General features: G+C 59.9%; 81 protein-coding genes and 1 pseudogene (1 of these 82 running past the window's edge). 51 read left to right on the top strand and 31 right to left on the bottom strand.

What is annotated here, in order from left to right:
• The 4 genes from O0881_RS00005 to O0881_RS00020 all read left to right on the top strand — a co-directional run.
• On the top strand, nucleotides 1-2,046 hold a 2,046-nt coding region (locus O0881_RS00005; protein WP_289909441.1), incomplete at its 5' end, for a YDG domain-containing protein.
• An 8-nt stretch (nucleotides 2,047-2,054) separates the two neighbouring features.
• The gene (locus O0881_RS00010) at nucleotides 2,055-3,749 is read left to right on the top strand and encodes a ShlB/FhaC/HecB family hemolysin secretion/activation protein (protein WP_289909442.1); all 1,695 of its coding nucleotides are present in this window, start codon (nucleotides 2,055-2,057) and stop codon (nucleotides 3,747-3,749) included.
• A 220-nt stretch (nucleotides 3,750-3,969) separates the two neighbouring features.
• On the top strand, nucleotides 3,970-5,367 hold the full coding sequence (locus O0881_RS00015) for a HAMP domain-containing sensor histidine kinase (RefSeq protein WP_289909443.1): 1,398 nt from the start codon (nucleotides 3,970-3,972) through the stop codon (nucleotides 5,365-5,367).
• Nucleotides 5,368-5,374: 7 nt separating this feature from the next.
• Nucleotides 5,375-6,067: a response regulator transcription factor gene (locus tag O0881_RS00020; protein WP_289909445.1), complete on the top strand. Its 693-nt coding sequence runs from the start codon at nucleotides 5,375-5,377 to the stop codon at nucleotides 6,065-6,067.
• Between the two features lie 630 nt (nucleotides 6,068-6,697).
• Here the strand turns inward: O0881_RS00020 and O0881_RS00025 are convergent.
• From O0881_RS00025 to O0881_RS00035, 3 genes are all read right to left on the bottom strand, one after another.
• Nucleotides 6,698-7,237, bottom strand: coding sequence for a hypothetical protein (locus O0881_RS00025; protein ID WP_289909447.1), 540 nt, complete (start codon nucleotides 7,235-7,237; stop codon nucleotides 6,698-6,700).
• Nucleotides 7,238-7,750: 513 nt separating this feature from the next.
• Complete coding sequence (locus tag O0881_RS00030; RefSeq protein ID WP_289909449.1) at nucleotides 7,751-9,049, bottom strand: glycosyltransferase; 1,299 nt, start codon at nucleotides 9,047-9,049, stop codon at nucleotides 7,751-7,753.
• Nucleotides 9,050-9,057: 8 nt separating this feature from the next.
• A complete protein-coding gene (locus O0881_RS00035; protein ID WP_289909450.1) occupies nucleotides 9,058-10,545 on the bottom strand; it encodes a hypothetical protein in 1,488 nt (495 codons plus the stop codon).
• Between the two features lie 283 nt (nucleotides 10,546-10,828).
• Between O0881_RS00035 and O0881_RS00040 the strand changes: the two are divergent.
• Nucleotides 10,829-10,969 (top strand): annotated as a pseudogene (locus O0881_RS00040) (IS6 family transposase); the annotation flags it as partial.
• A gap of 546 nt (nucleotides 10,970-11,515) precedes the next feature.
• On the opposite strand, the gene O0881_RS00045 reads toward O0881_RS00040, so the two are convergent.
• Nucleotides 11,516-12,739 (bottom strand): FAD-dependent monooxygenase, encoded by a 1,224-nt coding sequence (locus O0881_RS00045; RefSeq protein WP_289909451.1) that lies wholly within the window; start codon nucleotides 12,737-12,739, stop codon nucleotides 11,516-11,518.
• 137 nt (nucleotides 12,740-12,876) lie between these two features.
• Here O0881_RS00045 and O0881_RS00050 point away from each other — a divergent pair, with 137 nt between their 5' ends.
• On the top strand, nucleotides 12,877-13,794 hold the full coding sequence (locus O0881_RS00050; protein ID WP_289909452.1) for a LysR family transcriptional regulator: 918 nt from the start codon (nucleotides 12,877-12,879) through the stop codon (nucleotides 13,792-13,794).
• A gap of 472 nt (nucleotides 13,795-14,266) precedes the next feature.
• On the opposite strand, the gene O0881_RS00055 is transcribed toward O0881_RS00050, so the two are convergent.
• The 4 genes from O0881_RS00055 to O0881_RS00070 form a co-directional block, all read right to left on the bottom strand.
• Complete coding sequence (locus O0881_RS00055) at nucleotides 14,267-14,725, bottom strand: hypothetical protein (RefSeq protein WP_289909453.1); 459 nt, start codon at nucleotides 14,723-14,725, stop codon at nucleotides 14,267-14,269.
• A gap of 498 nt (nucleotides 14,726-15,223) precedes the next feature.
• Nucleotides 15,224-15,460, bottom strand: coding sequence for a hypothetical protein (locus O0881_RS00060; RefSeq protein WP_156894846.1), 237 nt, complete (start codon nucleotides 15,458-15,460; stop codon nucleotides 15,224-15,226).
• A gap of 152 nt (nucleotides 15,461-15,612) precedes the next feature.
• Entirely contained in the window at nucleotides 15,613-15,996 is a 384-nt protein-coding gene (locus O0881_RS00065; protein ID WP_289909454.1) for a hypothetical protein, read from the bottom strand.
• Nucleotides 15,993-17,155 (bottom strand): IS3 family transposase gene (locus O0881_RS00070; protein ID WP_289911430.1). Its coding sequence is split into 2 segments (ribosomal slippage): nucleotides 15,993-16,900 and nucleotides 16,900-17,155, totalling 1,164 coding nucleotides; the frame shifts between segments, so codons are not numbered across the junction. The genes O0881_RS00065 and O0881_RS00070 overlap by 4 nt, the downstream gene beginning before the upstream one ends.
• 326 nt (nucleotides 17,156-17,481) lie before the next feature.
• Here O0881_RS00070 and O0881_RS00075 point away from each other — a divergent pair.
• Genes O0881_RS00075 through O0881_RS00090 form a run of 4 tightly spaced genes read left to right on the top strand, consistent with a single transcriptional unit; the run spans nucleotide 17,482 to nucleotide 20,148 of the window.
• The gene (locus O0881_RS00075) at nucleotides 17,482-18,171 is read left to right on the top strand and encodes a PspA/IM30 family protein (protein ID WP_289909455.1); all 690 of its coding nucleotides are present in this window, start codon (nucleotides 17,482-17,484) and stop codon (nucleotides 18,169-18,171) included.
• Nucleotides 18,168-19,211, top strand: a complete 1,044-nt coding sequence (locus tag O0881_RS00080) for a hypothetical protein (RefSeq protein ID WP_289909456.1) — start codon at nucleotides 18,168-18,170, stop codon at nucleotides 19,209-19,211. Before O0881_RS00075 ends, O0881_RS00080 begins: the two co-directional genes overlap by 4 nt.
• A gap of 10 nt (nucleotides 19,212-19,221) precedes the next feature.
• Nucleotides 19,222-19,464: a hypothetical protein gene (locus O0881_RS00085; RefSeq protein WP_289909457.1), complete on the top strand. Its 243-nt coding sequence runs from the start codon at nucleotides 19,222-19,224 to the stop codon at nucleotides 19,462-19,464.
• A 60-nt stretch (nucleotides 19,465-19,524) separates the two neighbouring features.
• Nucleotides 19,525-20,148, top strand: coding sequence for a hypothetical protein (locus O0881_RS00090; protein ID WP_289909458.1), 624 nt, complete (start codon nucleotides 19,525-19,527; stop codon nucleotides 20,146-20,148).
• 981 nt (nucleotides 20,149-21,129) lie between these two features.
• On the opposite strand, the gene O0881_RS00095 is transcribed toward O0881_RS00090, so the two are convergent.
• The 3 genes from O0881_RS00095 to O0881_RS00105 all read right to left on the bottom strand — a co-directional run bounded on the left by O0881_RS00095 (nucleotide 21,130) and on the right by O0881_RS00105 (nucleotide 23,471).
• The gene (locus tag O0881_RS00095) at nucleotides 21,130-21,675 is read right to left on the bottom strand and encodes a PD-(D/E)XK nuclease family protein (RefSeq protein WP_289909459.1); all 546 of its coding nucleotides are present in this window, start codon (nucleotides 21,673-21,675) and stop codon (nucleotides 21,130-21,132) included.
• Nucleotides 21,672-22,124 (bottom strand): hypothetical protein, encoded by a 453-nt coding sequence (locus O0881_RS00100; RefSeq protein WP_289909460.1) that lies wholly within the window; start codon nucleotides 22,122-22,124, stop codon nucleotides 21,672-21,674. The genes O0881_RS00095 and O0881_RS00100 overlap by 4 nt, the downstream gene beginning before the upstream one ends.
• A 294-nt stretch (nucleotides 22,125-22,418) precedes the next feature.
• Entirely contained in the window at nucleotides 22,419-23,471 is a 1,053-nt protein-coding gene (locus O0881_RS00105; RefSeq protein ID WP_289909461.1) for a PRTRC system protein D, read from the bottom strand.
• 1,205 nt (nucleotides 23,472-24,676) lie between these two features.
• Between O0881_RS00105 and O0881_RS00110 the strand changes: the two genes are divergently transcribed.
• The 3 genes from O0881_RS00110 (at nucleotide 24,677) to O0881_RS00120 (ending at nucleotide 28,456) form a co-directional block, all read left to right on the top strand.
• Nucleotides 24,677-25,756, top strand: a complete 1,080-nt coding sequence (locus O0881_RS00110) for an integrase domain-containing protein (RefSeq protein ID WP_289909462.1) — start codon at nucleotides 24,677-24,679, stop codon at nucleotides 25,754-25,756.
• Nucleotides 25,753-26,460 (top strand): restriction endonuclease, encoded by a 708-nt coding sequence (locus tag O0881_RS00115; protein WP_289909463.1) that lies wholly within the window; start codon nucleotides 25,753-25,755, stop codon nucleotides 26,458-26,460. The genes O0881_RS00110 and O0881_RS00115 overlap by 4 nt, the downstream gene beginning before the upstream one ends.
• Before the next feature lie 1,456 nt (nucleotides 26,461-27,916).
• A complete protein-coding gene (locus O0881_RS00120; RefSeq protein WP_289909464.1) occupies nucleotides 27,917-28,456 on the top strand; it encodes a hypothetical protein in 540 nt (179 codons plus the stop codon).
• A 124-nt stretch (nucleotides 28,457-28,580) separates the two neighbouring features.
• On the opposite strand, the gene O0881_RS00125 is transcribed toward O0881_RS00120, so the two are convergent.
• Nucleotides 28,581-28,871, bottom strand: coding sequence for a hypothetical protein (locus O0881_RS00125; RefSeq protein WP_289909465.1), 291 nt, complete (start codon nucleotides 28,869-28,871; stop codon nucleotides 28,581-28,583).
• Between the two features lie 416 nt (nucleotides 28,872-29,287).
• On the opposite strand from O0881_RS00125, the gene O0881_RS00130 reads away from it, so the two are divergent.
• The 15 genes from O0881_RS00130 (at nucleotide 29,288) to O0881_RS00200 (ending at nucleotide 48,693) form a co-directional block, all read left to right on the top strand.
• Complete coding sequence (locus O0881_RS00130) at nucleotides 29,288-29,620, top strand: hypothetical protein (protein WP_289909467.1); 333 nt, start codon at nucleotides 29,288-29,290, stop codon at nucleotides 29,618-29,620.
• Nucleotides 29,607-29,999 carry a hypothetical protein gene (locus O0881_RS00135; protein WP_289909469.1) on the top strand — a complete coding sequence of 131 codons (393 nt, stop codon included), beginning with the start codon at nucleotides 29,607-29,609 and terminating at the stop codon, nucleotides 29,997-29,999. The genes O0881_RS00130 and O0881_RS00135 overlap by 14 nt, the downstream gene beginning before the upstream one ends.
• Nucleotides 30,000-30,597: 598 nt before the next feature.
• Nucleotides 30,598-31,164 (top strand): hypothetical protein, encoded by a 567-nt coding sequence (locus O0881_RS00140; protein WP_289909471.1) that lies wholly within the window; start codon nucleotides 30,598-30,600, stop codon nucleotides 31,162-31,164.
• Nucleotides 31,157-31,666 carry a hypothetical protein gene (locus O0881_RS00145; protein ID WP_289909473.1) on the top strand — a complete coding sequence of 170 codons (510 nt, stop codon included), beginning with the start codon at nucleotides 31,157-31,159 and terminating at the stop codon, nucleotides 31,664-31,666. Before O0881_RS00140 ends, O0881_RS00145 begins: the two co-directional genes overlap by 8 nt.
• A gap of 1 nt (nucleotide 31,667) precedes the next feature.
• Nucleotides 31,668-33,953: a general secretion pathway protein GspD gene (locus O0881_RS00150; protein ID WP_289909475.1), complete on the top strand. Its 2,286-nt coding sequence runs from the start codon at nucleotides 31,668-31,670 to the stop codon at nucleotides 33,951-33,953.
• Nucleotides 33,950-34,438 (top strand): type II secretion system protein, encoded by a 489-nt coding sequence (locus O0881_RS00155; RefSeq protein WP_289909477.1) that lies wholly within the window; start codon nucleotides 33,950-33,952, stop codon nucleotides 34,436-34,438. Before O0881_RS00150 ends, O0881_RS00155 begins: the two co-directional genes overlap by 4 nt.
• Nucleotides 34,425-34,811: a prepilin-type N-terminal cleavage/methylation domain-containing protein gene (locus O0881_RS00160; RefSeq protein ID WP_289909480.1), complete on the top strand. Its 387-nt coding sequence runs from the start codon at nucleotides 34,425-34,427 to the stop codon at nucleotides 34,809-34,811. Before O0881_RS00155 ends, O0881_RS00160 begins: the two co-directional genes overlap by 14 nt.
• Nucleotides 34,811-35,263 carry a type II secretion system protein gene (locus O0881_RS00165; RefSeq protein WP_289909483.1) on the top strand — a complete coding sequence of 151 codons (453 nt, stop codon included), beginning with the start codon at nucleotides 34,811-34,813 and terminating at the stop codon, nucleotides 35,261-35,263. Before O0881_RS00160 ends, O0881_RS00165 begins: the two co-directional genes overlap by 1 nt.
• Nucleotides 35,264-35,273: 10 nt before the next feature.
• Complete coding sequence (gene gspG / locus O0881_RS00170; RefSeq protein ID WP_289909485.1) at nucleotides 35,274-35,696, top strand: type II secretion system major pseudopilin GspG; 423 nt, start codon at nucleotides 35,274-35,276, stop codon at nucleotides 35,694-35,696.
• A 2-nt stretch (nucleotides 35,697-35,698) separates the two neighbouring features.
• On the top strand, nucleotides 35,699-36,877 hold the full coding sequence (locus O0881_RS00175) for a type II secretion system F family protein (RefSeq protein ID WP_289909487.1): 1,179 nt from the start codon (nucleotides 35,699-35,701) through the stop codon (nucleotides 36,875-36,877).
• Nucleotides 36,874-38,523 carry a GspE/PulE family protein gene (locus O0881_RS00180; protein ID WP_289909489.1) on the top strand — a complete coding sequence of 550 codons (1,650 nt, stop codon included), beginning with the start codon at nucleotides 36,874-36,876 and terminating at the stop codon, nucleotides 38,521-38,523. The genes O0881_RS00175 and O0881_RS00180 overlap by 4 nt, the downstream gene beginning before the upstream one ends.
• Nucleotides 38,504-39,256 carry a hypothetical protein gene (locus O0881_RS00185; RefSeq protein ID WP_289909491.1) on the top strand — a complete coding sequence of 251 codons (753 nt, stop codon included), beginning with the start codon at nucleotides 38,504-38,506 and terminating at the stop codon, nucleotides 39,254-39,256. Before O0881_RS00180 ends, O0881_RS00185 begins: the two co-directional genes overlap by 20 nt.
• 44 nt (nucleotides 39,257-39,300) lie before the next feature.
• A complete protein-coding gene (locus O0881_RS00190; RefSeq protein ID WP_289909493.1) occupies nucleotides 39,301-39,780 on the top strand; it encodes a hypothetical protein in 480 nt (159 codons plus the stop codon).
• 303 nt (nucleotides 39,781-40,083) lie between these two features.
• Nucleotides 40,084-48,186 carry an NBR1-Ig-like domain-containing protein gene (locus O0881_RS00195; RefSeq protein ID WP_289909494.1) on the top strand — a complete coding sequence of 2,701 codons (8,103 nt, stop codon included), beginning with the start codon at nucleotides 40,084-40,086 and terminating at the stop codon, nucleotides 48,184-48,186.
• 3 nt (nucleotides 48,187-48,189) lie between these two features.
• Nucleotides 48,190-48,693, top strand: coding sequence for a DUF4304 domain-containing protein (locus O0881_RS00200; protein ID WP_289909497.1), 504 nt, complete (start codon nucleotides 48,190-48,192; stop codon nucleotides 48,691-48,693).
• Nucleotides 48,694-49,677: 984 nt separating this feature from the next.
• On the opposite strand, the gene O0881_RS00205 is transcribed toward O0881_RS00200, so the two are convergent.
• The 4 genes from O0881_RS00205 to O0881_RS00220 all read right to left on the bottom strand — a co-directional run bounded on the left by O0881_RS00205 (nucleotide 49,678) and on the right by O0881_RS00220 (nucleotide 55,901).
• Nucleotides 49,678-52,095, bottom strand: a complete 2,418-nt coding sequence (locus O0881_RS00205; RefSeq protein ID WP_289909499.1) for an AAA family ATPase — start codon at nucleotides 52,093-52,095, stop codon at nucleotides 49,678-49,680.
• Nucleotides 52,096-52,199: 104 nt separating this feature from the next.
• Nucleotides 52,200-53,438 carry a metallophosphatase family protein gene (locus O0881_RS00210; protein ID WP_289909500.1) on the bottom strand — a complete coding sequence of 413 codons (1,239 nt, stop codon included), beginning with the start codon at nucleotides 53,436-53,438 and terminating at the stop codon, nucleotides 52,200-52,202.
• Nucleotides 53,439-53,440: 2 nt separating this feature from the next.
• A complete protein-coding gene (locus O0881_RS00215; RefSeq protein ID WP_289909502.1) occupies nucleotides 53,441-54,844 on the bottom strand; it encodes a hypothetical protein in 1,404 nt (467 codons plus the stop codon).
• A gap of 163 nt (nucleotides 54,845-55,007) precedes the next feature.
• Nucleotides 55,008-55,901, bottom strand: coding sequence for a hypothetical protein (locus O0881_RS00220; protein WP_289909504.1), 894 nt, complete (start codon nucleotides 55,899-55,901; stop codon nucleotides 55,008-55,010).
• A 221-nt stretch (nucleotides 55,902-56,122) separates the two neighbouring features.
• On the opposite strand from O0881_RS00220, the gene O0881_RS00225 reads away from it, so the two are divergent.
• The 4 genes from O0881_RS00225 to O0881_RS00240 all read left to right on the top strand — a co-directional run bounded on the left by O0881_RS00225 (nucleotide 56,123) and on the right by O0881_RS00240 (nucleotide 81,960).
• Nucleotides 56,123-56,443 carry an H-NS histone family protein gene (locus O0881_RS00225; RefSeq protein ID WP_289909506.1) on the top strand — a complete coding sequence of 107 codons (321 nt, stop codon included), beginning with the start codon at nucleotides 56,123-56,125 and terminating at the stop codon, nucleotides 56,441-56,443.
• A gap of 511 nt (nucleotides 56,444-56,954) precedes the next feature.
• Entirely contained in the window at nucleotides 56,955-58,727 is a 1,773-nt protein-coding gene (locus O0881_RS00230) for a ShlB/FhaC/HecB family hemolysin secretion/activation protein (RefSeq protein WP_289909507.1), read from the top strand.
• A gap of 83 nt (nucleotides 58,728-58,810) precedes the next feature.
• Nucleotides 58,811-81,604: a hemagglutinin repeat-containing protein gene (locus O0881_RS00235; RefSeq protein ID WP_289909509.1), complete on the top strand. Its 22,794-nt coding sequence runs from the start codon at nucleotides 58,811-58,813 to the stop codon at nucleotides 81,602-81,604.
• A gap of 8 nt (nucleotides 81,605-81,612) precedes the next feature.
• On the top strand, nucleotides 81,613-81,960 hold the full coding sequence (locus O0881_RS00240; protein ID WP_289909511.1) for a hypothetical protein: 348 nt from the start codon (nucleotides 81,613-81,615) through the stop codon (nucleotides 81,958-81,960).
• A gap of 121 nt (nucleotides 81,961-82,081) precedes the next feature.
• Here O0881_RS00240 and O0881_RS00245 read toward each other — a convergent pair whose 3' ends face one another.
• Complete coding sequence (locus O0881_RS00245) at nucleotides 82,082-82,615, bottom strand: ankyrin repeat domain-containing protein (protein ID WP_289909514.1); 534 nt, start codon at nucleotides 82,613-82,615, stop codon at nucleotides 82,082-82,084.
• Nucleotides 82,616-82,849: 234 nt separating this feature from the next.
• Between O0881_RS00245 and O0881_RS00250 the strand changes: the two genes are divergently transcribed.
• Nucleotides 82,850-83,218: a cupin domain-containing protein gene (locus O0881_RS00250; RefSeq protein WP_215409092.1), complete on the top strand. Its 369-nt coding sequence runs from the start codon at nucleotides 82,850-82,852 to the stop codon at nucleotides 83,216-83,218.
• 30 nt (nucleotides 83,219-83,248) lie between these two features.
• Here O0881_RS00250 and O0881_RS00255 read toward each other — a convergent pair whose 3' ends face one another.
• Nucleotides 83,249-84,448: a YbfB/YjiJ family MFS transporter gene (locus tag O0881_RS00255; RefSeq protein WP_289909515.1), complete on the bottom strand. Its 1,200-nt coding sequence runs from the start codon at nucleotides 84,446-84,448 to the stop codon at nucleotides 83,249-83,251.
• 311 nt (nucleotides 84,449-84,759) lie between these two features.
• Between O0881_RS00255 and O0881_RS00260 the strand changes: the two genes are divergently transcribed.
• The 4 genes from O0881_RS00260 to O0881_RS00275 all read left to right on the top strand — a co-directional run bounded on the left by O0881_RS00260 (nucleotide 84,760) and on the right by O0881_RS00275 (nucleotide 87,237).
• Nucleotides 84,760-85,434, top strand: a complete 675-nt coding sequence (locus tag O0881_RS00260) for a CsgG/HfaB family protein (protein WP_077403418.1) — start codon at nucleotides 84,760-84,762, stop codon at nucleotides 85,432-85,434.
• Nucleotides 85,435-85,442: 8 nt separating this feature from the next.
• Nucleotides 85,443-85,811, top strand: coding sequence for a DUF4810 domain-containing protein (locus tag O0881_RS00265; RefSeq protein WP_231958215.1), 369 nt, complete (start codon nucleotides 85,443-85,445; stop codon nucleotides 85,809-85,811).
• Between the two features lie 47 nt (nucleotides 85,812-85,858).
• On the top strand, nucleotides 85,859-86,470 hold the full coding sequence (locus tag O0881_RS00270; RefSeq protein WP_225242261.1) for a DUF799 domain-containing protein: 612 nt from the start codon (nucleotides 85,859-85,861) through the stop codon (nucleotides 86,468-86,470).
• Nucleotides 86,471-86,544: 74 nt separating this feature from the next.
• Entirely contained in the window at nucleotides 86,545-87,237 is a 693-nt protein-coding gene (locus tag O0881_RS00275) for a hypothetical protein (protein ID WP_289909517.1), read from the top strand.
• Between the two features lie 22 nt (nucleotides 87,238-87,259).
• Here the strand turns inward: O0881_RS00275 and O0881_RS00280 are convergent, their stop codons facing one another.
• Complete coding sequence (locus O0881_RS00280) at nucleotides 87,260-88,108, bottom strand: siderophore-interacting protein (protein ID WP_289909520.1); 849 nt, start codon at nucleotides 88,106-88,108, stop codon at nucleotides 87,260-87,262.
• Between the two features lie 92 nt (nucleotides 88,109-88,200).
• Between O0881_RS00280 and O0881_RS00285 the strand changes: the two genes are divergently transcribed.
• A complete protein-coding gene (locus tag O0881_RS00285; RefSeq protein ID WP_289909521.1) occupies nucleotides 88,201-88,779 on the top strand; it encodes a TetR/AcrR family transcriptional regulator in 579 nt (192 codons plus the stop codon).
• A 51-nt stretch (nucleotides 88,780-88,830) separates the two neighbouring features.
• On the opposite strand, the gene O0881_RS00290 is transcribed toward O0881_RS00285, so the two are convergent.
• Both O0881_RS00290 and O0881_RS00295 read right to left on the bottom strand, forming a co-directional pair.
• Entirely contained in the window at nucleotides 88,831-89,931 is a 1,101-nt protein-coding gene (locus O0881_RS00290) for a tryptophan 7-halogenase (protein ID WP_289909523.1), read from the bottom strand.
• Nucleotides 89,928-91,793 (bottom strand): LodA/GoxA family CTQ-dependent oxidase, encoded by a 1,866-nt coding sequence (locus O0881_RS00295; RefSeq protein ID WP_289909525.1) that lies wholly within the window; start codon nucleotides 91,791-91,793, stop codon nucleotides 89,928-89,930. Before O0881_RS00295 ends, O0881_RS00290 begins: the two co-directional genes overlap by 4 nt.
• Nucleotides 91,794-92,042: 249 nt before the next feature.
• Between O0881_RS00295 and O0881_RS00300 the strand changes: the two genes are divergently transcribed.
• From O0881_RS00300 to O0881_RS00310, 3 genes are all read left to right on the top strand, one after another.
• Complete coding sequence (locus O0881_RS00300) at nucleotides 92,043-92,219, top strand: hypothetical protein (protein ID WP_289909526.1); 177 nt, start codon at nucleotides 92,043-92,045, stop codon at nucleotides 92,217-92,219.
• Nucleotides 92,220-92,296: 77 nt separating this feature from the next.
• On the top strand, nucleotides 92,297-92,962 hold the full coding sequence (locus O0881_RS00305; protein WP_289909527.1) for a response regulator transcription factor: 666 nt from the start codon (nucleotides 92,297-92,299) through the stop codon (nucleotides 92,960-92,962).
• The gene (locus O0881_RS00310) at nucleotides 92,956-94,266 is read left to right on the top strand and encodes an ATP-binding protein (protein ID WP_289909528.1); all 1,311 of its coding nucleotides are present in this window, start codon (nucleotides 92,956-92,958) and stop codon (nucleotides 94,264-94,266) included. The genes O0881_RS00305 and O0881_RS00310 overlap by 7 nt, the downstream gene beginning before the upstream one ends.
• 59 nt (nucleotides 94,267-94,325) lie before the next feature.
• Here O0881_RS00310 and O0881_RS00315 read toward each other — a convergent pair whose 3' ends face one another.
• Nucleotides 94,326-94,964, bottom strand: a complete 639-nt coding sequence (locus O0881_RS00315) for an NAD(P)H-dependent oxidoreductase (RefSeq protein WP_099664303.1) — start codon at nucleotides 94,962-94,964, stop codon at nucleotides 94,326-94,328.
• 121 nt (nucleotides 94,965-95,085) lie between these two features.
• Nucleotides 95,086-96,084, bottom strand: coding sequence for an aldo/keto reductase (locus O0881_RS00320; RefSeq protein WP_289909529.1), 999 nt, complete (start codon nucleotides 96,082-96,084; stop codon nucleotides 95,086-95,088).
• A gap of 115 nt (nucleotides 96,085-96,199) precedes the next feature.
• Between O0881_RS00320 and O0881_RS00325 the strand changes: the two genes are divergently transcribed.
• Nucleotides 96,200-97,087 carry a LysR family transcriptional regulator gene (locus tag O0881_RS00325; RefSeq protein ID WP_289909532.1) on the top strand — a complete coding sequence of 296 codons (888 nt, stop codon included), beginning with the start codon at nucleotides 96,200-96,202 and terminating at the stop codon, nucleotides 97,085-97,087.
• Here the strand turns inward: O0881_RS00325 and O0881_RS00330 are convergent, their stop codons facing one another.
• Both O0881_RS00330 and O0881_RS00335 read right to left on the bottom strand, forming a co-directional pair.
• Entirely contained in the window at nucleotides 97,088-98,173 is a 1,086-nt protein-coding gene (locus O0881_RS00330) for an ATP-binding protein (protein WP_099664300.1), read from the bottom strand. It abuts the gene before it with no gap.
• Complete coding sequence (locus O0881_RS00335) at nucleotides 98,173-98,922, bottom strand: response regulator (RefSeq protein WP_289909535.1); 750 nt, start codon at nucleotides 98,920-98,922, stop codon at nucleotides 98,173-98,175. The genes O0881_RS00330 and O0881_RS00335 overlap by 1 nt, the downstream gene beginning before the upstream one ends.
• A gap of 163 nt (nucleotides 98,923-99,085) precedes the next feature.
• Here O0881_RS00335 and O0881_RS00340 point away from each other — a divergent pair, with 163 nt between their 5' ends.
• From O0881_RS00340 to O0881_RS00350, 3 genes are read left to right on the top strand one after another with little or no spacing between them, the layout of a single operon-like run.
• The gene (locus O0881_RS00340; RefSeq protein ID WP_289909537.1) at nucleotides 99,086-100,213 is read left to right on the top strand and encodes an efflux RND transporter periplasmic adaptor subunit; all 1,128 of its coding nucleotides are present in this window, start codon (nucleotides 99,086-99,088) and stop codon (nucleotides 100,211-100,213) included.
• Between the two features lie 33 nt (nucleotides 100,214-100,246).
• The gene (locus O0881_RS00345; protein ID WP_289909538.1) at nucleotides 100,247-103,393 is read left to right on the top strand and encodes an efflux RND transporter permease subunit; all 3,147 of its coding nucleotides are present in this window, start codon (nucleotides 100,247-100,249) and stop codon (nucleotides 103,391-103,393) included.
• Entirely contained in the window at nucleotides 103,393-104,781 is a 1,389-nt protein-coding gene (locus O0881_RS00350; protein WP_289909539.1) for an efflux transporter outer membrane subunit, read from the top strand. Before O0881_RS00345 ends, O0881_RS00350 begins: the two co-directional genes overlap by 1 nt.
• A 45-nt stretch (nucleotides 104,782-104,826) precedes the next feature.
• Here O0881_RS00350 and O0881_RS00355 read toward each other — a convergent pair whose 3' ends face one another.
• Genes O0881_RS00355 through O0881_RS00365 form a run of 3 tightly spaced genes read right to left on the bottom strand, consistent with a single transcriptional unit; the run spans nucleotide 104,827 to nucleotide 106,261 of the window.
• A complete protein-coding gene (locus O0881_RS00355) occupies nucleotides 104,827-105,366 on the bottom strand; it encodes a contractile injection system tape measure protein (RefSeq protein ID WP_289905306.1) in 540 nt (179 codons plus the stop codon).
• Nucleotides 105,367-105,370: 4 nt separating this feature from the next.
• Nucleotides 105,371-105,946, bottom strand: a complete 576-nt coding sequence (locus tag O0881_RS00360; RefSeq protein ID WP_289909540.1) for a type VI secretion system tube protein Hcp — start codon at nucleotides 105,944-105,946, stop codon at nucleotides 105,371-105,373.
• A 42-nt stretch (nucleotides 105,947-105,988) separates the two neighbouring features.
• Complete coding sequence (locus O0881_RS00365) at nucleotides 105,989-106,261, bottom strand: DUF6150 family protein (RefSeq protein WP_289909541.1); 273 nt, start codon at nucleotides 106,259-106,261, stop codon at nucleotides 105,989-105,991.
• 195 nt (nucleotides 106,262-106,456) lie between these two features.
• Here O0881_RS00365 and O0881_RS00370 point away from each other — a divergent pair, with 195 nt between their 5' ends.
• The 5 genes from O0881_RS00370 (at nucleotide 106,457) to O0881_RS00390 (ending at nucleotide 112,111) form a co-directional block, all read left to right on the top strand.
• Complete coding sequence (locus O0881_RS00370; protein ID WP_289909542.1) at nucleotides 106,457-108,112, top strand: DUF4394 domain-containing protein; 1,656 nt, start codon at nucleotides 106,457-106,459, stop codon at nucleotides 108,110-108,112.
• A 118-nt stretch (nucleotides 108,113-108,230) separates the two neighbouring features.
• Nucleotides 108,231-109,511: an arsenic transporter gene (locus O0881_RS00375; protein WP_289909544.1), complete on the top strand. Its 1,281-nt coding sequence runs from the start codon at nucleotides 108,231-108,233 to the stop codon at nucleotides 109,509-109,511.
• A gap of 46 nt (nucleotides 109,512-109,557) precedes the next feature.
• Nucleotides 109,558-110,187 (top strand): NAD-dependent dehydratase, encoded by a 630-nt coding sequence (locus O0881_RS00380; RefSeq protein ID WP_289909546.1) that lies wholly within the window; start codon nucleotides 109,558-109,560, stop codon nucleotides 110,185-110,187.
• 46 nt (nucleotides 110,188-110,233) lie between these two features.
• Entirely contained in the window at nucleotides 110,234-110,683 is a 450-nt protein-coding gene (locus tag O0881_RS00385; protein ID WP_289909547.1) for a GNAT family N-acetyltransferase, read from the top strand.
• A gap of 159 nt (nucleotides 110,684-110,842) precedes the next feature.
• Nucleotides 110,843-112,111 carry a nucleotide disphospho-sugar-binding domain-containing protein gene (locus O0881_RS00390; RefSeq protein WP_289909548.1) on the top strand — a complete coding sequence of 423 codons (1,269 nt, stop codon included), beginning with the start codon at nucleotides 110,843-110,845 and terminating at the stop codon, nucleotides 112,109-112,111.
• A 5-nt stretch (nucleotides 112,112-112,116) separates the two neighbouring features.
• On the opposite strand, the gene O0881_RS00395 is transcribed toward O0881_RS00390, so the two are convergent.
• The 3 genes from O0881_RS00395 to O0881_RS00405 form a co-directional block, all read right to left on the bottom strand.
• Nucleotides 112,117-113,052 carry a DUF2145 domain-containing protein gene (locus O0881_RS00395; RefSeq protein WP_251349082.1) on the bottom strand — a complete coding sequence of 312 codons (936 nt, stop codon included), beginning with the start codon at nucleotides 113,050-113,052 and terminating at the stop codon, nucleotides 112,117-112,119.
• Nucleotides 113,049-113,480, bottom strand: coding sequence for a hypothetical protein (locus O0881_RS00400; RefSeq protein ID WP_099664287.1), 432 nt, complete (start codon nucleotides 113,478-113,480; stop codon nucleotides 113,049-113,051). Before O0881_RS00400 ends, O0881_RS00395 begins: the two co-directional genes overlap by 4 nt.
• Before the next feature lie 92 nt (nucleotides 113,481-113,572).
• A complete protein-coding gene (locus O0881_RS00405) occupies nucleotides 113,573-114,439 on the bottom strand; it encodes an HDOD domain-containing protein (protein ID WP_289909549.1) in 867 nt (288 codons plus the stop codon).
• A gap of 206 nt (nucleotides 114,440-114,645) precedes the next feature.
• Here O0881_RS00405 and O0881_RS00410 point away from each other — a divergent pair, with 206 nt between their 5' ends.
• Nucleotides 114,646-115,343 carry the 5' portion of an alpha/beta hydrolase gene (locus O0881_RS00410; RefSeq protein WP_289909551.1) on the top strand. 388 nt of this gene lie beyond the right edge of the window, so 698 of the gene's 1,086 nt are visible here — the first part of the coding sequence; the start codon lies at nucleotides 114,646-114,648; its stop codon lies beyond the right edge, outside the window.

Below are 115,343 nucleotides of genomic sequence, written 5' to 3' on the forward strand. Positions count from 1 at the left end.
CTGGGCGGCCAGGGTGCCGGCCACTTTGCAACCAAGGATGCCGGCGCCAACAAGACAGTGAACGTGTCCGGCTTCAGCCTGGGCGGCGCCGACGCGGGCAACTATGTCGTCACGCAACCGACGGGCCTGACGGCGACGATCGACAAGGCCGACCTGGCGGTGTCGGGCATCGGCGCCGCGGATAAAACCTATGATGCGAGCGCTAGCGCAACCTTGCATGGCACGGCCGGAGTCAACGCCTTGCTCAGCGACGTCGTCTCCGTCGTCGGCACGGGCAGCGGCAGCTTTGCCGACGCCAACGCCGGCACCGGCAAGACCGTCACCGTCAGCGGCTACGCGCTGACGGGGGCCGATGCGGGCAATTACAACCTGGTGCAGCCGGCCGGCGTGACGGCCACCATCCACAAGGCCGACCTGATCTTGTCGGGCGGCAAGACCTACGATGGCGGGACGTCCGTGGCGGGTGGCACGCTGACGGCCAGCGGCGTGGCGGGACAGACCTTCAGCGTCACCGGTGCCGGCGACGCGTCCAACCTGGCCAGCAAGAATGTGCAAACCGGCGCGGCGCTGGACAGCACCGCCGGCCTGGTCTTGGGCAGCAGCGGCAATGGCGGCCTGGCGGGCAACTACAATGTGCTGGGCACCGCAGGCAGCAGCTATACGGTGACCGCCAAGGGCATCACCCTGACGGGCATCAATGCCCTGGATAAAACCTACGATGCGACGACGACGGCGGCCTTGAATACCACGAACGTGGCGTATTCCGGCATGGTCGCAGGGGACAACGTCACTCTGGGCGGCCAGGGTGTCGGCCACTTTGCAACCAAGGATGCCGGCGCCAACAAGACAGTGAACGTGTCCGGCTTCAGCCTGGGCGGCGCCGACGCGGGCAACTATGTCGTCACGCAACCGACGGGCCTGACGGCGACGATCGGCAAGGCTGAGCTGCTGCTGTCGGGTATCAGCGCCATGGATAAAACTTATGATGCGACGACGACGGCGAGCCTGAATGCCACAAACGTGGCGTATTCCGGCATGATCATGGGCGACCGTGTCACGTTGGGAGGGCAGGGGGTCGGCAGCTTTGCCAGTAAGGATGCCGGCATCAATAAGGCAGTTTCCGTGTCTGGTTACATCCTGACGGGAGCCGATGCCGGCAATTACGCCGTCAAGCAGCCGACAGGCGTCACCGCGACCATACTCAAGGCCGATTTGTCACTGACGGGTGTATCTGTCGCCGACAAGGTCTACGATGCCACAACCTCGGCGGCACTGAACGGCACCGCCAGTCTGGCTGGCGTCATGGGGAACGACCTCGTCTCCCTGGGTGGTGTGCAAACTGCCAACTTCGCGGACAAAAATGTCGGTGCCAACAAATCGGTGACTATTCGCGGTTACGGGCTGAGCGGCGTTGATGCCGGCAACTACACTATCGTCGAGCGAACCGTGCTCACCGGTAACATTACGCCAGCATCGATTACGGTCAGCGGCATCACCGCGGCCGATAAAGTGTATGACGCCACCACGGGAGCCACGGTCAACACCAGCAATGCCACGCTGGCGGGCAAGTTCGGTTCGGATGTGATTACGATTGCCTCGACCGGCCAGTTCTCCGACACGGCCGTCGGCGACGGCAAGGCAGTGAATCTGAGCAGTGTTTATGGCGGGGCCGATATCGGCAACTACCGCATTACCGGACAAGAGCGCGCATTCGCCAACATCAAGGCCGCGCCTGTTGTTGTGCCAGACACGCCGGTCGTGAATGTCAGCGCCACGCAGATGCAGCAGATTCAGAGCGTGGTAACGCAAGTGCAGTCGTCCGTATTGGCGCCGCAAGCCTCGGCGCAGCCGCAAGCATTGAACTTATCGTCGACACTGGTGGTGCAGCGGACTGGCGCCGGCAGTGGCGATGCCGCGCGTGCGCAGGAAGGCACCAGCGCGCCTCCGCTCATTACCGCGACAGGATTCGGCACGCCTGCGCCGACGCTGCAAATTCAAAATGGCGGCATACAGTTGCCGCTCGTCGCCACCAGCATCACGGAATAAGAAATTACATGACCACCCTATTCAAGCAGCCCTTGTTGATGAAGCCCCTGTATGCCGCATTGTTGCTAGTACCGCTCGACGCCTATGCCGCCGATCCTCAAACGACGCCGAATGCCGGTTCGATTCTGCAGCAATTGCAACCGGCAATTCCTGCTGTCGTGAAGCCGAATGCGCCGACGCTTGAAGTCAAGCCGAAAGGCGATGCCAGCTTGCCGCCCTCGCAACCGATTCCAGTGAAAGGGTTGCGTATCGACGGCAATACCGCGTTTTCGACACAGACGCTGCACGCGCTGGTTGCCGATCAGGAGGGTAAAAGCCTGACCTTGCCGCAACTCGACGAGGTGGCTGGGCGCATCACGGCGTACTACCAGGACCATGGCTTTCCCATGACGCGGGCCATCATTCCGGTCCAGTCGATCATCGACGGCGTTATCCTCATTCAAGTCGTCGAGGCACACTACGGCAAAGTCCGGCTCAGTAATCGTAGCGAAGTCAGCGACGCCTTGCTCCATGCCAGCCTGGCTCCGCTCAGCGGCGGGCAATTGATTGCCGATGCCGAACTCAATCGTGCCTTGCTGTTGCTGTCCGATGTGCCGGGCGTTGGCGTGAACGCGATTCTCAAGCCGGGCTCGGTAGTAGGCACGGCCGATATGGACGTCGAGGCGCGCTACAACCGGGTTCCGCTGGCAAATATTGCGGTGGACAATTACGGTAACCGCTATATCGGGCGCACTCGCCTGAGCGGCAACTTTAATATCGTCAATCCGTTTCATCATGGCGATATCCTGAGCGTCAACCTCATCAGCACGGGGGAGGGCATGAATTATGGCCGGGTGGGATACGATACCTTACTCAACGGCCAGGGGACCCGGATCGGAGGAGCTTATTCTGCATTGCACTACAAGCTAGGCGGCACCGCCCGTGCGCTTGATGCCAATGGTACCGCCAAGCTTGCCAGCTTGTGGGTGAAACAGCCATTGCTTCGCACCAAGCAATACAACCTCTATGCGCAATTGCAATACGACGCTAAAAATCTGCGCGATCATGTCGATGTCAGCAGCCTGCATACCGACCGGCAATTGCATAACTGGATAGCGAGCGTGAGCGGAGACCTGCGCGATGGCCTGCTGGGTGGCGGCATGAGCATTGCAAGTCTGGGCTGGACAAGTGGGCGTGGTGGTTTTGATAATCCGTCAGCTGCAGCGGCGGATGCCGCTACCGCACGCACTGGTGGCGGATATTCGAAGTGGAATGCCAATATCGCCCGCTTGCAGGGGCTGACGCTCCGTGACTCGCTATATATCAACTTGAGTGGACAATGGGCCGACGGCAATCTTGACTCTGCTGAAAAAATGACAGCTGGTGGTCCCTATACTGTCCGCGCCTATGACAGCGGCGCGATTTCCGGCGACACCGGTTATGCTGGCACGGTGGAGCTGCGACATGAACTGGAGCCGCTGCTGCTCGGAAAATGGCAAGTGCTGGCCTTCATCGATTGTGCTTATGTCAAAGTCAACCGCCATCCCTGGACCACGGCAGAGAACAGCGCCACCCTGTCTGGCGCCGGCATCGGCCTGAACTGGGCTGGCCCCGACCAGTGGCGGGCGAGCGTTTCCGTGGCAACTCGTCTGGGTGCGGCACCGTCTATGTTGACCAAGCCGTCATCGGTGCGTGCCTGGCTGGTTGCGAGCAAGGGTTTCTGATTTTTTGACCTTTTTCGATCTGGTAAAATGTAATAAATATTTGGTTCCCTGGATATGTTGTTGCCAGTATGGAGTTGCCGCGCGAAATCATCGAAGAATGGCGACACGCGCTGCCTGTTGTATTCATTCAAAGAAAAGACGAGAGGCTGTTTCAAGCATCTGAAATGGCCTCCGCTTAAGCTGGCGAGTTTCCCATTCCTTACCCGAACAAACTGTCTCCATGGATCATCAAACAGCCAGCATCGCCTTGTCCATTACACAGTTATGTATTTCGGCAACGATGATTGGCGTCTATTTTGCCGCACCCACCGAACGTTATACGCGGCTATGGGCCATGTCTGGCCTACTGACCGCTGTCGGAATGACGGTCATTATATTTAACGCTTTCCGTCCGCCAGGCTTGATGTTAATGGTGGGGAATACTCTATTGTTTTCTGGCTGTATCGTCGTGTGGGTCGGGCTGAGAGCTTTTTTGGGGAAACAAAGAAGCCGCTGGGCGTATTTTCTCGTTGCCGTGTTTGCATGTTCGTATTTTGTATTAATAGAAAGCAAGGCGGAGTTTTCCTCCCGCGCCATTATCAGCAGTGCCAGCCTGATTCTGGTTTTTGTGCTGTGCCTGCAAACCTTACTGGCACGAAACCCGGAAGCGTCTTCCGGCAAGCTTGGTTATGCTCGAGAAATGGCGATGGTCGGTTTATTGATGCTGATTACCGCACATATTTTGCGCATCGTCATATTACTGTACAAACCTGCCGACCTCAGCGCTGCATTGATGTCCCAGATCAATATAGTCGCCGTCTATCTGGTGCCTCTCGCCGGAACCTTGTTATTTTTCCCGGCTTTGCTGCTGCTGTATTTTGAGCGCATCAAACATCAACTGTTGCTGTCATTGGAATCCAAGCAGGAAGCGCTGGAAAATCAGACACGCTTTGTAGAGATGTTTTCGCACGAATACCGTACACCACTGGCTGTCATCCGGACGAATCTGGACATTCTGCAAAATAAAGAGCGGTCCAGCGGCCGCCACTTCAGTTCCAATCTCGAAAAAATGCAGCGCGCAGTCTTGCGATTGGTTGAAGTGGCGGAAACCGCGCTGCGGAGGGATCAAAATAGCGACGGGAATACGGATATCCTCCACGAACCTATCCTCATGCCAGACTTTCTGCGCAGTGTCATCGAAGAAGCCTCCCATTTCTGGAGCGAGCGCGCGCCACGACTTGAGTTTACCTCGTCGCAACCCGTCGTCTTTCATGGGGATCGCAAGTTGCTGAAGACTGCATTCTTGAACGTGCTTGATAATTCGATCAAATATGGGCCCAAACATGGGCTTGTCAGTGTTCAGTTGAGAAAAAATAATGGTACATTGCTCCTCACCGTAGAGGATAATGGCTCCGGTATTCCGGAACATGAGCTGGATCTGGTATATGGCAAGTATTTCCGTGGCAGCCGTACCGGTTTCATCGCCGGCAGCGGCATCGGCCTGTATCTGGTACGGCGTATCATTGGGCTGCATGCAGGCAGCATACTTCTGGTGAATCGTCCTGAAGGAGGCACCTCGGCCACAATCACCTTACCTTTGCCTATAAAGGAGACGCAAAGCGGTGCCATCAAAAATTAGAGTGTTGTTGGTAGAAGATGATGAGGATTTACGCGATAGCGTGGTGGAATGGCTCGAACTGAATGGCATGCATATCGTTGCAGCCAGCAACGCGGCTGAGTTTTATCAGGTTTTGCCAAAATGCGATTGTCAGATAGCCGTGATCGATGTTGGCCTGCCAGATCAGGAAGGTTACGTACTGGCCGAATATGTACGAGCCAATACCAATATGGGTGTCATCATCCTGACCGCGCGTAGTGCGATAGAGGACAAGCTCAAAGGTTATCACTGTGGCGCAGACCAATATCTGGTCAAGCCCGTGGATTGCCGTGAGTTGTCAGCGGTGATAGTCAGTATCGCGCAGCGCGTACAGAAAACGGCCGTGGAAGTGCAGGAAACCCCGGACCGGTGGACCATTTTCTCTACACAATGGGAACTCCATCTTGCCCAGGATGCCCAGGTAGCACTCAGCCTGAAGGAATTGATGTTTCTTGAATTACTGGCAAGCAAGCCTGGTTTGCCGGTACAAAAAAAGACTATTTTAACCAAGCTGTATCAGCGCGACGACTACCATAGCGGCCGCTCGCTCGATTCACTGGTGCGTCGCCTGCGTGCAAAAATCGTCAGCCAGGCCGGCATTGATATCCCGATCCGTACCGTGCATTCAGTCGGATACTGTTTCGCTGGTGAGATTGCTATTGTGGATGGCGAGTCCAGCTGATAATTTCCCCATTTCATAGCCAAATGGAGCTTGTCAGCTGTGTCGTTCAGCGGCAGCATGTGTCAGCGATTTAGAGGGTGTAGACAAAATCAACAACGGAGTTGTGGCATGCTATCCCGATGTAGAGGGGGCATGCCATGGCAACCAAGCATTCACTTGGCAGCACTGCGTCGTCAAGCAGCGCTGACGGCAGACCAGCAACGTTAAAGCCTGAGCATATCGCAGTTTTGCACGAAATTGTGCTGGGGCGCGCCCAGGCCAGCTTGCAGGAAGTTGCCGACGAGCTTCATCACCGCTGCGGTATGCGCGTGTGCGAAGCAACGATTCGTCGTGGCCTACGCGCGTTAGGCGTCGTACGACTTAAGCCACTTCGCCGTATGCTCACGGTGCGAGCCGAGGGTGCCAAGCGCCTAGCAGAATACCCAGGTCCCAACACGATCCATCGGGTTTTCATCTTTCAACAACTATGGGGCGGGAGAGGCAAAGCAACTGGCGGCGATTCAGACTGTAGATTATTTGTTGAATGAATCGCCACGGGTCTGCTAGACACTCGCTAGCCTTTCAAAATGCCTTCGCTCGCCCTCGGAATGCAGCTCATTTCTTGTCGCTTTTGGTGCTTGCCGTTTCACATCACGGACATGCGGCATTCGCTGCGCCCCCGGTGTTGCAAGCCTTGAGGTAGGTTTGCTCCATTGCGGGCGTCAATTTACCGCCCGCCTTTGCGTTCATGAATGCTGTGCGACAAGCGCTTTGACCGTTGGCCCCCGGAACAATCGCTTGAGCGTTCATGCGTTGAACATAGCTGACCGGGTTGACGCCACAGAGCAGGGCGTTGTTTTGCGCGACAAACGCTCCGGCAGCGTTCCGGACGATATTGGTCGCCTGTTCGCAGTTGTTGGCCTGAGTACGCACTGTCAGGTGGAGAGGGGTGGGCGGGTTCACGCCATTTGGCTGGAGGCCGAAGGTCAAGTGAACGTCGGGTTGTGCGGCCGTCAATTCGCACACTTGCAGGTTTTGCGTAGCAGGGCTTAGGCTTTTGCAGAGGCCGCTGGCGGCGGCATTGCCATAAAACGCCAGCGATGGGCATCGATTTGGAGTCTGCGCCAAAGCGCAGGTGGAGGCAGACAGTAGCAAAACGATCATTGTGGCAAGACGCATCTGGGATTTCATCTTGTTCCTTTCGACTTGGTTGAATGGTTGAGTCTGGTATCTCAAATTGAGGTCTGGTTGGTAGCTCCAAGATATAAGAAGTACAAATCCAACATGTTTCTACTAAAGACAAACTATTCAAATGTAATAATATTGATTTTTTGAAAATATCGTTGATGTACATAGGTGGTGTCCCATTCGAACTGAGGACATGTACATTCTCCAGCTATCGGTGATGTTATCTGCTGATGGGATAGCCCTCTTGATCCTTTCTTTGAGCGGAAAAATCATCAATCCGGCTGCCTTGCGATCGTCCCGATTCCGGCTCAGTAAGTACGGATCGTCTTCGGTCAAGTGTGGCAGGGTGTCAAACAGCGCTGTGATTTTCGCCTCAGTGAAATTCTCCGTTTCTCCATGCCTCAGTACTGCAAATGGATCTGCTCCATTGACCATCGTTCACTAAGCGGCCTACACGTTTGCTCAGTATGAATCGGCTAGCCCGGATGCGTTCCAGCACCTGCGCCACCATTCGGATTACGAGTCATTGAAAGCGTTTAGGTAACCTCCACAGGATCCAGGCGAACCGCCCAAACGCTCAGTTGGAGGCAGCTCTTCCGGGAAAACTACAGCTCCCTCAACATTGAGAATGATCCTCAGTTGACGACCAACTTCGCTCCAGTCGAACCTAAGTTCTCTTGCGCGTTCGTATGCCGCTCGCGACATACGGCTCAACAAATCTGGCGTACTATAGAGCCGTTCTAATTCGCAAGCGACGTCATGTGCACGTACCTCCACCATGTTGCTATACTCATAAAAGACAGGCACTCTATCCGCGGGCGGCAGCAACGCAGCGGCACCGCGCCAATTTTCACGAAAAGAGGTATGGTCTGGGACGATTTGCGCAGCACCAGTAGCAGCGTGCTCAAACGTCCCTAGTCCCCAGCCTTCGCCCATAGAGGTGGTCACGCCCACCTCGCACGAGTTGTAGAGAAGATTCATCGTCTTCTCCGGCAGCGGAGTACCGTTGCTGTTTAGTTGATTGATAAGGACTTTCCCAGTTGCCCCCACTTTGCTGACTATTTTCTCGATTTGGCCACGCCCTTGCGGGCTGAGTCCGCACACATTCAAATACAAGTATGCGTCAGGTCGGTTTCGGCTAAACTCAGCAAAGCCCTCAATCGTCAGGTCGAGCCGTTTGCGATGGTAATCACGGTTTGAGTTGAGTACGATGAATGCGTCGTGCAGGTGTGGACTGTCTGGGAATAGCTTCTGTCTAACCACCGCTCGACTCTGGCTCAACTGTGAGAAGACCACGGTATCAACCCCATGGCCAAGCACGGCAATTGCCGCTGTGGATCGATGGCCAGTCTGTTCTGCAATTTCCGCCATGCGGGCTCGGGTATCCTCGGTGTAGAGGATGCAAATGTCCACCAGTTTCAGCAGGTTTAGTGGAATCGGGCTCGCGAGTTCCCCTTCCACCGGCAGGTAGAGGACAACGCTAGCCGATGCGCGATAGGGTTGAAGGGCATCCAGCAGGAATGCGACGAGAAAAGCAGGCCCCATCACGACGATGGTTCCTGGGCTAAACTCTGTGATATGACGTCTCAGCAACGTGGGGTCGATTGCGAACCGGTTCCCACATTGCGGCACCTCGCAAACGGTGATGCCAGTGGGTGCCGGTGCACCGTAGCCGCCTGCGGGGACCAAACCGAGGATGCGAACGTCGGCCTCACGCGCACATTCGAGTGCGAGCCGTTCAAGTACGCGAGTAAGGCCGGCGCCAGCCGACCAGTGCCCTACAAACAGCAATTTAGCTCCCTCACTGGCGACCATCGGTGGCTTCAGACCTGGCTGACCATGTAAGCACCAAAGTTCATAAAGTCAAACTTGCTGGTCGAACTTACATTCAGGAGATAGCTAAGGATTTTTGTCTCCTGAAAGCTGACGGCAGGTGCAGGTGGCCTTTCGTTACCAGCGGCGTAAGTCTGCATTGCAGGAAGCTTGCCATTCAGGTTAGTCAGTTGATACGACCCGTCTTGCAATGCGGTAGGGTTGTTCTTGTCTTGCGCATACACATGCCGATACAGGTGCATGTATTGTCCGTTAAAAAAATTCTGATCTGGGGTGCCAGTTGGAAACAAGACCGGAAACCCAGTGTAGCCGAACTTACTTACAAGCGTAGGCGTGACGGTGGAGGATCCGCTGAAGGTGAGCGTGATTGGGTTCGCGTCGATAGGGGTCTTAAACGTGCCATATTGGTCGTCAGAGAACACCATGTGGACGACGAGCCGTCGGTCATGAGGATCAGTGACCGATAGAGTTGCCAGCATTGCTTCCGCGTTTTCAAAAATCGATGTCGGAGCATAGTAACCTTCTCCACCAGCGTCGCCCGGCATTGCTTGGAGACCAGGGTGCAATTGCATCGCTGCCTCATAATAGGTGTACCCAGGGCCGCTGATATAAGGTGGGATAACCGCAGCGTAAGCCATTACGCCGGAATAAACGAGTGGGACAAGCCAATGGATAAACTCGGCCTCTTGAGATAGCACACATGTCTTGTAGCCACTCCATGCACTCATTGCTGCCGTATGATCATCATTAATGGCGAAGTAATTGCTGACCTCCACCAAGAGGTTCGCCGCGAGCAATTGTGCACTAACGAGCTTCATGTAATAAGCGGTGTACTGATCCACAGCTTCCCGATAATCCATTAGGCCGTTCTGGACGAGCGGAGCCACCATTGCCGACCAGAGCTGAAGCACGCCCTGACTTTGACCTCCGCCATTGAGAATAAATGCATTGATCAAGTTCATCGCATCGAGCGGCCCATTCACTTGCAGCTCCTCCATGACCGATTTCACCTGACTCCCTGAAGTATTCGCGTAATTCGCGGTAAAACCCGAGAGTATGCTGTAGTCGGAATGAATTTTATTGATTGCTGTGGTCATTTCAATATCCACTGCCTGCCACGCCTGGAAGAGCTGAGCCTGGGCAATTTTGCCAAGAACCATTTTCATCGCTTGTACTTGGCTCTGGATGAGAGCCACAGCGCTGGATAGTGCAGTCAACTGAGTTCCGATGTTTTGGATTTCTGTCGTTTGCGCCGCCAACTGACCGTTTAGCAGTGCTATGTCTGATGCCTTAAGGTTGGCGCTCTGGACGTCGGTCTGCAGCTGAACAAGATTAGCCCCGCCTGTCGACTGCTCCCCCCCGAAGAGCGTACTGAGCATGTTGCCAACGACCGGCCCAGTAACTCCCTGCACATATCCCGAAGCAGACTGCGCCAAGCTTTGGCCCATAGTACTGAGCGCATCATCAAAAAATCCCATTCTGACTTCTCCTGATAAAGACAACTTGTTTTTTAACTGAGGGGAACCATCGTCAATGCGAGCATTGCATACAATGCAAGTAGCATGCGGTCGCGATACTGGTCCAACCGTTGAACTCGCTGGCATGACTAAGGGCCACCCATAGTGAGGTATAAATATTGCCAAAAACTCTTGAATTGTCACTGGGCCAAAAATGACCGGCGTCCGTTTGGTTCTGAAGCATTAGTGCTCGTCGGCAGGCCGATCAAGTGAAACAAGGTATTTGAACGCTGGAGGAATCGACATGCCTAACGTCCAGGGGATGCGTTTTGTGATCGGCTTGATCTTGGTATGCATTCGTTGGTATGTGGCTTACCTGCGGAGCTACCGGCACATCGAAGGAATCATGGCGGAACGGGGCGTATCGGTCGCCCACTCATCGATCAAACTATGTTGCAAGGCCTGGCATATAACCCGATCTATATCGGCCCGTGCCAATCAGCAGAGGAGGGCAATGTGATCGCACGCCCCAATGCAACGCGACCAGAACGATGCGTTGGAGTACCGATCGACCTTCAAACGCCTTGACCGGCCGTGGGGGTGAAACCCAAACCGCTGGCACCGCCAACGTATCAAGTCAAAGCCGGCGCCCCTCAAGACCTCAGCTACAACGCCGCAAAGTGTTTAGTGCAACCCGCCGAAGCTCAAGCAGTTTGTGTTTGAACGCGGTAGGAGTGTCTGCCGGGCAGGGGAGATAGACAGGCCTGCCCCGATCTCGTCGGTGGATCAGGCAGCTACGAGAATGCGCACCAGGTGCCTAACAGGACACGCAGGCCATAACACGATCCATCGGGTTTTCATCTTTCAAGAAGTATGGATCAGGAGAGCCTAAGCTACTGATGGCGATTCAGTCCGAAAATGCCCGGTTCGCTCAGTAGTGAGGCGTCTCGCGGCCTGAGACGCCATGCGGTGTCTACATTGGCACAGTCTTTCAGAGGCGGTACAGACTGCCGGAGCCAACGCTGTCCACCGGCGTGCCGTCCGTGCAGCCGGCCATCGGCAAACCCTGCGCCCATCCGGCTGCCAAGGCATGCACGTCACGCAAGGGATCGGACGCCTTGGCGCGCTCATTGCGAATGCGGCAGGTTTCAGGATCAGTGGCAAACAGACCGCGCGCGAAAACGCGACCCTGCTCGGCCAGCTTCGCTGTCTTCGGCCCGCGGATCTCCGCGAAGCGCAGCAGGGCTGCGTCGAGGCAGCCGTCCGTCCCAGCCAGACACCGCGCCAGATGCCAGGCGTCTTCCAGCGCCTGACAGGCGCCCTGGCCAGATGTCGGCAACGGCGCGTGCGCCGCATCCCCCACGAGCAGTACATTGGCCCGGCTCCACACGTGCAGCGGCTCCAAGTCGTGCACGGCAATCAGTCGGATGGCATGCGCCGGTGTCGCCTGGATGATGCGTGTGACAGGCTCCGGCCATCGCGCGAACAGATCCTCAATCTCCTTCCGCATATCCGCTGCGGGCGCGGCCCCCGGCAATGGCCGTGCCTGCGCCGCCGCCCAGTAGACCAAATCCGGCCGGACTGCAACGCAACCGAAGCGATCACCCGAACCCCAATAATCCTGAATCGCGATATCGCGCACCAATGCACTCTCCGCCTGCGCCACCCCCACCCAGTTCACGAAGCCCTGATAAACTGGGGTGTTGTCCCCCGCGACGAACGCGCGTGCCACCGAGTCCATGCGGCCATCGGCGCCGATCAGCAGATCCGGACGAATGCTTACCCCGTTTTCGAACCGCGCCACGGCTTTGCCGCCAGCATCGAGGTCGATCGCCACTGCCCGATGTCCGAATTCTACCGGGATCCCGGCCTGTGCCGCATGATCCAGCAGTACCGCCTGCAAGTCCCGGCGCAAAATCGTATGGGTCGGATGTCCCATAATCCGGTCTAGCAGCGCAATATCGATGCCCCCCAAAGAATTGCCCGCGGCATCCTGGCGTTGCATGGCCACTGGCCGGCCTCCCACTGCAGCGATGTCTTGCAGCAGCCCGAGTTCCTCTAGCACAAAGCCGGCGTTGGGCCAGAGCGTAACGCCAGCCCCCATCGTCGCAGGTCCCGACCGGCGTTCATATACGCGGGGACTGTACCCCTGCTTGCTCAAGGCAAGCGCCACGCTCAACCCTGCAATGCCGCCGCCAAGTATTCCGATTTCCATGCTGAAGCTCTCCTATTCAATCCGTCCCGACGCGCCGCCGACGGCGATTCATCGGACGAGACGGCATCTTAAATTCCGCCACTGTGGAGTACTAGTATGTGAAAATGGGCAGATTTCATACCTTAATCGGGATAATCATGCGCAATGCCCTCGACCTGAATACCGTCCGTGTCTACGTGGCGGTCGTCGATGAACAAAGCTTTGCCGGCGCGGCACGCCTGCTGACCCTGCCATCCTCTAACGTCAGCCGCCACGTCGCCTCGCTGGAACGCATGCTGGGCGTCCGCCTGCTGGAACGCAGCACCCGCCATCTGCGCATGACGGAAGCTGGCAGGCTACTCTACGAACGCGCAAAACCCTTGCTCGACGCCTTACTCTCCACCAAGGAAGAGCTTGGCGCAGTGCAGCGTGAACTGCGTGGCACCCTAAGGATGTGCATGCCAGGCGAAGCACCAAGGCTGCTAGCTCCTATCCTGGCCGAATTCTGTAGCCTCCATCCCGGCATCGAACTGGAATGCGACACGCGCCTGACTGGTCTGGAAGCTCTCCGAGAAGACATGGATCTGTCCATCGTCTTCCATCGTGGGCGCCAAGATGACAGTACCTTCATCACCCGCGAACTCGCTACGCTGCCCAGCATCGTGGTCGCGGCGCCCGCCCTGCTAGCCAAAACTGGAATACCGCGCCAAGTGCGCGAACTTAGGTCATTGCCTTGCATTACGACCTTGAGTGCGTTAAAGGGCCAGCCCTGGCAGTTTCTCGACGCCACTGGCGAAATCGTGAAGGTATCCGTGCGTAGCCGCTATCGCGTTAACAGCGGAGAACTGGCATTGGCGGGCGCGCGGCAAGGCATCGGCTTTGCGATAGTGGCGGCCTATCCATGCCAGGAAGATATTGCCGCAGGCCGATTGCAGGAAGTGCCGCTGGACCTGTGCCCTGCGCCGCTGCAATTGCTTGGCGTGTACAGCCATCGTCATTCCGTGACTACGCGGGTTCGGGCTTTACTGGAATTGATACAGGTGCGGTTGGAAGGAGTCGGGAGCGGCTCAAAATGAAAATCGAGTTGAAGAACGCGGCCGAATAGCCGAATGTCTGCTCCGCATCTGCAGATTCAATCGGTCAACGCAACACTTTAACTTAAATGCATCATTGCAGAGTGGAAATGATGCGAAAGAGAACTCGAATCGGTTGCGCCGCGACACCCGAAACCCGAGATTAACGTCGCAATGCATTTGCCATGGGAACGTGAGTGCAGGAACGCGCCGAAGCCCAAGCAACTCTTGCTTGAGCGGTGTTGGAGTCTCTGCAGGGCAGGGGAGATAGACAGGCCAGACCCGGCCTCGTCGGTGGATCAGGCAGCCGCGAGATCGCACAGCAAGCGTCTGGTAGGGCGCCCGGGCCCCTCAGGCGCTCCATCGGATTTTCATCAGCCAAGAACGATGGATCATGTGTGCCGTAGGTACCTGCAGTGATTTACCCCAATGGCACCGTCTGCTTCGGCTCCCAAAGCAGACGTTTCAGCACTCATCAGGAACGCGCGGTCGCCAACGGCTTTGCGTCTGGGTATCGTGTCAAGAACGAATGAATGGTTTGTTCAGGCAGGTTGATCAGAATCGTTCCACTGCTGTCCCAACACGCGATCTCGAACAACGCACCCTTTAGTTGCGGCTCCGGTTCCGTACCGTCCCAATACTGCGGATTGTCCTCGACGTATGGCGCGGGAGCAGGTATCGGACGAAGCCCCTTAGGTACCGCGCTGAATACTGCCCAGATAAACTGGACCTCATAAGCATGCAGGAAGGCTGCAAGCTCGTCACCAGTGAACCATTGATCATCCGGCGAGAAACCTGGTGGTCTCCAGTTCGTTTCGATGTCGCTGACGTACCAGTCATAGTCCTGCGGCGCAATGTTGGCGGCCTCGAACACGTCGCGCATGTTGGTATACCAGCGGACCTGATCGGTTTTTTCCAAGATGAGATTTTTCATTTTTCCCTTTAGCCCTTGACCGTTGAAGGACCGCTTTTGGCTGCGGACTCAATTGATCAACGCAACACTTTAACTTAAATGCATCGTTGCAGAGCGGAAATGATGCGAAAGAAGAACCGAATCGATTGCTCCGCGACCCGCGGAACCCGAGATTGCGGTCGCAAGGCGTTTTGCTGCTGGAACGTTAATGCAGGAACCCGCCGAAGCTCAAGGAGCTTATGCTAGCGCGCGGCAGGAGTCTCTGCAGGGCAGGGGGATAGACAGGCCAGACCCGATCTCATTGGTGGATCAGGCAGTGACGATTTCGCGCACCAGGCGGCTGGCGGGACACCTAGCGACCCAATACGATCCATCGATCTTTCACCTTTCAAGAACTATGGAGGAGGAGAGTAAGCTACTGGCAGCGCCTCAGAGCGCTATTCGGCTTCGTCCGCTTCCTCCCCCAAAGCAGACGTCTCTTGGGTTCGCGGAAAGCAGCAAAGAATGTCCAGTGTGCATTTAACACATAATTTCATACTCGATGAATGGTTCGAGGATCATTACGCCCCAGGTGATAAACCCCGGCTCTGGTTCGCAGCAAAGGTGATATGTAGTGACATCGCTATTAAAAACTTGTTCAACTCTTGCAATATCTCCTGGGATTGGGTCGCGTTCACTTATCCAATCGCGATACGTGACTCCCTCAAGATTTATCTTTATCAGCTTGATTTTTTCACCAATTTTTAGAGTAGTCATTTACCAATCATTGTCCATGAATGTGCCATACAACGATTATATATGAGGGGACTGTGTGCTTTGGCGCAGCGTCTGTTTCTGGCCGATTGCCGTCGTTGGCAAGTTCCGCCTCGTTGCGGACGTTCGGTATAAGCTAGGTTTTTGCTCAAACATTAAGCCTTCTCGGTCAGTGCAGCGCGATAAAGGTTCAACTTTTCTTGGCCGTGAAAGTTCAGGAACTCCGCCATGGTAGGCGTCACCTTAGATTTTGCAGCAATCGTCCAAAACCTGGCTTCGCCGATCATAGGCACAAACCCCTCAATCAATCCGCGACTGGCGTTGTGGCTCGATGAAAGCAGCCATTGCTCCAGCAGTCGTGTGACGTCGTCGCTTGGAAGCTTTGACGACCGGACTAGCGCGACCGCATATCTGTAGTTGTGGCTATACATATCTACAATAAAATCAATTCGCTGCGCTACAGTTAGTGAACGCAACCACCGGCGAACCTCGGCATCAACTTGGGCGGTACCGGAACGACGTATGAATGTAGTGGTCAACCCATCCCGGACACTACGTTAAGTTTTTCTTCGGCGACGGCCGGTGCCAGTCCCTGGTTGAACTGATGTGGTCGTATCCAGTTATACCGGTGCATCAGGTAGTGGCTGATGTCCCGTTGTGCTTCCTGTGCCGTCATGTAACCAGTTGACGGCAGCCATTCAGTTTTGAAGCTGCGGAACAGCCGTTCCATCGGGGAGTTATCCCAACAATTTCCCCGACGGCTCATACTCTGTCGTATCCGATAGCGCCACAAGCGCTGACGGAATTTTCGACTGGCGTACTGGCTACCTTGATCCGAATGAAACAGCAGCCTCTGCGGTCGACCTCGCTGCTCGTAAGCCATTTCCAGCGCTTGCACAACAAGGTCGGCATCGGGTCGTAGCGAGAATGCCCAGCCCACCGCTCGGCGAGCAAATAAGTCCAACACCACAGCCAGGTAATACCATCGGCCTTGCGCCCAGACATAGGTGATGTCCCCGCACCAGACCTGATTTGGCGCCTCCACTGTGAATTCACGGTTGAGGTGGTTCGGAATATCGCCCCGTTCCACCGTAGCCTGCTTATAGGCATGGCTGCCAGGCTGTTTGCAGACCAGCCCTAGCTCTTCCATCAAACGACTGACTTTGAAGCGGCCAATTGCCGTGCCTTCCTCGCGCATCATGCCCATGATGCTGCGGCTTCCCGCCGAACTGCGACTCTCGACGAACAGCTCGTGCACACGGCCACGCAATGCCATGCGCTCAACATCAATGTGCCGGGCGCGCTCCCGATGCGCATACAGGCATGATCGCGCTACGTCGAACACCGCGCAGATCAACTCGATTGATTCGTCACCACAAATCTGATCGATTACCTCGTACGTTCTATCCCTTCCGACATCAAGAGCGCGGTAGCCTTTTTTAAAATGGACTTCTCCCGCTCGAGACGCTCAATACGTGCTTCGAGTTCCTGTATTCGCTGCTGATCTGGCGTCATTGCCTTGCTCTGCGGCGTGATGCCTTGCCGCTCCAACTGCAGCTGCTGCACCCAGCGGCGCAGCACCGATTCGCCGATGCCGACCGACCGGCTTGCCTCTACGTGGCTGTATCCTTGATCCAGCACCAAGCATGCTGCCTGCTGTTTGAACTCAGGGGAAAACGTACGTCTTTGCTTGCTCATCAAACACCTCTCCATGGCGAGCATTCTCGCCTAAATCAGTGTCCGGGTACATTAAACCACTACAGTGGCAGCTAGCGGATGGACGAGACGTATATCAAGGTAGAGACCCAAGCTCCGCCCTCATTTTTATCTCCCTTCCGCTGCGGTTTCACGTCCTTAGATTTCTTACACGAAAGTGAGCTTTGATCCATCGCAAAGAGCATGGTTTTTACACAGGATTGACGATTGACTTTGCAGGTAGTGGGATGCACGATGGATTCGCTATGGATGCACATTGGATGCAACTATAGCTAAGTACAGATGCTAGTTATTAGGAGGGAATCGACATGTTTGGACTGCTGAAAAACATCTGGGTACAACTGACCGGCGCTCTGCATGATGCCGTCGATAACAACAGTGACGTCGGACGCACGGCTCGTCAGGGTGTGCGCGAACTGCAGCAACAAATTGGCAAGGCGGAGGACAGCATAGCTGCCGTTGACGCCGAGTTGCGTCTGATGAGAAAGGACCATCAAACCGCCTTGAAGGACGCAACCAAGTGGGATCAAGTCGCCCGGACAGCGGCCAACGAAGGCCGCCGCGAGGAGGCTCTGGGCGCAATCAATAACCAGGTGCTGGCGGAGGAGCGCGCGCAGGCGTATGAGAAGAATGCCAACGACCTGGCACCATCGCTCACCGTGCTGAACCAGCAACTTGCCGAGCTGCGCATGCAGAAGCAGCAGCGCGATACGGCTGCCACCCTGCTTGAAGCGCGTAGCAAGGTTGCCAAGGCCAAAACCAAGGCGGCGCGCACCATCGGCAACGTTGGCCAGAACCCCGGCGTAGATTTCGAGGCACTCGATCGCAAGGTCGATCGTCAGGAGGCGACTGCTGCTGCCTTGAGCGACATGGCGAGTGCGCGCGCGGCCCTCAATCCTGAACTGCGTCTTGCAGATATTCGCCGCCAAGGCCGCCGAGTTGGGGCTGTTGATGGTGGAGCCGACTTCCTCAGGGCAGATTGCCGGAGACAAACATGAGTAGGCGAGCAAACCTGTCGCTGCTCCTGCTGGTGACTGATCCCGTGATCGCCCAGCCGCTAGCTGCATCCGCTCGGGGTGGGGTTAGTTCGGAGATGTGGCAGATATTGGACATTCTCAGTATTGTCATATGCTTGGCCGGCCTGGGATACACGGTTGTGATGGTTTTTCGCGTTATGACCGGCCGTTCGACAGCGGAAAAATTATTTGCTGCGGTACCGATAATGTTGTCAACAGTATTCGGGTGGCGGTTTATCGATACGATGTTTGATCGTCCAGCTCAACAAGAGGAGAATAGCTCCAGCTTGTTTTCGCGGCTGGTAGAGTGGGTGGGCAACCACCGGAGCGGCCTGGCCCTTGGGACCTGTGGTATCGCAGCGGCTGCCGGTGTTGCGTACATGGCTTACCGTGCGCACGACCGACGCACGTTGTCGCGTAAGGCTCGTCGCCAGGTGCGTGAAGTGCTCAACGCCCTCGACATCGTCGAGCACTACCGCATGTACTGGGCCGGCCGGTGTCCAGTGGATGAAGTCGCGAAGCTTCTTCGCCTATCCCGCATCGAGACCCTCAATGCAACAGGGGACCAACTGTTGGAACTGCTCGAGCATACCCATAATGGTGCGCCGCTGGATGATGAGATGCTGAAAAAATTCAAGCGCCTCAAAAACGACGTGGAGAAGACGGCCACCGACGGCACCGGCACTCGCGTTGTATGGCTTCCTGGCACCGAGGGAGTTAACAGTAACGACGAGCGGTGTGATGGCGCTAAGTCGGGAGCCATTCTCAGGCGGGAGCGGCCGGACCGGACTGGGTGGCATGGTATCGGCTGGGTATCACGACCATACCCCCAGTCGGACGAGAATGTTGCCGGCGGACTTACTCTCGCCCTGGTCGCTCCTGGCATCGCCGCAGCGACTGTGCGACAGGCCGATTTGGCCCACGGCGACGCTGGATGCCGCGCGAGCGATGACCGCGGCGCGGCATCCCGAAGAGACCGCTTAGGTTTCGGCGGCAACGAATCAAATAGCTACGATCAGTAGGAGAAATTGGATGGGCCATACACCACCGAAAAATATCGTGGATGCATTAACCGAATTGAGCAGAACGAATGAAGGCAAGTCGAATACTGCGCGCCTGCGTGAAATCCTCCCTGTGGTTGAGGCCACGCTGAAATCAGGCGTCACTCTGGAAAAAGTGTTGCTGACCCTGAATGACCAGGGTTTCGACTTGTCAATTTCGGGCTTCAAATCGGCGTTGCATCGTCTCCGCAAAGAGGAACGGTCCAAAGCATGAGAAGGGGACCGTTTTCGCAACTGCCTTTGGCGATTGGACACAATACCTAATCAATTTACCATGCCATTTCTATTCGCCATGACGTTACTTGGATGGGCCCACATGATCGCGGTGTACCGATCGCTCATGAGCGGCCGCCAGCCGATCCTCCACGTGCTCGCGCTCTTTAGCTTGATGCTGCTCTTCCTGGACGCAGCCTACCTTTCTCCGCTTAACAGCCGAGGCGTGCCTGGGGACGTGCGCAACTGGGTGCCGATGGCCGTGCTGGTATCCGGCCTTCTCAGCATGGCCACCTTCGGATGGAAGTTTTACTCGATTTACCGCAGTGGCAGCGATAAAACAAAGTCAGGATGGAGCTCCGGCTTGAGCTTGGCGTTCGTGGTCTTGGGGGGATACATGACCGGCACAGCCGTCGACCACGTGACATTTTTCAGCGATCCGAACAACTCCGGAAAGGCTGCCGCTGACGCGCTCGGTGTGAAAGACATCCGATGCGAGCAGATGGTTCTGGTGCGCCTAACCAGCACTGGAGCGGATTACCGCTGCCCCGTTTCGATTTCGCTAGGCATCATGTCCTCGACACCTTTCGTGCCCTGGCCATCGTATGTGCCCGGCCATAGCCACGAACTGAAAGCCGCGATCGACATGGCTTTCCGCGAGACGCACCGCCTCGACAGAAAGTAACAGCTAGTCATGGTGGTCCTTGTCAAGTTAGTGGCGCCGGGTGGGCGACGTCCATGCCTTGATGAGAGTGTTGAGACGAAGGACTTGCATTCGGGTCAACCAGTATGGCACTTGGCAACGCTCTTGCGTAACAAGGCCTCGCCAATACGGTTGACGAGCCACAGCAGGCGCGCCGGATCCATGTCATTCTCAACCACAACATGGAATTGATCTGGCGAAAGTTCGTCAATCCAATGAGAGCCGCCAGAGCGACGGGCTCGCCGTCAAAGAAGTTCGTGAGTCTTCCGTCGCCATTGTATTGCCAGATACTTTAGCGGTAATCATTGGAAATTTTATTGCGAAGTATCAATATTTACATGGAGGACGTTTTATATGGCGTATTGAATATTTTTTTCGCCATCATGGTGCGATACCTTTTGAAATATTTCGGGGGGAGTCATTGGAGTGTTGTTCAGGAAATTAAGTCTTCGCTGAATAGATGGGGTATTGTGAGATCGCAATTGAATTCATTGATATTAATATTTTTCGAGAATTTTGGAACTCTTCTGAATTGCCTGTGTCTAAGAAAAATTCATGAAAATTAGAGAAATTTAGATTGTCAAAAGAGTGGCATTTATGCTGATGAGAGTTATTTTAAGGCTATGTATTTATTGAGTAAAATTTTTAGGAGGCCATGATGAAGACGTTTGTATCCGTCCTGATTTTTTTGTTTATTGTTTTTGTCGGGACTGTGGCTTGGGTATGGCATGTAGTCAATTTTCCATATTTTGCGAGACATTGGTTCTTTACTTTCCTCATGTGGGTATTTACGATGTGGGGGTTCGCGTATCCAGCTTGGATAGTAATGTGTGACAACATAAAAAAGCGATGAGTGTCGTATGCACAGTAATATGATTAAGTTCAGGGGATGTTGAAATGTAATTTTCAAAAAATTTGTCTACGTGTATGTTGTGGAGCAACGAAGTTTTATGTTGGCTGTTGCTATCTCAAGTTTTTGCATTCCTGTATGTATTCGCAATGATGACAATGGGATGCTGATTCCGAAAAACGAACGGATGAAGCGCCGGATAATATTGTCAAGCGCCGGAGATGGAGCGCTTTGATTTGCTCAATGCCTAACAAGAAAACCTTGATCGCTTTGCGGCCTGATTTGTCGGGGCGCTCCACAACGACAAATCCATAATTGTTCACATTGGCTCCGTTTGCCAATTCCAGGATCATCTTTTGCACCGAAAGTTCGATCACGTCCGACATGAAAACACGCTCCACACGTCGAATTTTGTATTCCATCAATGTGAGTCTTCCTTTGTGGCGATAGACCCGATCAACACGCGCGATCAGTTTAATGGGGGAGTTGAGCGTAAAGGTTTGTTCTGCGTAAGCCAGGCTGGCGTACCGCAGTTCCTCCGGGAACCAGCACGGTCGCGTTCGAGACATCACATGTCTTCTTACTCCCCGTACCAGACAGAGCAGCAGAAGTACCCCACCTATATGCAAAAGCGCCGATAGAAAAGTCGACATGCTCATCTTTTTTCGGTGGTACGAGATACAAGGTGAGGACGCCGACGACGCCTCGTCGCCACTTTTTTCCGTCGCGACCGGTACAGTCGATCGCATAATTTTACAAACTTTGCTCGGACAGATTGCGCTACCTGGCAGTTTGTTTTATGCATCGCCGATAGCCATCTTGGTAGCATCTTGTACAACCATTTTGGGCGTTTGGTCGTTCGTTGCGACGATGCGTTGGCTTGGATGGACAACTGTTCTCGCAAACTTGTGGCCCCTAACGGCACGACATTCACCTCCAACGTTTCGATGAAGAATTTCACGTGTTGCAGCTCTCCATAGGCTCGTGCCTGTTCACGCTTGGGCGAACAGCGTGGGCCAAACCTGTCGGCCAGAACGATCTTGCGTTCGCAGTACCCCATTTCGGCCAGTTGGCTAGCACTGATACGAGGTAGCTCTTCGTTTTCCATGTTCGACTCCTATTCGCTTCTTGACGGGCCAAAAAGCTCCATCGATGCCAAGGCGACGACGGCATCCTGCCCCGGCGTGTTTGGTCCAGTACTTGGCTTGGTAAGCCACTGTGCCTCTATGACTGATGTGGTTTGTCCGCATTGCTGTACTACCAGTCCAGCATAGGCCAGCGTGCGCAGGCGATTCACGCGGCGTGGCCCCTTTGGGAACTTGACGAGATCGTCATACAGGGGAGGGTTGTCCGCGCGTTCCAGTTCTACACTTAAGCGGATGGTAAGAGGTGTGCCCATGGTTTAGGTCGCCATGTTGAGCGGATCCGTACCATCTGTCCGAGTCGACGAAGCGTCGGCCTGCTTGGCTAGTTCCGTGCCGGCATACTGAAAACCTTTAACGTTGGCGAAGATCGGATCCTTGAGTTCTTGCAGCTCGTGATGCGGGAATGCGGTTTTCAATGCTTTGCGATAGAAGAAGGCGCCACCGCCGACCAGAATGATATTTTTGATGTCGGCAGCGTCGCCCACGTAGTGCAGCATCTCGGCCACAGCCTGCTCCGGGATCTTCTGCGCGAGTGGCAGGTGTTGGGCAATGTCGTATTCTTTTTGAAAGATGACCGGCTTTTTTCCCGTTCGTAGCGCCAAATCGATCGCGTCATATTCGCGGTAGTGAGAGCCGGTGGCTCGGCTGATGCCTTCGATGATCGAGTGAAGCACGTCAAACATGCCACGCGGTACCGAATGGCTGCGCTTGTCAATTTGCTGCATGCCTTGCGTCACAAGCCAGTCAAACGTCCGCCGACCTGGATCGATGATCAGATTCCGTTCTTTGCGCATCTGAGCAAGGCGCCCATGAGTCAGCCCGCAGTACATCAGGGCCCCGGATGGCTGCGCAATTGCTTTGACGCGCGCGATCGTGATTTTTCTGCCTTCCGCCAGGATGTGTTCACCGGTCACGCGGCGTTCCAGCGCCGCCACCTGCTTCTTGAGTTTATACGTGGCCACCGGCAGACCAAGTACAAGGAGATCGATCCGGTCGAGACGCATGTAATGCAGTGCACCCAGTAGCAAAGCCAGATATTCAGGCGTGGCACTGTAGCTGTCATGCTGCAGTACATTGGCATTGAAGATGTCGGATGCCAGGTGAGCATCCGGCCCGACCTCATAGTTCAGATCGTCGACTGGGACGCAGACGGTCCGACGTTTCATTCCCCAGGCTTCCTGCTCATAGACTGCTTCACATGGGTGGGCCTGCGACGGGAACATCGCGCAGCGCACATCACCAGCGCTGACCCCTGCAATGAATTTGGTATTCCCTCGGCCAATATCCACGGCTCGCACGATGGGTTCCACTTCGTCCTCCTGATTGCTGCAAGTGATCAACAGTAATAGTGGGGTGGTACGTATTCCATGGGAAAAGCCCTGCTTTTTTAGCAGAATTTGTAGTGAGTACGATTCCAGACGTGCTGGGGGCCGGCTGGAATCGCGCTGCGGCGCGGCTATATTGGTGCATGCTGGCGTGAGATCGCATCGCATCTGCGCTGGAATTGCGTCGCACCGCGGACGTCTTTTGGTTGCTCATCTGTGTACCTGGCTCAGTCCGTTCCCATGTTCAAAACCATTTACAATCAGAGGAATGGCCACGCGGCGTTCTTCATAGGGAGAAATCCTCGTCAGATGCGATTACCAAATAAATTCGACCTCAATCACAAATTTTCAGTGCCGAAAATCGGCTTGACATTCGAAAAAACTGATCATATTCTGTGACGACTGTCTGGACCCCACTTCCAGGAACATCGCGTTCCAAATGTGGCGCTGGCAAGCGTGGTATGCCGTTGCAGTCGTAACCTGTCTATCGAAGCGAAGTTGATCGGCCGCGCCCTGCGGTCGAATTGAGTGGTATGTCAGTGAAGAAGTATGTCGGGCGGCCCCTGCGGGGGTAACTGCTCGCGCGTGATTTCTCGTCAAGAGACGCTTGTCAAATCGGAGAAGGCCTTGCGGCGCTCCGTCGCTAATTTACGATCCTGGTAGTTTCGATGTATCGCCTGCGGCCGCGAACCGCAGGAGAGTGATTTATCACCTATTCAATCTTCCTGCTGTACGAAGAGCCTATCGCGGTGCCTTGTTGTGACGTTGCCGAAGAAGCTTCGATCAACCTGGTTAGTGCGCAATCACGAAGCGGCCTGGTGGTAGGGCTGAAGGGATGACCGTGAGGGAAGAGAGGGCAAGGTCCTGGTTCAATTGAGAGTGGCCGGGGCACCTAAATGTCTTTGTGGCGCAAGCGCCGCACTGCTCGCGCAAGACGCGGGGACTAACACAGAAGGAGAAATTCGCTGGTTATTCGCATGAGCATTTTTAAGACACCGCGCCTTCGGGCAAATAGAGAATCCGCCATCGACGCTGAGATAGGGGCAGCGCGTTGGAATAGATAGAACATATCTCCCTCGTCGGCGCAGCAGGCCAGGCGCCGATGCCAGTTGAAGGCCACACCGGGGGCATGCGCGCCAGACAGTGCAGCATGCCAAATCGACAATCCTGAGAATCGGGAGGGAGAAGTCATGCCTCATAACACTCAATGGAGGGAGCAGCTTGATACGTTGCTGGACGCGTTCAATGAACGGCATGCCAGCGTAGGAAAAGGGGTTTCGCATAGCACCAGGGAGGCGCGCAGCCAGGGCTTGTACCGGACCTTCGCATTACTGCGCAAATTGGGCTTCAAGCCAGTACCTGAAAACCTGGCGGAACGGCATGTGCGCGCGTTGATGGCGTATTGGACGGCGCAGCCGCTACCGGCAGATGTCTTGCTCGATATGCCGATAACGATACCGCGCCGTGCATATCCCTGCAGCGCGGCCTACATTCAGCAGCAAATGAGCTTTATCCGGGTTTTTGCCAGCTGGATTGGTAAGCCGGGCCTGGTGCGCAGTGCCGTGAGCTATGTGAGCGACCCGTCGATGGTGCGCCGCTCATATGGGGCGCTCATCGACAAGGGGTGGGAAAGCCACGGTCTTGCTGTCGATGAGGTGATTGCGGCCGTTGATGCGGTTGACGGTCACGTGGGAGGGCAGTTGGCGATGATGATCGCCTTTGGCCTGCGCCGTAAGGAAGCTGTGATGTTCTGCCCGCGCGTCGCCGAGATACCGGCGTATGCCTTGCCAGTTCAGCATCCTCGATCCGATCATTACATCAGTTTTTTGCGCATCAAGCGCGGGACGAAGGGTGGCCGGCTGCGTTATGCGGCAGTGCGCACGCCTCAGCAGCGGCAAGCACTGGCGCGGGCGCGTTGTCTCGCCCGGCAGGACTGGGGGCATATCGGACATCCTGGACTGTCCTTGAAACAGTCGCTGGACCTGTTTTCGAATGTGGTGCGTTCAGTCGGGTTGACCAAGAATGACCTGGGTGTCACGCCACACGGCTTGCGGCACCAGTTCGCCGGTGATCTGTACTTTGACATCACGCAGGTGCAGCCGCCGGTACGTGGCGGCGAGCTGTTGATTGATCGTGAGGTCATGGCGGATGCCTATCGGCAGGTGGCCGAACAGCTGGGCCACCATCGAAGGCAGATCAGCAATGCATATCTGGGTTCGCCGGTGGGCCGGCGCAATGACGAAGCGGATTTAATGGGAGCGGCATCATGAAACGGGGACATTGGCAGCGTTGGTCGTCGGGAGATTCGCATGCGCGGTGGGTCAAGCGCTCGGTAGGCGGTCATGATGGTGGTGAGAGCGTCGAGTATAGAAAGCCTGGCGCCGTCCGCGCTCCGCGTCCGCCGCGCGAGCGATATGAAACCGTTCTGGCCCGTTCGCGCGGCGTGAGCGGCATGCTGGTTCGATGTGCGTCGCAGTTGTTCAATGTGATGCGCATGCGCCGGCTGCCTGAGCATCGCAGGCGTATTGGTCAATCGCGCGCGGTGTTGCGGGCTGTGAGGCAGTTCGAAGGGGAGGGATACGCGGCGCGGTGCCTTGCCTATCTGCGCAATGTGGATCCGCTGGTGTTCGAAGAGGTGGTGCTCTCGTCCCTGGAGGACGCTGGGTTATTTGTTTTGCGCAACGCGAAGTACTCTGGGGATGGTGGGATTGACGGCAAGGTGTGGCTGCCTGGGTATGGCTGGTGTGCGGTGCAGTCTAAGCGCTACGGCGGCCATGTGAATCATCACCATGTGGCGGCCTTCGGCGAGGCCATTTGTCATCATGGTTTTAGGGCGGGACTATTTCTGCATACCGGGCGCAGCGGCGCGGCCGTGTATCCCCACCTGACCAAAAGCAAAGTGGTGCTGGTCAGCGGAGCTAGTTTGGTACAACTGGTGTTGGGAAGGCGCGCGGGGGAGGTGGTATGGAGGTGAATGCGGAGAGCCGGCAGTTGCTGCGAGCATGCCGGACGGCCGGATCAACCTATACGGTGATCGAGAAAAGCGGGTGCAAGGGTATTGAGGTGGCCGATGCCCGTCTTGCGGCGCAAGCTTATTATGATGCACCAGTGGAGGGGCGGCCGTTTGTCTTATGCAATTTTAGTCACTCATCATGTGTGATTGCTGACACGCGGCGCGTTTCACGATGTGGGCGCTTGGTAAAGCATGTGATCGTGACATGTGACGATGGGGGAGCATTCATGCGCTGTTTTGATCAATTGGTGCATGAGCGCTTTAGACTGCTGCAAACAAGCCAGATTTGAGAGTGAACGACGTATCGAGCAACCTTGAACTATCGATTTTCGGTGAACTTTCGACTTAGTACGGCTTGAATTCGTCAAGAACTACTGCAAAAATGAGAGTGCTTTCTGTGAGAATCGCTCTCACATTGCTCCTGCCGTCTCCATCGCGGATGTCTGGCAGGATCTTGCCACTCACGTGGTGAGCGTTGCGGTCGTCACCCGTCATTCACCTGTCGAGTAAGACTTCGACACGTTGCTTCGGCAACCGATCTTTGCCTGGCCACTTGTCAGGCTGATTGCGCAAGCAGAGGATCGTTTGCGTCACGGAAGTACAGTTCAATCGCTACTTCTCAGATTAGGCCCCTGTTCTCAGGAATGGCGGGCCTTCTTTCGCTTGCCTATCGGATGTTGACGATAGCCAGGCATATCTTCTCGTGTGCGGGGCATCGCGGTCCCCGTGAGGAGCCATGGTGCCTTCTTTTTTGGAGAGCTATCATGTCTCAACGACAACATCTACAAAATCAGGAAAACCCGCTGTGTGTTTTGCTTGGCGGTACGGGGCTACGTGAGGTGTGTGGGCACGCGCACGTCGAGTGTGCACTACTGTGCTCGCGCTCAGGTAACCCTCTGGTGCCGCAGACTTCTACGGACGAGTTGCAGTTATATCGGTCTCATCCTGGCAGTGGATTTCAGTACCAGAGGTCAAGCATTGGTGCGTTGTTTGCCTGTGTTGTCCATCTCACGACTGAATTCTGGTTGCTGCGACCCTGGCTGAAGCGGCTGATTGCCCGGAGTCATTCACCGTCTGGACATAGGGCTTGCTAAGGAGACCAGCATGGTAACCAGGGTATTTGGAAAGGGTGTCGAACCTGATGGGATGGGTCTCGACGATGAGCGTTTTGAGGCGGAGTGCCCGGCATGTTCACATGAACGGGCCAGGTACCACAGCTGGGAAAGCGCCGAGTCTGGCACGATCAATCAACACTGGAGCGTTTATTGCCCCGGATGTGGTTACTCGTTACCAGATGAGGGAGAGTGCTAAATAGATTGTCTCGTTTGCTTGTTAAAGGAGCGAGGCGTGTGTAGATGAGGGGGCACCAGCATCCGATGGGATGCCGGCGTTCCCTTTATTTTTTGTGGAGGACATCATGCAAAACGATGGAGAGATGAGGGCCGGAAAGCGGCGGCGCTCCTTGGTCGAAGTTGAAGAAGAACGGGTTTGGGCGAGTCTTTATCGGCGCACGGCAGATCCGATGATTGCCGCGGAGTTGGTGGCACATCTGGAGAAGAGCGGTGAATTGCGATTTCAGCATAGTGGCCTGTATCTGCGCTGCAAACAAGTACTGCGAAGGGAAAAGGCGCGTCAGGTACGCCTGCGCAAGATTGGTGCTGGTATCCGTTGGGCATTCCATATGGTGATCGGTGCCCCCCTTGGCTTTACTGGAAGGCTGATCAGGAATATGGGAGCGGTCATCCTGGCCAGTTTGCCGGAACGCGAGGACAGGGCTGCCGCTCAGCTACACAGGTTGAAATCTGGGAGCGCTAGTCAGGTTGACGCCGGCGAGGATGTATCGCCGTCAGAAATTGTTCATCCACTACGTGAACAGGCTGCAACTGAATCTAGGCACCAGGCGAATATCGGTGCATCTCAGCGGTCGACAAGGCGCGCTGGCGGCAGGGCGCGTTGAATTGTGATCGAGTGTGGCGGGGTGGCGTCGACATCGTGCTTCTAGGACAGGTGCTATTGCTGATGAACTCGGGATTCTTGCCCAGGGAACCGTTTGATGTCTGGACGGGACATCAGTAAGCTGGCTATCGGTGAAGTACGACGCCGGCCGATGTGCGGCACGATGCCACCGTCTCGTCGATGAGCTTATGCAGTAACCGAGTCTCGTCGGCACGGCCCCGTAAATGCTGTTTGCATTGTTCGATGTAGGCGTCGAGATCGGCGAGCCTTTTGATACCCACTGGCTCGAAGCCTGTGACGTAGCGCAAGCGCTCGACGTCTCTCGACGTCAGTCGGATATGTACGCCAAGTTGCAGCATGTTTTTGCCAATCGCGGCCCTCATCAGATCCGTCATCCAGCACAGATCGTTTTCCATAGATGCATCCGTTGCTCAGGATAGGCACCCATCGAGCAGATTTCAAGTTGCCAGCATGTGCAGGGCTGGCCTCGTCCAGGGTCGTGCCAGGTGCCAGCATCGATTGTCCAGGACGTTTCAATTCCCTTAAGCATGGAGGACATCATGAAACATCAATATTTACCTTGGAAGAGGAGTGGGGCGCCACACGCCAACGCAGCTGGAGAGGTCGATCCGCTCATTGAGCAGTTGGAGGCGCTGCCTCCAGGTACGCGCGTTGTGACCCGGGACGGCGCGCAGTTTATTCGAACAAACAGGACGTGCATTTGTTTTTGCGACCTGGCGACCGGACACCTGTGCTCAGCAAAGGATCTTTGCTATGTACATGGAGGTTCCACGGGCGGCGGGGTAGGGCATTTGCACTAAGGAGCATTGTCATGAACGAAGTGATCAATATAACGATTGGTTTGATTTATTACGAGTATTGCCGCGCGCTGGACATCCGTGACGACGAACGGCGGCGGCATGAGCTGATGAGCGTGATGTTATATCGCGCTGAGGAGATGGGGTATGACGACTATAAGCGCGGCATTGAGCAAGTACCGCGCTTGTTTAATAGGGAGGTCGGCTTGCGGGATGCCTGGCTGATGGGTTTTGCGCACGCAGCGATACGCGACAGTGTTGAACAGTTGATGGAATTGCGCAGGAAGCGTCAGCAGGACCCTGCCGAAGCGGTAGAACGCCATGGAGGCGACGATGGACGGTGCTGATGAGGTGCACGGCCTGGCCGTAGTTCAGCAATATATCGAAGCAACTGAAAAGTGGCGACCCTGTAGCGGTGAGCTTGTGCACCTGGAAGCATTTCGGGCAGCTCTGCACTTAGGCTACGAAGACTACTTCGACGGAAGGGAGGAAATGCCGCTGGTGTTTCTATTCAATGAGTCGCTGCAGGAACTGTGGCTGGAAGGTATTCGTCTCGCCAAGACGGCAGCCGAAATGCGCTTATGTCGTGCTCACGGTGGCTGGAGATGTTCATGTGCTCAAAGGGTTGACGGGGTGTGTTGGAGAAATGGGCTACGTCAATGCATCGTGAGCGAGAGGCAAAGCAGGGTGGCCAGCCTTGTTGCGCTTGGTGAAGGCAGTGCTTAATGCCTGTCTGGAAACAGTTAGCGCCTCTACTTGAGGCGCTTTTTTTAGACAAACCACAGCCCAATTTTGATAGTCAGATAAACAGTGAACGTCGATGTATAAATTCGGCCATTCATCCTGGATGGCAACTATCTTTGAATGTCCGTGATGGTGAGTAAACGTTCACTCAGTTTCAAGCGAAAAAATCTGAAAAGTGGGGGGTATCCAATCAGCCAGCATGGTTTTCGTGGACGCTACTGACGCGACGAAGTCTAGAGGCGTACCACTGGCTGAGGCTTTAGAACACCTAGTTGCGGCAATCCAAGAGGGGCTACTGCGCGAGCGCGTCGTTATGTCGGGGCGCCAGGCGATCCGCAAAGATTTTCGTTCCTCGATCGAGTTGGTTGCATTCATTCAAAAATCTGATTTCAGAAAATTCCACTTTTAAACGCGATCGGTTGGTGGCCGATTGCTACGACGCGGGCAATTCTGCCACCAACCAAACAGAGTTTCCATGGTCCTTGTTACTCATAGATTACTTTTTTAAATGCACTTTTATTGTATTGTTACATTTGGTTAGATTGCAATAATTCTTGCTGTATATAATCATGTTGTTTAAGTGGAAATTTTGCAATCTGATGAGGCTCAGTTGACTATACTGCCGTTTTGCGGGTTCTATGTACGGCGGTTGTTTCAGAAGCAGCCCGTAGCAATATCCGGACTACTGTTTTCCTTTGTACTGGCGGCTGGTGCATGTTATGCCAGCTGGTACTGGGAATGGGAGAGCCAGGTGCTGACCGAGCAATTGCGGGAAGCCAAAAGCCTGAGAGTCGCACCGGCGCTAGTAACCGTCACTGCCGTGAGCAACGCCGTGGCTTTGCCCACGTTTTCTTCCTCTGAATTCACCGAGCAGTTTTCGGCCATTGCCCGCGAAGCGAAAGTGCCGCTCGATGAATTGTTCTACGTTCTCGAAACCGGACAGGCCCAACCATTCTGGCGTTACCGTATCACTATCGAGATAAAGACTGGCTACCCAGAACTCCGTAACTTCATTGCAGCCCTTTCCAGCGCATTGCCGAATGTAGCGCTGGATACCATCCATTGCCGTCGCGAAGATGTCGCAGCGGCGGGGCTTGCCTGTCAATTGACGCTGTCGGCGTTCTTCCGAAAAAAAATGCATGGATAAGTCGCAGCGACTGCGTTGGGGAATATTACTGTCCACGTTAGCGGCAACGTTGGGTGCGATTGCCTATCCGAAGACGGAGCCGGATATTCCTGCGCGCCCGCGCCCCGCCTTCCCTCACGCCGCGCCGGATGCACGTCTTGACACGGTGTCTCCTGAGCGGGAAATCGATTGGGTCGCTACTGATGAGAACCCGTTTACGTCGCGCGGCTGGGTCAGCCCGCCAACTGAATCGGCGACAGCCGTCATCCCGGTAGTGATGCCGACACAGGCACCCGTCGTGCCGCCTCCGCCTGTCTTGCCTTTCAAATTCATCGGTCAGATGGTCGATGGTGCCGATCAGGTGATTTATCTCGGGATAGGTGAACAAGTAATGTTGGCGCGGCTCGGTGAAATATTGGACGGTACCTATAAGGTGGTCGCCATCACGCCAACGCAGGTCGAATTTGAGTTTATAGCGAGTGGTGTACGTCAGGCGTTACCACTGCCCGGACAGGACCGTTAAGATGTTCAGAATGATTTTCAAGCGTGCTGGAGCCGTCTTTCTCGCGGTGGTACTGTCGGGCTGCGCCGCTCAGCAACACCACCGAGATGGCATCGAGGCGATGGCGCGCGGTGACTATGCAAAGGCCCTGCAGGAATTGTCGCAGGCGGCCACGATGGCGCCCGATGATGTCGCCTACCGACGCGACTGGTTACGCGCCCGCGAAGATGCCAGTAACAAGCTGTTTGGCGCTGCCGCGAACAGCGCTGCGGCTGGAGATTACCGGAAAGCTGAAGCAAGTTATCGCCAGGTCCTACAGTATGAACCAGACAATCACCGGGCGCAGAGTGGCTTGACCAAGCTGGTGGACTTGCAGCGGGCCGACGACGAGGTGATCGCGGCACGCAGGGCGTTTAAAGAAGGTGACGTGAATCGCGCCGCGGAATTGGCCGCGGGTACCTTGCGGCGCGTGCCTGGGCACGTAGGAGCCCAGGCGCTCAGAACCGAACTTGATGCGCAACTGGCGCTGGCGACGCCCGCCGTGCCGAAGCTAAGTGCTGTCTATGCCAAGCCGATCAACCTGGAATTTCGTGACGCCAGCATCAAGATGGTCTTTGATGCGCTGTCGCGCACCACCGGGATCAACTTCATCTTTGATAGGGACGTCAAGCCGGAGCAACGCACGACGGTCTTTCTGAAACAGACATCGCTCGATGACGCGATTGACGTCATCCTATCCACCGGCCAGTTAGATAAAAAGGTGCTGAATGCGAGCAGTGTCCTGATTTATCCGAGTAACCAGACCAAACAGCGTGAGTATCAGGACCTGATGGTGCGCGCTTTCTATGTGGCAAACGTTGAAGCCAAGCAGACCGCCAGCATGCTGAAGACCGTGCTGAAACTGAAGGATATCCATGTCGAGGAAAAGAGCAACATGCTGGTGTTGCGCGAAACACCGGAAACGATTGCGTTGGCTGAAAAGCTGATCCGGTTGCAAGATATGGAAGAGCCAGAAGTGATGCTGGAGGTGGAGGTACTGGAGATCAACCGCTCCCGCCTGCTGAACGCGGGCGTGCAGTGGAACAGCCAGTTGACCGTGACGCCGCTGGGCATCACATCGTCAATGCCGACGACAGGAAGCAGCACGTCGTCGATGAAAATCAGCGATCTGCGCAACCTGAATAGTGATCGCCTCGGTATCACGGTGCCATCCGCCACGATCAATTTGCAGAAGACTGACGCGGATGCCAAACTGTTGGCAAATCCGCGTATTCGTGTGCGTGACCGGGAGAAGGCGAAAATCATGATCGGCGACAGGGTGCCGGTTGTGACGACCACCAGCACCAATACCTTTGTTACTGAAAATATCCAGTATTTGGAGGTGGGGTTGAAACTGGAGGTCGAGCCGGACGTGCATCTGCATGACGAGATCGGTTTGAAGCTGGGACTGGAAGTGAGTTCACTAGTGTCATCTGTGAAGACGAACAATGGTTCCCAGGCCTATCAAATCGGCACGCGCAACGTCAACACATCGTTACGGTTGAAAGATGGCGAGACGCAAATCCTGGCAGGTCTGATCAACGATGAAGACAGATCGGCGGGCAACCGCGTGCCGCTGCTGGGTGACTTTCCTGTGCTTGGGCGTTTGTTTGGCAGCCAAAACGACAGCCGGCAGAAGACTGAGATCGTGCTGTCGATCACGCCTCATTTGATCCGTAATATACGACGCCAAGGCCCCGCAGCCGAATCGTTCTGGTCCGGCACCGAGACCGCGCTGCGAGACCGGCCTCTGATGCTGCGCAGCGTGGATGAAAAAGGTGGAGGCAATACCCATGCAGGCGGCGCGGCAACCCCGCCTTCGGTCGCCCCTGCGTCGGCGCAAATGCCCGCGACGGCACTCAATGCACCGAAGCTGCTGTGGACCGGACCAGCGACGATGAAGAGTGGAGAAGTCGGCACGTTCAACCTGCGTCTTAACACTGCGGAGAAACTGCGCGCGGGTAGTGTGCAACTGGGCTACGATCCTGCGGATTTCGAGTTTGTCTCGCTTGATGATGAAGGCTATTTCAGCAAAGGCAGCTTCAGCAAATCGGTCGATACCGCCAGTGGCCGCATCTCGGCCAGCTTCGACAGCGGGGCGGCAGCGCCACCCTCCGGCGAGGGAGCGATGCTGAGCCTGCAACTCAAAGCACGCGCACGTGCAACAGACAGCGCGATTGGCGTCATTTCCTTCATGCCCGTCGGCGCGCAAGGTGTGGTTGGCCGTCCCGCTTTGCCGCTCATGCATAACGTGACGATTGCGCCATGAGTTTCGGCAGCGGCAAGCGGAGGCAGCGCGGCTTCACATTACTTGAACTGCTCGCGGCGGCGGCCATTCTCGGCATCCTGGCTTCCGTCGCGGTGCCAGTGGTGCAGACCACCGTGCGGCGGGAGAAAGAGCGCGAGCTGCGGCTTGCTTTGCGCGACATTCGCAGCGCTATTGACGCCTACAAGGCGGCGTCGGTTGCCGGGCGCATCGAAACCGGCATCAATGAGTCGGGATATCCGCCACGCTTGCAGGACTTGGCAGGCGGCATCCCCGTTAAGGACAAGTCTGGTGCATTGACGATCTATTTCTTGCGCAGGTTGCCGCGCGATCCTTTTGCCGACCGCAGCATAGCGGCCGCCGATACTTGGGTGAAGCGAAGTTTCGATTCTTCGCCTGACGCGCCGCGTGAAGGCGCAGATGTATTTGACGTGGCCTCCCGCTCGCCACTCATGGGACTCAACGGAGTGCCATATGCGCAATGGTGACATAAAACAGCATGGATTTACGATGATCGAACTGCTGGTGACGTTGCTGATTTTGGGGCTGCTAGTCTCTCTGGCTGCACCACGCTATTTCGGCAATATGGACAAGGCGAAGGAAGACGTGCTGCGCGAGGATTTGTATGTGCTACGTGATGCACTGGATAAATTCTATTCCGATCGCAGCCACTACCCGAACACGCTTGATGAGCTGGTGACCGAGCGCTACATTCGAAAGATCCCCGTCGACCCGTTCACACAGAGCGCAAAGAGCTGGATACCGGTGCCTGCGGCGGATCCAAGCATGGGTGTGGTTTCTGACGTGCGCAGTGGCGCGCCCAATACTGCGCGCGACGGTACCTTGCTGAAGGATTGGTGATGCGGCACGAACGTGGGTTCAGCTATGTAGTGGTGATGTTTCTGGTAGCAGTCACCGCCATTACTTCGGTACGGGCACTGGAAAACGTCCAGGTCAGCGAGCGGCGGGACAAGGAAGCCGAGCTTTTATGGCGTGGGATGGCGTACCGGAACGCTATTCGGGACTACTACCTCGACAGTCCTGGCACTGCCCACAGCTTTCCGCAGCAGTTGAGTGCATTGTTGTTAGACGAGCGCTTCACCCGACCCAGACGGCCATTGCGCAGGCTCTACCGCGATCCGATGACGGAAGATGGAAATTGGGGACTGGTACACAACAACGATGGGGCACTGATCGGGGTGTATTCGCGGTCGTCCGCCAAGCCGCTGAAACAGGCCGGGTTCGTACCGGAGTTGCAGGCGTTTACGGGCACCCAGCGCTACAGCGACTGGAAATTTGTCTTTCAACCATAGGATAAGCACGATGTCTCGTATCCGTTCTGCGCATGGTTTTATGCTGCTTGAATTACTGGTGGTGATTGTGATCATCGGGCTGTTGTCGGCCTTCGTAGCGCCAAAGTATTTCGGGCAGATCGGGCGCTCGAGAACGCAGATTGCGATGGCGCAGGTCGAATCGTTTGAAAAGGCGCTGGATCAGTACCGTATTAATGTTGGCCACTATCCTGCCACCGATGCTGGCCTGATCGTTCTATTTTCTCCGCTCGCCAATGAGTCGAATTGGCGCGGCCCCTATTTGAAAAAAGGCGTGCCACAGGATCCATGGGGGCATGCGTATCTCTACCGCTCGCCAGGCAGCGAAGGACGGGAATACGAAATCGTCAGTTTCGGCTCCGACGGAGCGCAGGGTGGTGGCGGCGAGGATGCCGATATCGAGAGTTGGAAGTGAGTATGCAGTATCGCATACAGGTACTGACGCCGGAAGGCACTATCGACGAGGTTGTGGTCGATGCGGACAACGAAACCGAAGCACGTCAACTGGTCAGCAATAGCGGCGGTCGCATCATCGCATTGCGTGTGGCTAGTGCGCCGTTGATCAAGCGACGGCATGCTTTCAGCTTGACGGTGTTCAATCAACAGATGTTCTCGCTTCTGGAGGCGGGCCAGACCGTGGTGGACGCAATCGACATCCTGGGAAAGAACGACAGGCGTCTCGGTGCGCGCGCGGTCTACGATGCCTTGCTGCGGGAGCTGCGCCAGGGGAATCAATTATCGGAAGCGATGGCACGCCTGCCGTCTGTCTTCCCCATGCTGTATGTGGCGATGGTGCGCTCCAGCGAGACCACGGGCACCGTGCGGGCATCGATCAAACGATACATGCAGTACCAGCGGCAGGTCGATGAGATTCGCGGTAAGTTGACCGCTGCGGCGACGTACCCGGCCATCTTGCTCGGTGTCGGTTCCCTGGTCATCGTTTTTCTGATGTTGTACGTACTGCCACGCTTCGCGGCCGTCTATGAAGATGCGGGCACCATGCGCAACGGTTCGGCCGGTTTTGTGCAGTGGTGGGGAGCTTTCGTACAGGAAAATACATTGCTTGCCTGGGGAGGTGTCGTGGCGACATTGGTTGCCATGATAGTGGCGGTCCTGCATCCGGCGATGCGGGCACTGGCTTATCGTAGGTTGGTGGCGACGCCATGGGTGGGGGAGCGCATTCGCGTATTGCAATTGAGCCGGCTGTATCGCACGCTGGGGATGCTATTGACAAGCGGCGTCAGCATTTTGTCGGCCATGCGCATGAGCGGCGATGCACTGCCGGCCGCCATGCGGCCCAGTCTGGATGCCGCGGTGCGCTTGGTGAACGAAGGCGTACCTTTGTCGCGCACCATGCAGCAGTGCAGCCTGAGTACCGAAGTAGCGGTGCGGCTACTGGTGGCCGGGGAGTCGTCTGGCAATCTAGCTGACATGATTGGGAGGGTCGCCGATTTTTACGATCAGGAGACGGCCCACTGGATTGACACGGCTGGGCGGTTGATCGAGCCGGTTTTGATGCTGGGAATCGGCCTCGTCGTGGGCGCGATTGTCCTATTGTTGTATAGCCCCATTTTCGATCTGGCGAACAGTGTATGAGTATGGAACTAACCTTGGGGAAGTTGGCACAAGCCAGCGCCGATTCGCCGCCGCAGGACTGGTTGTTGCGTCTGGCGCGATTGTTGGATCTGGATGCGGCTGACGCGTTGAAGCGCGCGGCGGAATTACTGGCCTATCCGGTACTGGAAGCTGATGGCGTGCAGCTGCTGGCACCGACCTTCGGGAGGGCCGAGCATGCCGAGATGATGCGTCGTATGACCTTGGTGGCCGAAGATGTGGACGGCCCGCTGGCGGTACTCGGACAGCCGTTGGCAGCGGGTCTGGGCGCTTGGCTGGCTGGGATGAACGTCTCACGGCTCTATATGGCCGACCCGGCAGTCGTGATGGCGGCATTGGAGGAGCAGGAGGCGGAGTTTAGCGCGGTGGCGGATGCCATAGGCGACGAGATTATCGTCGAAAGCGTACGCGACGTCAGCGGTGAGCTGACGCTAACGGCGATCCAGGGCGAGGCAAGTCCTGCGGTGCGGCTGATCAATTCAACGGTATTCGATGCGCTGCGCCTGGAGGCCAGCGATATCCATCTTGAAACGCTGCCGCAAGGGGTGCTTATCAAATTCCGCATCGATGGCGTACTCAATCGTATCGCCATGGTCAGCAATCCGCCGCTCGCGGAACAGGCTATCGCGCGCATCAAGATCTTGGCGGAACTGGACATTGGCGAGAAGCGCATTCCGCAGGACGGCCGCTTCCGTGTCGCTTCGCGGGGGCGTGACATCGATATCCGTGTCTCGATCATGCCCAGTATTTTTGGCGAAGACGCCGTATTGCGGGTGCTCGACAAGAAGGCATTGATGGACAGCGTCAAGCGGCTGACCTTGGACTCGCTCGGCTTTGACGACCATACCATTCAGCTACTGCGCCGCCTGGCGTCCGAGCCATACGGAATGATGCTGGTGACGGGACCAACCGGTAGCGGCAAGACTACCACGCTGTATGCGGCATTGACCGAGATAAACCACGGGGAAGACAAGATCATCACTATCGAAGATCCCGTCGAGTACCAATTACCCGGGGTGTTGCAAATTCCGGTGAATGAAAAAAAGGGCCTGACCTTCGCGGTTGGCTTGCGATCGATATTGCGGCATGACCCGGATAAGGTGCTGGTCGGCGAAATCCGTGATCCGGAAACTGCACAGATTGCGGTGCAATCCGCGCTGACCGGCCACATGGTGTTCACTTCGGTGCACGCCAACAATACTTTCGATGTAATCGGGCGGTTCATGCATATGGGCGTGGACCCGTATAACTTTGTTTCCTCGCTGACCGGTGTGGTCGCTCAGCGCCTCGTGCGCCAGAATTGCTCGCACTGTGCCCAAGATATCTTGCCCGATGCCGAGCTTCTCAGCGAGTCGGGACTCACTGAGGCAACCGGGTATCGTTTTCGGGCGGGCAGCGGCTGCGCTCACTGCCGCAACAGCGGGTATAAGGGGCGCCGCGCCATTGCCGAAGTCCTGCGTCTGACCGACGAGATGCGCGAGATGATAGTCGCGCGTGCACCTATCCGCGCGTTAAAGGAGCAGGCACGGCTTCAGGGGACGAGGTTCCTGCGGGACGTTGCGCTGGAACTGGTGAGAGATGGCCACACCACTTTGCAGGAGGTGAACCGTGTTACGTTTGTGGCCTGAGAAGCAAACACTTTTCCTCCTTCCGGAGCATTCATGGTGTGCGGTCGGGAAGTCCCTCAGAACCGTGCAAGCGGGCGAGGGAACGCGCCTGCAGCAGTTGAACTCCATGGCGCAGCAGTTGTTGTCGGAATGCGCTATCAAACGCGGGGTGCAGCCGGTGCTGGATGTTGTCATTGGTGGCAATGGTTGCCGCTTGCTGATGCTGCCATGGCAGACCCGTCTGCGCAAGGGGGACGAGCAGCGACGCTATGCTGAAGTCTGTTTCGAAAGCGAAGGGGTAAGCGCCGACGAGTGGATTGTGCAGGCCAGTTATCGCCACTTTGGCATGCCAGGACTTGCACTTGCTGTACGCCGGGACGTGATGGCCATGTTGGACGAACTTGCCACCACACGATCGTCGCGTCTGCGCAGTGTGCTACCGCTCGGTGGCCTGGCCTATTGGCGTCATCAGCCATCCCGACATGGCAACACAATACTTATACTGGATGAGGGGAAATGCCTGACGGCCATGGCATATGCCAACGGACGCTTGGATTTCGTCGAAATCCAGCCTGTCGGGGCACATCGAATTCTGGCGTTGACCCAGTTGGTTCGCCGTTGCCAGATGGCGGCGCGCGTGGTGGTGCAATTGAGTTTCTGGACTGCCGAATCCATGGAATTGGATGAAACCATATTTGCCGCAGCCTGGCCCGAGGCATCGCTGAAAAAGTTGCCGGCAGGAGAATGGCAGTGATGCCCCGTCCTCACGAACTACTACGGCCAGGTGCTCGTTATCCCATGCTTGCATGGGGTATTGCACTGTTTTGCCTGGTCGTCGCCAGCGCAGGCGGCTTGCATGCCTTGCAATATGCGCGCGTTGCGCAAGCAGCTGGGAAGGACTTGGCACGATTGGAATCGCGCCGCATTGTTAGTGCTCCGGTTCAGCCAAGCAAGGCCCAAGCTGATGTGCAGCGCCGGTGGGACGCCCTGGCTGCTGAGCGGGCCTTTAATTGGTACCCCGTCTTCCGTGCTCTGGAGCAGACGACCAGTGCGGACATCGAGTTGCTGGAGTTTGTACCGGATAAGCCTGGGCGCCGCATTGTGTTGCGCGGGGAGGCGCGCACTAGCGATGCACTGATCAGCTATCTTGGGGCGATGGCGGCGCAGGGGAGCTTTGACGAGGTGTATCTGGCGCATCAGAAGCGCATTCAACGCGCAGGCATGTCCCTTATATCGTTCGAAGTGCGTGCCGTTATTGCGGTCCGCGCCAGCAAATAGCGGTGTGTCGACGTGTCAGAGCTGTTCGCCCTGGCGCAGCAGCGTTGGCGTTAGAACTATCCTTAAGTAGTTGAAAATAATAAATATTTAATAATTGTGACTTTTTGCTAGTTTTCACAATGTTGAAATAAGGCAAACTTTGCCTAAAATTAATTAACGGCTTGTAATGATGGGCCGCCGCTTGGGGAAGCTATGTCTAGTTTGTCGTTGGCGTACAGATGCGCGTGCGCGTGCGCAATTTTGTTTCGATTCTTTCGCACTATCGCCGCCGTTGTTGGCTTGTTGTTGTTTAGTCATAGCGCCATGGCGCAAATCACCTGGAGTAATGTATTTATTTCTCCAACCAGTGGGACGGTGGACCCGTCCACTGGCACCCTACAAGTCATCGCCTCCGGCAACGTTATCGCGTCTACAGGGGACACCGTGCAGTCGGTCAACCTTTATTACGACAACGTTCTCGTCAACACGCAATTCTATCCGGTCGTCATAGACGAAAAAAAAGATATGCCCATTAACGTGGCCAGATCTCCCTGGATGACGGTGCCTGTTAGACAAGGTACCCACTCTGTATGGCTCGAGGCGACAACCTACAACGGCAATACGCTGAATACGGCGACGTACACGATCAACGCCAATCCGGTGAGCTTAGTGAATGCGGCACGATATCTGGGACAAAACGTACCTTCAACCATGGTGGCGGGGCGTGCCTATAACGTGTCGGTGACGATGCAAAATACCGGCACGACCACGTGGGTGGCTGATCCCTCGCGTCCGTATCGACTCGGAGCCCAAGGCAATGCGGCGTTGTTCGGTGTCACTCGCGTTGAAGTGCCAGGGACTGTTGCGCCGGGCAATAGTGGCGTCTTTAATTTTACGTTGACGGCGCCAAGTAGTCCGGGAAGTTATGCCGTCCAGTGGAAAATGTTTCAGGAGAGCGTGGAATGGTTCGGCGACTTGACACCCAACGTATCCATCAACGTGGTTGTGTCGCAACCAAGCGCAACGTTTACCTGGCCCGCTGAAGGAGCAAGCTATCCGGCAATTGGTAGCACCGCCAGCGTATCCTTTACCGGCAGTGCTGCGCCAAGTAGTGGTGGCACATTGAGTAGTGTGCAATTGCGCGAGAACGGTGTGGCATTTGCTTCTGGATCCGCCAACACAATCAGCGGCAGCAAAGATCTCACCATCGGCACCCATGTCATCGAACTGTGGGTGGCGGACAACTTCGGGCAAACTATTAGTACCTATCGCACCGTCAATGTCACGCTTCCGGTTCCTGGTATAACCTGGACTGGCGTGGCAATTAGTCCGAAGAACGGAACGGCGGACCCATCTACCGGTAAGTTGAAAGTTGTTGCTTCCGGGCAGGTTACAACGACGATTGGTGACAGCGTGCAGTCAGTCAATTTGTATGATGACAACGTTATCGTTGCGTCGCAGCTCTTTTTTGTCAACTATGATGACAAAAAAAATATGCCAATCAATCAGCTGAGGGAGATCGCGATGTCAGCGTTGCTTTCTCCTGGCAGCCATTCCATGCGGCTTGAGGCAGCGACCTATAATGGTCAGAGTTACTTCTCGATTCCGTACGCAGTCAATATCGCTCCACCTCCTCCCGTTAATGATGCGAAATATCTCGCTCAGAGCATACCGACAACGATGGTGGCCGGACAGACATATAGTGCGTCGGTCACTCTGCAAAATACCGGCAACACTACCTGGATCCCTGACCCGACGCGGCCATATCAGCTCGGGATCAAAAATCCAGGGAACACGACGACATTCGGTATCGGCCGCGTTAACGTGCCAGGAGCAATTGCGCCCGGCGCCAGCGCCGTCTTCAATTTTACGTTGACAGCTCCGCGTAATGCAGGAAGCTACGCCGTGCAGTGGCAAATGTTGCAGGAAAACGTGGCTTGGTTCGGTGACGCCGCGCCCAATGCGGCAGTGTCCGTAACGACGGCGAAACCGGTTGCCACGATTACCAGTCCTGCAGACGGCACGGTGTATTCGACCAGCGGAGACACAATGGTTGTCACCGTAAAGGGGAGCGCCAGCCAGATCGGGGACGTGGCCATCACAAAACTAGAGCTGCTGGACGGCAATACGGTAATCGACGCTGGAGATGGCACTGTAAATTTCAATAAGGCGATTACGCTGCCATTGGGCCATCATGCGCTGGTGCTGAGGGCGACTAATGCGGCGAGCTTATCAGGCGACAGCCTGCCGGTGTCGGTGCGGGTGGTCAGTCAGGCACCTGGTGGCACAAGTGCCGTCAACATCACACCTCCGCATTTGGGCAATGAGAACGCAGGGACGTTGCCTGGCAATCTGAGCGTGGGGAACGACGGCGCGGCGCTCTACAGCATCGAACTCGCGGTACCACCGGGCACGGCTGGCATGCAGCCTGCGCTATCCCTGAGCTATTCGAGCAACGGCAGCAATGGCATGGTCGGCCTAGGCTGGTCGTTGGGTGGCCTTTCTACCATTCATCGTTGTCCGAAGACGGTAGGCCAGGATGGTGTTGCCGGCCGTATTTCATTCGATGGGGCCGATCGCCTATGCTTGGATGGCCAACGCCTGTTGCGTGCCGACGGTGGCAACCCCGGCGCTAGCCCGAGCGCACAGGACAGCGCGTACTGGGCTTCGGGCGCCCAATATCGTACCGAGATCGAAGGCTTTTCGCGTGTCACCCGGATTGCGGCCGGCTTCAAGGTCGAAGACAAGAACGGCCGGATCCGTTACTACGGCGTCAACGCGAATAGCGCCATCGCTGCCCAGGGGCGCGGCGACGGCCAAGCCCTGCTATGGGCGTTGTCTCGGGTGGAAGATCGTTCCGGCAATTACTTTACGGTAAGTTATGAGGTTGACGCCAGCACTGGCGAATACACGCCGGCGCAGATCCGCTATGGCGGCAACACCAATGCTGGCAGTTCGCCGGACCTTACGGTCCGCTTCAGTTACACCAGTCGTAACGATGCGCAGGTTCAATACATGGGAGGCTCGCGCAATGACCTGCGCAAGCTACTCTCGCATGTGCAGACGTATATCAATACTGCTGCGGATGGCAGCGGCGGCACGCTGGTGCGTGATTACGCGCTTGGCTACACCAATAGCGCCGGCAGCGGCCGCAGCTTGGTTAGCTGGGTACAGGTCTCAGCGTTCAACGCGTTGACCGGAATTGCCGAACCAATGCCACGCACCGACTTCAGTTACGGTGACGGTGGCCGACCCAAGCTGGTGCAAAAGAATAGCTTCGAATTCAATGTAATGGCAGACGGCGAGAATATACCAATCAAAACCTATACCGGAGACTTCCATGGCCTGGGGGAAACCTCGATTTTCGTTCCATGGCAGGTGTGTATGCCGGCAATGCCGAACTGCAATCTTCGCTACTTTAACGGAAAGCTTGCCGGACGTAGCAATAGCATTTCCGGTTGGGACGCCACATTGGATATGTCCCGGCTCACTGGTAAATATGATCAGATATTGACCGGCGACTTCAACGGCGATGGCCGCGATGACATCGTATTACTGGACTCAGGAGGGCGCAGTTGGGCTTACTGCCTAGCCCTGCCAGCTGGGCCCTATAACCCGCTATTCGCGGCATGTCAGACGGGAGGCGCGCTGCCCCCAATGCGGGATTTCAATCGAGACGGCGACTTGCCCACCTTGGCGAGTGTGGATAATGACGGCCGTTCGCAATTAATGTATTTTGATGCAGCTAATCAGGCGCATATATGCAGTTACAACGGCACCGTCAGTTGCCGCACGTTGCCGACCACCACGCCAGGGGGCGTTGTGACGACGGGCTTCATGCCGATCGAACTGAGCAAGCAAGGGCAATCGGATTTTTACATGATAAATAATCCAGACCTGCAAGGTGGTGTTATATCTTATTCATCTAACGTGACGGTATGCAGACGCAGCAAAGATTCTTTTCTGTGCGACTTGTTATCGTCGAACGGCATTGGCATGTCAGGCGCTGGCGCCGGCGATCTCAATGGCGATGGCCTGACAGACTTCTTCTACAGCGATAACGGAGGCAATAAGCTATGCCTGAGCAGCGAAACCGGTGTGAATTGCCGTCCGATGACGTCACGTGGTGTCGCACTCCCGGACATGGGATCTATTGGATTTGACTATTTCTTTGCCGGTGTCGCTGACATGTTGGGCGACGGCGTCAACCGCTACTGGGGGTATATCGGAAATACGTCGGTGCCTAATGCGCTGTGCAGATTGGCCGATGGTAGCGAAAAATGCCAAGAGGTTGATGTCAGCGGCATACCGGCAGAAACGCTTGCCATTATTCGGACTGGTTCCGGAAGCCGATCGCGGCCGTTCACTATCGATGGCAGTGGCGTGCCGGCGGCACTCAATTGCAGCGAGGTTCCCAATTTTAAGGATTCCTCATACCGTCAATCGTGCTGGATCACGTCGCTCGTCATGCCCGCATCGCAGGATCGTCTCGTTTCGGTAACCAACGGCATTGGCCATAGCGCTGAGATCGACTATACGAGAGGCGATGACAGCAGCATCTATAGCCGCTTTGCCACAGTGGCCGGCACCGAACGCCGCCCTGTCTATCCGCAAAAGTCAACCGTGCCGGGCGTCATGGCGAAACAACTGCGCCAGGCGAACGGACAAGGGGGATGGATCACCAGCAACATGAACTATGCTGGTGCAATGTATGATGCTGGCGGTCGTGGTTCGCTGGGTTTCGCGTTGATGCGCACTACTGATGCCGCCACGGGTATTGCAGAGGAGACCATATTCTCGCAGACTTTTCCTTTGGTCGGCATGGTGGAAGCCAGCCGCCGTTTCAACAGCCGTTGCACACTCGAGGGTGTTACCAATCAACTGCAGTCGCAGTCGCAGTCGATGGGCAGCGGTGCTGTCAGTTACTTTCCATATATTAGCGGGATAGGTGTCAAGCGGTCGGATTTGGATTGCACTGCGCTGGGGACGGTGACGGTTACCAATCAGTACAATGATGGCTGGGGCAATCTTACCTCTCGGAATACTGTCACTGAGGGTGGTGGGCGCAATTTCGTACAAACGGATACCACCACCTATTTCACAGCGCCAGGATGGGTCCATTTATCGGGCCTGCCGTTGAGTACGGCAATCACGCGCACCGACGGCGCCAGCCTCACGCGCAGCACAAGCTACACCTACAATAGTACGACGGGCCTGCGGGAAACCGAAACGGTCGAACCGAACAACCTTGCGCTCGCTGTGTTGACGACCTACGATCGCAGCGCCAACCAGTTCGGCCAGGTCAACAAAATCACGCAGAGTTGGACCAATCCGGCCTGCGCCGCTGCCGGCTGGCCGGAAGCAGGTTGCGTATCCGCGCAATCGCGCACAGTGAGCGACACGACGTACGATGCCAAGGGACGCTTCCCGATTGCCGTCAAAAACGCAATGGGTCATGTGACGAGCCAGGCATTTGACGACGCCACCGGCGCGCCGACCAGGCGTACAGATGCAAACAACCTAACGACAAACTGGACGGTGGACCGGTTTGGTCGCGTGATGGTTGAGTTGCGACCGGATGGCAACGAAATGCGCAACTATCTGAAACGTTGCGCCGGCGATTGCGCCTTCCATGCAACGACGGTGCAGATCAAGGAGGCATTCCATGGCAATGACCGTATCGCAGTACCACAGGTGGTGTACCGCGATAGTGCTGGCCATGTCGAGCGTAGCAAGACTTGGGGCTTCGACGGCACCCCCGTTGTGGTAGACCAGCGTTACGACGACCGCGGGCGATTGGTGGAAACCGATCAGCCGCGTTTCGATGGCGCTGCCGCCTATCTGGAAACTCGCTGGGGCTATGATGATTTGAATAGAACGATCAGCACCAGCGTGCCGGACGACGCAGGTACCGTGCGGACGACAAGCACGACTTACCGCGGACTGGAGATCGAGCACAAAAATCCCGCTGGACAAGTACGTACAGAAAACCACGACGTACTGGGCCAGTTGCGCCAGGTACTAGACTCTGGCTCGCCACGTGGCACGACCAGCTTTACCTATGAGCCCTTCGGTGGCTTGCAAACCACGCTAGACCCGAATGGGAACAGGATCACGGTAGATTATGATACATGGGGCCGTAAGATAGGTTTGCGTGATCCCGATCTCGGATTTATCGAATACGCAGTCAATCCGCTCGGACAGGTATACCGGCAGATTAGCCCGGAACAACGCACCAAGGGGACGCGGACTTGGATGGCCTACGATTTGCTGGGTCGCATGACCGCGCGCTATGAAAGTGACCTGGAAAGCCACTGGGTCCACGATACGGCGGCGAAAGGCGTGGGGCAGCTGGCGCGGGCGTACACCGGCCAGACGGCCACGCCCGATTACATCCGTACGCATAGCTACGACATCCTGGGCCGTCCGGCGCTGACGACACAGAAGCTTTACGATGGACTCTACTCGGCCACGCCGACATACGACTCGTGGGGGCGGCTGGTAAAGCAGACCTACAAGCGCGGCAATGATACCGCCAAGGATTTTAGCTTTGCATTCAACGGTTACGGCTACCCGTCACGCATTGAGCGCGGTCCGCTGGTGCTGTGGCAGGCAACGCAGCAGGATGCCGCCGGACGTGTGCGCAAAGTGTTACTGGGTAATGGATTGATCCAGAACCGTGATTTCAATACCTATAGCGGCAGGCTGATACATGGCGGTGTATCGACGGCAAGCAGCGCAATGCGTCTTCAAGAAGACTATGTTTATGATGTGCTGGGCAATGTGAAGAATCGCAGCCAGTACTGGGACAGTAACGGCTTCCAGGAGAGCTTCGACTACGATACTTTGAACCGCCTGAAGAGCAGTCAGGTGCTGGGTAAAACAGCACGCCTGTTCACCTACGACGCCGCAGGTAATATCACCAGCAAGACAGGGGTGGGTACCTACGCGTACAGGGCACAGGGCGAAACGGCGGTGCAGCCTCATGCGGTGCAAACCATCTCTGGTATCCCCGGTATCTACAGCTACGATACAAATGGCAACTTGTTGAATGGCGGCGGTCGCACGATCACCTGGACCAGCTTCGACATGCCGCAAACGATCAAGAAGGATGCGATCACGACAACCTTTAACTACGGTCCTGAGCACCAGCGCGTTGGGCAGTTGCGCCGTGGTAACCAGGCGGGAGGCGCCGATGAGCGCGTGATCTATGCGGGTGCACAGGAGGTGGAATCCGGCGTCAATGGTGGTATGAAGGTGAAGACTTACTGGCCGAATGGTATCGGTGTAGAAATCGATCAGGGCGGGACGACGCAGTTGCACTGGACGCATGTAGATCGTCTGGGTAGTCCTGTTGCCATGACCGGAGAAGACGGCACGATTCGCACGGATGGCAGGCTGGAGTACGATGCATGGGGCAAGCGCCGCAGCGTGGCCGACAATGACAACACCGATGACATCATCGACGGGAAAATCGACAACCGAGGCTTCACTGGTCATGAAATGCTGGACCAGTTGGACTTGGTACACATGAACGGGAGGGTGTACGATCCGCTCACGGCTAAATTTTTGTCGGGTGACCCACTGGTCAGTGATCCCAAGAACGGGCAGAATTACAATCGTTATTCTTACGTATCAAATAACCCTACCAATTTAACCGACCCGACTGGATTTCTCGAGACACCGCTAGGAACCGCTATTCCCGGTGGCAGTCCTCCAGCTGGATACTCATGCGAGGGTAATTGCTCAGCTGTTGGTTCCGGTCGTGGCGATAAAAATGGGAACTCTGGCGACAAGGAAAGTAAAGCGGCAACTGGAGGGGGGGCAGCCGCTGGCCGAGTCGAAACGGCGAAGAAAGGATCGGCAAACAGCGGAACTTCAAATCAGCCAGAGAAGAACTACGGTGATCGTTGGGCTGAATACAAAAAGGACATACCGTTTTCAGGTGGTGATGGCCCATCGACAAATGCGATGGGCTATGACGATTGGGCTCGTGGGAAAGGGTACATGACCCAAGAGCAGTGGAGTGAACGAGCTGCAGCAAGGGGCACTGGCGTAGCAATTGGTACGGCGGCGGTGGTCGGTGGTGCGGTTGCTGTCGAGGCAGTAGGTGCGCTTTCTTCCACGACCGCTGCGGTTGCAGAAACCGCAGTTCCTAGAGTAGTGGTGAATAGGGCCGCCGGGAATGCTTTCCGCGATGAAATTGCCGATGGTTTTAGGAAGCTTGGATATGATGTGACAACTGAGGTCTACAAGAAAACCATTTTTGGAGCACGCTTTATCGATATTGAAATAGCGAAGGCAGGAGTGGTATTGGGTGGCATTGAAACAAAGTATGGTAATGCCGTATATGGTGCAGCTCAGCGGGCAAAAGATTATTGGTTGGGCATGCAAGGTTATATAGTGAACGTTGTGCGGAGCAAGTGATTAATGAAGAGCATAAATTCAAAATTCTTACTAGAGTTGTTATCAGGGCTGGATGACTATTTCGAATCTGAAGGCTTTCGACGTAAGAAGGTGACGTACAGCAAGAATACTGAGCACCAATGGCAGTTAGTGAATTGGCAAATATCGACTGACGATTTGCCAGGGAAAATCAAGTTCACCATAAATGTTGGTGTGCATAACTTGGAACTTGCGAAGATTTTGGAAGAAGATGGGAAGCCTGATGTATGGGATTGCCACCTCAGACAGAGGGTAGGTTTTTTGCTGCCAGAGCATAGCGATAAATGGTGGATTGTTGATTCAACGTCACCTATACCGCAAGCGCTAGTTGATGAACTCAGAGGTATTTTGAGGGAGTATGTTATGCCGTTCTTGTCAGGGTTGTCGGCAAAAGATGACTTGCTGGACCTTTGGAAAACTGGCGTCTCCCCTGGGAAAACGGATCGTCAACGACTTAACTTTATTAACTTACTTGAGAAGTCAATTTGACAAGAAATTTAAATTTTAAATTGCGAAAAATGCCCTTCAATTCGGAATTCCGGGCTTGAGTGGTATTTCATTTCTATGTTCGGAATGTTGATCCTCAGGTCTTGGAACTTCTAATGTATAAATTGGCCAGAGTATCGAACACAAGATAGGCTTTCGTCACTCACTGGTGGCATCGGCGAGTAATGCGATATCGGTGGTAATTGTTTGTGGAAGAGAATCCAGAATAGTGAAATTTCCGGCAATAGTTTGAAATCTTCTGCAATTAGGTGAAATTACCTGCAATCCTTTGCAACTATTTGAAATTCGGTGAAACTCCCAGCAATAAGGTGAAATTCCGCTGCGATTTGCCGAGTTAGTTTCAATCCCGATGAGCTGAATACGCTCTTTGGCCTGTTCTGCGGTGCTCGGATATTGCGTTTTTGATCGAAAATCGTGGCAAAAAGGCCGTCCTACAAGCTCCACACCATACGCACATTACAAATGTGCCCGAAACCCGCATGAATCCTGGCTTCACGTGTATGACAAGCTGCCGCGGTTGTATGACGCCGTTGCGTAAGCGCCTGATCTTGCGAGGGAATACGCTTTCACCTCCACTTGTCGTGCACAGTTCCGGCCCATCGGAAAGCATGTCGCCGGCCGGTGAACAAAATGGTTACAGCATGGCGCCGGCCGGAGAGTATGACGATGATAAAACGGCGACGTGCCGATCAAAAAAGGGCTAAATGGTGGCACTGCCTATGGGCGCAGCGCGGCCGGCATGTGTTCACATTGCACCCGTCGTGTAAGTAAATCGCCGACGAGGCGTGGGACATATAAGATGCCGGTGAACGCTTGCGCGTCGCGCTGTTTCGCTTCACATTTTCCGCATTTTTAGACCGAATTTTTGCTTTGGTAATTTCGTAGCTAATCTTTGCTCTGAATGACTTGAGTACACCCTGTATACGGATTAGAACATCCTCATTGTCTTAGGCGGCCGCAGACGCTTTACGAGAGGTTGAGAACGGTATCAGCGAGATCACATAATTCTGGCGTATGGGAAATAAAAAACTCTTGTTGATAGCCACCCAGTTGCATGACCTGACGTTTCATTGCCAGGAACATGCGTTTGTGCTCGGCATCAAAGGCTCCGTCGGCCTCGTCCGAGAAAAGTGTCTCGCTGCGTCGGTTACTTGACTGGGCCAGGTACAAGGCCATGGCCCGCGTGAGGCATTCGTTGATCCAGACGCGTTCACCCCCGCTCATTTTGGATACGCTCTTGGCGAAGCCGGTATGGGCGTCGTGGACGATGATGTCAAACCCTTCCTTGGATTGCCCTTTATTCGAGTCGAGCAGCGTGCGAATGGATACCGTAAAGCGTGGCCCATAGCATGCCATCAATAAATCGTTGGTGAGCATCGACAGGGCGGGGCCCGCGTCGTCAATGGCCAATGCGATCACGCCGTCATTGCCCAGGCATGTGGCGAACAAAGACCAGGTCGCAGTTTGTTCTTCAATGTGAGCGATGCGGGCATCCAGGGCGGTTAGCGTTTGACGTTGACCCAGTAGCTGGCGTTGAAGCTCAGTCAGGCGGTGCTGGCGCCCGATCGCTTCGTGCAGTTGTGCTTCACACGCCGCGAGCTTGTCCGTGCAGTGAGCGATTTCCTGATGAGCATGCGCGAGACGAGTCGGATCGAACGGCACAGGAAGAGCGGAGAGTTGCTGTTCAATACGCTCGCGTTCCACGCGCGCATCCTGTGTGGCCCGGGTGCGTTCACCTGCAATGGCTGCCAGTTCCCTGTCGATGCGTACTTTTTCCTGCTTTTCGGTATCCGTTTCATGGTCGGCCGCCTGTGCGAACAGGGGAATGCGGCGGGCGATATCGTCGATGCTGGCGCGTGCCTGCTCGATCTCGCCGGTGCGTGCGGCAAGCTGCTGATTGACTGAGCATTTAGCCCGAGTTCTATCCAGGCGGTGTAGCGCGCGCGCCAAGCGCTCTGCCGTGTTCGGCAGTGTTGCGATTTGCGCGTCCAGTTGCGATAGCAGCTCGGTTTGTTGGTGCCGCGTTTGTTCCAGGCGCCGCAGGGACAGTTCGTACTGCGGAATGATGGGGCGGGCTGCGCGGGCGTGTTCAAGAAGCTGGCATTGTCCTTGTAGTTCGGTTCCCGCGCACGGAACGAGTGAGGTGAGCGAGAGGCGCTGGTGCAATGCTCTGGTTTGACATACCGTTTCACCGATTTCCCTGTTGATCGCATCAATCTTTTGCATGGCGAGTGCACGCTGGGAGGCTGCTTCGGTATGCCGATCATGCAACTGACGGCAGGCTGCGGCATGATTGCTGCGGCATTCCAGGAGGCGGGTCAGGATCGACAGTCGCCGAGTTGCCTGGGCCACGCGCCAGTGATCGGCGGTTAGCAACAGCAGCCTCGCGTGCCTGCTGGTTAGCGCCTGATATTCCTGTGCATGCGCCTGCCGCCGTTGCAGGATCTGGTGTGCCAATGCCTGGCCTACCTCGATGAGGTCGTGTTCGCGCTCGTCCATCCGCTGATTGACCGTCCGCACGCTATCGCGTAGCTGCTGGAGTGTTTGTTGGAGCTGCTGGCGCTGGTTTAGGTAGGTTGCGTCAACGGCTTGTTCGGCTTTGATTTTCGCCAGGGTATTTTTTTTGGCATCCAGCGCTTCCAGGGCTGTCTGCCTGCAGCGCTGTACGGCCTCCAGCGCGTCGTCCGGCGTGGTGAATTGCCGTGAAAGCTCGTGATTGTCATCGATCTGTCGCTGTAGCAGCCGCCGTTCCTGCTGCAAGCCCGAAAGCCCGTAGCGCAGCAGCTTGGCCGTCTCCGCAGCCTGTAGACCCTTGGTACGCACGCGCTCCAGTCCGAGCAGGTCACTCAATAGTATTTTGATTTCGGCATTGCGGTAGTGAGCCAATTGGCGCCTGTTCTGCGCCGAAAAAGCCGTGGTAAAGAATGTGGCGGCCGGACCGACGATGTCCTCGACGCAGCGTTGATACGACTCCATCCGACCATCGGACACGGTACCGTCTGGCAGTTGCACGGGCTGCCATGTACCAGCGCAGAGCTGATGAAGGTAGGCCTCGCTCCTGCGCTTGCCGTTGAGGCGAATGATGATCTGGGTACGGTATCTTTGTTTCCCCATTTCCCACACGAGTTCCTTGCGGTTGAGCGGCAAATACACCTCGTCATAGTAGGAAAAGCTGCCAAGGCCGTCAGCCCCTGCCTTGGACGGCATGGTTGCATAGGGAGTCATATTGTCTAAAACGGTCGTTTTGCCTCGTCCATTAGGGCCGACAATGGCCACCAGCTGGGCACCGGCTGTCATACGCTCGAAGTCGAGCGTCAATGTTTCTTTGTTCATCCCATCGCGAATGCCGATGAAGCCCGTTAAGGTGAGGGAAAGAGGGCGCATGATGATCTCTCCTGGTCAAAGTGTTTTTCGGTCTTTAGTATGCCGCGGAGCACGCGCCCCTCAAGGCTCACAGGCCCGTTTCGCGAAGCATTGCATCCGCCTGTCTAAGCTTCGCCAGCGACCGATTCTCCTGACAGGGCGGCCATGGCAATGTCGGCGGGTGAGTGGGTGGCTAACTGGGCCAGACAGGTCAATAGGGGCGCTGCTGGCGTGTCAACCTGGCGTGCCCAGGTATCGATTTGCTCTTCGAGTTGAAGGCAGCGTGCCATTCCCTCCGCTCTTGCACGGACAATGGGAATCACACGGCCTTCGAGCTTGATGCCTGCCGCGCCACGAAACAATGCCGTGATTGCTTCGCGGTGGATGGTGGCGCGTTCCTCTTCAAGGCACTGCCAGCGGATACGCACCCAGGCACCTTCGATGGAGTGGCTAGCGACGTATTGGTGCAGTGCATCCATATTCGGCGGTCCGGCAAACGCCAGCTCCAGTGTGCGGCGCGCCGGCGTCGCGACGAGTTCACAGCGAGCGCCGTCTGCGGTAATCTCCCACATCAAAAAACCCTTATTACTTTGTTCACCGTAATGCAACCGTCCAATGGAACCTGGGTAGGCGATCATCTGCCCATGCTGCTCCCACGCCTGATGCAGGTGGATATGCCCCAACATGACGGCATTGGCTTGTGCCTGAAAAAGCGCGCCTGCGGTAAAGTCATGGTCCATTCCCGCCATCGGCACCCCATGTTCTGTCATGCAGCCGATCACGGTACCGTGGGAGAGCGCGATGGTGGGAATGCCCCGCTGGCGCGCCAGTAGATTACCTGGGGCGTAGCCAGCCAGTAGGTCCGCAAGATAGTGGCCCATCGCTTGTCCCGCTTGTTCCGCGCCGACACTGGCGGCCAAATTTGCCTTATTCATGGTCGGAACGCACGAGCAGAGGAGAGTGCACTCCGCATCGCACCATTCTTTGGTATCGAAACGGGCGTGTGTCGAAGCCGTCCATTCACGCCGGGTATTGAGAATGACCTGCTGCAGACGGTTGGCCACGTGAATGGGATACCGTCCCCCTAGCAGTGAAAACAGATCCAGCGTACCGGGGGGCTCGTGTGAGAAGGTCCCTTGTAACATCAGCACTGGGCAATGGTCGGCCAGGCGCCGAATCTGGCGCGCAAGCGCCATCAACGCCGGCGAATGGGCATCGAGGGCATGATCGGTGGTATCGCCAGTAATGATGGCGACCTCTGCCTGTCTTGCGATCGCCTGGTTCACGGCATAGGTGAAGCACGTATCGACCTCGGGCAAGGTCGATACTGCATAGTGCAGATCGGAAAAATGAGCGATACGCATGATTATCTGTCCTTGGCTGGCGCTGTTGGAGTGCGTGGCCTGGATAAAGGCGTGTCGGATGCGCGCAGGCGGGCGTCGACTTTGTCACAAAAGCCTTCCGGATCATTTTGATAGCGCTCCAGTTCCGCCAGTACGCGTTGGCGGCCATTTACATTGCGCCGCCAGCCGGCGCCCCACTGGCGGTCAGCAAAGAGGCCAAAGCGCTCCCGATCTACGCCATAGGCTGCGGCGAGGTCAAACAGGGTGTTGATCGCTTCATCTTCGGTAGATGGGGCGTGCTGCGCAGGTAACGCAGACTGCATGGATTCGGGGGCCGGCTTATGCTGTACAGATGCTCCGGTCTCCGCAGGCTGTTCCAGCGTTAGATCATCTCCATCATCGGGACGGTTGGACGTTGAGGCCGCGTCTCGTTGTTCATGGTGACCCTGCAAGATATTTGCGGCCTGATCGGCCAGGTGTAATGCGCTTTCGTCGTCATGCTGGATCAGAAGGGAAGAGACATCGATCGGTGCTTCCAGCTCGATGATCCAGTGCGCACTGCGTACGGATTGCCCAGTTTTTGGATCGATATGCGAGACGTCGCGCAGCTTTTTACTGAAATAAAAGGGCGTGCGGTGCTGATCCAGGAAGCCGGCCAGACGGCCACCGCGCATGAACGAGATGGTTTCAAAGCGTTCGATGGCGCGGCTCATGGCATAAAAACTGTTCGTGTGCAGCACGAAAGCATCGATCGAGGGAATGCCGGGAATATAAAAAATGAATTTTCCGGTCAGGTTGCATTGCCGGTTCTGAAATTCCGGGCAGTTTTCTGGATCGCAGACGCCATTGTTTTCTGGCCGCAGTTGGAGTGGCCGCCCACCGAAGGTACGAACCACGCGCTGGCTGCGCTCATCAAAGCGGACCGGGGCGTACATTTTGCAGTAGCGGGTATGGCCATCCGACGCATATTCACTCCAGTAGCGCTTGTCATTGCGTGCCCAGGCGGCCAGTTCGTGTGGCATGACCAGTTGCCAGGTATCGGCAGGAAAGATGACTGGAAAACGATACAGCCGGATGACGCCGTCACCCCGATCCTCGCCAAAGGCCGCCAAAATCTGCGCTGCCAGGGCCGGATTGGGAAAGTCATTCGGACGTACGGTGAACCAGGCCACATTTTTGGGAACAAGCGGTGCCTTGATGTCTGGAAAAGCTTCGGCAATTTTTTGTCCGATCTCTTCAAATGAACAGTTTGAGGCGAGCCCCTGATCGTAGATTGCCTTGGCTTGCGGATTGCTCGCGGCCGCCTTGGTCAGCACTTTGATGCCCGCCCGAATCGTGCCGCCGGTGGGAATGCGGGCTGGCCGTTCGCCAAGGACCGTTGGCGGAGCGCCTTGCGCAAGCGAGCGATTGACGATTTCCTTGTCCATGATGGTCTCCTTTACGTGAAAATGAGCGATAAACCATCCTCTCATCGACCATTAGTGAATCAACCCCGTTATCCCCATCCAGACTTTTTCCCGTGGGGCGAACGCACGTAGCTGGTCCGAGCAACGGCAAGACTGAATGCGTTCAGGGACGGGAAGGTAGGGACTACATACGCGGATGTGGTGGTTTCTGGGTACTCTTCGACAACAGGCGGCGCACCGTACCGGCTCGCGTCCCAAGATAAAACGCGATCTCCTCGGCTGTGCAGCCGTCGGCGTGCAGGCGATGCGCGACGGAGCGGCGCGCGCCCAGCACACCAAGGCCAGGCAGATTGGCGTAGCGGAAGATACGTTGCAGGACATCATGTAAACCCTTTTCGGAGGTGGCTTTCGCGCATGGCGAGGTGAACGACTCACCGGTCCGACTGAGAAATAGGCTACTGTCGCCCTGCAGTGCTCGATATTCGCTCCGATCGCTAACACCGTATCCAGCGGCCAGGCGCCACGCCAAATACGCGTCAAGCCAGTACAACGCTGTTGCGTCGCAAAGCAGAAGCGGGCGTGCTATGCCATTCGACGCGGCATGTGCTGGCAGCCATGGTGGCGAACGGCGCCGGCCCGACGCATCGATGTAGTCGGCAACGGTCATCCTGGCGATCTCATTCGGGCGTGCGCCGGTATGGATAAGCATGAGGAGAAGGGCGATATCGCGCTGTTTGCAGCGACTATGCCGTGCCGTGTGCAGCACCAGTTGCTCAATCTGCGTATGGGCAATGATCGGCGGTGAGGTTGTGGCCGAAGGTTTCGCCAGCGGCACGAAATGTTCCAATGCCTCCAGATAATCTTTCCCATGCGCGCGGATGACCTGGGCAGTGGGAGCACTGTCTTCGTCGATGCCGATCACACCTACGACGGATTGTAGATCTCGTGCTAAATCGGCAACCGATTTGGACACCGTCGACTTCGTGACACGAAACCGCGCTGCGATCTGGTCATAGGTCTGTCCTTGAAGCATGGCCAGAAGCCAGGTCGATGCGAAAGAAGAGGGGCGTGGTTCCATATTTCGACTTTCGTGGCAACGGTGATTTTCACTATTGTTGTCGGGCCAGTTGCATGGCTCCAGCCGAAATTGCCCTCTATCGCTAGGTATTTCGATGGCACAATGAGAAATAAGGGGGCTAAAGCACGCGCGAATTGTCTTAGAATGGCGTTGACTTGGCATGCGTGCTCAAGTCATATATAGGTGTCACCCCAAATTTGTCCTACTTTCAAGGAATTCGTATGGATATCTCATCATTATCACTGGCCGAGTTAAAAAAGCTCGAAGCGCAAGCAATTCAAGAAATCAAGGCCCGACAAAAAGACGAGCTGGAAAGAGCCCGTGCGGAAATGCAGGCGATTGCACAGCGGGTCGGCGTGCCGCTGACCCAGTTGATCGCAGGCGTACCAAAAAATGCAGCGAAGGGAGAGAAAAAAGTTGTGGCTGCTTTGTATCGCAACCCTGACAACCAAGAACAGCAGTGGAGCGGTCGCGGCCGTCAACCTTTGTGGGTCAAGTCGTGGATGGATAAGCACCAGTCGCTCGACGGAATCCGTATCTAATTCAGAAATTTTCAGAGTAAAACCACGCAATTGTTGTGGTAATGACCTCGTCTTGACTATTTCATAGTTATGGGACCGTTGACGCGTTAGATGGGGGCGAAAATATTCCCCCTATTCTCTTGATGTGATTCTTTGGTAAGTATTCATATATCGACATATACTACCTTGTCTCGAGGGCATCAGCTGTTCATTGATCCGAAGAGCATAAAGAAATCAAATGCTTAGCCGGCTCATTGACCATCGAGTGGAATAAGTTTCGATTATAAAATGTCATGTTCTTACTGATTAGGTAAGCCAAAGCCCTGTTTTTACAGGGCTTTTTTTATGCTATCGATATCGGCTGCCATTGCCTGTGCTGCCGCCACAAGGCCGCGCATCTATTTACTAGTGGTAATTGGATAGTTGAAAGACAGTTACCAAGGAGGTAAAGTTCTCAATAAATAAATTAAGTTGCCCGATAGAAATAATTAATTTATAATTTCCTTACGTAAATAATTACTTAAGGCAACATATGCACCTGCGCTTGACGCCATGGTGCGGTGTATTTTTGTTCAGCGGCACCCTGTGTGCCGCCGTGTCCGCGCAGACCCGTCCTGAAATCGCGCCGCCCCTTCCCACCCCGCCTGGCGCCAGCCAGCGCGACGATGCCAGCCAAGAATTGATACGCCAGCAAGAGCGCGAGCGCCTCCTGCGCCAGCAGCAGGAACGCACGCCCGACGTGCGCCTGCTCGAGGCGCCCGTCGCCGCCTCCGCCAATCGCCTGCCCGCGGGCGAATCACCGTGTTTTACGATCGATCATCTGGAACTGCAGGGCGAGGGCGCTGCGCAGTTCCAATGGGCGCTGGATGCCGCCGGGCGCGACGACCTGGGCGCGCCGGACTCTGCGCTGGGGCGCTGCCTGGGCACGCAGGCCATCAATGTGCTGATGGGCCGCATGCAGAACGCCATCATCGCGCGCGGCTACGTCACCACCCGCGTGCTGGCCGAACCGCAGGATTTGAGCAAGGGGACGCTGGCCTTGACGCTGATACCGGGACGCATCCGCCAGATCGGCTTTGCGCCCGGCACGAATCCCCGCGCCACGTGGTGGAATGCCGTGCCAGCGCGCCCGGGCGACCTGCTCAGCGTGCGCGACACGGAACAGGCGCTGGAAAACTTCAAGCGCGTGCCGACGGCCGAAGCCGATATCCAGATCATGCCGGCCGAGGGCGGCAACGCGAAGCCGGGCGAGAGCGATCTGCAGATTCAATGGAAGCAGGGCTTGCCGTTTCGCCTGGCGCTGGGCTTCGACGATGGCGGTTCGCGCTCGACGGGCAAGCTGCAGGGCAGCGTGACCCTGTCGTATGACCACTGGCTGACCCTGAACGACCTGTTTTACCTGAGCCTGAACCAGAACGTCGACGGCGACCGTGACGGCCCGCGCGGCACGGCCGGCATGGTGGCGCATTATTCGATTCCCTACGCCTACTGGCTGCTGGCCTTCACCGCCAGCGACAGCCATTACCACCAGTCCGTGGCCGGCATCAGCCAGGATTACAACTACAGCGGCGCCAGCCAGAATCGCGAAGTCAAGTTGTCGCGCCTGGTGTACCGCGACGCCTCGCGCAAGACGACGGTGTCGCTACGGGGCTGGCAACGTTCCGCGCAAAACTTCATCGACGACACGGAAGTGGAAGTGCAGCGCCGCCGCATGGCCGGCTGGGAAATCGGTATCGGCCACCGCGAATTCTTCGGCCAGGCCACGTTTGACGTCAACCTGCAATACCGGCGCGGCACGGGCGCGATGGAGGCGCTGGCCGCGCCTGAGGAAGCGTTTGGCGAGGGTACCTCGCGTATGCGCTTGCTGCTGGCCGACATGGCCGTGTCGGCGCCGTTCACGCTGGCTGGCCAGCCGTTGCACTACACGGGCAACTGGCGCACGCAGCACAACCGTACGCCGCTGGTGCCGCAAGACCGCTTCGCCATCGGCGGGCGCTACACGGTGCGCGGCTATGACGGCGAAAGCAGCCTGTCGGCCGAACGGGGCTGGCTGCTGCGCAACGAAGTCGGCGTGCCGTTGGGCAGCAGCGGCCAGCAAGCGTATGCGGGACTCGATCATGGCGAGGTATTGGGGCCATCCGCCGAATGGCTGATCGCGCGCCGCCTGACGGGCGGCTTCGTCGGCTTGCGGGGGCAATGGCTGGGCGTGCAGTACGACGCTTTTGTCGGCTGGCCCGTGCATAAACCTGAACTCTTCCGTACGGCCAGTCATACGGCCGGTTTCAGCCTGAACGCCAGCTATTAAAAAATAACAAGGTGAGACGCCGCCATCCGCCAGCCGCTCTCTTCTCCCTTTATCGCATTAATTGATTGTCAGTAGGACATGTCATGAACAAGAACCTGTACCGCATCATCTTTAACAAACGCCGTGGCCAATTGATGGTCGTCGCCGAAAATGCTTCTTCGCAAGGCAAGGCGGCCAAGGGGGAGGGCAGTCTGGACAGCGGCGTGTTTGAAGGCGATGGCGGTGGCGGGCTAAGTTTAAGTGTGAATGGCAAGTTACGGCCGCTGGCGCTGGCCGTGTTTGGCGCGCTGGGCATGGTGAGTTTTGTCGCCGGGCCAGCCATGGGGCAGATCGTGGCCGACCCGAACGCGCCGGGCCGCCAGCGTCCGACCGTGGTGCAAAGCGCGAATGGCGTGACGCAGGTGAATATCCAGACGCCGAGCGCGGCGGGCGTGTCGCGCAATACCTACAGCCAGTTCGACGTGACGGCGAATGGCGTCATCCTGAACAATAGCCGCGGCAATGTGCAGACGCAGACGGGCGGCTGGGTGCAAGGCAATCCATGGCTGGCCGGCGGCAGCGCGCGCGTGATATTGAACGAAGTCAACTCGGCCAACCCGAGCCAGCTGCGCGGTTATGTCGAGGTGGCCGGGCAGCGGGCCGAGGTCGTCATCGCCAACCCGGCCGGCGTGGCCATCGACGGCGGCGGTTTCATCAATGCCAGCCGGGTCGTGCTGACGACGGGCACGCCGATCCTCAACGGCGGCAGCCTGGACGGTTACATGGTGCAGCGCGGCGTGGTCAGCATCAACGGACGGGGACTGGACACGTCGCTGAGCGACTACACGGCCATCCTGGCGCGCGCCGCACAGATCAATGGCGGCATCTGGGCGCAGGAATTGAAAGTGGTAACGGGGGCGAACCAGATCGATGCGGCGCATGGCGTGGCGGGCGGTATTGCTGGCGCGGGGCCGGCTCCGGCGTATGCGTTGGACGTGGCGCAGCTGGGCGGCATGTACGCGGGCAAGATCACCCTCATCGGCACGGAAGCGGGCCTGGGTGTGCGCAATGCGGGCGTCTTGGCGGCCACGGCGGGTAATCTGGTGCTGCAATCGAATGGCTGGCTGAGCAACAGCGGCAATATCCAGTCCGCCGGCGCGGGCAGCCAGACGAGCATTGCCGTGACGGGCGACGTAGCCAATAGCGGCACCGTGTATGCGGGCGGCGACAGCCAGGTGCAGGCGCAGGGCAACATTGCCAACAGCGGCGTGATCGCGGCCCAGGGCAATGCCAAGGTGCATGCCACGGGGGCGGCGGCGCGCATCGATGCCACCGCTGGCTCGGTGCTGGCGGCTGGCTTGAATCTGGACAATACCTTGGCCGCCAGCGGCAAGCTGAGTGTTTCTGCTGGCGACACCATTGCCGTGCACGGCACGGCCGTGGCTGGCGGCGACAGCAGCCTGGCGGCGCGCCAGCTGGATATTACTGGCGCGCAAGTCGCGGGCGGGAATATCAGCCTGGGTGCCAGCGCGGGCGACCTCGATGCCAGCCGCGCGCAGGTCACTGCCCGTGACCGCCTGCAACTGGACGCGGCGCACACCGTGCGCAGCGATGCGGCGCAGTTGACTGGCCAGCAGCTGGGCGTGAATGCGTACGGCTTGTCGAACGTGGGCGGCCAGATCATGCAACTGGGCAACGGTGATCTTGCCATCCGCTTGCCGGGTGCGCTGGACAATACGCGCGGCGTCATCGCCACGAATAGCCAGGCTTTGCGTCTGCAGGCTGCCAGCCTGAGCAATCAGGATGGGCAAATCCAGCATGCGGGTACGGGCGCGCTGGAGATCGGCGCAGCGCAAGTCAATTTGCAGCGCGGCAGCATCCTCAGCAATGGCGCCATGACGCTGACGGGCGAGCACATCGACCACCGCGATGCGCGCACGGTGGCGGGGCAGCTCAGCATCAATGCCGCTACCCTGGACAACCGCGGTGGCGCGCTGGAAAGCAATGGCGCTTTGAGCGTGCAGGCGGGCAATGTACAAAATCAGAAGGGCCGTATCGTCTCGGGCACGGATGTGGCGCTGTCGACAGGCGCGCTGGACAATACCGAGGCGACCCTGGCGGCGGGTCGCACATTGCGCCTCGACAGCGGCGACGTCGACAATACGCGCGGCCAGATCCAGGCAGTGGCGGACGATGCGGCCTTGACGGTGGCAAAGCTGAACAATACGGCCGGCAGCGTCTTTGCCGGTGGCAATCTTGCCACCCGGGCCAGTGAAGTGCTCAATAGCGGCAACCTGTATGCGGCCGGCAGCCAGGCGCTGCAGGTGAGCGGCGCCGTCAGCAACAGCGGCGTCATTGCCGCGCAAGGCGATAACCGCATCGACGCCAGCCGCATCGACAGCGCTACTGGCAGCCTGCTGGGCGCCGGCATCCGCGCCGACGGCGGCCTGGCCGGCAGCGGCCAGTTGCAACTGACGGCCACGCAAGCGATCGCTGCCCATGGCCAGAACCTGGCCGCCGGCAAGACCAGCATGCACGCCACAGCCATCGATATCAGCGGCAGCCAGACGGGCGGCGCGGCGATTAGCCTGAACGCCAGCGCCTGTCATGTCGTGACCGATAACGCGCTGGTGACCACTACGGGCGTGCTGTCCGTGATGGCGGCCGGCAGCGGTCAGGCCCTGTCGAACGTGCGTGGCACCCTGAGCGCCGGGCAATTGGATATCACAACGGGATCGCTCGACAACCGCGGCGGCACCGTGATCCAGACGGGCGCTGGCGACACGGTACTAACAGGCAGCACCCTGGACAACACTGGCGGACGCATCGCCGTCAACAGCGCCAAGCTGGCGCTGACTGCGGAACAGGTGACTAACCGCGACGGCAGCATCGAACACGCGGGCACGGGCAGCCTGAGCATCGACGCGGTGCGTTTCGATGACGAACGCGGCAAGGTGACGGGCAATGGACTGGTTGATATCCAGGCGGAAACAATTGATCACCGCCATGCCGTTACGTCCGGGCAGCAGGTAACAGTGCAGGCCAACCAACTGGACAATAGCGACGGCACCCTGCAGCAGACGGGGGCAGGGCAGATGCGCGTGGATGTGGCGCAAACGTTGGACAACACGCGTGGCAACATTGCCGGCAATGGCAGCGTGCAGGTGCAAGCTAGTGTGCTGGACAACAGCAAGGGCCGTATCACGTCCGCTGCCTCGGCAGATATCACCAGCAAGGGCGCGCTGACCAACATGGATGGCGTGATTGCTGCGACCGCCGACTTGCATGTGGAAGGTGTAAATATTGACAATACGCGTGGTGTATTGCAGGCGGACAATTTACATCTTGACGCGGCGACCTTGCTGAACCAGCAAGGCACGGTCAGCGCCGGTTCGGACCTGACGGCGCGCCTCAGCGCAGACTTGAGCAACACCGGCCTGCTGTATGCAGGCCGTAACCAGCAACTGACGGTGGGTGGCTTGCTGAACAACAGCGGTTCCATCGCCTCCGTTGGCAACACCAATATTTCCGCTAATAAAGTGACCAGCAGCGGCTTGCTGGGCGCCGGCTTGAAAGCCGACGGTAGCCTGGGTACGGCAGGCGACCTGACTATCAACGCCGATGGCGTCTTGCAAGCAAGCGGCCAGAATCTGGCGGCGGGCAGCGCCGTGCTGATGGGCGACAATGTGGACTTGTCGGGCAGCCAGACGGGGGCAGGCAACATCGCCGTCACCGTGCGCAGCGGCGACGTATTGACGAACAAGGCCGTGATTTCCGCCAGCAATCTGCTGGCTATTACCGCCAATGCGAACAATGAACAATCGCTGGTGAACAGCCAGGGGCAGCTGGTGGGTGGACAGTTGCAGCTGAACGTGGCCAACCTGAACAACGCCAGCGGCGAGATCGTGCAGACGGGCACCGGCGACACCGTCATTACCACAGGCAAGTTGGACAACACGGCCGGACGCATCGCCGTGAACAGCGCCAACTTGGCCTTGAACGCCACGGTATTGACGAACATCAATGGCAAGCTGGAGCACGCAGGCGCCGGTATCCTGGCCATCAATGCGGGCCAATTCAACAACCAGCACGGCAAGATCACGGGCAACGGCAAGCTCGACATCACTGCCGCCGTCTTCGACCACCGCAATGCGACGACGGTGGCCAATCAGCTGACCGTCAACGCCGGCAGCCTGGATAACCGTGCCGGCAGCCTGGCGCAAACGGGCACAGGTTTGATGAGCCTCAATACCGCCGGCTCGCTGGACAACACGGGCGGCAAGATCGAGGGCAATGGCGATGCGCTGGTGAAGGCAAACACTTTGCTGAACAACACTGGCCGCATCGTGGCGGCGCAGGATGCCACGTTGAATGTAGATCGTCTGGACAATACGGAAGGGATCGTGGCCGCCGGGCGCAACCTGGCATTAAGCGGTGCTGATATCGACAATACCAAGGGCCAGTTGCAAGCCGTGGCCGGTAACGCTGCCTTGACCGTGGCGAACTTGAACAATGCGGCAGGCAACGTGTTTGCAGGCGGCAATCTGGCCACCACGCTCGATGCCTTGAGCAACACGGGCAGCCTGTACGCGGCCGGAAATCAATCCCTGACCGCAACAGGCGCCATCGTGAACACGGGCGTCATCGCGGCGCAGGGAGATACCAGTATCACGGCCAATCGCCTCGACAGCAGTGCAAGCAGCCTCATCGGCGCGGGTATCCAGGCCGATGGCAAGCTGGGCACGTCTGGCGGCCTGGCGATCAGCACCGCGCAAGCGCTGAATGTACACGGCCAGATTTTGGCGGCCGGCATTGCCAATCTGACAGGCGCCACGCTCGACATCAGTGGCAGCCAGGCCAGCGCGGTCAACATCGGCCTGACGGCAACACAGGGCGATGTCATCACGAACAAGGCCGTGGTGACGACGCCGGGCACGTTGAACGTGACGACCGGCGCCGCGTTGCACAACACGGACGGTACCTTGCAGGCGGGCCAGCTCGACTTGCATGTGGCAAACCTGGACAACGCCAAGGGTACGTTGCTGCAAACGGGCACGGGTAACACCATCATCCAGACGGGCAATCTGGACAACACGGCTGGCCGCATCGCCGTCAACAGCAACAAGTTGACCCTCGATGCGACCACGCTGACGAACCGCGATGGCAAGATCGAGCATGCGGGAACCGGCATCCTGTCTGTGCAGGTAAGCGTGCTGGACAACAGCAAGGGCCGTATCACGTCGGCCGCGTCGTCGGACATTGTCAGCAAGGGCGCGCTGAACAATAAGGATGGCGTAATTGCCGCGATTGCCGACTTGCATGTTGGAGGTGTTGCACTGGATAACACCCGAGGCGTATTGCAAGCGGACAATTTACGTCTGGACGCGGCGACCTTGCTGAACCAGCAAGGCACGCTCAGCGCTGGCACGGACCTGACGGCGAAAGTGAGCGGTGACCTGAACAACGCTGGCCTGCTGTACGCAGGCCGTAACCAGCAATGGATGGTGGGCGGCGTGCTGAATAACACGGGGTCGATCGCCTCCGTCAACAACACCCATATTACCGCTGGCAAAGTGACCAGCAGTGGCTTGCTGGGCGCCGGTGTGAAAGCCGATGGGAGCCTGGGTACGGCAGGTGATCTGACCATCAATGCCGATGGCGTCTTGCAGGCGACCGGCCAGAATCTGGCGGCGGGCAATGCCGTGCTGACGGGCGCCAATGTGGACCTGTCGGGTAGCCAGACTGGGGCGGCGAACCTCGCCATCACGTCCCTTGCTGGCGATGTCATCACCAGCAAGGCGGTCATTTCTACGAGCAAGCTGCTGGCGATTACCGCCAATGCGGCCAACGCACAGTCGCTGATCAATACCCAGGGCCAACTAGTGGCAGACCAGCTGCAGCTAAACGTCGCGAATCTGGACAATGCCAACGGCGACATCGTGCAGACGGGCACGGGCGACACCGTCATCACCACAGGCAAGTTGGACAACACGGCTGGCCGTATCGCCGTCAACAGCGCGAACCTGGCTTTGAACGCCACGGTATTGACGAACATCAATGGCAAGCTGGAGCACGCAGGCGCCGGCATCCTGGCCATCAACGCGGGCCAGTTCAACAACCAGTTCAGCAAGATTACGGGTAATGGCAAGCTCGACATCACGGCGACTAGCTTGGATCACCGCAATGCCACGACCATCGCGAACCAGCTGACGGTCAATGCGGGCACGCTGGACAACCGCAGCGGCAGCCTGGCGCAAACGGGTACAGGTTTGATGAACGTCAATGCGACTGGTTTGTTGGACAATACGGGCGGCAAGATCGAAGGCAATGGCGATGCGCTGGTAAAGGCCACTACCTTGCTGAACAACAAGGGCCGCATCGTGGCGGCGCAGGATGCTACGTTGAATGTAGATCGTCTGGACAATACGGAAGGGATCGTGGCCGCCGGGCGCAACCTGGCATTGAGCGGTGCTGACATCGACAATACCAAGGGCCAACTGCAAGCCGTGGCCGGCAACGCCACCTTGAACGTCGCGAACTTGAATAACACCGCCGGCAACGTGTTTGCCGGCGCCAACCTGACCGCGACACTGGCCAGCTTGAACAACACGGGCAGCCTGTATGCGGCCGGAAATCAATCCCTGACCGCAACAGGCGCCCTCGTCAACACGGGCGTCATCGCGGCGCAGGGAGATGCCAGTATCACGGCCAATCGCCTCGACAGCAATGCAAGCAGCCTCATCGGCGCGGGTATCCAGGCCGATGGCAAGCTGGGCACGTCTGGCGGCCTGGCGATCAGCACCGCGCAAGCGCTGAATGCACACGGCCAGATTTTGGCGGCCGGTAATGCCAATCTGACAGGCACCACGCTCGACATCAGTGGCAGCCAGGCCAGCGCGGTCAACATCGGCCTGACGGCAACACAGGGCGAGGTCAGCACGAACAAGGCCGTGGTGACGACGCCGGGCACGTTGAACGTGACGACCAGCGCCGCGTTGCACAACACGGACGGTACCTTGCAGGCGGGCCAGCTCGACCTGCATGTGGCAAACCTGGACAACGGCAAGGGTACGTTGCTGCAAACGGGCACGGGTAACACCATCATCCAGACGGGCAATCTGGACAACACGGCTGGCCGCATCGCCGTCAACAGCAACAAGTTGACCCTCGATGCGACTACGCTGACGAACCGCGATGGCAAGATCGAGCATGCGGGAACCGGCATCCTGTCTGTGCAGGCAGGTGTGCTGGACAACAGCAAGGGCCGTATCACGTCGGCTGCATCGTCGGACATTGTCAGCAAGGGCGTGCTGAACAATACGGATGGCGTAATTGCCGCGATTGCCGACTTGCATGTTGGCGGTGTTGCACTGGATAACACCCGAGGCGTAGTGCAAGCGGACAATTTACATCTTGACGCGGCGACCTTGCTGAACCAGCAAGGCACGCTCAGCGCCGGCACGGATTTGATGGCGAAAGTGAGCGGTGACCTGAGCAACGCTGGCCTGCTGTACGCAGGCCGCAACCAGCAATGGACGGTGGGCGGCGCGCTGAATAACACGGGGTCGATCGCCTCCGTCAACAACACCCATATTACCGCTGGCAAAGTGACCAGCAGCGGCTTGTTGGGCACCGGCGTGAAAGCGGATGGGAGCCTGGGCATGGCAGGCGACTTGACCATCAATGCCGATGGCGTGCTGCAAGCGAGCGGGCAGAACCTGGCGGCGGGCAGCGCTGTGCTGACGGGCGACAATGTGGATTTGTCTGGCAGCCAGACTGGGGCGGCAAACATCGCCGTCACGGCAAATACTGGCGACGTACTGACGAACAAGGCGGTGATTTCCGCCAGCAACGTATTGGCCATCACGGCAAACGCCAGCAATGGCCAAGCTCTGGTAAATACCCAGGGCCAGCTGGTGGCCGGCCAGTTGCAGCTGAACGTAGCCAACCTGAACAACGCCAGCGGGGAGATTGTGCAGACGGGCACGGGCGGTACCGTTATCACCTCGGCCAAGCTGGACAACACGGCCGGCCGTATCGCTGTCAACAGCGCCAACCTGGCTTTGAACGCCACGATATTGACGAACATCAATGGCAAGCTGGAGCACGCGGGCGCGGGCATCATGGCTATCAACGCGGGCCAGTTCAACAACCAGTTCGGCAAGATTACGGGCAACGGTAAAGTGGACCTCACCGCTGCGACCTTGGATCACCGCAATGCCATCACCGTGGCCAATCAGTTAACGGTGAACGCGGGCAGCCTGGACAACCGTGCCGGCACCCTGGCGCAAACGGGTACAGGCTTGATGAGCATCAACAGCACGGGTCTGCTGGACAACATGGGCGGCAAGATCGAAGGCAATGGCGATGCGCTGGTCAAAGCCCAGGTATTACTGAACAGCACGGGCCGTATCGTGGCGGCGCAGGATGCTGCACTGCAGGTGGGCAGCCTGGACAATACGGAAGGCACGGTGGCGGCGGGGCGCCATCTGCAACTGTCCGGTGGTGATATCGACAATGCCAAAGGCCAATTGCAGGCCGTGGCGGGCAACGCCACCTTGAACGTGGCGAACTTGAACAATACCGCTGGTAACTTGTTTGCCGGCGGTAACCTGAACACCGCACTCGATACTTTGAGCAACACTGGCAGCCTGTATGCGGCCGGGAATCAATCCCTGAGTGCCACAGGCGCCATCACGAATACGGGAGTCATCGCCGCACAAGGCAACAACAGCATCACGGCAAAGACCATCGACAGCAGCGCAAGCAGCCTGATCGGCGCCGGTATGCAGGCCGATGGCAAGTTAGGCACAAGTGGTGACCTGATGGTTAGCGTCACGCAGGACCTCGCCGCACATGGCCAGATTCTGGCGGCCGGTAATGCCAATCTGACAGGCACCACGCTCGACATCAGTGGCAGCCAGGCCAGCGCGGCCAACATCGGCCTGACGGCCACTCAGGGCGATGTCGGCACGAACAAGGCGGTGGTGATGACACCAGGCGCGCTCAACATCACGACGAGCGCCACCTTGCACAACACGGAAGGCACCTTGCAGGCGGGCCAGCTCGACCTGCATGTAGGCAATCTGGACAACGCCAAGGGCACTGTCTTGCAAACGGGCACGGGCGATACCATCATCCATACGGGCAATCTTGACAACACGGCTGGCCGCATCGCCGTCAACAGCACGAACTTGAATATCGATGCCGTCAAGGTCACGAACCAGGATGGCAAGATCGAGCATGCGGGCACGGGGACGCTGAATGTGCAGGCGGGTGGGCTGGACAACAACAAGGGCCGCATTACGTCGGCGGCAGCAGCTTCTGTCATCAGCAAAGGTGTGTTGAACAATACGGATGGCGTGATCGCCGCCACCACCAATCTGCAGGTTGGCGGCACTGCACTGGACAACACGCGCGGCGTATTGCAGGCGGACAATTTACGTCTGGACACGGCGACCTTGCTGAACCAGCAGGGCACGGTCAGCGCCGGTACGGACTTGACGGCGAAAGTGAGCGGTGACCTGAACAATGTTGGCCTGCTGTACGCAGGCCGTAACCAGCAGTGGATGGTGGGCGGCGTACTGAATAACACGGGGTCGATCGCCTCCGTCAACAACACCCATATTACCGCTGGTAAAGTGACCAGCAGCGGCTTGTTGGGCGCCGGTGTGAAAGCGGATGGGACCCTGGGTACGGCAGGCGATCTCACCATCCATGCTGATGGCGTGTTGCAAGCGAGCGGGCAGAACCTGGCAGCGGGCAGCGCTCAGTTGACAGGTGCATCGGTCGATTTGTCGGGTAGCCAGACTGGCGCAACGAATATCGCCATCACGGCAAATACTGGCGATGTAGTGACGAACAAGGCGGTGATTTCCGCCAGCAACGTGCTGGCCATCACGGCCAACGCGCATAACGCGCAGTCACTGGTAAATACGCAGGGCCAGCTGGTGGCCGGCCAGTTGCAACTGAACGTGGCCAACCTGAACAACGCCAGCGGGGAGATCGTGCAGACGGGCACGGGCGATACCGTTATCACCACGGCCAAGCTGGACAACACGGCCGGTCGTATCGCTGTCAACAGCGCGAACCTGGCTTTGAACTCCACGATATTGACGAACATCAATGGCAAGCTGGAGCACGCGGGCGCGGGCATCCTGGCTATCAACGCGGGCCAGTTCAACAACCAGTTCGGCAAGATTACGGGCAATGGTAAAGTGGATCTCACCGCTGCGACCTTGGATCACCGCAATGCCATCACCGTGGCCAATCAGCTGACGGTCAACGCGGACAGCCTGGATAACCGTGCCGGCAGCCTGGCGCAAACGGGTACAGGCTTGATGAGCATCAACAGCACGGGTCTGCTGGACAACACGAGCGGCAAGATCGAAGGCAATGGTGATGCGCTGGTAAAGGCCACTACCTTGCTGAATAACAAGGGCCGCATCGTGGCGGCGCAGGATGCTGAGCTTGCAGTGGGTAGCCTGGACAATACGGAAGGCACGGTGGCGGCAGGCCGCAATCTGGCATTGACCGGTGGCGATATCGACAATACCAAGGGCCAATTGCAGGCCGTGGCGGGCGATGCGATCCTGAGCGTTGGCAAGCTGAACAACAGCGCGGGCAGCGTGTTTGCCGGCGCCAACCTGAACGCTACCCTGGCGAGCCTGAACAACACCGGTAGCCTGTACGCGGCTGGCAATCAGGTTTTGGAGGCCAGCGGCGCCATCGTGAACACGGGCGTGATCGCGGCGCAAGGCAACAACAGCATCACGGCAAAGACGCTCGACAGCAGCGCGAGCAGCTTGCTCGGCGCCGGCATGCAGGCCGATGGCAAGCTGGGCACGACTGGCGATCTGACCATCAACACCGCGCAAACGGTGACCGCGCATGGCCAGAACCTAGCTGCAGGCAATGCCAATCTGACAGGTGCCAGCATTGACATCGGCGGCAGCCAGACCAGCGCGACGAACATCGGCCTGACGGCAACAACGGGCGATGTCAGCACGAACAAGGCGGTGGTGACGACGCCAGGCACGCTCAGCATCACGACGAGCGCCACCTTGCACAACGCGGAAGGTACCTTGCAGGCGGGCCAGCTCGACTTGTACGTGGGCAATCTGGACAACGCCAAGGGCACCGTCATCCAGACGGGCACGGGCGATACCGTTATTCAGACGGGCAATCTCGACAACAGCGCGGGGCGCATCGCCGTCAATAGCGCGAATCTGATCCTGGGCGGGGTCACCCTGACGAATGCGGGCGGCAAGATCGAGCATGCTGGCAGCGGTACCCTGGCCATCACGGCGGCCACCTTGCAGGGCGCAGGCGGCAGTATCATTGGCAATGGTGCCGTCGATCTGAAGGCAGGCTTGTTCGACCACGCCAACGCCACCACCACGGGGCGGTCCCTGAACGTGCAGGCAGACAGCCTGAGCAACCGTGGCGGCCATCTGCTGCAGACGGGCGCGGGCGGCATGACGGTGGCCGTCACAGGATTGCTGGACAATACGAGTGGTGAAATCGCCGGCAATGGAGTGTTGTCGGTGCAGACCGGTAGCCTGGACAATACCAAGGGCAAGATTACCTCGGCCACGTCCGCCGACATCGCCAGCACTGGCGCGCTCGTCAATACCGATGGCGTGATCGCGGCGGCGACCGATTTGCACCTGGGCGGCGCCATCGACAACACGCGCGGCTTGCTGCAGGCGGGGATCGGCGCCTTGAGCCTGGACGCGGCCAGCCTGCGCAATGCGCAAGGCACGCTCAGCGCGGGCAGCGATATCATAGCCAAGGTCAGCGGCGACGTGCTCAACGCTGGCGTGCTGTATGCGGGGCGCAACCAGACCCTGGAGATCGGCGGTTTGCTCAGCAATACGGGTTCGCTGGCTGCCCTGGGCAATACGACGATCACGGCGGGCAGTCTGAGCGGTAATGGCCTGCTGGCGGCAGGCATGCGCGCCGATGGCAGCTTTGCCTCGGCCGGTGACCTGACGGTGACGGCCCGTGGCGTCTTGCAGGCTGGCGGCCAGAACATGGCGGCCGGTCAGCTGCAGATGACGGGCGCGTCGGTCGACGTGGGCGGCAGCCAGAGCAGCGCGGCGCATATCGGCTTGACGGCCCTGACGGGCAACGTGACGACCAGCAAGGCGGTCGTGTCGACGAATGGTCTATTGAGCATCACGGCGAATGCCGCCAACGGGCAGGCACTGGTCAACCAGGGCGGCAGCTTGAGCGCTGGGCAATTGGCCCTGCGCGTTGCCAACCTGGACAACGCCAAAGGCACCTTGATCCAGACGGGCGCTGGCGACACGGTCATCGAAACCGGCAAGCTGGACAATACGGGCGGGCGCATCGCCGTCAACAGCGCCAACCTGCGCCTGCAGGCGGGCGACTTGACGAATATCGACGGCAAGATCGAGCATGCCGGCAAGGGCGTGCTGGATATCCGCGCCACCAATTTGTATGGCCAGCGGGGCCAGCTGACGGGCAATGGCGCGCTGCAGGTGGCGGCCAATTACATCGATCACCGCAACGCCAGCCTGCTGGCGCAGCAGGTGAACGTCTCCGCCGGCATCCTCGACAATCGCCAGGGACAGATTACGCAGCTGGGCACGAGTGCGGCAACAGTGCTGGCCAGCACGCGCCTGGACAATAGCGGCGGCAAGATCGAGGCGAATGGCAATGTGCGCGTGGAAACGGGCGAGTTGCTCAATGAGCATGGCCGTATTGCTTCTGCACAAGATGTCAATGTGGCAGCAACGGGCAAGCTGGACAATACTAGCGGCGTGATCATTGCCGGGCACGACCTGACGCTGGCTGGCGGCAAGGTAGACAATACCCTGGGCCAGTTGCAGGCGGCAGGCGGCAATGCGCAATTGACGATGGACGAGCTGCTCAATGCGCAAGGCAGCATCGTTGCCAGCGGCAATCTGACGACGACGGCGGGCAGCGTGCGCAACAGCGGCAGCCTGTTTGCCGGCGCAGAACAAACGCTCACCGTGACGGGGGCGCTGGACAATACCGGCGTGATCCTGGCCCAGGGCAACAACACGATCAGTGCCAACAGCATCAACAGCGGCGCGGCCAGCCTGATCGGCGCGGGCGTGAAAGCCGATGGCAGCCTGCAGACGAGCGGCAACTTGCAGGTCACGGCGCAACAGGCATTGGGAGCGCATGGGCAAGTGTTGGCGGCAGGCAATGCCGTCCTGCGCGGCGGCAGCGTCGACCTCGGCGGCAGCCGCAGTAGCGCTGGCAATATCAGCCTGACGGCGACAACCGGCGACGTCAGCACCAGCGGCGCCGTGGTCACCACGCCGGGCGCCCTGACGATCACGGCCGGCGGGAATGGTCAGACGTGGACCAACCAGCGCGGCGATGTCAGCGCTGGCCAGCTGGCCGTTGGCGTTGGTAACCTGAACAACCAGCAAGGTAGCATCGTGCAGACCGGTGCCGGCAATACTGCCATCGACCTGACATCTGCGGTAGGCGTGCTGGACAACACGGGCGGGCGCATCGCCGTCAACAGCGCCAATCTGAGCCTGAAAGCGGGTACGTTGACGAATACGGATGGCAAGATCGAGCATGCGGGCAGCGGCACCTTGAGCCTGCAAGCCACGCAGCTGAACGACCTGCGCGGACAGATCACAGGCAATGGCGCCCTGGTCGTGACGGCTGGCGCCATCGACCACCGCAACGCCAGCACCATCGCGCAGCAAATCAGCTTGACGGGCGCGACCCTGGACAATGGGGGCGGCAACCTGACGCAGCTGGGCAAAGGCGATACCACCATTCAACTGACGACCAGTCTGGACAACCACGGCGGCACAATCGCCAGCAACGGCAACACCAATATCGTTGCACCAAGCCTGAACAACCAGGGCGGCAAGCTGCAGGCGGCCGGCACGGCCAACCTGACGGTCACGGCAAGCAACGTGCTCAACAACAGTCATGGCGGCGCCATCGCCGGCGGCGGCAATGTCGTGCTGGGTGCGGGAACTCTGCTGAACCAGGGCGGCAGCGCCACGGCAGGAGGGCAACTAACGGCGAACGTGGCGCAGGCATTGAACAATGCGGGCGGCTTGCTGGCCGCCACGGGCAATATGACCGTGAACGCGGCCAGCGTCGACAACAGCGCCGGGGGGAAGCTGGCCTCGGTGCAAGGCCTGTTGACGGTCACGTCCACGGGCGCCACCGTCAACAATGGAGGCACCTTGCAAGCGGGTGGCGACATCATCCTGCGCAATGGCGGTCTGTGGAACGGGCAAGGCACCATTGCGGGCGCGAACGTCACGCTCGACACGCACGGCCAGGTCTTCAACAATACGCAGGGCACCTTGGCGGGCACGGGCACCGTCAACTTGCAGACGGGCATCCTGGACAACGATGGCGGCTTGCTGCAGTCGGGCGGCGCCATGACCATCGACACGCATGGCAACGCTTTACTCAATACCAATGCGGGCGCGTATGCCGTGCGCCATCCGGGCAGCGCGGGCGGCATCAGCAGCGGCGCAGGATTGACCCTGCAAACGGGCAACTGGAACAATGCGGGCGGTTATCTGGGCGCGGCAGGCAACATCACGGGTAGCGCGGGCCAGCTGGATAACCGTGGCGGCCAGGTCGTCGGCAAGTCGGCGCTGGACCTGGCCTTGAGCGGCTTGCAAAACCAGGGCGGGCAAATCCAGGTGCTGGGCAATATCGGCCTGAACGCAGGTGGCGGCAGTATCAACAACCAGCAAGGCTTGATCCGCTCCGGCGCGGCCGTCACCGTGACGGGCGGCGCCATCGACAATGCCAGCACACTGGGCGCCAACCAGGGCATCGAAGGCATCCATGTGACCCTGAACAGCGCCAATGTCAGCAATATGCAGGGCGCGGTGCGCGCCGATGGCAACCTGGCGATCAACAGTGCAGGCATTATCAACAACACACTGGGCATGTTCAGCGCCGGCGGCGCGCTGGCACTGCAGGACACTGGCCCCGGCCGGGGACTGGCCGTCACCAACTCGGGCGGCACCATCATCGGTGGCCAGCGCACCGACATCCGCGCGGGCAGCTTGAGCGGCGATGGCAAGGTGTTGTCGCAGAAGGATATGGCGCTGGACCTGGCCGGCAACTTTACGCTGAACGCAGGCGCCGAGATCATGGCCAACGGTAATGCGGATATCACCATCGGCGGACAGCTGGCCAATGCCGGGAAAATCCAGGCGCTCAGCATGCTGACCCTGGGCGCCGCCAATTTCGACAATGCCAGCACGGGCGACATCAATGCTGGCACGACGCGTGTCAACGTCGGCGGCGTGCTGAACAACCGGGGCGTGATCGACGGCATCAGCACGCAACTGAACGTGGGCACGCTGAACAACGTCGGCACGGGCCGCATCTATGGCGACCATCTGAGCATAGCAGGCGGCACCGTCAACAACGACGTGGAAGGCGGCGTGGCGGCCACCATCGCGGCGCGCGAGCGGCTCGATATCGGCGTCACCACACTCAACAACCGCGAACACGGCCTGATCTTCAGCGGCGGCGACATGGCCATCGGCGGCTACCTGGACGGCAACCGCATCGCCACGGGTTGGGCGGGAACGGTGACGAATGCCAGCGCGACGATCGAGGCGCTGGGGAGCTTGAACCTGGGCGCGAGTCAGGTGAATGTCCTCAATAACCATCTGGTTTTTGAGGAAGGTCGGATGACGACGGAGACGATAACTGAATATCAAGCGCAAGGGAGTGAAACTAAGTATGCAGAAGGCACGCCAGGTGTGTCCCTCAAAAAGCCGAGGGGTGATTTTGATTACCTTACCGTGCTGTTTACACCCGATGGGGGGCGACATATACAGTTCACAAAACGTGAAGTAATTCGTACAAGTTATGAAAACGTCGTTGTTAGCTCCGATCCAGGAAGAATAATTGCGAGCAATAATCTAAAAATTAGTGCCAGCACCATCGTGAATGACAATAGTCACATCCTTGCCGGAGGTGCTTTGGATATGGATCGGGCGATTCTCAATAATAAGACGACGAAGGGGCAGAAAACTGTACACGAGAAAGGGAAAACGACAGTCTTTAAACCAGTTCCGGGCCGCGACGATAAGAAAGTGACTTTGATAACTGACACCCCCTTCGAGCGGACTACGACTGAGCCCTCCAGTTCTGCGAGTACGTCGCGCAATGAAGGAAATGCCAATACCGGCGGCCAGGGCACAAAACCTGGCAGTGCCATCAAAAATGGCGTTGGCGGCGCGGCGGAACGTATAGCCGGTGCGGAAACGCATGTGCGCACTTCGGCTTTTTCTGCGGACGCGACAGAAATCCGGAAATCTAATGTCAGCGGCCAAGGAACTGGTCGTGTCGATGGCGGCAGTATTGTCCAGAAGACTGACCGCACTGGCAATCCCGTCACTGATGCGGCTGTTGGCGTCACGCCAGGCAGCAAGCTTGACGGCGCTACAGGCTTCGCCGCGGATACAGGGGCATCACTGAACCACATGTCGACAGGCGCGGCAGGTAGCGTTGCCGCACAAGGCGCAGCAGCGGTGGCGGGCGCTCACGGTGCGACGGGTAGTACGCGCACGGGTGATGCGGCTCGCACTGTTGCGGTTGACATGGTGTCCGGCGCGCGCGTTGATGCGGCCAGCGGTGCTGGCCAGCATGGTGTAGGCGTTGATGCGGCCTTGCTGCCTCGCTCGTCTGTGGGGTCGGTCACGGCCGTGTCGGGCGGCAATGGACCCGGCGGCGCGGCTCATGGTGGCGTCCTTGGCCCGGCTGGAGATGTGGGCACGGTGAACTCTGCTCAGTTGAGTGGCATTGCCGGCAGCCACACCAGCTCGCACACGGGGCTCGTTCCCGCAGCCGGGGCTGGCACTGCGGCAGATCAAGTGCAGGGCAAGGGCGGGCCAAGCAGTATTGCCGATGCCAACGCAATTGGGCACGCAGGCGAGATCGCAACGCTGGAGTCATCATTTGTCTCTGGTGTAGACGGCGCGCAAGCCCCGACTGGGGCTGAACTCGGTTCCGTAACTCGCGTTGGCATAGCTGCAGTTCCGGTTCAGGGGGGAGATGGCCCAGGCAGAGCGGCGAATGCCGCGACAATCGGGCAAGGTGGTGTAGTCGGACGGTTGGCTGCGACGGCCGTGGTAGCCGCCGAAGGCGCGCAAGCGGGAAATGCAACAGGTTTGAACCCGCTGAAAGACGTGGCTATCGCAGCCTCGACAGGCAGCGCGGCACACGCAGGCGCCGTCGGTGGAGTGGGGCAGGTGCGCATGAATGGCATTACCCAGGTGAAACTGGGCAACCCATCCACGCGTGCACAAGTGGTGCGGACCACGGGGTCATCGCTGCAGATTCCCAACGCCAGTCTGTATAAGGTGAGCTCTGCGCCATCGTCCCGCTATCTGGTGGAAACCGACCCGCGCTTTGCCAGTTATCGGGAATGGACGGGTTCCGATTATCTGCTCAAGCAGGTGAAAAACGATCCCTCCGTGACGCAAAAGCGCCTGGGCGACGGATTCTACGAGCAACGCCTGGTGCGCGAGCAAGTCGCAGAGCTGACGGGGCAGCGTTTCGTCGGCGATTACACCAGTGACGAACAGCAGTACAAGGCCTTGATGGATCAAGGTATCGCGTTTGCCAAGCAATGGGACCTTCGTCCCGGTATTGCGCTGACAGCGGAACAAATGGCGGGGCTGACCAGCGATATCGTCTGGCTGGTGGAACAGGAAGTCGTGCTGGCCGACGGCAGCACGCAAAAAGTGCTGGCGCCGCAAGTGTATGTGCGCGTGCGTGAAGGCGATATCGATGGCCAGGGCGGCTTGTTGGCAGGCAAGGAGGTCAATCTGAATCTCGAAGGCGATTTGACCAATAGCGGCACGATTGCCGGACGCACGATCGTCAAGCTGAACGCGGAGAATATCGACAACCTGGGCGGGCGCATTACGGGCGATGCCATTTCCGCCAATGCCAGGAAGGATCTGAACAACATCAGCGGCACCATTTCCGCCAACAGCGAGCTGCAAGTCAGTGCTGGTCGGGATATCAACGTGAAGACGTCGACGCTGGCGTCCAGCGCCAGCGATGGAAAAAACAGCCTCAGTAGTACCAGCCTGGATAAGCTGGCTGGTCTATATGTCACTGGCAATGGCACGGCTGGCAGCGGTAATTTGCTGGTATCTGCTGGGCGCGACGTGACAATCGCGGGTGCTTCCGTCGTGAATACGGATGCCGGTGGCGGCATTGGCATCGCAGCCGGCCGTGACATTGCGGTCACGACGGTGAGCAGCGGTAGCGAGCTCAGGTTGGCAGGTCCTGGGCAGCGGCACACGACCAATACGTCCAGCAAAGAAACCGCCAGCACCATTTCGTCTGCCGGCGATATTCGCCTGAGTGCCGGTGAACATATCCAGCTGAAGGCAGCAAATGTCCAGGCAGCGGAAACGTTACAGTTGTCTGCGGAACGCAATATCGATATTGCCACGGCGCATGATACAGAATCGCGTCAAAGCTGGTATGGCAACAGCTCGACCAAGAGTGCCAGCCAGGGCAGCGAGCTGGGCGGCAAGCAGATCGTCATGCTGGCCGGCAATGATATTAATAATGCTGGCGGCCAGGTGATCGCGACAGACAAGCTCATCGCAAGCGCCGGACGAGACATCAACATCGTCACGACCACTGTCAGCAACGCCAGCTCGAAATGGGCAGGCAACAGCGAAACCAGCACCGTCGTCGACAAGGTGGCAGGCCTGTATGTGACCGGCACGGGTGAAGGCAATACGCTGGTCGCCCAAGCGGGCCGCGATGTGACGCTGACCGGCGGCGTCATCGCCAATGCCGGCGCAAATGGCCAGACCAGCCTGATCGCGGGCCATAACCTGACCCTCAACACCGTCGCCGTCGCCTCGACGCACGACCAAGTGCGCAATGCGGACAATTACCGCAAAGAAAGCAAGACGGGCGAAGTGGGGAGCCAGATCATCGGCGCCGGCAATGTCAATTTGCAGGCAGGAAATGATTTGCTGGCGCGTGCGGCCGATGTGCAGGCGGGCGGGGCGCTGGGATTGGTGGCGGGCCATGATATCAGCCTGGTCAATGGCGTGTCCACCGACAGCCTGGATGTGGCAAGCAAGGTCAGGAAGAGCGGTACTTTCTCCAGTAAAACGACAACCACGCGCGATCTCGTGCAGACCAGCACCGCGCAGGGGACTTCATTGACGGGCAATACCGTCGATATCGTTGCCGGGCATGACCTCAAGGTGGCGGGTTCATCGGTACTTGCGCACGAGGCCGCCAATTTACTGGCGAAAAACGATATCAGCATCGAATCCGTCGGACTGGACGGCAAGGAGATTCACTCCAAGCAAGTCAAGAAGAGCGGCACCTTTGGCCTGAGCAAGTCGCTGACCAGCCAGGCCGACGATGGCCGCACCGTTACCCAGGCTGGCAGCGCGATCAGCGGCGGCAGTGTGACGATGGTGGGCGGGCGCGACGTTGCCATCAAGGGCAGCACGGTGGTGGCCGATGGCAATATTGACTTGACCGCCTTGCGCAACCTGAGCATCGTCAGTGCCGAGAATGACAAGGACACGACGTCCAGCAGCTTCAGCAAGAAGTCCGGCTTTATCGGCAGCATCAACCAGCCGGCTTTCGGCACGGTAAAAACCACCAGCGATGGCAAGAGCACGGGCGTGGCGCAAGTGGGCACTCAGATTGCCAGCCTGGGCGGCAATGTGTCGCTGCGCGCGGGCGAAACCTACACGCAGACGGCCAGCGAAGTACTGGCGACCGGCGCGGGTGCGAGTGGCGGCCAGCCTGGCGATATCAGCATCGTGGGCAAGAATGTGTTGATCAAGGAGGCGTACAACAGCAATACCAGCGAGCAGCACACGACCTTCAGCAAGGTGGCCCTTGGCGGTACGGTCAACGTGCCGATTGTCGATGCCGTGAAAAGCATCGGCAGCCTGGCACAGGCAGCCGAACAGACGAAGGACTCGCGCATGCAGGCCCTGGCGGCCGTGACTTTGGCATCGAAAGCCAAGGATCTGGCTGGATTGGCCTCGGAGGGCTTGACGGATAAGGGCATCAAGATCAGCGTCAGCCTGGGCAGCAGCAAGAGCGAAAGCGAAATGCACCAGAGCAGCAGCACGGTGGTCGGCAGCGCCGTCAATGCTGCGGGCAACGTCAGCATCATTGCGACCGGGGCAGGGGCGGACAGCGACTTGACGGTAGCTGGCAGCAAGATTGCTGCGGGTGGTAATCTTACCTTGTTCGCCGATGACAAGATCAACCTGCTCGCGGCGCAAAACACGGCGACGCAAACGAGCAAGAACAGCAGCAGCGGCTCCAGCATCGGCATCGGCTATACCATTGGTGGAGCGCAGAATGGCTTTAGCCTCGATATTGCGGCCAACCAGGCGCGCGGCAAGGCCGATGGCACGGACAATTACTACACCAACACCTATGTGACAGCGGGCAAGACGGCGACCGTCATCAGTGGTGGAGATACGACATTGCAAGGCGCGATCCTGGCAGCGGATACGGTCAAGGGCGCCATCGGCGGCAACCTGAACATTATCAGTTTGCAAGATACAAGCACCTACGCCAGCAAGAGCAGCAGCGCGGGCTTCAACATGAGCTTGTGCATTCCCCCTGCCTGCTATGGCGCCAGCACCGTCGGCGGCAGCATTTCGCAGAGCAAGGCTAAAGGTGATTTTGCCAGCGTCACGGAACAATCAGGCATCAAGGCGGGCGATGGCGGGTTCCAGATCAACGTCGCCGGCAATACCGATTTGCAGGCGGGCGTGATTGCCAGCAGCGGCAAGGCGATTGCCGATGGCAAGAACTCGCTGATCACGGGTACCTTGACGACGAGCGAGCTGCAAAACAAGGACCAGCATTCGGCGAGCGGGTTCAGTTTGAGCGGGTCGGCTGGCGCGAAAGTGGGTACGCAGAATACTGCAAGCACTGCAGCCGATACAGCCGCGGCGAACGCGAAATCGGGCAGTAGCGGTTCAACGGGCTTTGGTAGTACATCGGGTAGTCAAAGTAGTACCACGACCTCCGGCATTAGTGGCGGCACCATAGTGATTGCTGATGTGGAGAAGCAGCAGGCGCTGAATGGCAAGACGGCAGCGGAGATGTTGGCTGGACTTAATCGCGATGTCAGCAGCGAAAAGGACAGTAGCGGTGCGTTGAAAAAAGGATGGGACGCAAAAGCGATCGAGAAGGAAGTTCAGGCGCAGGTGGCCATTACCGAGGCATTCAGCGTGGCTGCTGCGTCCGAGATCGGCAAGTATGCAGATAAGAAACTGGAAGAGGCCGCCAAGTTGCGGAAAGAGGCGGCCAAGCCAATGGCGCCGGAGCAGCGCGATGCGCTGTTGCGCCAAGCCGCGGAAATTACCCGTGAGTGGAGCGAAGGCGGTACGGCGCGTGTACTCGCTTCCACCGCCGCGGGTGCCCTGGGGGGCGGGTTGCTTGGTGCGTCCGCTTCCGCTGCGGGCAGCAAGGTGTCTGGTGTTCTTTATCATGCGGATATCCCTGAATCTATGCAGGGATTGTCGCAGGAGCAGCAGGCCAGGATGCAACAAATGGGGGAGGAGGCCGGTTTCAATGGCCTGACGTCCCAGGAGTCATGGCAAAAGTTAAAGCTCGTGTCCGACTTGCGCTTCGATCCGGAGTCGCAAAATCTACCTCAGGCGGAAGTGAATCGCCGCATCGGCGATTACCTGGGACTGCTGGGGGCGTCAGCTGAGCAGATTGCCGATATACAAAAGACGTTTGCGGATGCTGGTATTTCTGCAGTCAACACGCCGCGCACTCCCCGCGTGGAGCAAACTCTTTTGGGGGCGGTGGCGTCACCAGGCGACGTGGGGGAATATGATTATTCGCCAGACAATGCTCAGCCGAATGTTTTCCTGGGAACCAAGGTCATTGATAAGGGAACGCAGGGCGTCGGCGAGGTGGTCACCAAATTTGGGAAGTTGATTGATAGTAATATCGGTGCAAAGTATACCCTTGAAGCGCTTGATTTTGCGTCTGGGGCGATCATTTATGGTGTCAATAAAATACCAGCAGTGGAGAACTTGAAAAATCAGGCCACGGATCTGGTTAGCTCTTTCTTCGGTGAAGGTTTCAAAGACGCGGGATACAGTCAGTCGGGGATCGATAACGGTGCAGTTGGCGGTACTTCGATTTCGATGGTTGGGCTGGGCGGATTCGCTGGCATGATAAAAAATGCCGGGAGGATAGCTAAAATTTTCCCCAATGCCCATGTAAATCTGAAAGATGGCGCCCCAGATGTCCCGGCGCCACATAAGGGAGGTAGCGAAAAGCCACATGAAAATAAAGTGGTCAATGAAAAGACTGAGAATCCGAATTCGAATCCGAATAATTCGGAAAATCCCAATAAGAATCTGGAGATTGATGCCAAGCCGGTCAAGGAAATAGAATCAGGAAAAAAAGGTGAGTGGAACAAGGAATTGAATAAACCTCAGCCAAATACCGTTTATGTGGTGGATTCAAATCATACCTATCGTACGGATGAATTTTCACGCGTTGTCCATGTCGAGGGTGAACTTACCCTGAACAAGCATGATAGAAATGGATATCAGCAGTGCAAGGCAGGCAAGTGTGGCGTTGCTGGTGATGAAGGCGGGCATCTGATTGGCGCACAATTCGATGGTGCAGGGGAGAAAATTAACCTTGTGCCAATGAACTCGAGTTTGAATCAAGGTCAGTGGAAAGCCATGGAACAGACATGGGCTGATGCGTTAAAAGATGGAAAGAAAGTAAGTGTTGATATTCGACCTACGTATGTGGGTACTGACGCTAGGCCCACCTCGTTTATGGTAGAATATAAGGTGGATAATGTGCAGTATAAAGTTATTTTTAATAATAAAGCTTAAGGACAAAAATGGAATCGAAAGATATTGAAATATCTAAAGAGGTTGGAAAATATTTATATAATATCGCTCCGGAGGATGCAAAAATAATTTTGATGATTGCAGTCCTTTCCCCTGAAGGTGATGTTGGGCGATTTGAGTTTTATTCAAATAACGGAGTCGCCGAAAGCAATTTTTCCATCAGTGATTTGGAGACTCAGAAACTTCTTGATTTAGTTGGTGAACATCAGCAATTCATGGTCAGAAATAATCAGCCTGCATGGACACGTTGCGAATTTACGGTAAATGTTGATGCCGGTAAATTCTCTATGGAGTTGGGTTATGAGGCGGATTTATTTAAAGAAGGTTCGTTGCGATAATCGATAGGTGACTTTTCATCGGTATGGTGAGGTTTCGTCGAAATGACGAAGCCTCATTCCGTCCGTGAAATTGTTACTGATCCTGAGTGCCGCAACACCGGGGCACCTCAAGCCGCCGTACTCAGGCTGTCTGCCCCAAGCTGGCCAGGCGGCCCAGGGTTTCCTGCGCATTCATGCTCTTGGCCAGTGAAACGGCAGTCATGCCGCGGCTGTCCACGGCATCGATGCGGGCGCCGTGTTGCAGCAGCAGGTCGAGGATGGCCAGGCGGTTGAACATGGCGGCCATCATCAAGGGGGTCTTGCCGTCCGGGCTGGCGCCTTCCACATTGGCGCCGTGCCGGAGCAGCAGTTCGGCGATGTCCAGGTAACCCTTGTAGGCCACGCCGGCCAGCGGCGTCTGGCCCTGGTCGTTGGGGACGTTGGCGTCGGCGCCCGCTTCGAGCAGCAGGCGTGACGTTTCCAGGTGGCCATGGTAGCTGGCCAGCATGATCAGGCTGTCGCCTTTTTCATTGCGAAAGTTTACTGGTACGCCCTGGACAAGCATGGCACCCAGTTGCTGCGTATCGCCTTCGCGCATCAGGGCGAACAGGCCCTGGATGAATTCCAGCGTTTCCGCATCCATCGTTGCCGGGATTTTTCGTGCATCGGTGTTCATCGTTTTCTTTCCGCGAAGGTGGGCTATGCCTGCAGTGTAAATGGATGTTGAAGCATTGGCCCGGAAGTTTCAATTGTACGATCCGGCTCCGCATTTGAGGTAAGTGCGGCAGGTGCTTTGCTTGTAAATTTCCATTATTAAACTATATTGGAAAATGATGTGGTTTTTATATTGTGTCAGTTACTCCAATTCGGAAATTTAATACTTCCAGAAATTTCAAAGGAGGGACGGGTCATGAGTGCGATGTTAGAAAAGAAATCCTTGGATAAGCCGGACGAAGTCCGCCCATTCAAGGACGGAGCCGGCCGGATGGCTGTCTTTACGCTTGGCGAACAGACCATGGGACGCGGCGAATTTGAGCCTGGCTGGCGTTGGAGTCTGCACGTAAAACCGATTGCAGGAACCGATTCGTGCCAGGCAGCTCATACCGGCATGGTCCTTGAGGGACGGATGGTGGTAAGGATGAATGATGGCGCCGAAATGGAATATGGCCCGGGTGACGTCTTCTATATGCCACCAGGGCACGACGCCTGGGTGGTTGGAAACCAGCGTTGTGTACTGTTCGATGTAACAGGCGTCGCAAAGTATGCCAAACCGCAATAAGCGGGGCCAATGCATGTGCGAGACAGTCGCTTACGCGCCCGCCGCCAGCGCCTTTTGCCGCGCGGCCAGCGCCGCGCCGATGAAGAGGGCGATGGCCGAGGCGATCAAGCCCCGCTCCAGGCCGGCCGGGCCGTCGGCGATCCAGCCGACGACGATGGGGCCGACGATCTGGCCCAGCGCGAACACCGTCGTGTAGGCGCTGATGCCGGCCGTCCAGGATTGCTGCGGCAGGTTATGCCGCACCAGGGCCGTGGTCGACGCCACGACCGACAGGAACACGGCGCCGAAGACGAGTCCGGAGAGGAACACGACGGGGACAAAGCTCGTCAGCGCGGGCAGGATGGTCACCGCGCCCAGCACGCCATTCAATATCGCCAGCGATTCGCCGCCCTTGTAGCGGTCCAGCATGCGCGCCCAGATGCGCGACGACGCCACCACCGCCAGGCCCAATACCGTGTAGAACACCGTGATCAAGGTGGGCGGCATGCCTTGCTGCTTGAGCAGGGCGATGACGAAGGTCATGTAGCCGATGTAGCCGACGCCGAACATGAAGTAGCCGGCCAGGCTGGGCAAAAAGTCGCGCCAGGCGAAGCGCCGCGGCGTGTCGACGGCGCGCGGCGCTTCGCCGATGGCTTTCGCCGGCACGGCCATGACGGCGGTGGCGAGCAGGCAGGCGATGCCCAGTGCCAGCCACGGCCATTGCCAGGCATGCGCGGCGCCGTGCTGCTGGGCGGACGCCAATGCGGCCGGCACCAGCAGGGCCGACAGCGCGATGCCGAATCCCGTGCCGCCGTAATACAGGCCGATGTAGAAGCCGGCGCGCTGGCTGTGCATGGAGCCGAGCCGCGCCGCCAGCACGCCGCCGGCGATGAAAATGAAGGCGCTGGCCACGCCCGCGCACACGCGCTGCAGGAACAGGGTGGCCGTATCGCTGACGAGGCCCGACATCAGCATGAAGATGCTGGCCAGCACGGAACCGACGATCAGCAAGCGCCACACGCCCAGGCGGCGCATCAGGGCCGGCGTGGCCAGGGCGCCGAGAAAATAACCGAGCGCATTGAAGGTGTTCATGGCCCCTGCCAGCAGGTAGGACCAGCCCAGGTCGGCGCGCATGGGCGGCAGCAGCAAGCCATAGGAAAAGCGCGACAGGCCCAGGGCGACGGCCGCGCCCAGCGAGAGCGCCAGCGCCGTGGCCAGCGGATGGGCCGGGGAATGATCGTGTATCGGCATGGCCAGGAGACCCGTCCAGGTGGAAAACGTGGAGTTGGCGCCGGATTGGGGCGGGCCGGCGGGCGAAGTCCGTGAAGGACAGTGGCACAGGGCGCTGACGGCGCGCTTTTTTACTACTAAGTTAATGAATCGGCCCGGGGAAGTCAAGCAGGGCCGCGCCTGAGTAGCGCCGGCAATCATGCAATCCTTGCCATCGTTACTTTTGGAGAGAATTGTGAGACATGCAATACCATATAATTGCCATTAGGAAATTAACTTGCCAAAAATCAATTTCGCAGGTTGCTCCTGATCCTCCATATCATAAGGGCACTATGAACAAGAATAAACCCGGCGCGTTGTTGATTGCAGCGCTGATTGGCGCGGCGTTGGCTGGTTGCGCTTCCGAATCCTCGCAAGCTTTGGCTGTCCCCACGGTTGCCAGCGCAGCCCGTCCCTACGTTGGTCCACGCACCCTGATCGCTGTCGGCAAATTCGACAACCGCTCGAACTTCATGCGCGGCATCTTTTCCGATGGCGTCGACCGCCTGGGCAGCCAGTCGAAAACGATCCTGATCGCGCACCTGCAAACGTCCAATCGTTTCAATGTGCTCGACCGCGACAACATGGCGGAACTCAAGCAGGAAGCCGAGTTCAAGAAGCAGGGCCAGAATATCAAGGGCGCGGATTTCGTCGTCACGGGCGACGTGACCGAATTCGGCCGCAAGGAAGTTGGCGACAAGCAATTGTTCGGCATCATGGGCCGCGGCAAGACGCAAGTGGCATATGCCAAGGTCACCTTGAACGTCGTCAACATCGCTACGTCGGAAGTCGTGTTTTCGGCCGCCGGCGCCGGTGAATACAGCCTGTCGAACCGCGAAGTGCTGGGTTTTGGCGGCACAGCCAGCTATGACGCGACCCTCAACGGCAAGGTGCTGGACCTGGCCATGCGCGAAGCGGTCGAGCGCCTGGTGGCTGGTGTCGAAGCGGGCGCAATGCGCAAACAATAAGGTATCCCATGAAAACAATGATGAACAAGGGCGCAGCCCTGCTGGCGCTGCTCGCCTGTGCCGCCCTGACCGGTTGCGCCACGCAATCGAAGACCCTGTACCAATGGGAAGGCTACCAGCCGCAAGTGTACGAATACCTGAAGGGTGAAAGCCCGGAACAGCAGATCGCCGCCATGGAAAAAGACTTGCAAGTGATCGGCGCGAAGGGCAACCACGCGCCGCCGGGTTTCCATGCCCACCTGGGCATGCTGTACTCGATCGCTGGCAAACCGGAGCAAGTCGAAGCGCAGTTCGAAGACGAGAAAAAACTGTTCCCGGAATCGACGCCGTACATGGACTTCCTGTTGGGTAAAATGAAAAAAGGCGAGAAATTATGATGTCGCGCATGTTGAAAATGGCCTTGTGCCTGGGTCCCGCCATCTTCATGGTCGGTTGCGCCACCAAGCAGGCGGCCTACGATTACACCGCCTTCAAGGCAGCCAAGCCCCGTTCCATCGTGGTCTTGCCGCCGTTGAACAACTCGCCGGAAGTCAATGCCGGCAACAGCGTCTACGCGCAAGTGACGTATCCGCTGGCCGAAGCGGGATACTATGTGCTGCCGGTGGCCGTGGTCGGTGAAACCTTCAAGCAGAACGGCTTGACGAACGCCGCCGATATCCACGGCGTCGATGCGAAAAAGCTCAACGAGATCTTTGGCGCCGATGCGGGCCTGTACGTGACGATTTCCAAGTACGGCACGACCTATGCCGTGATCGACAGCGTGACGGTGGTGTCGGTCGATGCCAAGCTGGTCGACCTGAAGACGGGCGCCTTGCTGTGGCAGGGCGCGGCCAGCGCGTCGAGCAACGAAGGCAATAACAGCGGTGGCGGCGGCCTGGTCGGCATGCTGGTGACGGCGGCCGTCAAGCAGATCATCAATACCAGCACCGATGCCAGCCATCCGCTCGCCGGCACGGCAAACGCGCGCATGCTGTCGGCCGGCGTGCCGAATGGCTTGCTGTACGGTCCCCGTTCGGAACGCTACCTGGCGCAGTAATCGCTCGCGAGTAGCGTGCTCACGCCCTGCATCAGCCAGGGCAGGGGCAGTGATAACCGGCGCCGGAGGAAATCGTGGACTCGTCCTCCGGCGCTGTCTTTCCTGAGTTCGTGCAGATTCCAGGCAGGGAGCAAGCGATGGGCATTCAATTCAACGTCCGTTACAACGTGGAAACAGACGATTTGCTAGGCAACTCCGTGCTGGTCTTCCTGAAGCTGCAGAACCCGCAGGGCCATTACCGCAGCCATGCCTGGCAGGTGTTGACGGGGTCGGCCGGCGCCACCGAATCGTTCCACTACGAGGACAGGATCTCGACCGACGTGAACAGTTTCGGCATCACCGGGAACAAGATCGTCTCGGGCCGCCAGGTCATCGCGCCGGGCCAGCTGCTGTCGGCCGTGAGCCCGCATGGCTTGTCGCCGCTGCTGCAGCCGGCCGCCGCCTCGCTGGCGCAATCGAAGCTGACGCCGGCACAATGCGGCGTCATGAACGAGACCAGCCCATTCATCCCATTCAGCTGCAACTGGTACGTGAACGACCGGCCGGTTGCGACCATGCCCGATGTCGATGCCAACATGACGGTCGGTTTCGAATACCTGCCCAGCCTCTATTTTGTGGTGGCCATGCGGCCGGCGGCGGGCCAGACCTACAGCCTGGAGAGTTTCCAGGACATGACGCAATATGCGATGCCGGTCTCGGCTACCGAAGTGGACGTTACCTTGCACCGCAGCCGGGACGCGTGGCGCTTCGACTTCGCCGCCCGCTAGCGCGCGCCGCGACCGGCGCTGCTCACACTTCGACGGCCAGGTCGTCGAAGTCGGCCAGGGTGCCGCCATTGGCGATCAGCTGCTCGAAGCTTTGCCGGCGGCGCAGATCGATGTCCGTGTTGCTGACTCCCCGTTTCCAGTAGCCCGCCACCAGCACCTGTTCCTTGGACAGGCCTGCGTCGACGCGAAAATGCTGGCGGATGGCGCGCATTTCATCGCGCTCGCCGGCGCCCCAGATCGCGTAATCGTGCGGATCTTGCAAGGCCCTGGCCTGGGCCGCCAGCGGCCCGTCCGGCGCCACGTGGGCCGCGCCAAGGCGTTGCAACGCCAGGCCCGGCACGGTGGGCAGCTCGGCAAAGGCGGCCGCATCATCCGTCACCACCCAGCCGATGCCGCTCGCGCCGGCGGGCCACTGCTGCAGCATGGCATACAGTGCAGGTAAGCCCGTTTCGTCGAGGAAGAGGGCGATTTTCTTTTCGGCGCCGGCAGGAACGACGAACTGCGGGCGCGGCCCCGTCAGGCGGAAGACCTCGCCCACGCGCAGGCTGTTACCCCAGTGCATCATCGGACTCGCGTGTGCATGCCGCACGATATCGAAGGTAAACGCGCCTGCCTGCGCGTCAAAGCTGCGCACGGTGTAGATGCGCGACGCGCCGCCATACGCTGGCCCGTCGAGATGGATGCGGAAGGCCACGTTGGGCAGCGCCCATTGGGGATCGTCGCCGGAACGGTCCAGGCGGGCCGTGACGCGCAGCACGCTGGGAACGGGGTGCGCGATGGCGCTGACGGCGGCCGTGACTTCATGCAGGCTGCGGTCATGCTCGGCATTGCGCAGCTGGCCGCCGGATTGCTGTTCTACGGGTGTTGCCATGGTAAGTACTCCTTGGTATTGGGTAATTAGTTTCACCATGCTAAACTAATTAACTGAAACCGACAACGCAGCTGCCGCCACGGACCATAACGATGACTATTGCAAGCACTTCGCCCCGCCCCGGGCGTCCCCCCAGCATCACGCGCGAACGCATCGCCGACGCCGGCATGGCACTGGGCCTGCCCGCCATGACGTTTACCGGTGTCGCCACCTTGCTCGGGGTCAGCCATGTGGCGCTGTACAAGCATGTGGAGAACCTGGCGGCGCTCAAGCTGCTGGTGGCCGAGGAAATTTTTGTTCGATGGACACTGCCGGCGACGGGCAACGACGACCTGGAGGGCTACCTGCTGCGTTTCAGCGCCTCGTTGCGCGCGCTGGTCAAGTCGCATCCGGGGCTGGCGCCGTACTTGCTGCGCAGAAAAGCGACGACGCCGGCCATGCTGGCCCGGATCGACGCCCACCAGGCGCAAGTGGCGGACAGCTACCGGCTGCCCAGGGAGCGCGCCCGCTGGCTGCTGTCGACCGTGGCCTTCCACTGCGTGGCCCTGGCCGACACCGTGTATGCGCCGGCCGGCGACGCCTGGGAAGCAGAGGACGATGCGCTCATCGAGGCCGAGTTCGACCTGGGCATGCGCGCGCTGGTGATCGGGGCGCTGGCCATGCAGCCATAGCGGCAGCGCGTGGCAGTACGGCGGCGCGGCGATTCTTTGCGGGCCAGCGGGTTAGCGGGCCGCGAGTGGCCGGCGCCGGCTCCAGAATGGCGCCGATGGCCAGCGCGTTTCCTGGCCGTAACAGTATGCCAGGTGGCGTCCGTATGCCGCGCCGATGGCCGCCAGTTCCGCATTGTATTGCTGGCAAGCCGTGGTGTCGCCCTGCAGCGTGCGGTCGGCCGCTTCGGCGGCGGCCAGGCCCGTGTAGAGGGCGTTGAAGATGCCTTGCGACGACAGCGGGTCGAAGCTCAGGGCCGCGTCGCCGGCGGCGAACCAGCCCGGTCCTGCGGCGGCGTCCAGGGCGGCCGTATGGGCGGGCGTGGCCAGGGCCGGTGTGTCGGCCCCGTAGCCTTGCTGCTCCAGCAATTCCCGCGTGGCCGGCAAGCGCCGCGCCGCCGCTTCCAGCCAGCCGGCATCGCGCAGGGAGGTGTTGCCGAGCAAGTCCGCATCCGTATGCAGGGCCAGCACGCGGCGCTGGCCGGGCAGGGGCGCGCTGTACCACCAGCCGTATTCGCACGCCTCGATGTGGGCAAAGCCTCGCGCGGAGGGCGTGCGCTCATGCCCGTATTGCCATATCGATACCAGCCGGTCGCTGTGCCGGCGCTGCGCGCCCGCTTTGCGGGCCAGCCGGGCGCTGCGTCCCGTGGCGTCGATGACGATGCGCGCCGCCGCGTCGCACGGGCCGTGCCGCGTTTCCAGCCGTACTCTCCAGCCGCCATCGTCCGGCGCGATGTCCGCGACCCTGGCCGAGGCCAGCAGGGCGGCGCCGCGTTGGCGCGCTTCGTCGCGTAGCCACAGGTCGAAGGTGCCGCGCTCCAGGTGCCAGCCGTGGCCATCGGGGTCGCTGAGGAAGTGGTGTTCCGCCCAGGCGCCGTTCCACCACGCGCGGTTGCCGTGGTAGGGCGCATGGCCCTGGCGCAGGAAGGCGTCGAGCAAGCCCATGTCCTGCAGCAGGCGCGCGGCGGCCGGCGGCAGCGATTCGCCGATGCGCGCCAGCGGCGCGGCCAGCCGGTCGACCAGCAAGACCCGGTGCCGGCCCGCCAGGTTCAGGGCGGCCGTGGCGCCGGCCGGACCGGCGCCGACGACGAGCACGTCGGCCTGCAGCACCGTCACAAGCGGTGCCGCTGCAGATGGCGCGCTTTTTCCGTGCCTTCCAGTTCGACGTCGACAAACTCGTCCGGTATGGGCGCCGCGGCGCGCAATGGATGCTTGCCGGCGATCGCTTGCGGCAGGTTTTCCACCTGCAGGAAAGCGGGGAAGCCGCTCACGTCCGTGGGGCCGGGGCGCACCTCGACCACGCCCACTTGCGCCAGGTCGGCAATCATGTTGTTGATTTGCTCTTCATAGCTGATGTTGCCCAGCGGACGTATCCACGCGGCGCGCCAGGCGAAGGCGGCCAGGCGGTCGTCGGTGGGGGCTTCCCGGTTCATCACCGTGTCGTAGGCGAGCTTGCTCATCACCTGGTTCGGCACGCGCGCGGGCCAGAAGGTCGGGACGTAGGGATCGTAGTCGGATTGGTAGCCGGAGCGGCAGCTGGCCGTGTCCGTTTGCCAAGGCACGGCCATCCAGCGCGTCACGCCGCCGGCGATCTGCGCCGAGCAGGGGCTGCTGATATTGTCCGGCGTCAACACGGCACCGTAATCCGGCTCCACCCAGCCGGGCGGCCGGTGCGCCAGGCGGAACGGCGCGCTGTACATGCTGGCCTGGCGCATGGGCCAGGTCATTTCGCAGCCGGGGTGGAAGGCGTCGGCCAGGCAGAATTCCATGGCCGCGCGCAGCAGGGTGTCCGGTTGCTGCGCCACTTCCACGTCGGCCAGGCTTTGCGGCGGCGTCTTGCCGGGCGCATAGTCGTCCGTGAACTTGCCGTCGGCCCATTGTTTGAGGAAGCGCAACTGCAAATTGCTCAGCGCGCAGTTCTGGCGCGGCGTGTCTGCCGGCGGGATGGCCATCGCATCGCCATACAGCCATGGCCACGGCGACGGCGCCCAGGCGTCGCGCTCGAACTGGCGGAACTGGTTATAGATGACGTTGCGCCACTCCTTGCGGTTTTCGGACGGGCTGGCCAGGCGCGCCATCCATTCGTCGCGGCTGAACGGCGTGCTGCCATCCCAGCCGAAGGCGGCCGCGAAGCCGGCGTTGACCCATTGCAGGTTGGACAGGCGCTCGAAAATGGGACGGATATCGTCCTGGAACGAGGGAACGGCAGGCGCGGTAATTTTGTCTTCGGAAACAAACAAGTCGCGCATCAAGTCCCACATGGTGCGCACCGACTTTTGCTGCGGCGCGTAGTCGGGCGGCGCGACGACCACCCAGGCCATGTCGACGGGCAAGGCATGGCCCTGGTAGTGCACCGTGGCGCAGACGGGGCCGTCGGCCGTGTCGTCATGCCAGCCTTCGTTGTTGGCGAAGGTGATGGCGCGCGCGCCATTCCACGAGGCGGACTTGCCATGGCCGCCCAGCACGATCAGCCGTCCCATGGCGTCCGTGCGCAACTCGCCCAGGTAGACGGGCGTGCCCATGAAGCGGCCGCTGTCGAAGGCGACGGCCGGCTGTTCGCTGCCGCCGATCTTGCGCTCGCCCGGCGTGATGGACAGTTGCGCGCGGTCGGTGACGGCCATGTTGCGCAGGAACGAGGGCTGGGTGACATTCGCCTCGGGAATATCGAGCGCGATCTGGAACTGGTACCACGCCGCCTTGGTGTTGGCCAGCGTGACGGACCATTCGATGTCGGCATTGCTGGCGTTCAACTCGGCCACGGCCACGCCGGCGGCGTTCAAGCCGTAGATGCGAAAGCCCGCCGCCTGGCGCTTGATGGCCCCGGACGCATCGCGGTAATAGCCGGCCGGTCGCGGCGCCGGTTCCGGCACCTCCGGTCCCATAAAGTATTCGCTGGGGCTGTTGCCCACGCGGGCAATGCCGATGGGCGGATAAATCGCCGCCTTGACGATGACGGTATCTTGGGTGGAACTGGACATGGCATGCCTTTCCAGATGCGTGGAGGGAAGGAAAATATACCGCATAAAAAACGCGCCAAATGCGCACATAGTCACGGTATCGCGAATTCAAGCCATGCCTGGCATGGGCGGACACGCGGGCAATTCAGTTGCTGCGGAGATTGACTTGTTGCCGGCATGTAGCTATCTTGGACTGGCATTGCCTGTTTATCAATATATAAAATAATGTATTGATCCGATATTTTTCTATGCAACCTTTGAAGGAATGATATGAAAATCAAGGCTGTTTTCTGTGTTGGCGCGGTATCCCTGCTGGCCGTTCTGCCCGTATCGCAAGCGGCCCAGCCCGGCGAGGCGCTCGCTGCGGTAGCACCGCTTGCGACAGGCGTGGCGCTGTATCCGCAAGAAGGCAATATCCCGCCGTTCCGCGGGTCCGGGTCCAAGTAAGGCCACCGCGGCAGCCCCTGCGGCGCGGCGCCAGTCAAGGTAAGATGGTGGCTTTTTCAAGACTTTGAGAGGCCCGCGTGCGCGTGTTGCTGGTGGAAGACGATCCGATGATCGGGGAAAGCCTGGTCGAGGGCTTGCGCGGCGAGTGCTATGCCGTGGACTGGGTGCGCGATGGCCACGATGCGGAGCTGGCGCTGGCCGGCTTCGCCTACGATTTGATGCTGCTGGACCTGGGCTTGCCCGGCAAGGAGGGCATGGACGTGCTGCGCGCCATGCGCGCGCGGGGCGCCGAGTTGCCCGTGCTGATCATCACGGCGCGCGACGGCACGCCGGCCCGCGTGGAAGGACTCGACAGCGGCGCCGACGATTACCTGGTCAAGCCGTTCGACCTCGACGAGCTGCTGGCGCGCATCCGCGCGCTGCTGCGCCGCCGCGTCAGCCGTTCGCGCTCCGTCATCGAGCATGGCGCGCTGATCCTCGACCTGGCCAGCCACGACGTCACGTTCGAGGGCGAGCTGATCAAGCTGCCGCCGCGCGAGTTTTCCGTGCTGCGCGCCTTGCTCGACCATCCGGGCAAGGTGGTGTCGAAGCGCCAGCTGAGCGAAAAGCTGTACGGCTGGGATAGCGAAGTGGAAAGCAATACCGTCGACGTGTACGTGTACCAGCTGCGCAAGAAGCTCGGTGCGGATTGCATCCAGACCGTGCGCGGCGTGGGTTACAAGATGCGGGTAGCATCTTGCTGACCATCCGCCGCCAATTGCTGCTCGGTTTGCTGGCCGCCACCCTGCTGTGCGTGCTGGGCGCCGGCATTTCCCTGTTCCGTTCGCTGCTGGAAGAAACCAATGAGCTGGCCGACTTGCAGCTGCGCCAGCTGGCCGTGGCCTTGCCCGACGAGTTCGAGCCGCAGGAGGGACTGGCCGCCGCGCAAGAGCCGGAAGAAGCGTTCGTGCTGCAGGCGTGGGACGAGGATGGCCAGCCCTTGCCCGTCCTGCAGGAGCAGCCGGCACTGCCGCGCTATGCGCTGGCCGGTTTCGCCGATGTCGAGCTGCACGGCGAGGACTGGCGCCTGTACGGCGAAACGCGGCGCGGCCGCTACGTGCAGGTGGCGCAGGCGCAGGCCGTGCGCGACCAGCTGGCCTGGCGGATGACGATGCGGGCCGGCGCGCCCCTGCTGGTGTTCGCGCTGATCCTGGCGCTGCTGATCGTCGCCGTCGTGGGACGCGCGCTGGCGCCCCTGCACCGGCTGGCCGAGTCCGTGGCGGGCCGTTCGCCGGACGCGCTGACGCCGCTGGCGGCCGACGACATGCCGCCCGAACTGCGGCCCGTGGCGCTGGCGCTCAACAGCCTGATGGGGCAGTTCGAGGCGGCGCTGACGGCGCAGCGCACCTTTGTCGCCGATGCCGCGCATGAATTGCGTTCGCCGCTGACGGCATTGAAACTGCAGCTGCAGGTGGCCGAACGGGCCGGCAGCGAGGAAGAACGGCGCGTGGCGCTGGCGCGGCTGCACGAACGGCTGGACCGCAGCACGCACCTGGTGCGCCAGTTGCTGAGCCTGGCGCGCCATGAAACGGCGCTCACGGCCAGCCAGCTGCACATGGTGGACCTGGGACAATTGCTGGAAGCGGCCGTGGGCGACCACAGCGCGCTGGCCGACAGCCGCGCGATCGACCTGGGCGTGGTGGAAGCGCCGCCCGCCAGGGTGCTGGTGCAGGCCGATCCCGACGGCTTGCAAGTGTTGCTGAACAACTTGATCGACAATGCCTTGCGCTACACGCAGCAGGGCGGCCGGGTCGACTTGCAGGCAGCCGTGGAAGAGGGCAGGCCCTTGCTGCGCGTGTCCGACAACGGCCCCGGGGTGCCGCGCCAGCACCATGCGCGCCTGTTCGACCGCTTCTTCCGTCCCGACGGCAACGACGCCTGGGGCTGCGGCCTGGGCCTGTCCATCGTGCGCCACATCGCCGAGCACCACCAGGCCGATATCGCGCTGGCCGACGGCGAGGCCGGGCGGGGATTGCAGGTGACGGTGCGTTTTCCGCAGGCGGCCTGAACGGACAAAAAAAACGGATGCCGGTCAGGGCATCCGCTTTTCAGTCACTGGCGTAGCGCTTACGCCAGCTCGGTGATGAATTGCTCGCGAGCAGGGCGCACTTTTTTCAAGTCCACCAGCCAGTCGCCTTCGTCGGCGCGGTAGCCGAGCGGCAGCATGACGACGGAACGCAAGCCTTTTTCGCGCAGGTTCAGGATCTCATCGACCTTGGCCGGATCAAAACCTTCCATCGGCGTCGAATCGACTTGTTCCTGCGCCGCGGCGATCAGGGCCGTGCCCACGCCGATGTAGGCCTGGCGTGCCGCGTGCTGGTAGTTGGTTTCCGCATCGCGCTGCGGATACGTGGCCAGGATTTGCTGGCGGTACGCTTCCCAGCCCTCATTCTTGAAGCCGCGCACCTCGTTGACCAGGTCGAAACGCGCGTTGATGCGTTCCACCGTGTAATTGTCCCAGGCCGCAAACACCAGCAGATGCGAGGAATCCGTCACTTGGCCCTGGTTCCACGCGTGCGGCTTGATCTGCTCGCGCAGGGCCGGATTCGTCACGACGAAGACTTCATAAGGATGCAGTCCGCTGGAGCTGGCCGTCAGGCGCACGGCTTCCAGGATGCGCTCGACCTTGTCTTGCGGCACCGTTTTCGTCGGGTCCATTTTCTTGGTGGCATAGCGCCATTGCAGTGTTTCGAGCAGTGCGGACATGTAAATCCCTTTCATAATGAATAGTTCAGATTGGAAATGATAGCGGATTCAGGCATTTCAAGTGCGGCGGGCAAAAAGAAGCGGTATTCGTACTCAAATTAGCGTACTCGAGTACGCTTGTCTACAGGCCAAGCATGGCAAGCTCATGTTGCGGGTAGCGCGCGCCTTGCACGCTGGCGGGCGCGATGGCGGCGCCGATGGCGGCCAGCTCGCTGTCGCTCAGGGTGATACGCGCGGCGGCCACGTTTTCTTCCAGGTGCGCCAGGCTGCGGGCACCGGGTATCGGCACGAGGTCGTCGCCTTGCGCCAGCAGCCAGGCCAGGGCCAGCTGGGCCGCCGTGACGCCGCGCGCCGCCGCCAGGCGCTGCAATTCTGCCACCAGGTGCGCGTTGGCCGCCATCGCCTGCGGCTGGAAGCGGGGCAGGCTGTGGCGATAATCGTCGGGCGCCAGCATCGCGCTGGACGTGAGCTGGCCGGTCAGGAAACCCCGGCCCAGCGGGCTGTAGGGCACGAAGCCGATGCCGAGGGCGCGGCAGGCTGGCAGCACCTCCGCTTCCACGTCGCGGCTCCACAGCGAATACTCGGACTGCACGGCCGCAATCGGGTGCACGGCGTGGGCGCGGCGCAGGGTGGCGGCCGACACTTCCGACAGCCCCAGGTGGCGCACCTTGCCCGCGCGCACCAGGCCGGCCATGGCGCCGACGACGTCCTCGATGGGCACGGCGGGGTCCACGCGGTGCTGGTACAGCAAGTCGATGCACTCGATGCCCAGCCGGGACAGCGACGCTTCCACCGCCTGGCGAATATGCTCGGGGCGGCTGTCGACGCCCGCCATGCGTGCCACGCCTTTTCCTTCAGGCAAGATCTTGAAGCCGAACTTGGTGGCGATGTGGACCTTGCCGCGCAGCTCCTTCACGGCGCGGCCTACCAAGTCCTCGTTGGCGTAGGGGCCATAGACTTCCGCCGTATCGATCAGGGTCACGCCCAGTTCCACGGCGCGGTGCAGCACGCGCAGCGAGGCGGCTTCGTCCGCGCCGCCGTAGGCAAAGCTCATGCCCATGCAGCCCAGGCCGATGGGGGCGACGCGCAAGCCGGAGTTGCCCAGTGTTCTGTGTTCCATTTTTCACTCCTCTTCAAAAAAAGATGCGAGGAGTATGGATGAAGCAACAGCATGCGATAAGATACCTAATATTGCATGCATTACTGAATATCGCTCATGAATTGTTTCCCGAATAATGGCTGATCTCAATGAATTGACGGCCTTTGCCGCTGTCGCCCGCCTGCGCAGCTTTCGCAAGGCGGCCCTCGAACGGGGCGTCTCCGCGTCCGCCCTCAGCCATGCGCTGCGGACGCTGGAAGAGCGCCTGGGCGTGCGCCTGCTGAACCGCACCACGCGCAGCGTCACGCCGACCGAGGCGGGGCAGCTGCTGCTGGCGCGCCTGGCGCCGGCCATGCGCGAAATCGACGATGCCTTGCTGGACCTGAGCGCCTTGCAGGATGTGCCCGCAGGCAAATTGCGCCTGAACGTGCCCCGTCCGGCCGCCCGGCTGCTGCTCGCGCCCATGCTGGCCAGTTTTGTCGCCCGCTATCCGCGCGTGCAGGTGGAAGTGGTGACGGATGACGGCATGATCGATATCGTGCGCGACGGTTTTGACGCGGGCATCCGCTTTGGCGAGCAGGTGGCGGCCGACATGATCGCCGTGCCCGTGGGCGCGCCGCAACCGTTCGTCGTGGTGGCGTCGCCCGCCTACCTGGCGGTGCATGGGGCGCCAGGCACGCCGCGCGACTTGCTGGACCATGCCTGCATCGGCCGGCGTTTTCCCAGCGGGCGCCAGTATGCGTGGGAGTTCGAGCTGGAAGGGGAAGCCGTCAGCATCGCCGTCGGCGGCCCGCTGGTGTTCGACGACGATGAATTGATGCTGCGCGCGGCCCGCGATGGCGCGGGACTGGCGTATGTGTACGAGGCCGATGCGCGCGCCGATCTCGCGGCGGGGCGCCTGGTGTGCGTGCTGGAGCGCTGCCTGCCGCCGCCGCCCAAGTATTTCCTGTACTACCCGGGCCGGCGCCAGATGCCGCCCGTGCTGCGCGCCTTTGTCGACATGCTGCGCGCGCCGCCCGTGTAGTCAGCCGGCGGGCGGCGGGGCGCCATGCTCGACCGGCCACTTGATGGTGAACAGGCTGCCGCCCGCCTTGCCACGCGTGCAGACGGCGCTGCCGCCATGCGCGCGCGCGATGGCTTCCACCACGGCCAGGCCCAGGCCGCTGCCCGCGTTCAGGTCGACCCTGGCGCTGTCGCCGCGGCGGAACGCTTCGAACACGTGCGGCGCCAGGTCGTCGGCAATGCCGGGACCCGCATCTTCGACGCTCAGGTAGTACTGGCCGGCCTGCACGCGGGTGCGCACGCGCAGCAAGCCCGGATGCGCGTAGCGGCGCGCGTTGTCGAGCAGGGCCAGCACGATTTGCCGGATGCGCGCCGCGTCGCAGCAGACGGGATGGTCGGACAGGTGCAGTTGCAGCGTAAAACCGGCCGCTTCCATCTCCTGCGCCAGCAGGCGGCGCACTTCCCCGATTTCCAGGGTCAGGTCCGTCCACGCCATGCGCAGCTGCATGTGGCCGCTGTCGGCCAGGCTCAGGGTGCGCAAGTCTTCGATCAGGCGGCCCAGGTCCTCGACTTGCGCCAGCAGGCTGGAAAACGGCACTTCCTCGGGCTTGAAGACGCCGTCGACGACGCCTTGCAAGGTGCCGCGCAGGATGGTCACGGGCGTGCGCAATTCGTGCGCGATGGCCGCATTCCACGTCTCGCTTTCCTTGGCCGCCCGCTGCAGGCGCTCGGCCATGCTGTTGAAGTCATCGACCAGCATGGCCGTTTCGCCCAGGCTGCGGTCGCCCGCGAAGGCGCGCGCGGACAGGTCGCCATGCGCCACGCGGCGCACGCTGTCCATCACGGAATTGATCGGCTTGAGAATGCGCGAAGCGAGCTTGATGGCGAAAAACGCGGCCAGGCCCAGGCCGAAGATGGTGATGGCGAAGATCCACAGCCATTCGGCCGTCGTCGGCGACCAGTCGTCCGGCTCGGACAGCATGCCGGGGTCGATCTTGAAGGCGATGGCGAAGAAGGTCCAGGAACCGATCCAGATGATCAGGATGCCGCTGACCATCAGCACGGACATCGACAGCACGATCTGCCGGTTCAAGCCCGTGAAGCGCATCAGAGGTCGCTTTCCAGGCGGTAGCCCACGCCGCGCAGGCTGGCCGGCATGTTCATCACCCCAGCTTCTTCCAGCTTCTTGCGCAGCTTGCTGACGTGGCTATCCACCGTGCGTTCCAGCGAATTGCTCTCGGGCATGCATGATTCCAGCAATTCCAGGCGGCTGCAGACGCGGCGCGGCGTGCGCGCCAGGTGGGCCAGCAGGCGGAATTCCGTCAACGTCAGGCTCAGGGGCACGGGCGCGCCGTCGCGCAGCACGCTGGCCACATACGTTTCCTGGTCGATGTCGATGGGACCGCAGCGCAGGCGCTGGCCGCCCACCGGGTGGTGGCGCACGCGCGAGCGGCGCAGCACGGCCGCCACGCGCGCCACCACTTCGGCCGGATTGAAGGGCTTGATGATGTAGTCGTCGGCGCCCACGCGCAGGGCGGCCAGTTTGTCCGCATCCTGGTCGCGCGCCGTCAGCATGATGACGGGCGTCTCGCCGCGCCGCCGCACTTCCGCCAGCACGCCCCAGCCATCGACCCTGGGCATTTGCACGTCGAGCAGCAGCAGGTCCGGCGCCAGCGCCAGGTGCTGCTGCAGCGCTTCCTGGCCGTCGTGCGCGAAGGCCGTGCGGTAGCCGTCGCGCTCCAGGTAACCGGCGAGGATGCGGGCGATTTGCGGTTCATCTTCGGCGATCAGGACGAGGGCGGAAGGGGGAGTGGTGGCAAGAAACGAGGGCTGGCTGGCGCTGTGATGATAGTTCATGCAAATAGTCTAGCATTCTTCGCGCTCTCCATCGAATCTCCACATTTCTTTGACGGAACATCCATGTTGGCCTTCTATGCTCTTGTTATCTGTCGACCGGACCGCCGGTTGGGATCAGTCATAGAGAAAAGTCATGCCAGTAAAGTACCTCACCAGGAAAAACATGTTGATCGCCGCGGCACTGCTCAGCCTTGCCGCCTGTTCCAAACCCGCGCCGGAAGAAGGCGCGGCGCCGCCCGCCGCCGTGACGGTACTCAAGCTGCAAGCGGCGCCCGTCGTCCTCAGCGATGAATTGCCGGGCAGGGTGGCCGCCTTCCGCACGGCCGACATCCGCCCGCAAGTGGGCGGCATCGTGCTGCGCCGCCAGTTCGAGCAGGGCGCCGAAGTGAAGGCGGGACAGAAGTTGTTCCAGCTCAATCCGGCACCGTTCCAGGCGGACGTCGATTCGGCCGCCGCCGCCCTGCAGCATGCGGTGGCCACGGCGAACCGCGCCAGCAGCCAGGCCGACAGGTTGAAACCGCTGGTGGAAGCGGACGCCATCAGCCGCCAGGCGTATGACGACGCCGTGGCCCAGCGCGAGCAAGCCGTGGCCACCGTGGCGCAGGCGCGCGCCGCCCTGGCGCGCCGCCGCCTGGACCTGGCCTTTGCCAGCATCGAGGCGCCCATTGCCGGGCGCATCGGCTCCGAACTGGTGACGGAAGGCGCGCTGGTGGGCCTGGCCGATGCCACGCCGATGGCGCGCATCCAGCAGATCGACAAGGTGTATGTGGACGTGCGCCAGCCGGCCGCCGCGCTGGCCGCGCTGCAAGCCTCGGGCACGGGCGGCGCGGACAAGCTGCCCGTGACCATCCTGGGCGCCGATGGCCAGCCGCATCCCGTCACGGGGCGCATCCTGTTCTCGGGCATCAGCGTCGATGCGGGCACGGGCGACGCCGTCATCCGCGTGCTGGTCGACAATCCGCAGCGCCAGTTGCTGCCGGGCATGTTCGTGCGCGCCCGCATCGCCCGCGCCGTGCAGGCGAATGGTGTGCTGTTGCCGCAGCAAGCCGTTCTGCACAGCAGCGGCGGCCAGGCGCAGGCCTGGGTGCTCGATGGCACGAACAAAGCCAGCCTGAAAACGATCGCCGTGGGCGACGTGATCGAGCACCAGTACGTCGTCAACGGCGGCTTGAAGGCTGGCGAAACCGTCGTCATCGAAGGCCAGGAGCGCCTGCAGCCGGGCGCCACGGCCGCGCCGCAACCGTGGAAGCCAGCCGTCGTGGCAGCGGCGGCTGCCGCCAGGGCGCGTTGATGCACCATATGAATACAATGAAAGCCTAATGACATGCCTCAATTTTTCATCAACCGCCCCGTCTTCGCGTGGGTGGTGGCGGTCTTCATCGTCCTGTTCGGACTGATCGCCATACCGCAATTGCCGATTGCGCGCTTCCCCTCGGTGGCGCCGCCCAGCGTCAGCATCAGCGCCAATTATCCCGGCGCCACGCCGCAAACCATGAACGATTCCGTGGTGGGCTTGATCGAACGCGAACTGTCGGGCGTCAAGCACCTGCTGTATTTCGAGTCGTCCACCGATACGTCGGGCTCGGCCTCGATCACCGTCACCTTCCAGCCCGGCACGAATCCGGAAATGGCGCAGGTGGACGTGCAAAACCGCCTGAAAGCCATCGAGCCGCGCCTGCCGCAAGCCGTGCGGCAAAACGGCTTGACGGTGGAATCGGCGTCGTCCGGCTTTTTGATGATCGTCAGTTTGATCTCGGACAATGGCCAGCACGACGAAGTGGCGCTGGGTGACTATCTGGCGCGCAACGTGACGGAAGAACTGCGCCGCATTCCCGGCGTGGGCAAGGTGCAGCTGTTCGGTTCCGAGCGCGCCATGCGCATCTGGGTCGATCCGGCCAAGCTGGTGTCGTACAACATCGCCATGGGCGAGCTGACGGCCGCCATCGCGCAGCAAAATGCGCAGATCGCGCCGGGCCGCCTGGGCGACTCGCCCGCCGTGCACGGCCAGCGCGTGACCATCCCGCTGACGGTGCAGGGCCAGCTGCAAACGCCGGCGGAATTTGCCGCCATCGTGCTGCGCGCGAATCCCGACGGCTCGAAAGTGACCATCGGCGACGTGGCGAAAGTGTCGCTGGGCGCGCAAAGCTTCAATTTCAGCATCCGCGAAAACGGGCAAGCCGCGTCGGGCGCCGCCATCATGCTGTCGCCCGGCGCCAACGCCGTGCAGACGGCGGCCGCCGTGCGCGCACGCATGGCCGAACTGGCGCACACCATGCCGGCCGGGATCAAGTATTCGGTGCCCTTCGATACGGCGCCGTTCGTGAAGATCTCGATCGAGAAGGTCATCGTCACCCTGCTGGAAGCGATGGTGCTGGTGTTCCTCGTCATGTACCTGTTCCTGCAAAAGATACGCTACACCTTGATTCCCGCCATCGTCGCGCCGATCGCCCTGATGGGGACGTTTACGGTGATGCTGCTGGCCGGCTATTCCGTCAACGTGCTGACTATGTTCGGCATGGTGCTGGCCATCGGCATCATCGTCGATGACGCCATCGTCGTGGTGGAAGCGGTGGAGCGCCTGATGGCGACCGAGGGCCTGTCGCCGAAGGAAGCGACCTCCAAAGCCATGCGTGAAATCACGGGTGCGGTAGTGGGCATTACCCTGGTGCTGACGGCCGTGTTCATCCCGATGGCGCTGGCCAGCGGCTCCGTGGGCGCCATCTACCGCCAGTTCACGCTGGCCATGGCCGTGTCGATCCTGTTCTCGGCGTTTTTGGCGCTCACCCTGACGCCGGCCCTGTGCGCCACGATGTTGAAACCCATCGGCCCGCATGACCATGACAAGAAGGGATTCTTCCTGTGGTTCGACCGCCAGTTTGAGCGCATGACGGCCCGCTATGAAAAGGGGGTGGTGGCGATGCTCAAACGCGCGGGGCGCTCGATGGTGCTGTACGGCGCCATCGTCGCGGCGCTGGGCGTGGCCTTCATGCAGCTGCCGTCGGCCTTCCTGCCGGAAGAAGACCAGGGCTATTTCATTACCTCGATCCAGCTGCCGTCCGACGCCACCATGGAGCGCACGCTCGATGTCGTCAAGCTGTACGAACAGCACGTGGCCACGCGGCCCGGTATTGAGGTAAATCAATCGATCCTCGGCTTCAGTTTTTCCGGCGCGGGGCCGAATGCGGGCCTGGCGTTCACCATGCTGAAGGACTGGAAACAGCGCAACGGCGCCACGGCGCAGGAAGAAGTGGCGCTGGCGCAGGCCGCCATGTCGCAGGCGAAGGAGGGCGTGATCATGAGCCTGATGCCGCCCGCTATCGATGAACTGGGCAACTCGTCCGGCTTTTCCCTGCGCCTGCAAGACCGCGCCAACCAGGGCATCGCTGCCTTGCAGGCGGCGCAAAACCAGCTGCTGGGCCTGGCCGCACAAAGCGCCAAGGTGGCGGGCGTGTATCCGGACGGCTTGCCGCCCGGCGCCAGCGTGCGCCTCGACATCGACCGCACCAAGGCGGAAGCGCTGGGCGTGTCGTTTACGGCCATCGCCGATATGCTGACGGCGGCCATGGGGTCGACCTATGTCAACGATTTCCCGAATGCGGGCCGCATGCAGCAAGTGATCATCCAGGCCGATGCGCCGTCGCGCATGCAGCTGAACGACGTGCTGGCCTTGCGCATTCGCAATAACGCGGGCGGCATGGTGGCCCTGGGCGAACTGGTGCGCCCAGTGTGGAGCGAGTCGCCGCTGCAGCTGGTGCGCTACCAGGGTTATCCGGCCGCGCGCATTTCGGGCAGCGCGGCGCCCGGCGTGTCCAGCGGCGACGCCATGCTGGAAATGGAGCGCCTCGTGAAGCAATTGCCGCCCGGTTTCGCGCTGGCGTGGACGGGGCAATCGCTGCAAGAGAAGGAATCGGCCTCGCAAGCGCCCATGCTGATGGCGCTGTCGATGCTGGTGGTCTTCCTCGTGCTGGCGGCCCTGTATGAAAGCTGGTCGATTCCCGTCTCCGTCATGCTGGTGGTGCCGCTGGGCTTGCTGGGCGCCGTGCTGGCCGTGATGTTGCGCGGCATGCCGAACGACGTGTTCTTCAAGGTCGGCATGATCACCATCATCGGCCTGTCCGCGAAGAACGCCATCCTGATCGTCGAATATGCGCGCCAGCTGCAGGCGCAGGGCAAGGGATTGGTCGAGGCGACGGTGGAAGCGGCCAGGTTGCGCTTGCGCCCAATCCTGATGACGTCGCTGGCGTTCGCGCTGGGCGTGGTGCCGCTGATGCTGGCCACGGGCGCCAGCGCCGAGACGCAGCATGCGATCGGCACGGGCGTGTTCGGCGGCATGATCACCGCCACCGTGCTTGCCGTGTTTTTCGTGCCCGTGTTCTTTGTCGTGGTGCTGGGCGCCGTCGACAAGATGGACACGTACTTCAACAAACGCAGTAATCGCATCGCCGTCAAGGCGGTGGAAGGAGAGTTGTAATGCGTTTGATTTTTATCACGCCGCTGGCCGCGCTGGCCTTGTCGGCCTGTTCATTGACGCCGCTGCTGGTCAAGCCGGCGCCGCCGATTCCCGCCGCGTATGCCGAGGCCGCCGCGCCAGGCACGGCCGACACGGCGGCCAACCTGGGCTGGCGCCAGATGCTGCTGGACGCGCGCCTGCAGCGCCTGGTCGACATCGCGCTGGAAAACAACCGCGACTTGCGCGTGGCATCCCTCAACGTGGAAGCCGTGCGGGCCCAGTACCAGATCCAGGATGCGGGCCGCTATCCGGCGATTGGTCTCAACGGCGGCGGCACGCGCCAGCGCGCTGCCGATGCCACGGGACAAAATCCCACGGTGCAAAACCAGTTCACGGCCGGCATCGCCATGAGCGCGTTCGAAATCGACCTGTTCGGCCGCTTGCGCTCGCTGTCGGAGGCCGCCTTTGCGCGCTACCTGGCCACGCAGCAGGGCCAGCGGGCCGCCCACATGGCCCTGATCGGTGCCGTGGCCGACGCCTACCTGGAACAGCGGCTGGCCGAGGAACAGCTGGCGCTGGCCCGGCAAACCCTGCTCGATTGGCGCCAGGCGCTGGTCCTGACGCAGCGCCTGCACGGCGCGCAGCAGGGCAGCGGTCTTGATGTAGCGCAAGCGGAAGGACAGGCCGCCACGGCGGAAGCGGACGTGCAGGCGCGGGAACGTGCCAGCGCCTTGGCGCGCAACAACCTGGAATTGCTGCTGGGCGCGCCGTTGCCCGCCGACTTGCCGGCGGGCCGGGCGCTCGATGGCCAGCCCGTGCTGACGCAGCTGCCGCCCGGCCTGCCGTCGGACTTGCTGGCGCGCCGTCCCGACATCCTGCAGGCGGAATACGCGCTGGTGGCGGCGAATGCGGAAATCGGCGCCGCCCGCGCCGCCTTCTTCCCGCGCCTGTCGCTGACGGCGCAGCTGGGACTGGCCAGCCCGGAACTGGGCGACCTGTTCCGCGGCGGCGCGCGCAGCTGGTCGTTCGCGCCGCAAGTGACGCAACCGCTGTTCCAGGGCGGCCAGCTGCGCGCGGAATTGCAGCTGTCGCGCCTGCGCAAGGACGTGGCCGTGCTGCAATACGAGCAAGCGATCCAGTCGGCGTTTCGCGACGTGCGCGACGGCCTGGCGGGCAGCGCCACGTATGCGCAGCAGATCGCCGCGCAGGAACGCGTGGTGACGGCGGCGCAGCAGCGCCAGCGCCTGTCGCAGCTGCGCTACGACGCGGGCCAGGACAGCCGGCTGGAATTGCTCGACGCGCAGCGCCAGTCGTATGCGGCGCAGCAAGCCTTGCTCGACGCGCGGCGCGACCAGTTCAAGTCGGCCGTGGCACTGTACAAGGCGCTGGGGGGCGGGCTGGAAGAGTAGCCCGCCTTTGCGGGGTGGCGGCCAGCCGGGCGTGGGCTTGCCGGGCTACGCGCCGGGCCAGTCGATCAACAGCGGTTGCGGCATCCACGGGTGCCGGATGGCAGCCAGGTTCCACGGCAAGCGGCTCAGCAGTACATCGAAGGGATTGCGCGCGACAGCCAGCGTGCATTTCCCGTCGCCTTTTTGCAGTCGGCCTTCGCGCTGCAGAAAGACCTGGCGCAATCCCTCGGGCGAGGTTTGTCCCACCGCTGGCCAATGGCGCATCACGGCGGCCAGCACTTGTTCGCACAGGGCCCGTTCTTCTTCGCCGAGGTCGACGGGGGGAGCAGGGAAGTCCGGTTCCAGGCCGCACAGCAGCTTGTTCAGCAGCAATTGCTGCTCCGGCGCGTCGCTCCTGCCATCGACCAGGTATTGCAGCAAGTGAACGGCGCGTGCGCCGTGTTCGCCGCGCAGCTGCGGCCTGCCATCGCCGCCAGTGGCGAGCAAGTCCAGCCGCTGGAACATTGTGGGCAGGAACGGGTGGAGCAGCGCCAGGCCGGCGTTGCCGATGTCGGCGATGTCAGTAGCGTGTACAGCGTCGTTCATGTGCTTATCCTGTAAATGCCCTGATCGGGCGGTTGCGCGCCAGGCTCCAGCCCGTCGTCTGCTGGTCGCCGGGCTGGTCGTCGGCCTGCTGCACGCTGTACGTCCAGAGGATTTCCGTAAAGTTCAGCTTGAACTGCTCGGTGGGCATGTCGTCGGGATGGGTTTGCAGCTGGATTTCGCTGATCAGGGCGTCGCGCAGGGCGATGGTGATGAGGTTGGCCGTCTTGTCGCCCGTCTGGCGGGTGATGTACAGCCTGGTCGGCTGGTCCGGGCCGCTGCCCAGCGGCTTCGCCCGCAGGCACAGATCGTACAGCTTGACCGAGGTCGCATCGACATACTTGACGCAGGTAAATTCGGTGATGACGGGCCGGCCGGACGTGCGCGCAGAGTTGCTGACGTCGGTCGTCACTTGCTGCTTCATGCCTTGATGTAATGACACCAGCTCGAAGCACCAGCCGATGCCCCGCAGCGCGGCGGCGTCGCGCCAGATGGCGTCGATACCGCCGCTCTTGCTTTCACCGTCCTGCGCCTTGCCGAACACGAGTTCCCCGTCGCCGGGTTCCAGTAAGATCAAATCCATGACGATGCTCCCTTCCAGTGAGTGAACACGGATGCCACCCTGCTACAGGTGGAGATTGCGCGGCCGGGGCGCTTGCCAGCCTGCCTCGCCGTGGCTGTCGACAAAACAGATTTTCAGCTGCGCCATGCCCTGCGAGACGAAAAATACGCTTGCCGTGGCGCTTTGCCGGTCGCGGGTGATGTACCACAGGGCGTCGCCGTGCGCCAGGCCCCAGCTGGTCACGCGGTGCACCAGCAGGTCGGCACTGCCGCGTTCCACCAGGGCCACGCGCACGTCGGCCTCTCCCATGCTCTGCGCTTGAAATATGCGTGCCACCTGTCTTGTTCCCCGTTGCCATCGTGCCCGTGACTATACACCGGTTAAGTTGCTTAAAGACAATCATAAAGGCGCGAAGAATAACTTTTTTGCGCCGCTGCATCCAAACGGGCACCTGGCGAGTAGTACAGGGGTGCGCTCGCTGCGACCGCGGCATGGGCGGCACTTCCACTCACTCTTACAGGGGCCACGACCATGCCGATCCTTCCGACCTTGCCAACCTTGCCATTCGCCAAGCTGCTGCTCGCTTCCGCCGTCGCCATGTCGCTCACCGCCTGCGGCGGCAGCAGCAGCCACCACGACCCCGTCACGCCACCGCCGCCCGTGGTGCTGGCAGGCGACGTCTTCGTGCTTACCGTCAGCAATAAACTGCTGTCGTTCGACCGCGCCACGCCCGCCACCATTCGCACCACGGCCACCGTGACGGGCCTGCAGGCCGGTGAGAACCTGCTGGGCATCGATTTCCGTCCCGCCGATGGCCAGCTGTACGGCGTCGGCAGCACGGGGCGCATCTACACCCTGAACGGCGCGACGGGCGCCGCCACGCTGAAGTCCAGCCTGGCGGCCGACGCGGCCGACACGACGGCGCCCTATGCGGCGCTGGCCGGCACGCAATTCGGCGTCGATTTCAACCCGGTCGCCGACCGTCTGCGCATCGTCAGCGACACGGGACAAAGCCTGCGCATCAATGTCGACACGGGCGCCACGACGACGGATGGCAATATCAACGGCGGCGCGGGCAACACGGCCATCACGGCGGCGGCCTACACCAACAGCTTCGCCGGCACGGCCAGCACCACGCTGTTCGTCATCGATGCGGCCAACGCCACCCTGTACACGCAAAATCCGCCCAACAACGGCACCCTGGCCGGCGCCGTGCCGCTGGGCGTGGCGGCCACCGGCGTGGCGGGCTTCGACATCGATGCGCGCACGAACACGGGCTACGCTGTCATGACGGTGGCCGGCGTGCGCAACCTGTATACCGTGAACCTGGCCGCGACCACCGCCCCGGCGACCCTGGTGGCGGCCATCGGCGTGACGGAGGACCTGCGCGGCATCGCCTTGGCAGGGCCGGGCGCGCCCATCGCCTACGGCTTGACGGACGACGCCCGCATCGTCACCTTCAAGACGGCCACGCCGAACACGCTGGACGCCAACGTGGCCGTCACGGGCCTGGCGGCGGGCGAGCGTTTGCTGGGCTTTGACATCCGTCCCAAGGATGGCTTGCTGTACGGAATCTCGTCGGCGGGGCGCATCGTCACCATTGACCCGGCCACGGGCGCGGCCACCGTCAAGGCGACGCTCGCCGCCGATGCGGCGGATGTCACCGCGCCGTACACGGCCATCGCCGGCACGGCCTTCGGTGTCGATTTCAACCCCGTCGCCGACCGCCTGCGCGTGATCGGCAACACGGGACAAAGCCTGCGCATCAACGTCGACACGGGCGCCACCACGACCGACGGCGCCGTCAACCGCGCGGGCGCGGCGCCCGTCGTCACGGCGGCGGCCTACACCAACAGCTTTGCCGGCACGACGGCCACCATGCTGTTCGATATCGACACGGCCAGCGCCGCGCTCGCCCTGCAAAATCCGCCCAACGACGGCACCCTGGTGAATGTGGGCCTGCTGGGCGTGGCGGCGGCGGGCGACGCGGGCTTCGATATCGCGGGCGGGGCGAACGGCCTGGCCCTGGCGGCCCTGCGCACGTCTGCCGCAGGACCGAGCTCCCTGTACCGCATCGACCTGGCAACAGGCGCGGCCGTGCTGAGCGGCGGCGCGGCCACTCCGGCGGCATCCGCCATCGGCAACGGGGCGGTGGGGCTGACCGATATCGCCATCGCGCTCAAGTAAGAAAATGCGCCGCAGCTTTGCTTTGATTCAATAATTCCAGTATTATGGAAATATTGTCGACATACGCAGGCTGCGGCGCATGGTGCCCGCGACGCCGCATCGAACGGGACCTCACCGCATGCTGACCGCTTTCCTGATCTTTCTTGCTACATTAACCCTCGTCATCTGGCAGCCGCGCGGCCTGGGCATCGGCTGGAGCGCCGTCATCGGCGCCTGTGTCGCCTTGCTGGCCGGCGTGATCCACTGGGGCGACATCCCCGTCGTCTGGCATATCGTGTGGAACGCGACCGGCACCTTCATCGCCGTGATCATCATCAGCCTGCTGCTGGACGCGGCCGGTTTCTTCGAATGGGCCGCCTTGCACGTGGCGCGCTGGGGCGGCGGCAGCGGCAGAAAACTGTTCGTGCTGCTGGTCTTGCTGGGCGCCCTGGTGTCCGCCGTGTTCGCCAACGACGGCGCCGCGCTGATCCTCACGCCCATCGTCATCGCCATGCTGCGGGCGCTGAAGTTTTCCGCCAAGGCCACCCTGGCCTACGTGATGGCGGCCGGCTTCATCGCCGACACTGCCAGCCTGCCGCTGGTGGTGTCGAACCTGGTGAATATCGTCTCGGCCGATTTCTTCAAGATCGGCTTTGCCGAGTACGCGGCCGTGATGGTGCCCGTCAACGTCGTCGCCGTGCTGGCCACCCTGGCGGCCTTGCTGCTCTTTTTCCGCCAGGATATTCCCCGCGACTATGCAGTGGCGCAGCTGAAACGCCCGGACGCCGCCATCCGTGACCTGGCCACCTTCCGCGCCGGCTGGCTGGTGCTGGCGCTGCTGCTGGTGGGCTTTTTCTCGCAGGAAAGCCTTGGCGTACCCATCAGCCTGATCGCCGCCGTGGGCGCCGCGCTGCTGCTGGGCGTGGCCGGCAAGGGCCACGTGATTTCCACGCGCTACGTGCTGCGCCATGCGCCATGGCACATCGTTGTCTTTTCGCTGGGCATGTACCTGGTCGTGTACGGCTTGCGCAATGCGGGTTTGACGGCTTACCTGACGGGCATGCTGAACCACTTTGCGCAATACGGCGTGTGGGGCGCGGCCATGGGAACGGGCGTGCTGACGGCGTTATTGTCGTCCGTGATGAACAACTTGCCGACGGTGCTCGTCGGCGCCCTGGCCATCGACCCGACGACGGCGCAGGGGGCCGTGCGCGAAGCGATGATTTACGCGAACGTCATCGGCAGCGACCTGGGGCCGAAGATCACGCCGATCGGCAGCCTGGCCACCTTGCTGTGGCTGCACGTGCTCGATAGCAAGAACATCCACATTTCCTGGGGATACTATTTCCGCGTCGGCATCGTGCTGACCGTGCCCGTGCTGCTGGTGACCTTGGCCGCGCTGGCGCTGCGCCTGTCCTGAGTTCCGTGTATGGTGGTGGCTGTGAGCAACTTTATACTGGGATGCAATGAAATTACTGCTCGTAGGCGCTACCGGTCTCGTCGGCAGCGAAGTGCTGCGCCTGGCGTTGATGGATGCGCGGATCACGGCCATCGTGGCGCCCGTGCGCAAGCCCTTGCCGTCGCATCCCAAGCTGTCCGCGCCTGTCATTGATTTCGATCAATTGCCGCCGGACGCATCGTGGTGGCAGGCGGACGCCGTCATCTGCACCCTGGGCACGACGATGAAGGTGGCCGGCACCCGGCAAATATTCTCTCGCGTGGACCACGACTATCCGCTGGCCGTGGCGCGGCTGGCGCTGGCGGCCGGCACGCCAGTCTATGTGCTCAATTCCGCGGCCGGCGCCAACGCCGCTTCGCGCATCTTCTATAACCGCGTCAAGGGCGAGCTGGAACGCGACCTGCAAGCGCTGGGTTTTCGTTCGCTCACGTACGTGCGGCCGGGCCTGATCGGCGGCGAGCGCGCCGTGGCGCGGGCGGGCGAGGGCGCCGCCTTGCGCGTCCTGCGCGTGCTCGGTCCCGTGCTGCCGCGCCGCTGGCGCATCAATCCCGCGCCGCGCATCGCCAGCGCCTTGCTGGAAGCGGCGCTGGCCGCCGCGCCGGGCGTGCACGTGGTGACGTCGGAGCAGTTGCTGTGAGTGCTCGCCCGTATAATCTGCGTTCCTGTTACTGAAGGTACAACACATGCAGACTGTACGCCCTTACCAGGCCGGCGACCGCGACGCCTGCTTGGCCCTGTTCGACGGTAATACACCGCGCTTTTTCGACCCGTTCGAGCGCGCGGACTTTGCCGCCTGGCTCGATACCTCGACGCATCCCTACCTGGTCATTCTGCGCGATGGCCGCATCGTCGCCTGCGGCGGCCATGCCATCGAGGCGGGCGGCGGCGTCGCCAGCCTGTGCTGGGGCATGGTGGCGCAGGATGCGCATGGCCAGGGACTGGGCCGGGCGCTGACGCAGGCGCGCCTGGACGCCATCCGCGCCGTGCCGGGCATTGCCAGCGTGCGCATGAATACTAGCCAGCACACGCAAGGCTTTTATGCGGGCTACGGTTTCGTGACGGTCAACGTGACGCCGGACGGCTTCGGGCCGGGCATCGATCGATGGGACATGGTGCTGCAACTGCCGGTGTAGCAGCGGCAGGCATGGCGCCGTGCCGCGCTCAATAATTGATTGAAATGCTAACGTTAATCGCTTACTATCGTTGGGTGTTTCAACTAGGAAAGATGCCCATGCACCCCTCGTTCTTGCTTGATTTTCCGCTGAAAATTGCTACCAGGCAAGGATGGCCGCATGGCTGACCCATCCCCGCTCGTCATCATCGCCAGCAGCGGCACCGGCGGCGACATGCAGCCGTTTATCGCGCTGGCGCAGGGCTTGCAGCAACGGGGCCGGCGCGTGCTGCTGCTGGTGCCGGGCTGGCAGGAAGCGGCCGCGCAGGCGTCAAAGTTGCCGTATCGCACCTTCGGCAGCGCGGAAGAGGGGCAGGCCATGCTGGGCAACCCCGGCCTGTGGGATGAACGCAAGGGCTGGGGCGTGGTGTGGAACGGCCTCGTGCCGCACTTGGGCGCCGTGCGCGACATCGTGCAAGGCTTGCCGGCCGATGAGGCTTGCGTGGTGCTGTGCCATCCCATCCTCGTGCCGATGGCGGCCCTGGCGCGGTCTGTGCGCCCGGACTTGCGCATCGTCGCGGCGTATCTCGCGCCATCGAACCTGTGCAGCAGCCATGATTTCCTGACGGCCGGTTCGCTGCGCATTCCCGCGTGGGTACCGCTGGCCTGGCGCCAGGCCCTGTGGCGGATGATCCACCGCGCCATGATCGACCCGGTGCTGCTGCCTGGGCTGAACGGCGCGCGCGCGCAGCACGGTTTGCCGCCGGAAGCGCATTTTTTTGGGCACATGCTGGCCGCGCCGGACGCCTCGCTGGGACTGTTTCCCGCCTGGTTCGCCGCGCCGCAGGCGGATTGGCCGCCGCACTTCGCGCAAGCCGATTTCACCGCCGCCGCCATGCCTGGCGCCGCAGCGCTGCCGCCGGAACTCGAACGCTTTCTGGGCGAGGGCGAGCCGCCCATCGTGTTTACGCCCGGTACCGGCCACCAGCATGCGCAACGCTATTTCAGTATCGCGCTGGACGTCTTGCGGCGGCTGGGGCGGCGCGGCCTGTTCCTCACGCCCCATGCGGCGCAAGTGTCGCAGCACTTGCCGGCTGGCGTGCTGTGGCAGGCGCACGCGCCGTTCGCGGCGCTGTTGCCGCGCGTGGCGGCCGTGGTGCACCACGGCGGCATCGGCACCAGCGCGGACGCCTTCCGCGCGGGCATCCCGCAGCTGATCGTGCCGTTCGCGTACGACCAGTTCGACAACGGTTGGCGCGCCAAACGGCTCGGTGTGGGAGAGGTCTTGCTGGCCAAGCGCTTGTCTGCCGGGCGCATGCAGCGGCAGTTGGCGCGCCTGCTGGACGCGCCCGAAGTCAGGCTGGCGTGCGGCGAGCTGGCCCGCCGGATGGGGCAGGGGCTCGAATCAGCGCGCCTGCTGGATCACGTCGAAGCGGCCCTGGCCGAGTAGTCTGCCTAGGGAAGCCAGGTATCGTCGAGGGCGATGACCCGGTCGTTTGCGCCGGGCACGCAGCCGTCGGCGATCGGTTCCCAACCCCGGTGCACCACCACCTGCTTGCCGTCGTGGCAGATTTCCACGCGTTCGCTGGCGGGCAGGCGCTGGCGCGCGAACGCTTCCAGGCTGGCCGGCAGGCTCACCGCCAGCCGCATCGAGCGAATTGCCTCAGGCGGGTGGTCATCCATGTGCACGAGGGGCACGAAGATGGAGCCGAGCATCAGCCAGCGCGCACCCACGTCGACGGGGGCGGGCGCATATGGTGCGGCGCGCAGCCAGTCCTGGGCGCGGGCGCGCAAGTCGCCGCCTGCCGCCAGTTCGCCCCAGGCCGAGGCCAGCATTTCCACCACCCACTGATTGCAATTCTGGTATGTCAAATTGAAAGCATACGCGTTGGCGCTGTAGCGGCCCGCCAGCAACTGCTGCACGCGCACGGGGTCGAGCAGGGCGCGGCGCAGGGGCGGCACGGTTTCGGCCGGCAATTTCACGAGCGAGATGTAGCCGAGCGCCGGGTTTTCCGTGCCCATGGCGAAACCGGCCGTGCCCTGGTCGAAGATGCGCGGGCGGCCTTCGTCGCAGGCGTAGTACAGCTGGCGCGCGGACCAGCCGCTGTCATTGTCGTGGCGCCAGGCCAGCGCGGCGTGCGAATAGCGGATGCCGAAGCGGGCCAGGTCCAGGCCGGAGCGGCTGATCAGGGCCACGCTGCCTTCGCTGGCGGCCAGTTCCTCGCGCACGACGGCGGCAAAGCGCAAGAGCCGGTCCTGTTCCGTGGCCGTGAGTTCCTGGGCGCGGTCGCAAAAGCGCGAGGAGGACATTGAGGTGCCCGCCTGGGCGGCGCCAGCCAGGACGAGCGCGGCGCAGCCGGCCAGCAGCGGCGCCAGTTTGCGCAAGATCAAAGGCTGACGGGACGCGTGGCCATTTCGCCGTACCAGTCATCGGCCAGCACGAGGAAGAAGGCGGCGCGCGTGTCGTTGCGCGAGAATTCGATGCCGTAGGCGCGGTTTTGCGCATGCACCACGTCGCCCTGCGCCAGCTGCTGCTTGTCGAGCGCCGCTTGCGGCAAGTCCAGCACCAGCGGCGTGGCCGTGGCGTCGGCCTGCATGGTCAAACGCGTCATGCCGGCGCGGCCCGGCACGGCGGCCACGTCGATGATGCGGTAGGGACCATTGGCCACCTTGTTGTCGCGCGAAGAGCTGTTGCTCGAACCGTTGAGCGAATCGGAAATGCTGCCGCTCGACTGGGAACCGGCGCTGGAGGCCGAGGAAACGAAGCTGTCGGCGTTGGCGTTGCACGCCATGGTCAGAGCTGCGGCCAGGCCGAGCATGCGTAAGGAGGTAGTCAAGGCAGTTTTCCAGTGAGCATCAATGAAAGCGGACCGGGTCCATCCCGGCTCGCGCCATCATAGCAGATCGGCCATCAGCTGAGCAGTACCTCGATCAGGCCCTTCGCTTCGGCCGACGGCTGCGTGCGCAGCGCCTGCAGCACGGGATCATGCTCCAGATAGGCTTGCAGCGCCTCGCTGACGGTGACGCTGGCCTGCGGCAGCGGCGAAGGGACGGGAGAGAGCGCCTTGGCCAGCAGCAGGGTGTCGCGCAAGCCCTCGGGCGGCAGCATGATGGTCGAGCCGGGCAAGGCGTTGACGGCGTCGGCCACCGGCAGCGGCACGCCCAGCTGGCGCATCAGCGCGCGGCCGATCACTTCCAGCGTGGATGCCATCTGCGTTTCCAGCTGGGCGTACAGGCCCGGAGTCTTGTCGGCCTGGGCCAGCAAATAAAAGCCGGCCACTTCATGCACGATGCCGGCGAACAGCGCCGTATCGGCGTCCGTCTGCGTGACGGTGGCGGCCAGCCCGTGCGCCAGCGCCGCCACGTGCACGGTGTGCGCCCACAGCTGGGTGGCGCGGGCGCGCAAGGCTTCGTCGCGGATGCCCGCGTTCAGCTGGCGGATGACGGCCGCCGTCGCCAGCGCATACAGGTTGCGGTGGCCCAGCCGCTCGACGGCGGCGCGCACGCTGGTGATGGCGGGCGCCTGGCCGGGCGAGAACAGGGCCGAATTGGCCAGCGCCACGGCGCGCGCCGACAAGGTCGGTTCGCACAGCAGCAAGCGGCTGATGTCGGCCGAGTGGCAATCCGGATTGGCCAGTTCCTTTTGCAGGAGCAGGGCCGTATTGATGCTGGTGGGAAAAGCCAGGGTTTCCGTTTCGGCGCTGGCCAAAAGTTGCGCCAGGCTGCTGAGCGTGTTGACGTGCATGGATAGGGGAGCGGGAAGTAGCAATGTCCCCATCTTATCAGGCAATCCAGGCCGCATGGCGCCCGGCTGCCTTTGCTGCCAGGCATGGCTGGCCGGCGGCGCCATTCATAAGCTGTGCTTATAGACTTTAGTGGATTTGCCTGTCTATTCACGGTGGGCGAGGGCGGGTACGCTTGATCTGCCACAAGCGTGCCTCGTACGCGGCTTGTTCCATATCAATGTTTACAAGGAAAATACAGATGCGTGATGAAGTCCCCCAGCCGCAGCGGCGCACCTTCCTGAACACCTCGCTGGCCATGGTGGCCGGCGGCGCCGGCATGGCCCTGGCAGGCGCGGCCCAGGCGCAAGCGCCGGCGTCCGCGCCCACCCTGCCCATGGTCGTGGGCCATCCCCGGCGCAACGGCGTCGCTATCGAACGCGTCACGTTCCCCAACACCAGCGCGCAGACGGTCATCGCGGCCAACCTGTTCACGCCGGCCCGCTTCGATGCGGCCAAAAAATACCCCGCCATCGTCATCGGCCACCCGTTCGGCGGCGTGAAGGAACAGACGGCCGGCTTGCACGCGCAAAAGCTGGCGGAACTGGGCTATGTGACCCTGGCGTTCGACGCTTCGCATTACGGCGACAGCAGCGGCTTGCCCCGCTACACGGAAGTGCCGGGCACGCGCGTGGGCGATTACAGCGCCTGCGTGGATTTCTTCAGCAATCATCCGGCCGTGGACCCGGCACGCATCGGCGTGCTGGGCATTTGCGGTGGCGGCGGCTATGCCGTCAGCGCGGCGCAGGTCGACCACCGCATCCAGGCCATCGCCACCGTCAGCATGTACGACATGGGCCGCGCGCGCCGCCAGGGGCTGGGCGACACGCTCACCTACGAGCAGCGCATGAAGACCTTGGACGAGGTCGGCGAGCAGCGCACGCGCGAGGCGCGCGGCGA

This window comes from Janthinobacterium sp. SUN100, assembly GCF_030397705.1.
GTDB classification, from domain to species: Bacteria; Pseudomonadota; Gammaproteobacteria; order Burkholderiales; family Burkholderiaceae_D; genus Janthinobacterium; species Janthinobacterium kumbetense.

What these genes read in the sequence shown, in the direction of transcription:
- O0881_RS00110 (WP_289909462.1), top strand. Translation starts at nt 24,677, where the DNA reads ATGCCTCATAACACTCAATGGAGGGAGCAGCTTGATACGTTGCTGGAC.
- O0881_RS00150 (WP_289909475.1), top strand. Translation starts at nt 31,668, where the DNA reads ATGTTCAGAATGATTTTCAAGCGTGCTGGAGCCGTCTTTCTCGCGGTG.
- O0881_RS00030 (WP_289909449.1), bottom strand. Translation starts at nt 9,049, where the DNA reads ATGGTCGCCAGTGAGGGAGCTAAATTGCTGTTTGTAGGGCACTGGTCG.
- O0881_RS00165 (WP_289909483.1), top strand. Translation starts at nt 34,811, where the DNA reads ATGCGGCACGAACGTGGGTTCAGCTATGTAGTGGTGATGTTTCTGGTA.
- O0881_RS00190 (WP_289909493.1), top strand. Translation starts at nt 39,301, where the DNA reads ATGCTTGCATGGGGTATTGCACTGTTTTGCCTGGTCGTCGCCAGCGCA.
- O0881_RS00230 (WP_289909507.1), top strand. Translation starts at nt 56,955, where the DNA reads ATGCACCTGCGCTTGACGCCATGGTGCGGTGTATTTTTGTTCAGCGGC.
- O0881_RS00210 (WP_289909500.1), bottom strand. Translation starts at nt 53,438, where the DNA reads ATGCGTATCGCTCATTTTTCCGATCTGCACTATGCAGTATCGACCTTG.
- O0881_RS00055 (WP_289909453.1), bottom strand. Translation starts at nt 14,725, where the DNA reads ATGAAAAATCTCATCTTGGAAAAAACCGATCAGGTCCGCTGGTATACC.
- O0881_RS00115 (WP_289909463.1), top strand. Translation starts at nt 25,753, where the DNA reads ATGAAACGGGGACATTGGCAGCGTTGGTCGTCGGGAGATTCGCATGCG.
- O0881_RS00050 (WP_289909452.1), top strand. Translation starts at nt 12,877, where the DNA reads ATGCGCAATGCCCTCGACCTGAATACCGTCCGTGTCTACGTGGCGGTC.
- O0881_RS00060 (WP_156894846.1), bottom strand. Translation starts at nt 15,460, where the DNA reads ATGACTACTCTAAAAATTGGTGAAAAAATCAAGCTGATAAAGATAAAT.
- O0881_RS00075 (WP_289909455.1), top strand. Translation starts at nt 17,482, where the DNA reads ATGTTTGGACTGCTGAAAAACATCTGGGTACAACTGACCGGCGCTCTG.
- O0881_RS00085 (WP_289909457.1), top strand. Translation starts at nt 19,222, where the DNA reads ATGGGCCATACACCACCGAAAAATATCGTGGATGCATTAACCGAATTG.
- O0881_RS00325 (WP_289909532.1), top strand. Translation starts at nt 96,200, where the DNA reads ATGGCTGATCTCAATGAATTGACGGCCTTTGCCGCTGTCGCCCGCCTG.
- O0881_RS00205 (WP_289909499.1), bottom strand. Translation starts at nt 52,095, where the DNA reads ATGCGCCCTCTTTCCCTCACCTTAACGGGCTTCATCGGCATTCGCGAT.
- O0881_RS00315 (WP_099664303.1), bottom strand. Translation starts at nt 94,964, where the DNA reads ATGTCCGCACTGCTCGAAACACTGCAATGGCGCTATGCCACCAAGAAA.
- O0881_RS00200 (WP_289909497.1), top strand. Translation starts at nt 48,190, where the DNA reads ATGAAGAGCATAAATTCAAAATTCTTACTAGAGTTGTTATCAGGGCTG.
- O0881_RS00035 (WP_289909450.1), bottom strand. Translation starts at nt 10,545, where the DNA reads ATGGGATTTTTTGATGATGCGCTCAGTACTATGGGCCAAAGCTTGGCG.
- O0881_RS00250 (WP_215409092.1), top strand. Translation starts at nt 82,850, where the DNA reads ATGAGTGCGATGTTAGAAAAGAAATCCTTGGATAAGCCGGACGAAGTC.
- O0881_RS00045 (WP_289909451.1), bottom strand. Translation starts at nt 12,739, where the DNA reads ATGGAAATCGGAATACTTGGCGGCGGCATTGCAGGGTTGAGCGTGGCG.
- O0881_RS00375 (WP_289909544.1), top strand. Translation starts at nt 108,231, where the DNA reads ATGCTGACCGCTTTCCTGATCTTTCTTGCTACATTAACCCTCGTCATC.
- O0881_RS00255 (WP_289909515.1), bottom strand. Translation starts at nt 84,448, where the DNA reads ATGCCGATACACGATCATTCCCCGGCCCATCCGCTGGCCACGGCGCTG.
- O0881_RS00175 (WP_289909487.1), top strand. Translation starts at nt 35,699, where the DNA reads ATGCAGTATCGCATACAGGTACTGACGCCGGAAGGCACTATCGACGAG.
- O0881_RS00225 (WP_289909506.1), top strand. Translation starts at nt 56,123, where the DNA reads ATGGATATCTCATCATTATCACTGGCCGAGTTAAAAAAGCTCGAAGCG.
- O0881_RS00355 (WP_289905306.1), bottom strand. Translation starts at nt 105,366, where the DNA reads ATGAACGACGCTGTACACGCTACTGACATCGCCGACATCGGCAACGCC.
- O0881_RS00260 (WP_077403418.1), top strand. Translation starts at nt 84,760, where the DNA reads ATGAACAAGAATAAACCCGGCGCGTTGTTGATTGCAGCGCTGATTGGC.
- O0881_RS00235 (WP_289909509.1), top strand. Translation starts at nt 58,811, where the DNA reads ATGAACAAGAACCTGTACCGCATCATCTTTAACAAACGCCGTGGCCAA.
- O0881_RS00345 (WP_289909538.1), top strand. Translation starts at nt 100,247, where the DNA reads ATGCCTCAATTTTTCATCAACCGCCCCGTCTTCGCGTGGGTGGTGGCG.
- O0881_RS00095 (WP_289909459.1), bottom strand. Translation starts at nt 21,675, where the DNA reads ATGAGCATGTCGACTTTTCTATCGGCGCTTTTGCATATAGGTGGGGTA.
- O0881_RS00285 (WP_289909521.1), top strand. Translation starts at nt 88,201, where the DNA reads ATGACTATTGCAAGCACTTCGCCCCGCCCCGGGCGTCCCCCCAGCATC.
- O0881_RS00160 (WP_289909480.1), top strand. Translation starts at nt 34,425, where the DNA reads ATGCGCAATGGTGACATAAAACAGCATGGATTTACGATGATCGAACTG.
- gspG (WP_289909485.1), top strand. Translation starts at nt 35,274, where the DNA reads ATGTCTCGTATCCGTTCTGCGCATGGTTTTATGCTGCTTGAATTACTG.
- O0881_RS00240 (WP_289909511.1), top strand. Translation starts at nt 81,613, where the DNA reads ATGGAATCGAAAGATATTGAAATATCTAAAGAGGTTGGAAAATATTTA.
- O0881_RS00405 (WP_289909549.1), bottom strand. Translation starts at nt 114,439, where the DNA reads ATGGGGACATTGCTACTTCCCGCTCCCCTATCCATGCACGTCAACACG.
- O0881_RS00090 (WP_289909458.1), top strand. Translation starts at nt 19,525, where the DNA reads ATGCCATTTCTATTCGCCATGACGTTACTTGGATGGGCCCACATGATC.
- O0881_RS00400 (WP_099664287.1), bottom strand. Translation starts at nt 113,480, where the DNA reads ATGCTCGGCCTGGCCGCAGCTCTGACCATGGCGTGCAACGCCAACGCC.
- O0881_RS00180 (WP_289909489.1), top strand. Translation starts at nt 36,874, where the DNA reads ATGAGTATGGAACTAACCTTGGGGAAGTTGGCACAAGCCAGCGCCGAT.
- O0881_RS00080 (WP_289909456.1), top strand. Translation starts at nt 18,168, where the DNA reads ATGAGTAGGCGAGCAAACCTGTCGCTGCTCCTGCTGGTGACTGATCCC.
- O0881_RS00120 (WP_289909464.1), top strand. Translation starts at nt 27,917, where the DNA reads ATGCAAAACGATGGAGAGATGAGGGCCGGAAAGCGGCGGCGCTCCTTG.
- O0881_RS00300 (WP_289909526.1), top strand. Translation starts at nt 92,043, where the DNA reads ATGAAAATCAAGGCTGTTTTCTGTGTTGGCGCGGTATCCCTGCTGGCC.
- O0881_RS00025 (WP_289909447.1), bottom strand. Translation starts at nt 7,237, where the DNA reads ATGAAATCCCAGATGCGTCTTGCCACAATGATCGTTTTGCTACTGTCT.
- O0881_RS00220 (WP_289909504.1), bottom strand. Translation starts at nt 55,901, where the DNA reads ATGGAACCACGCCCCTCTTCTTTCGCATCGACCTGGCTTCTGGCCATG.
- O0881_RS00380 (WP_289909546.1), top strand. Translation starts at nt 109,558, where the DNA reads ATGAAATTACTGCTCGTAGGCGCTACCGGTCTCGTCGGCAGCGAAGTG.
- O0881_RS00340 (WP_289909537.1), top strand. Translation starts at nt 99,086, where the DNA reads ATGTTGATCGCCGCGGCACTGCTCAGCCTTGCCGCCTGTTCCAAACCC.
- O0881_RS00125 (WP_289909465.1), bottom strand. Translation starts at nt 28,871, where the DNA reads ATGGAAAACGATCTGTGCTGGATGACGGATCTGATGAGGGCCGCGATT.
- O0881_RS00320 (WP_289909529.1), bottom strand. Translation starts at nt 96,084, where the DNA reads ATGGAACACAGAACACTGGGCAACTCCGGCTTGCGCGTCGCCCCCATC.
- O0881_RS00135 (WP_289909469.1), top strand. Translation starts at nt 29,607, where the DNA reads ATGGACGGTGCTGATGAGGTGCACGGCCTGGCCGTAGTTCAGCAATAT.
- O0881_RS00245 (WP_289909514.1), bottom strand. Translation starts at nt 82,615, where the DNA reads ATGAACACCGATGCACGAAAAATCCCGGCAACGATGGATGCGGAAACG.
- O0881_RS00145 (WP_289909473.1), top strand. Translation starts at nt 31,157, where the DNA reads ATGGATAAGTCGCAGCGACTGCGTTGGGGAATATTACTGTCCACGTTA.
- O0881_RS00335 (WP_289909535.1), bottom strand. Translation starts at nt 98,922, where the DNA reads ATGAACTATCATCACAGCGCCAGCCAGCCCTCGTTTCTTGCCACCACT.
- O0881_RS00130 (WP_289909467.1), top strand. Translation starts at nt 29,288, where the DNA reads ATGAACGAAGTGATCAATATAACGATTGGTTTGATTTATTACGAGTAT.
- O0881_RS00155 (WP_289909477.1), top strand. Translation starts at nt 33,950, where the DNA reads ATGAGTTTCGGCAGCGGCAAGCGGAGGCAGCGCGGCTTCACATTACTT.
- O0881_RS00350 (WP_289909539.1), top strand. Translation starts at nt 103,393, where the DNA reads ATGCGTTTGATTTTTATCACGCCGCTGGCCGCGCTGGCCTTGTCGGCC.
- O0881_RS00295 (WP_289909525.1), bottom strand. Translation starts at nt 91,793, where the DNA reads ATGTCCAGTTCCACCCAAGATACCGTCATCGTCAAGGCGGCGATTTAT.
- O0881_RS00390 (WP_289909548.1), top strand. Translation starts at nt 110,843, where the DNA reads ATGGCTGACCCATCCCCGCTCGTCATCATCGCCAGCAGCGGCACCGGC.
- O0881_RS00100 (WP_289909460.1), bottom strand. Translation starts at nt 22,124, where the DNA reads ATGGAAAACGAAGAGCTACCTCGTATCAGTGCTAGCCAACTGGCCGAA.
- O0881_RS00330 (WP_099664300.1), bottom strand. Translation starts at nt 98,173, where the DNA reads ATGCGCTTCACGGGCTTGAACCGGCAGATCGTGCTGTCGATGTCCGTG.
- O0881_RS00215 (WP_289909502.1), bottom strand. Translation starts at nt 54,844, where the DNA reads ATGGACAAGGAAATCGTCAATCGCTCGCTTGCGCAAGGCGCTCCGCCA.
- O0881_RS00270 (WP_225242261.1), top strand. Translation starts at nt 85,859, where the DNA reads ATGGTCGGTTGCGCCACCAAGCAGGCGGCCTACGATTACACCGCCTTC.
- O0881_RS00280 (WP_289909520.1), bottom strand. Translation starts at nt 88,108, where the DNA reads ATGGCAACACCCGTAGAACAGCAATCCGGCGGCCAGCTGCGCAATGCC.
- O0881_RS00370 (WP_289909542.1), top strand. Translation starts at nt 106,457, where the DNA reads ATGCCGATCCTTCCGACCTTGCCAACCTTGCCATTCGCCAAGCTGCTG.
- O0881_RS00265 (WP_231958215.1), top strand. Translation starts at nt 85,443, where the DNA reads ATGAAAACAATGATGAACAAGGGCGCAGCCCTGCTGGCGCTGCTCGCC.
- O0881_RS00015 (WP_289909443.1), top strand. Translation starts at nt 3,970, where the DNA reads ATGGATCATCAAACAGCCAGCATCGCCTTGTCCATTACACAGTTATGT.
- O0881_RS00195 (WP_289909494.1), top strand. Translation starts at nt 40,084, where the DNA reads ATGGCGCAAATCACCTGGAGTAATGTATTTATTTCTCCAACCAGTGGG.
- O0881_RS00010 (WP_289909442.1), top strand. Translation starts at nt 2,055, where the DNA reads ATGACCACCCTATTCAAGCAGCCCTTGTTGATGAAGCCCCTGTATGCC.
- O0881_RS00360 (WP_289909540.1), bottom strand. Translation starts at nt 105,946, where the DNA reads ATGGATTTGATCTTACTGGAACCCGGCGACGGGGAACTCGTGTTCGGC.
- O0881_RS00385 (WP_289909547.1), top strand. Translation starts at nt 110,234, where the DNA reads ATGCAGACTGTACGCCCTTACCAGGCCGGCGACCGCGACGCCTGCTTG.